The organism is Phormidesmis sp. 146-12 (assembly GCF_052939495.1).
This window is the reverse complement of sequence record NZ_JBJPHS010000005.1, coordinates 10,194-92,954: the sequence shown is the minus strand read 5'-3', so window position 1 is coordinate 92,954 and position 82,761 is coordinate 10,194. Positions and strand designations below refer to the sequence as shown.

Below are 82,761 nucleotides of genomic sequence, written 5' to 3'. Positions count from 1 at the left end.
AGCTTGCAAAGCCGTCGTAGAACGACGGGGTTTCCACCCACATTTTTCGATGAACTGCAACGTGCCGACTGACATCTGCTTTTCGTTTGAGGGATTTTGTGCGCGGGGCGGCAAGACTGATGAACACCGAGACGGCTGGGGGATTGCCTTCTTTGAAGGGGCGGGCTGTCGAGTATTTTTGGATGTGAATCCGTCGATCGACTCCCCGATCGCTCAATTCATTCGTTGCTATCCGATTCACTCTAAACATGTGATTGCCCACATTCGCAAAGCGACCTTTGGCGGATTGGCCCTCGAAAACTGTCATCCCTTTCAACGCGAACTGTGGGGACGCTATTGGGCATTTGCTCACAATGGAGACTTACTCAATTTTTATCCTGAGAATGCTGGATACTACCGTCCCGTTGGTCAGACCGATAGCGAACGGGCGTTTTGCCTGATTTTGGAGACGTTGCGGCAAATATTTCCTAAAAGCAAACCGGACTTAAATCAGCTACGGCACGTTTTACAAGAGATCACGAACACGATCGCCACCCACGGTACTTTCAATTATCTACTGTCGGATGGAGAGCATTTTTTTGCCCACTGTTCGACAAAGCTTTGCTACATCGTGCGTCAGGCTCCGTTTGCGGCGGCGCATTTGATCGATGAAGATGTCACCGTCGATTTTCAGGAATTGACTCAGATCAGCGATCGCGTTGCGGTCATTGCCACCACTCCCCTCACCGATAACGAAATTTGGACGACGATCGCACCCGGTGAACTGCTCATCTTTCGAGATGGCTGTCCAGAAAGCGTCAATTTTTGAGCTTCAGAAATTCTTCTAAAGACAATTCCCATATTCCCGACCGACAAACAGGAATTCCTCTTGCTTTTTCCCAGATTCATCGGTAGGATTTATGATCAGTATCAAATACGGTTACTTGACCAGCAAGCCGTAGATTTCAGGAGCGCGCGCAATGAAGAACTGGCGGTTTAGATTCAATTCGTTGAAAAGCATTATTTCGTTGTTTGTCGTGGGTGTGACGCTGAGTTTTGCGATCGCCGCTTGTGGAAGCAACACGGCTTCGACTTCGACCAGCCCAGGCGGGGGAGCTAGTCCGGTTTCTGACCAAAAGAAAGACATTGAATTGACGCTGGTGGCTTATGCGGTTCCCAAGGCGGCCCACGATGCGATTATTCCTAGGTTTGTTGAGCAGTGGAAAAAAGAAAAAGGTCAGACCGTTATTTTTAGACAAAGCTATGGCGGATCGGGGTCACAAACACGAGCGATCGTCGATGGTCTAGAAGCCGATATCACTCACCTGGCACTGGCCGCCGACACCCTAAAACTGGTGAAAGCCGGACTCGTCAACCCAGACTGGAATACAAAGGTTCCCAATGATGGCATCGTCGCCAAATCGGTAGCGGCAATCATTACTCGCGAAGGCAATCCCAAAAATATCAAAACCTTCAACGATTTGACGCGAGATGACGTGAAGTGGGTAACCGCAAATCCCAAAACTTCTGGAGGAGCGCGCTGGAACTTTTTGGCCCTGTGGAATGCGGCAATCAAGTCAGGGAGCGACGAAGCTAAGGCAACTGAATTTGTCACCAAAGCCTTCAAAAATGTGGCGGTCTTAGCCAAAGATGCCCGCGAATCAACCGACGCTTTTGCCAAACAGGGACAGGGCGATGCCTTGATCAACTACGAAAATGAAGTAATTTTGGCTCAATCGAAGGGCGAAAAACTAGAATACGTGGTGCCAGAGGTGAACATCTCGATCGACACTCCTCTCGCCGTTGTGGACAAAAATGTAGACAAACATGGCACACGAGAAGTCGCCGAAGCCTTTGCCAAATTTATGTTTACCCCCGAATCGCAGGCGGAGTTTGTCAAGCTAGGATTCAGACCAACAGATGAAGCCTTAGCCAAGCAAAAAGAAAATGCAGACAAGTTTCCCCCTGTGAAGACGTTGGCGACGATCAAAGACTACGGCGGCTGGGATCAAGTCCAGACAAAACTCTTTGAGGACGGTGCAGTGTTTGACAAGATCGAAGCGGGCAAGTAGGAGGGGTGAGGGTTGCAATTCTACTGCGATCGCTCCTTGCCACTCATCCACTCTCCCCCTCAATCTTCTCCTATTAAGGATCGTGAATTAAACAACCTGTAATTCTCGCGGTTTCGCGTCGTTTGATTCGGCTTCTGCCCCCTAAATCCCCCAAATTTGGCGGACTTTGAACCGCGAAACTGCCTTAAATTCTAGAATGTCTGCTTTCTCAAAGTCCCCCAGACTGGGGGATTTAGGGGGCGAAGTCGCTTGGCAATAAACGATCTTATTTAATTCGCGATCCTAACAATACTTCGGACAAATTTTGAGCAGATTTTCAGGTTCAAACCCTGATTCGCTCGTGGGACAGGATCTTATTTTCAAAGTCAGGAACAGAGCCAACTGTGAAAGAATAGCTCAATGCTGGAACTGTAATCCCTGAAAGCCTTTTGGGGTCGTTCAAAAAACTGTCCGGACTATTGATCCTAAGACATTGAAGGTTAGGAGACAACTAGGAGACAAAAAACCGAACAACGAAGCAAAAAGTCCCAAGTCCCCGCTCATCCCTCATCCCTCATCCCTCATCCCTCATCCCTCATCCCTAGTTCTCATGACGACCACTGCTCCTCAAATCAATACCTCTCCTCGGAAATCGATCGTTCAGCGACTTTCTCAAGTGCCCTGGACTTGGCGAGTGATGTTGGGCTACTTGTCGGTGATGTTGTTTTTGCCGATCGCCGCCATGTTTCTCAAGGCGGCCACTGAGTCTCCTGCTGAGTTTTGGCGAATTGCGACCAGTCCGATCGCGCTGTCTACCTATGATGTCACCTTCACCACTTCGCTGATTGCGGCTCTAATCAATGGCGTATTTGGGACTTTGCTGGCGTGGGTTTTGGTGCGCTATGACTTTCCGCTAAAACGGATCATTGATGCGTCGGTTGATTTACCGTTTGCGTTGCCGACTTCGGTCGCGGGTTTGACGCTGGCAACGATCTATAGTCAAAATGGCTGGGTTGGCTCTCTGGTCGCGCCCTTTGGCATCAAGATCGCCTTTACTCGTCTGGGAGTGGGGGTGGCAATGCTCTTTATCTCGCTGCCCTTTGTCGTGCGGACAGTACAGCCTGTCTTGACAGAAATGGAAAAAGACATTGAGGAAGCAGCTTGGTGTCTGGGAGCCTCACAGCTACAAACTTTTTTGCGCGTTGTGTTGCCGCCGTTGTTGCCGTCTATTCTCACGGGTGTAGCGTTGGGATTCTCTCGTGCAGTCGGTGAGTATGGATCAACTGTAATCATTGCTTCTAACACACCATTCAGAGATCTAATCGCGCCTGTGTTAATTTTTCAGCGACTTGAGCAGTATGACTATTCGGGAGCCACTGTCATTGGAGTGGTCTTACTGATGATCTCGCTGGTGATGTTGTTGGCAATCAATCTTTTGCAAGCTTGGGGTAAGCGATATGGCTAGTGTAGATTCTTCTCTCAGTCCCGCTCGATCGAAGGTGTCTGCTTCAGCTAAGAAAAAAAGCTGGGTGCCGACGATTTTGATTGGGGTGGCGATCGTTTATCTTGCTCTAGTGATTTACATCCCCGCGCTGAATGTGTTTGTTCAAGCCTTTAGTAAGGGCGTGGGGCCGTTTTTTGCAAATCTGGTTCGTCCTGATTTTCAGGTGGCGATTCGATTGACGGTGATGTTGGCGTTGATTGCGGTGCCGTTGAATCTGGTGTTTGGGCTGTGTGCGGCCTGGGCGATCGCGCGTCGGCGGTTTCGGGGTCGGGCCTTTCTTTTGAGCGTGATTGATCTGCCGTTTTCGATTTCGCCTGTCGTGGCTGGTCTGATGATTGTGCTGCTCTATGGGCGCAACGGCTGGTTTGGCGGCTGGCTACAAGCCAATGATTTCAAAATTGTCTTTGCCTTTCCGGGAATGCTTTTGGCTTCGGTGTTTGTGAGTATGCCGTTTGTGGCGCGAGAAGTGATTCCTGTTTTAGAAGAAGTGGGGGCCGATCAAGAAGAAGCCGCGCAAACGTTGGGTGCGAATCAGTGGCAGACCTTTTGGCGGGTGACGTTGCCAAGTATTCGCTGGGGCTTGCTGTATGGGTTGATTCTCACTAATGCTCGTGCGATGGGGGAGTTTGGGGCTGTTTCAGTCGTGTCGGGCAACATTGCGGGCAAAACCCAGAGTTTACCGCTGTATGTAGAAGATGCCTATAAACAATATGAAACTCAGGCGGCTTATTCTGCGGCGGTTTTGCTGGCTTTTTTGGCGGTGGTAACGCTGGTGTTAAAGGAGATTGTAGAACGTAGAACTCGCATTAAGGATCAATAGTCATGGGTACGAAAATCGACGATCGCTTAACCGAAAAACAAATCAGAATCCGCATCCCAAAAGAGTATCATCGTGAACCTGTAATTTCTCGATTGGTCTCTGACTACGGTTTGACCGTGAATATCAAAGGTGCAATTTTGGGCGCAAATGCAGTCGGCGATGGCTGGTTTGATTTAGAACTTCAAGGAACTAATCGCCACATCGAAAGTGCATTGACTTATTTGAATGAACTGGATCTAGAAATCTGGAATAGCAGCGATGCAGACGGTTGGTAATTTTAGAATCATGCTCCTAGATTCGTCACCTCCTCATGCACGAGGGGGTTTTTTAATGTGGATTCAGTGAGAGGGTTCGCTTCCTTGTTCAGAGGCTCCTGCGTCCAATAACGAAGCAAAAAAACTTGATCGCTTCGAGTGACCCGCAAGGGGTTAAATTCACGTCTAGTTAAAAAGATCTCATTCTTAATTCTTTTTGATCAGTGCGACAGCGTTGGTAGTTTTTTTGATTTGCCATACGCTGACCTGTTTAAATAGATGTGTAAAATTACTCAACTTTGTAATCAGACTACTGAAATAGATTCCTTCATTTATATTGACGGCGATCGTCATTCCCACTATTTTAGTTTCTGATCATTCTGTAATGTTGACTTATACTAACTCTGGTTTGATGGGTGCAAGCGTCGCAGTCCTCACAAGCTACTGGACAAAGAATTTGCTATGGACGATCGTACTGGAAATGCTGGCGTTTTTTGGCTGGTGTAAGTAGTTTGTAGAAGATCTCAATCCAGTGAAGAAGATTTCGGAAACCAATTCCTCGCTGGACTGAGAGCCGTTGTGAGCAGGTAGATCAGAACGTTATTTACCCAACCAGTCGCTAAGGAGAAGTGGTTGGACTAGCAGTGGGCGAAGCGCCAGCACCAGGAGTCGTTTCGGGCGATGTCGTGGGCGCGATCGTCGGGCTTGTCGTCGGAGAAACCGTCGGACTCGCAACAGGCGGCTCAGTGACCGCAGGAGAAGTCGTCGTGCCCCCCGTACCATCCGTTCCGCTGGGCCCACAAGCGCCTAATAGCAGGGTTAATCCCAGGGCTGATGTGAGAATGATATATTTGCGATTCATGACTCCTCTCCGGTAAAGTGCAACATGAAAATTTATGAAATAGGGAGGTGTAAAAACCCATCTCAAACGTGCACTATCCTCAGTGATTGACACTCAATTGGCATCTACCTATGGGGATAGTCATTAAACGTTTAGGAAGATAAATACAACGCACACGATAGGGAAGATTCTACCTTGGATGGCGAGCCGTCAGAATACAAGTTTGTAGATTAGCATTGGTTTTGATTGCTTGAGCATAAATATGAGTTGGACTAGCTCGATACCCTACAGTTTGTAACGCTTGAATCAGATACGATCGCTTGGGAATATCCAGTTTTCCGCGTCTTCCAATCTCGCCCAACGTGTAGAAATAGGGCGGCAATTCGGCTTCGTCGGCCATCAGTTTGAGAAGATGGGATTGCTCGATCCAATTCCAGGAAGTGGCAAGTTCTGCAAGCTGCTGAAGTTTTTGTGAATGCTGTAAGGCACCTAACCACAGTGGCCCGGTGAGGGTGAGAGTGTGGCGATCGTAAGGACAATTCACCCGTCCCAAATCGCGCCAAAAGACCGTTTGATAGTCTCCGCAGTGATGACAATATCCCAAAAAACCGTAGTTCTGACTGTTGAGTAACGACTGAGAAATTAAGCGCACCATTAATCGATAGGTTTCTCCCACAAACAGAGAGAAAATTGGCTCAATGCCAAATCCTTGAGTCGCAGCAACTTGTTGTAAACTGCCGAATAAAATTCTCAAACCTTGCTCATGAATGGCAGGATGAGAACGTGAATAGGAGCCATAAAGTGCCAGACAACTTTCGGGTTCGTGTCCGGTGACGGTGCGGCCGTCTGTGCTAGTTAAATAGAGAAGTCCGCCAATTTTTGTAGCATCGAGACAGGCGCTCAAATAAGAAGCAGGAGATCCAAATCCATCGACATCCACTAAGTCGTAAAAGTCCTGGCGATCGTAACAGTTGAAAAAGATCTTTTTAGCATCCAAACAAGTAATTTGAGCCTGATTTTTAGCAAGGATGGGTTCTAAATTTTGGTGTAAAACAGCGCTGATTTCTGGATTGCCGTCGTTTGTCCAGATCCAATCCGCCTGACTTTCGAGCCAATAGCGAAGGGATCGTACACCTGACCCTGCCATCGCATCCAACACGCGCAACTGACCTGTTTCTTGCTTGTAAATTGCTGCCGCCAAAACGCCCAAGTCTCGCGCAACTTGACCCGACGATCGATAAAAGCTGTTGCCTATTTGAAATCTCGCTTTTCCCTCCGTTTGCCAGTCCATGAGTGTTTTGTTCACGACCTTAGAATTTTACAGACTTCTTTCACGAGACAGAGGGGAATTTTTTCGCCGTCTTCTAAGATTCCCGGAGATGTTGCGGATGTCATGAGTTATGAAGGCCCTGTTTCCCTTTCGATCAGCGATCGTCACGATCGTGCTTCTCATTGCGGTGGGAGTGTTGGGCTATACGATCGAGCTTTCTTTTCCGGTCAGGGCACCCAAATTAGAAAATACTTACACGCCCAAGATTCAAAAAACGCCGCAGGAAGTTGGCTCGTTTGATGTGTTGGGCAGCGTGGTTTCTAAACGGGAAGCGACTAAACTACTTGAGACAGCCGAAGGACGAGCCAGCCTTGCGCCCGAAAATGGAGCAGTCGAAATTACTCAAGATCTGATCGATTTGGGACGGGATGCGTTTTATCGAGAGACGTTTGGCAATGAGTATTTTTTTACAGATGTGTTGGGCGTGATTGATGGCAAGTTGAATTTGATTTCAATTGGCAAAGCGATCGCCGCTCTCGGCGGCAAACATACGACGAATTTGCAAGTTCCGTTAGATGAAGATGTGACGATCGGAGGTCGCCTTTTTAGAGCGGGAAGCGTGGTGAATACAGGGTTAGACGTTCCCGCAGGGTCGCTAATTCCGTTGGGAATGCAGACCTTTAAGCAAGGTGCAAAAATTCGGGTCGGCATCACCTGTGCAGCCTGTCACGCAGCCGTAGACAAAGACACCGGACGCATTCTAGAAGGTGCCCCCAACAACGATTTGGACACGGGACTGTTGCAGGCGTTTGCGACTAATTCGGCGGCAATGTTTCGGCAAACGGGCGTAAATCCGACGAAGATTCCGCTGGGCGATCGTACTTACATTAATGCCGCTGGACAAACCGCAAACTTACCCGACGCAAAAGCCGTAGAAGACGCGGTAGACGCTCAGTTAGTCGGGTGGGCCCCCGGAAATTTTGACTCGACGGGCGACAATCACAACAACCCTTCTCAAAATCCGTCTTCTTATACCTTTGAGAGCTACCCCTATGGCTGGAGCGGGTTTTCATCAGTCGGCTGGTTCCACGGATTATCGACGCTGAATAACAACGTTCACGCCACCAATTCTGATCCGACAACGGGATCATATGCCAGTCAACCAATTTTGGGCATCGACAAAGAAACGTATTTAGGCATCATGTTGCAGAATGCCGCCGATCGTCGCTTTCGATTGCCCAATGGCGCAAAACCTTCAGAATTCTTGGTCAAAGGTGACCCGACTCCGGGTAATCCCGCGATGAATGAAGTGATTAAAATGCCGGGTTATCCGAGAGGTTCAATTTTTATCGTCGATGGCTTGATGGCAAATTCTCCAGGCTATCCGGTGGGTCAACAAATCAACGCCATGTCCGCTTATCAAAATACCTTAGCGCCCCCGCCGACTGAGACGCGCGATCGAACGGCCCTACAACGAGGGGCGGTTGTTTTTGAGAAAGCAAATTGCGCTCAATGTCACAGCGGTCGTTATTTCACCAATCATTCAGTCATTGCGGCCAGCGAAATCAAGTCTCAACCCTCTCGCGCCGCTGCTCTCAAACAGTTTCCCAAAACCTTTATTTCACCAGAAACTTATCCGCCCAATACACCTGTCCCGGTTCCGCCCGATCCGCCTGTGTTAGCGGTGCCGATCGACATTACTCCACAAAGCGATCGTGATTTATCCTACGCAGTGGGCAATGAGGGCGGTTATAAAGTACCTAATTTAATTGGACTTTCGGTAACGGCTCCTTACTTACATGATGGAGGAGTGGCTGCAAGTCAAGATGCGATCTCTTTGAGTAACCCGCAAGGGGTCGAGTTGTCGGGTGATCAATTCATCGTCTCTAACCCCGATCACATGGGCATGGCAGGAACCTCAATGCAGGGGATCTTACCCGATCCGGCGGCGAGTTTGCGGGTGTTAGTCGATCGCACGCTTCGGCAAGTAGCAGTGAATGCCAATCGCAAAAATCGTGACCTACAAATCGACGAAATTGACGGCAGCGGACACGAATACTGGATTGATCCGCAAGCAGGTTTTACAACGCAGGAGCAAACAGATCTGATTCAATTTTTACTGTCGATCGATGACGATCCTGCAATACTTCCGAAATCAGTATCAACAACAGAATAATTGAGAAACGATCATTAGATTGTAATACTGCTGCCGCAAATAGCAATTACTGAAAACTTCACATCACAGGAGGCCCAAATGGCACTGTCACAAGCATTCCTAAAGTGGGAACAAGCCACTCGACAAAGCGCACGCTAGGAAGGACAGGACAACGATCGCTCATTCGTCTCCTTTTAGAACAGCGAATTGAACCGCTTTCTCAAGCCCAGAGCGATCGCATTTCCTCCCTAAATTTGGATCAACTTCAGAGGTTATCGATCGCCCTTCTCAATTTCTCAAATGTGAGTGATTTAGAAACCTGACTCAGTGATAATCAAGCCGATTAAGCCTTTCTACCTAAAAGCACATAGAGAAAAACCTCTAAACTTCTTAGTAGACCTGTAACTTCCTCAAAAGCCTCTTGTCTGGTTACAGGTGCCAGCGTCGCCGGATCGACCGGCCTAATTTGTAGCCACCGCTCTATCAGGGACTCGATCGTCTGTACGCCTTCCCAGAGCGGTAACAAACAGGCTGCTTGACTGCCTTCCAAAATGATGGGCGTGATCGAGGAAGTCGGAATATATTTTGAGATCTCAAAGGGGTGGTGCTGCTTGAGTGACTCCAACAAATCGGCTTTGATGCGATCGCTGCTCAAAACTGGATGCAACTGAATCTCGGCATTTTGCCAATCAGACGCTTCCCACTCAGAAACAGGCAGCATCAAAGTTGGCTCAGTGGGATGAGTACACCAAAAATCTAAAAGCCGATGCACGGGATGAAACAATTCAAACAATCGCAACTGTTGGGGTAGAGGAACTTCTGAAAAACTTAACTGCCAAAAAACAGGCAGATCGTCTGGCTCCCTAAACAACTCCATCAAATCCCACTGTCGCCAATTGACCATGCTGAGAAACTCTAAGTCAGTGGTTTCCAAAGCGGCAAACATATCGAGAATGGTATAGCCTTTGTCTCCTTGAAGTAGACAATTTAATAAAGTCTCTTCTTTGAGATTGTTTCCTTTTAATAAATCGCCTTCCCAGACTCTTTTCCTGAGTTCGACACTGGGCTTTAGCGCCTTCAAGGTTTCGATCGCAATTTCAATCTCTGAATCTCCCGGCTTAGAATCCATCAAGCCCAATAACTTGAAGACCTTTTGAGCGCGATAAAACCCATATCTTTGAGTCGAGCTATGCAAGTTGCCGCGAATGATTCCTTCCGGCTTTAAAACAGATTTCATTGCTCGCAGAGCCACTTCTGGATCAGGCAAAAGATAGAGAACTTCATCACAGTTAATGTAGTCAAACTCTAACCCTAATGTTGGTAGATCTTCGATCTTCAACACATGAAACTCGGCTTGATCAAATCCATGAAATTGCAGCCGTTGTTTGGCTAAACGAATAGATTCTTCGGATAAGTCAATGCCAACAATTTTTGCGCCTGGATTAGCTTCTGCCAAGATTAGAGAGGCAAAACCAGTCCCACAGCCTGCGTCTAGAATGACTTTTCCTTTTGTGTCGATCGCTGCTTGATGTTTGAGATAGTAAGGCGTGACCAAACTATGGACAAATAGAGAACTGTAATCCTCTTTAGAAGATTGTTCAAGTGGGTTTCTAGGATAGGGAGCGTTATCAAACTGGTGACGGATCTTCTCTAATAATTCGGGTGTTTGTTTGTTCATCTCGATCGCCTCAAAAACTGCTAGTGGGTAGTGGGTCAAGCGTGCCAAAAATCTCTATTTCGATCGCGCTAACAAAACAAATAAACAGCCTTCTAGACCCGTCAGAAGTTGCTTAACTTGCTCAGAGGCTTCCTGCTTGGTCACAGGCTCAAATGCTGCATTCAACGGTTTAAACTTGAGCCAATATTCCACTAATGTTGTAAACGGCTGCTCCTTTTTCCACAGGGGTAATAGACAAGCGATCGCACCAGAATCCATCATAAATCTCGTCTTTGTGGCTTTAGGAACATAGCGAGTGATTTCAAACGGCTGCTGCTGGGAAACGGCCTCCACTAGCTGTTCTTTGATGTGCGAAGTTTTTAGAACAGGATGGAGATGAACGGTTGTCGTTTGCCAATCTAGATCAGTCCACTCAGAAAGAGGCAGCTTAGGATGTGACATATTAATATGACCACACAAAAAGTCTAGTAGTCGATGCTCAGGTTGAATCAGTTCAATGATTTCTAAGCGCTGCCCGATCGACAACTCCGGCAGTTTGTTTTTCCAAAAGTCAGGCAATTTGTCTGGATCTTGGAAGAGAGACAAGATATCCCACTGTTGCCAGTTTGCCATGTTGATAAACTCTAGATCCGCTGCCTTGATAGCGCTGAACATATCAGAAATGGTATAGCCGCGATCGCCCAACAAAAGATAATTGACCAGAACTCTCTGTTTAGCTTCTGAAGAGTTTTGTGCATACAATTCAGGCTTGTAAACCATTGTCTTTAAGTTGACTTGATCTTTGAGAGCCTGCATGGTTTCTATTGCAATTTCAACCTCCATATCATCTGGCGTTCCATCCATCAAGCCCATGATCCCAAACGCTTCTTGAGCGCGAAAGAAGCCAAACCTTTGAATCAGACTATGTAAATTGGCGCGAATCATTCCATTGGGCTTGAGGACAGATCTCATGACTTCTAAACCTGCTTTCATGTCAGGCAGAAGGTAGAGAACTTCATCACAATTAATATAGTCAAACTTTAATCCTAGCTGTGGCAGATCATAGATAGAAAGTGCATGAAATGCTGCGTCATCAAATCCATAAAACCGTAAGCGTTTGTGAGCCAGATCTACAGATTCTTCGGACAGATCAATTCCTACAATTTTTGCGCCTGGGTTTGCTTCTGCCAAAATTAAGGACTTATAGCCGCTCCCACATCCTGCATCTAAAATAACTTTATCCGTTGTGTCAACGACGCTTTGATCTCTCAAGTAATAAGCCGTAACCAAACTGTGAAAGAAAAGCGATTGGTAGTTTTGCTTAGGTGATTCCTCCAGGGGCGTATTGGGATAAGGAACGTTGTTGTACTGCTGACGGATTTTTTCTAGTAGTTCGATGTCCTGATCCTTCATCTGGCTGTCTCCTGTGGGGCTTCAAAAAGCATAATACTCGTGGATTGATCGACTGGGGGCGAGTTTATACGGACGATCGCTCCTCTAAAATTCAAGTCCACATTAGAGTACCCACAGAACTTACTGAGATAAAGCAGCCTGCCGACCAATTTTCAGGGAGGTTACAGCAGCCTTGCTCTAGCTAAATTACTGGTTGAACCCATAAAAGAGGCATGAAGTCTGCCCTCACATGCGCGAAACCACGGAGCTTTTAAGCCTGATATTACTCAGGTGCCCCTTGAGCAATTGCCCCAAAGTTTTAAACAAAATGCTCAAGAAGTATCACAAAATATAAGAAAGCATCATTTGTTTCAGTTCATTGTCAGTCGCTAGTTTCTCTATTCCTTGACCAGGGTGAGAGCACTTGAATGATGCTATACTATCCGTAGTCGTTATGAGTTTGTATTAAGCTATGGCAAACCCAACCGTAGAAAATTTGGTCATTATTGGTTCTGGCCCAGCAGGATATACGGCAGCCATTTACGCAGGTCGTGCAAACTTGAAGCCTGTCATGTTTGAGGGCTTTGAGGCGGGAGGGCTGCCAGGCGGACAGTTGATGACGACGACCGAAGTCGAAAATTTCCCAGGCTTTCCAGAAGGCATCACGGGGCCCCAACTGATGGATCAGATGAAGGCTCAAGCCATCCGCTGGGGTACTGAGATGCACATGGAAGATGTGACCTTTGTCGATTTTAGTCAGCGTCCGTTTACGATTCGCTCAGAAGAACGCGAAGTCAAAGCCCACAGCGTTGTGATTGCCACAGGTGCCACAGCTAGACGGCTTGGGCTACCCTGCGAAGAACAGTTTTGGAGTAGAGGCATTTCAGCCTGCGCGATTTGTGATGGGGCGACTCCTTTGTTTCGAGGCGCGACGCTGGTAGTGGTAGGCGGCGGAGACACAGCCGCAGAAGAGTCAATTTATCTAACCAAGTACGGCGATCGCGTCAACATGCTAATCCGAACGGACAAAATGCGGGCGAGCAAAGCCATGCAGGATCGGGTGTTGAGTAATCCTAGAATTACCGTCCACTGGAATACCGAACCTATCGATGTAGTGGGCAACGATGAACATATGACGGGCGTAAAAGTCAGAGACACCAAGACGGGCGAAGAAAGCGTGATTGACGCAAAAGGACTGTTTTATGCGATCGGTCACAAGCCCAACACGGCTCTGTTTGCAGGACAGCTAGAACTGGATGAAGTCGGCTATATCGTCACCAAACACGGGTCAGTCGAAACCAGTGTCGAAGGCGTTTTTGCGGCTGGAGACGTTCAAGACCACGAATTTCGGCAAGCCATTACAGCAGCAGGAACAGGCTGCATGGCGGCCATGTTGGCAGAACGCTGGCTCTCATTCAACAACTTGGTGCAAGAATTTAGCCAAACCGAGAAGCCGATCGAAGAAGTTCCTCATGCAGAAATCGAGATTCCCGTAACGACTGAGGTGAATGTGGCGGCAACTCGACATGCAGGCGGCTTTGCGCTACGGAAGCTTTACCATGAGAGCGATCGTTTGATTATGGTCAAATACGTGTCTCCTAACTGCGGCCCGTGCCACACTTTGAAGCCAATTCTGAACAAGGTCGTCGATGAATTTGATGGCAGAATTCACTTCATCGAAATCGACATCGACCAAGACCCCGACATCGCTGAATCAGCAGGCGTGATGGGCACTCCTACGATTCAATTCTTCAAAAATAAGGGGATGGTCGCCGAAGTCAAAGGCGTTAAGCAAAAGAGCCAATATCGCGAATTGATTGAGAGCAATCTTTAGGAGGGAGAACTTCGACGATCTGTTCCCCCTTTGGGGGTAATCCGCTTTGCGATGAGGGATGAAAGGGGATTTTGGCTCTTCAGGGTCGATTGTTTAGCAATGCTGAACTTTGAGTTTGAGTTGAAGTCCTCTAAGATTGTCTTCTAAACTCATCCTTCCTCCCTCATGGCTCTGAATCTCCCTCGATCTCTCCGAGTTACCCGCAAGGGGTCGTCCTTCCTTAATTTCTCTGAGCGTCCTAGCCTGTCGTTAAAAATGATGCGGGTGGGGGCGCTTTTGACGTTGATTTTTGTGAGTATTGCGCTGCTGGCTCCGCTGTTTCAAATGATGGGAGCGCTGCAAAGTCCAACTGAGTTTTTAGATAATTCCCCTCACGATTCGCCTTCGATTAGCCACTGGTTTGGGACGACGAGTTTGGGCTATGACGTGTTTTCGCGGACGCTGTTTGGAAGTCAGGCTGCGCTTCAGGTGGTGATATTGGCGACGGCCCTGAGTTTGATCATTGGCGTTCCGTTGGGCATGGTGAGCGGCTACCTGGGTGGACGGCTCGATCGCTTCCTCCTCTTCATCATGGATACGATCTACACACTGCCGGGATTGTTGCTTTCGGTGACGCTGGCCTTTGTCGTAGGGCGGGGGGTTTTGAATGCGGCGATCGCCCTCAGTATTGCCTACGTTCCTCAATATTATCGAGTCGTTCGTAATCAGACGGTCAGTGTCAAGACAGAGTTGTTTGTCGAAGCGGCTCAAGCAATGGGAGCTTCCACTTGGCGAGTCCTTTCTCGATACTTATTTTTGAATGTGATTCAGAGTGTCCCTGTCTTATTTACCCTGAATGCGGCGGATGCCATTCTCACATTGGGCGGTTTGGGATTTCTAGGGTTAGGACTGCCAGATGATGTTGCCGAATGGGGACACGACCTGAGACAAGCATTGGATGCCCTCTCAACTGGGGGAATCTGGTGGACGGCGCTCTTTCCGGGGTTGGCGATGACGCTGATGGTGATCGGACTGTCGCTTTTGGGTGAAGGGTTAAACGAATTGACCGATCGCCAAAAAAGATAAGTCCTGTAAGTTCTTCGTTTGAGCGCACTCCTAAAAAACAAAAGCGAGTCACCCAGTCTATCCCTGAGAAAACTCGCTCTCTATCATGATGATCACATCGTTGCAGTCTAAAAACAGTGTTGATGCCCATCGAAATAGAAGCTAAGACTAGCCTCTCTTCTACTCCAGCAGGCACCACGTTGTGGGCTAACTGCCCATAAATGATAGAGAACTTAACCCTAGCCAACACCCTGACTCACCGAAGGAATTAGGAGTTAGTCGTTTGAGTTGCCAAAAGCTGCTTGAGCTTCTCAAGGTCTTGTGCCCAGCGGGGATCGGGCTGGATTGAGTCTGGGTCAGAAGCGGCGGGGGCTGTGCGACGAGTTTTGTTGTTGTTGCCGCCACCACTGCCACCTTTGCGACGACCGCCTGCCACAGGCGCAGCGCCCACAGGAGCGCTTACCACAGCACCCTCGGTGTCTTCACCTTTCTCTTTGGCGCGAGGTAAGGCCTTCTCAATTTTGATGACATTCTCTTTAACTTGAAAGCCATTGAACTTTTCGATTAATTCATCAGCAAGTTCATCAGTTTTGACCGTGACGAAGCCAAATCCGCGACATTTTCCGGTCTTACGATCGGTAATAATCTTGGCAGACGCATTGTCACCTGCTTCAGCAAAAACAGCTTCGAGTTCTTGCCGGGTTAGATCTTCGGGCAAATTGCCGACATACAAACGAATGGACATAATGGACACCTCCAGACTTGATCCTAATACACTTGCGTTGAGAGCGTTGACTTGATGTTGGCTGAGGACGGGCTAGACAGACATCTTAGAAACCACCAGGCTCTTCCCCTCACCAACCAGAGCGATCGCTCGTTGCCAGACAGTCTCAGGGTCGGGCTGACGATCGCTGGTAAGGAGACGACGAAATTTGGTCAGTGCTGGAGGGTCGAGGTTTAGCATCTTAACTGCTTCCTCGGATGTTCTTGCCATTCATTAAGGTACCATGCAGGCTCGCGCTCAGGGGGGCTAATTGGTAGATTTCAGCCTTTTGTTCTAGCTCTAGCGTCGCAATCAACGGTCTGTTTCGAGGTTTTTCTATCCAAAAGTAGACAATAAAAACCAGCCTTGGTTTGGCTGGCCAGCTTGCTGTGTTGGAAGGAAAAAACTGATACCAAGACCATCAAACCAAACGATCGCAAGAGACAGGATTGAGCCATGCCTGGAAGTATCAGCCCTCTTGTTAAGAAATGTAATACCTTTGTGAAAGAAACGCAACTATTCTTTACATTCCAACTTTGTCTTGAGTCACTACTAGCATCCTTAAAGAATGAGTACGATCGCGACCAAGATCGCCACGCCTGCGAGAACGGTAGACCAGATTTGATGACCACTGCGGAGGGTTCTATTAGCTGTGCGAATTGAGTTCACATCGATCCAGGGAGTGGCACCCCGACGAAACCACCCTGTAACCAGGACGGATTGATTAACCCAATCGACGGGATGAGCAATAAAAAGGTTGCCGATCGCGCCCAGTTGAGAAACGTAGTGGAGTTTGATACAGCATGTCGAGGTTTGTAGAATCAAGTCCTGTCCGAGCCAGTTGCCCAATCCAGAGCGTCCAATTAGGGTGCCTTCGAGTTGAACAAGTGGGCTATCGATCGGGACTGCATTTGGCTTAGTCACAAGATCCGATAGAGAGGAGTCTAATGGCTGAGTGCTCTTTGTCTGGATGTCTGGAAAGAAAGCATTAAATCGGAGAAAGGTGCCTAGCCCAAACCCCAGCAGCATAAAGCTGATGAATAGATCGTAGTCGCTGGCCAGCCAGGTGAGTTGGTCAATCCCAAATTGATAGAGAATTTGAGCGACAAACCAAAGAATTTGAGCCACCAAGTAACCTAGCAAAACGCCAAAAAACGGCGCACCTTGAAGCAGGATTCCCCGACTGGCAACTGGGTTCTGAGCTTCGAGATCCAGTTCGGGGGACAGTTGCCAGTGGTGAGCGTAGTTGGTGATCCGTTGGAGGCGATCGCCCATCAGGGGATGAGAATTATTCAAGGCTAACCAGCGGCGATCGGAATTCACTTGATCCCACATTAGTAACGATTTTATTGAAGTGTGGTGATACAAGCTGCCTAAATGGATCGGCGCATCACAGCCCATCGGGGTCAGCAGGTCGAAGGCTTGGAGCAAGTAGTCGGTTTGCTGATGGGTTTGGGTTGTTTGAGCAGTGCCGACAGTCACTTTTAATAAAGCGCGAGTCAATGCGTTGGGGTTGCCCGTCAGATTACAGGCAGTCCGATCGCTGTATTCCAAACGTTGCCTTGAGAGCCACAATCCCGACCAGCGCAGCAGCCAATAGAGTCCATAGCTGAGAGAAGCGACGATCGCACAAAGGTTTCCACCGATTTCTAACAGAATGGCAATTAGCCGATTTTCTCGCCGTCTCAGGTTGCTTCTTGCTTTTAACCAGCTTCCGGCTCTTGCGGTTTGCCAGTATAAGGTGTAAGGAAATTGCAGGACGATCGTGACCCAGGACAGCAGACAAAAATCCCAGTGAAGAATGTGCGCCAGTTCGCTGGCATAGAGAGTCGCGATTTCATCATCGGTCAGATGGTCGAGCAAACCTTGACTAACCACCACTCGCGCAACTTTTGGGTGACACCCGTAGCTAAAAGAGAGCGGAATATGGGTCGGCAAAAGACTCAACTGAGGCAGCGGCAGTTTTTGCTGTTGGCAGACGCGCTGAATCAATCGATGGGACTCTGGGCTGTACTGTCCTAACGTCGCCGTAGACAGCGGTTTCATGCCATACAGTCCTTTGAGCAATCCGTCTAGCAGCCAGGGCGACAGGACAAAAAGAATAATTAGTCCCAGAAGAATCGTGAAAAAGGGAATTTCGACCGACTGAATGGGGGCGCTCCATTTGAGAACGCTGGTGATAAATCGTGTCCAATAAACCGGAATCGTGGCGATCGCTCCATACAATCCGCTGACCAGACCAAAAAGTGCGATCGCGGTGCCCAGTTGTGCCCATTGCAGTCGAGCCGGGTGTAATTTTTTGAGCGGTTGCCAACGTTGGAGACGAGCGGGGGATTGAGGTTCAGAAGTTGGGGGTTGAGGAATTGGGGCAATCGGGCGATCAAGCGGTTGCGTAGGGTCTTCGCTGCCAGAGAATTCTTGAGAGGCGACCGGGGCAATGGGGACAAAGACCGATCTCTCTGAGTTACCCGCAAGGGGTCGCTCCGCTCTAATCTGAGCCGCTTCTTGAAATGGGACAAACCCAGTTGAGTCCGGTTCCTCTAATGCGCTGCCTTGCTTGCCTGCTTCCCAAATTTCGCCCAGCGCTTGAGTCGCCCAAGCTCGCACCTTGACATTTTCGCTACGGTTCAATTCTCGGCAAAGGATAGCTGCTTTTTTGGCTCGACCGCTTCGTGCATAGGCCATCACCAATCCCATCTGAGCCTTAGTTGCATCGGGACGATCGAGCGCACCCGCCTGAGCAGCTAAAAACCGCTCCAAAAGCCTGATTGCTTCTGGATAGTTGCCCTGCTTCACGGATGACAAACCTGCTTGTAAAACTTGGTTGGCATCAGCCGAATTGGAGGAAGTCATAGCGTTTTGGTAGATTCACAGCGATTTCAGGAAGAAAGAAGAAGGGATGAGGGATGAAGGATGAGGGATGAAGTGAATTGTATGTCTTCGGTTGGGAAAAGTGGACAGCGATCGATCAACTCACCCTAAAGCCTCTTTCCTACAATCCACCCAAAACTCGTCACCTATTTTCGCTCAAGTTCAGATCTTTTTTCATCCCTCATCCCTCATCCCTCATTCCTCACCCCTCATCCCTCCTAAAGCGCCATTGGCTCCTTACCCGACACCACAGGGGCGATCGCGCTCAACTTTAATTCTGGATGGTCTGCCTGGAGTTGTTGACAGTTCCATTCGTTGCGAAACAGCAGTACGGGGCGTTCCCAACTGTCTTTGACAGTCAGCGTGTTAAAGATTCGTCCCACTTTTTGCAAGGACTCCCAGCCGCCATCCACCCAGCGGGCTAAGGTGTAGGGCAAAAATTCGACCTGGGTTTCGACTCCATACTCGTTTTGCAAGCGAAATTGCACGACCTCAAATTGCAGTTGACCCACCGCCGCCAGGATCGGATCGCGCTTGGCATCGTCAGCAGAATACATGATCTGGACTGCGCCTTCTTCTCTCAATTCAGAAACGCCTTTGCGAAATTGCTTGAACTTAGACGGGTTGGGGTTTCTCAAGTAGGCAAAAATCTCAGGAGAGAAACAGGGAATGCCTTCGTATTCGAGCTTTTGACCGTTGTAAATGGTGTCACCGATCGCAAACACGCCTGGATTATTTAACCCGATCACATCGCCCGGATAAGCTTCCTCAATGACTTCTCGATCTTGAGCAAACAGCTTTTGAGGACGCGACAACCGAACTGTTTTTCCGGTGCGCGCATGGCTGACGGTCATATCTTTTTCAAATCTGCCAGAGCAAACTCGCACAAACGCCACACGATCGCGGTGTCTTGGATCCATATTGGCTTGCAGCTTGAACACAAATCCCGAAAACTCTGGATAGGTCGGGTCAATTTCGCCCTGAGTGCTGGTGTGTCCGCCGGGTTTGAGGGCGTAGTCCAAAAAGGCATTGAGAAAGGGTTCGACTCCAAAGTTGGTCATGGCGCTGCCAAAAAAGACCGGAGTCATCTGACCGCAATGCACCGCTTCAAGATCGAGTTCGGGGCCGACCCCTTCGACCATTTCTAATTCGTCTTTGAACTGGTAATAGACCTCTTTATCAACCAGTTGTTCGATTCGCGGGTCGTTGAGATCGATGGTGGTGTCGATCGCTTCTCGACTGCCGTGAACGCTGCGCTCAAATAAGTGAACTTTTTTCTCACGCCGATCGTAGACACCTCTAAACTGGTCACCTGTGCCGATCGGATAGTTGACCGCATAAGTCTGCAAGCCCAATTCTTGCTCGATTTCATCCATCAGTTCCAGCGGTGTGCGACTGGGACGATCGAGCTTGTTGACAAACGTAAAAATGGGCAGCGATCGCAGCTTACACACCTCAAATAATTTACGGGTTTGAGGCTCCAATCCTTTGGCCGCGTCAATTAGCATGACAGCATTGTCAGCGGCCGCCAGCGTCCGATAGGTGTCTTCACTAAAATCTTGGTGACCTGGGGTGTCGAGCAGATTAATTTGACAGTTTAAATACTCAAATTGCAGCACGGTTGACGTAATTGAGATACCGCGCTGCTGCTCCATTTCCATCCAGTCAGAAGTTGCGTGACGCTGGGCACGACGAGCTTTTACCGCGCCTGCTTCATGAATTGCGCCTCCATAGAGCAGCAGTTTTTCGGTGAGCGTGGTTTTTCCTGCGTCAGGGTGAGAAATGATGGCAAAGTTGCGCCGCCGATCGACTGCTTGCTGCAATTCAGCCTGGAGTTCAGTGGACATGCTTAGATGGGGAGAGATAGATTCAAGAAACGATCAAGGGATACCAACAAGTGATACCAATTCGCGGCTGGCGCTACAAGTCTCAAACTTTAGGCCTTAGACATTCGATTAAAGTCCAGTGTCTAGAGTCTTAAGAAGTGAATTGGTCTTACGATACCTCTTTAAAGATAGCGAGGAAAGGTTTGTTAAGGGCGATAATTCTGATCGGGAAACCGTCGATCGCGCAGTGTTGACTCTTTTGATAAGTCCCTTCGATAGAAAGCGGAAGGTTAAGATCATGGAAGACGTTGCTCAACGAAAGCTGTTATCAGCCGTCTGTCACGGTTCAATTTTCTTTAGTTCGCTGATTGTGGCGATCGGGATTCCCATAGCGATTCTCTTGGTTTCAGAAGACCCAGTTGTCAAAGAAAACGCTAAAGAAGCGATCAACTTTCACATTAATTTGTATATCTACGGCATTCTTTTCTCTCTGCTGATTTTTGTGTTGATTGGGATTCCTTTGCTGGTTTTGCTGGCAGTTGCTAGTTTTGTCATGCCTATTATTGCGATCGTCAATGTCGCGAGTACACCTAACAGACCTTATCGATACCCCTTCATCTGGCGATTGCTTTAAAACACGTTCCTCTCTTGTCCGTGAAATTACGGCTTCTTAATCAGAACTTCACTAAAGTGTGACAAACTTTGCTCAATTTACTTTGTAGAATAGGTGAGCAACAGTAAGTCTTATAAAGTCCTCTACCGTTGGACAGCCAACTTCAAGCATCTACCGAACTTAGCAAAACACACAGTAGACTCCCGTGAAGACTTGAACTCTGAGGATTTCATTCAGGTCTCATCGCTGCTGCGTAGATCTCTGTGTTCGTGGTAAGTCGGATCGATGTCGTACTTTTTTATACAAGAAAATAATGAGCCGCTTCAGTGGTTTAGAGGCGATAGTTTCGTGCGTCGGAGGCGATCGTCATGAGAGAAATTAATCGGTCTACTGATCCTTCGCTGACCGTCAGCCCCAAGCTTAACAACCTTCGATTTCCCCTTGACCCCCCTACTAACGGGCAAGGATATCGCTCCTCCGCTTTGGGCAAAGCCTCAATTGCCGCTGTACAAACTGCCTCCACTTCAGAGCTTTTTTGGTACAACACGAGCACAGCAGCGACGACAACCTGGGTGATGGATGGAACCACGAAAGTGGGCGATCGCCGCCTCATCCCCCTCGCGCCGCTTACCGACCTTAACTGGAACCCAGTCGGCACAGGAGACTACAACCGCGACGGGCAAGACGACATTCTCTGGCGCAACCGAGTCACTGGACAAAACGCCTGGTGGGTGATAAATGGCGATCGCGTTCAGTCTGTGGCCTATTTAATGACGGTGACTGACCTCAACTGGAACGTGGTCGGTACCGGAGACTACAACCGCGACGGGCAAACCGATATTCTCTGGCGCAATGCCGCAACGGGTGACAATCTGTGGTGGGTGATGAACGGCACAACGATCGCCAGGGTAGGATCTGTGCCGATCGAAAAAGCTCTGTCCAAGACGATCGTCGGAGTGAGTGATTACAACCAGGATGGGCAGCTTGACTTGCTGTGGCGAGACTCGGCGACGGGCGAAAATCGCTGGTGGGTCATGAATGGCAACACGACTACAGATCGACCCCTCCTGCCGCCCGTGGCACCTGACCTCAACTGGGAAGTCGCTGGAGCAAGTGATCTGAATAGTGATGGTCAAAGCGATCTTGTCTGGCGCAATACGGTCACAGGGGACAACACAATTTGGCTGATGAACGGTACTTCGATCGCGGATGCTGTCACCTTACCCAAAGCCGATCCTAAGCTGCAACTCGTTGGCTTTCTCAAGGGCGCTGTGGCTCCCAGGGTGACCCCGACTGTTGCAATTGCGGCCAACCTCGTCGCTGCTCAAAGTATTGATATGAGGGCGATCGCCCAAAGACAACCTTCTGCCAGCTTTTCGTCGAGCGATCGCGTTGACGGCAGCAACCTCAGTGATTTCTATCGCTTTAACGTGTCGCAATCGGGTGTGTTTAGCGCCAATTTGACTGGGCTAACGGGGGATGCTGATGTGCGGCTGATTCAAGATAAAAATCAGAATGGCGCGATCGACTCCGATGAAATTCTCGCGTGGCAATGGGAGCGGGGCACCATCAGCGAATCGATCCGGCGCTTTCTATCCACAGGTGACTATTTTGTGCAGGTGATGAGCTACGGCGGACAGACTGCCAGTTACGCCCTGGGGACAAGCTTCGCCGCCGCTCTATCAGCCTCCCAAGCGTTTGAATTTGAAATCAGTTTTGGGCAAAGTCTGAGTGGGATAACCCAAGCTACCAAAGACGCAATCACCTCGGCGGCTTCTTATTGGGAAGGCATCATTACCTCTCGCAGTGCGATTACTCGTTCTGGCCCGCTAAAGATCTTGATTCGCGGGGAGAGCCTCACCAACTCAAACGGAACGCCGGACACGGGCACGCTGGCACTTTCGGGGCCTGACTTTGATCTAGACGGCCCCAATCTCGTCATCAGTGGTGGAAGCAGCACGATCAACCTGCGACGGTTGGCTGAGTTTGATGCTAATCCTGGCTACCTGCGAGAAATCATGATCCACGAGTTTGCTCACATTTTGGGCTTGGGCACCCTGTGGGAACCTGCAAGATTCAGGAACTCAAATGGCACGATCTTTTCGATCGGCAAAAACCTCGTCAATCGAGCCACTTCAACCTACAGCGCCAACTCATATGCAGGTTGGGCTTATGGAGAGTTGTTGGGGACGACTGGACAGGTGGCCGTTCCGATCGAGCCACAGGTTTTTGCCCATTGGGACGAGAGCCGCTTTGATACAGAACTGATGACCCCCTTTGCAGAAACCCCTGGAGTGACGACTCCGACCAGTAAGCTGACACTGGCAGCTTTACGCGACCTGGGCTGGAACATCAATATGGGGGCGGCTCAGGCTTATACGCTTCCGGGGACAGCGGCGGCCGCTCCTATTCAGACAGCGATCGCTAGCAGTGGGACACGGGCCGCCTATCGAAGCAGTTGTGGCTGTGGTAGCTGTCTGGCAGCAGCGTCACGAATTCATGCAGTCAGCGGGCTTTCGGATGCTTTTCCACGGGTTTAGCGTGAACTCGATCAAATCCTTGGCTGCGGTTATTACTCCGGGCAGCCCCCTAAATTCCCCAAGTTTGGGAGACTGTGAACAAAAATCCTATCCGAAAGTTCCCTAGAATTGGGCGTTGGGGGGCGAAAGTGCTGAATCACGAAGCGAAAAAACGCCATCGAATTCACGCGGGTTTAGCGTTGATTTCTTGAACGCTTTTTTAAAATAAAACTGCCCACGACCTGAATTGAGGCCATGGGCATAGGGACAGTTAAACGCTTGGTTGTATTGTCATCAAATTTTCTCGCTTTGAGCCATTCTCTAGGACGGTTGATAGAGTGTCCATTGATCTGACAAGGTATAAGAATTTCGCCTCAAGTCTGAAGCTCCTTATTGAATCAAAATGGCGGTTGCAAACGCGATCGCAAGCACTTTATCAGATCTTTTGAGCATAGGTTCGATGAATTTTTTCGCTTGGGTATAGTGCTTTGCCTCCAACCTTTCAATTTCGGAGGACTTTGAGACAAGAATTTTAGTTGCGGGGAGATTTATCGAACTGGGGTTAAGTCAGGGCTGTGGAAGAAATGGGATTTTGGATCAATTCCGGTTTAGCGTTTCTTAGCGTTGAGAAATATAGAGAGCCTTTTGAATCTGTGAATGCGGTTGCTTGGGTCGATCGCATCTTTCAGGACATCGACCCTCGTTTCAGGCGGTTTTGGGATTGAACGGGTTGAGCATTGTCTCGTCTCCTGATCAAAAACGGTTCAGGTTGTAGATTTGCCAGTAAACTATGCCGCTAGGACACCTTTTGTTCCCTGGAGACCATGACCTTTCTTTCTCCGCTCTATGGCTTATTTTTGCTCTGCGTCATTGGCATTTATTGGTCTGTGCAACAGCAGTGGCTGCGATCGTGGCTGCTTTTTCTCACCAGTCTGATTTTCTACGCCTCGCTGCAAGCTCAATATATTCCTCTTTTATTGGCGGCGACCTATAGCAATTTTATTTTGGGGCGGGCGATCGGGGCCCCTCCGGATTGGCGTATCGAAGATTGGCAGTTTGCTCAACAAGATTGGAATCGTCGTCGCCTCAAGCTGCTCTGGTTTGGGGTGGTGATGAATGTGCTGCTGTTGGTCAGCTTTAAGTATGTGCCGTTTATTTTGTCGTCGATCGGCGGTCTTTTGGGCTGGTCAAGCGGGTTTCCCGCAGCGAAGCTGTTCGCTCAACAAGGTGCCAACTGGACAGACCAACATCTGATCGCACCGTTGGGGCTGAGCTTCTTTTGCTTTGAGTGTATTGCTTATCTGGTGGATGTCTATCGAGGCGCACCCGCCACCCAGGAATTTTTGGATTTTTCGGCGTACAAGCTGTTTTTTGCCAAGCTGATTTCGGGCCCGATCGTTCGCTATCATCCGTTTGCCGAGCAGGTGCGATCGTTGAAATTTCCGCGAGTTGACCAGATTGCGGAAGGGCTGTGGCTAATTGCCTGTGGTGCGATTAAAAAGGGACTGGTAGCCGATCGCTTGGATATTTTTGTCCGGCTGAGTTTTGACAATGTGCAGCGGGCTGGAAGCGGAGATTTGTGGCTGACTATTTTTGCTTATGGGTTGCAGCTTTATCTCGACTTTAGCGGCTACGTAGATGTGGCGCGGGGCAGTGCGTTGCTGTTGGGCATCAATTTGCCGCAGAATTTTGACTTTCCCTATTTCAGTACGAGTATTGCTGATTTTTGGCGACGCTGGCACATCACGCTGGGCGACTGGTTGCGAAATTACCTTTACTTTCCGTTGGGTGGGTCGCGTCAGGGGTTGGTTCGCACTTGTGGCAATTTGGTGATTGTCATGTTGATTGCGGGTATTTGGCATGGGGCTGCTTGGGGGTTTGTGCTATGGGGAGGACTTCACGGTCTGGCGCTGGCCGTTCATCGATTGACGGATCTTTGGGCACAGCGATCGCCCTCGGTTCAGAAATTTTGGCAAAGCATTCCTGGGGTTCTCGTCGCCTGGTTGTTGACTCAACTGATGGTGTTTGCCGCCTGGATCTTCTTTCGCTTGCCCAATCTTAAGGATTCTCTTTTTGTCGTTCAAAAGCTGTGGGGACAGACGGCAGATATTCAGTTTGCTCAGAAAGTTTATGGAGAAGCGATCGGGCTGTATCCCCCTCAGATTTTTGGGGCGCTGTGTGCGATCGTCTTTTGTATGGGAGTTGCCTATCTGCTGCAACGCAATCTCAAACTACAACTCACCTGGCATATCAAGCTGTTTCTGATTCCGCTCTGTTTGTTTGCGGTGTGGCTGCTGGCTCCCGAAGGAGGATCAAGATACATTTACTTCGATTTTTAGCGTCCTGTTGGAAGTTTCAAAGTCCCCCAGACTGGGGGATTTAGGGGGCGAAGCGGACTGGAACGGAGCGACAAAAATCTGTTCATGACTCCTTTAGAATTGCTATATTTCAAACCGCAATGGTTCTATTTCAAACCTGAAATTTTCCGGTTTGAAGTGGATTCACACGATGCAAAGCTCTACCAACCACGAAAGAGTTATCAGTCAACCAGGGCATCATTCTTAAATTTTGAGACAACCCACATCTCATCCTGCATCATGGAAGTAGAGTTTCTGAGAGCAACGTCTAATGAGTCAGGAAACGATATCGATCGCGGTGCAGCCGCCCAGTCATTCTGAAAATACGCGCACTCGATTTTGGGGCACCGTCACCCTGTTAGAAGAAGCCAAGCGCTATCGCATCAATCGCATCGAACTCAAGCCCGGACATCACATCACCACGCAAATGCACTACCACCGCAGCGAACATTGGGTCGTCGTTTCGGGAACGGCAAAAGTGATTTGTGATGGAGATGAGAAAATTTTGATCCAAAAGCAATCGACTTACGTCCCGGCTTGTACGGCGCATCGGGTGGAGAATCCGGGTGTGATTCCCTTGGTGCTGATCGAGATTCAAAACGGTGAGTATCTTGGAGAAGATGACATTACTCGCTTTGAGGGCGATCCTGAAGATGAGAATGGTATCAAAGCCCAGTCTAAAAATTAGAACTAAGAGTTGAAACCATGAGTCCTCAAGTGATTCAACAGTTGCCGATTCCGGGCCATTTCGATCGCGCCAAAGTCGGCGATGTCTGGCGGGTGCCTTATCAACAGCGAGCGATCGATGCAGAAGTTTGGGCAAAACAAAACGGCATTCGTCCGGCGGCTGACGATCGATTTCGGGTGTGTCTACTGGCGATCGATGTGCAAAACACCTTCTGTATCCCAGAGTTTGAGCTATTTGTAGGCGGACGATCGGGGAGAGGGGCGATCGATGACAATCACAGACTTTGTGAATTCATCTACCGCAACCTGGGTCAGATTACCGAAATCGCGCCGACGATGGACACTCACAGAGCGATGCAAATCTTCCATCCGATTTTTTGGATCAATCCAGCGGGCGAACATCCCATCCCGACAGCAACGATGATCACGCTAGACGATGTAAAAACGGGCGTGTGGAAGGTCAATCCAGCCGTCGCTTATAGCTTGGGAAATTACGAATCGCTGCAAAGTCACGCGCTCCATTACACGCAGCAGCTAACCGACAATGGCAAATATCCCCTAACAGTTTGGGCGTATCACTCGATGCTGGGCGGAATTGGTCACGCGCTGGTGTCCGCCGTCGAAGAGGCGATGTTTTTTCACTGCATTGCGCGAGGTAGTCAGACAAATTTTGAAATCAAGGGCGACAACTCACTGACCGAAAACTATTCTGTCTTGCGTCCCGAAGTCATGAATGGCGTAGATGGCGTGGCGATCGCCCAGAAAAACAGTCGTCTGATCCAGAAGCTGCTCAACTTCGATGCCGTCATCATTGCGGGTCAAGCCAAAAGTCACTGTGTCGCCTGGACGATCGCTGATCTATTGACCGAGATTCAAGCCATCGATCCAAGTTTGGCTAAAAAAGTTTACCTGCTAGAAGATTGCACGTCTCCGGTGGTGGTGCCGGGAGTGATTGACTTTAGCGATCAGGCAGACCAAGCCTTTGATCAATTTGCCGAGGCAGGAATGCACCTGGTTAAATCTACAGACCCCATGAGCGAGTGGCTTTTGAAGTAGGGGTTTGTAAGAACGTTTCTGTTGGACGGCTGCCGACAACCTATGTACACGACCAAAAATTCTCTTCAGTCTGCTCTAATAGGGTCGTTATGACGAAACTCCAAACCATACCGCATATTTAAAGAAACCTTTGAACGACATCGATGATCTTCTGTGATTCTTCTGGCGCAGACTCAAATGCACTCTTGACTAGATAACTTGCTACAACCGTTTCATCGAGAGTTAGTGTTTTTGATACCTCATAAAACTCATTATGCTTGCCGGCCCTAGATGCTGAATCTAACATTTCATCGACTTCTGCTTCTGACATTTGTAATTCTCGCTCAAATCTTTCATAAAAAGGTTGTCTGTTGCTAGGTGCTACAATCTATGATTCAGGCCATTTGCTACCTGGTAGAAATAGTAAACGTTTGTCTACCCAGTCTTTGGCTTCTTGCTGTTCTATAGGGTTCTCAACAGCCTTTATAAACTGTTTAATTTGCTCATTTTTTTGCGATAATTTGTCACCATCAAGAAACACAAGAACTTCTACCGCATCATCTTTTTTATGCCTAGCTTCTTTATATCTTGCAGCAAGATGCCTCATGACTGCTGCGGCCGAACCAATAGGTAGAACCTTTGTTCGTAAGCGAAGCTCTCTATTTAGAACTGTTTCTAGTATCAACTTTGCGGCTTCGTCTTCCACAAGAATGTCTAACTCGACGTTTGAACGACCCGAAAGCTTACCAGTTGCATAAGCTGGTGAAATTCCAGGGATGATATCAGTCTCAGTACCAGTTCGTTCAAGAAAGATTCTACCTTCTGGAGGCAAACATTCAAGAATATGAGAGGAATGAGTGGCGCAAATGATCTGGAATTTACGCTTCTTGCAAATTTCTTTTAGTTCTTTAATTAGATTTTCTTGGGCTTTCTCGTGAAGACCTAGTTCTATTTCATCAATCAAAATGAGAGAGCCATCTGGACACTCATTAATAATTGAAAATAACTCAAATAAGGAATGTTCTCCTGCTCCCATGTTGAAACCAGAATAGACCTTCCGATCTTTTTTGGCTACGACAGGTAAACGATATTTAGAGTGTCGTCTATAGCTAAAACTGGCATAATCAGTCCCAAGGATTTTGCCCACAACTTCACGGACATCATCTTCCCACCCGTGATCAGTTCCTAGCTTAAATTTACCTCGATAGCTCTTGGATACACTTCTTTCTGAATGTGGAACGATTCGTTCAACGCCAAGAAATACGACAGTACGCTTCAACCTAGAATCATAGTTATTCCAACGACCTCCTAGCTTCTTAATGCGATATTGCCAACCTGCCCCAGGTTCGCGGCCCTTCCAGTTATTGTGAAGAATTTCACAGCCGATTTGAATACCACCAAGTGCAGCTTCTTCTTTTGTTTGAATGAAAAAATCTGAAAAAGTGTAGTAAGATTGCTTCCTGCCAGATAGTCTAAAGCCGTTAGGCGCATTGTGAAAGGCGCATGCCGATAGCGCTAAAACTGTTGTTTTGCAAGAGCCATTACGCCCAGCTATAGCTGTTATCGGATACCGGAAGTCTACGGTGACATTCCTAAGACCTCGTATTTGACCTCGCGAAACCTTCACTGTACGCAGCGTGGCGCACGAATTATTATTGGGAAACCAATTGAGGTTCTCTTGATCTAACTTTGAGTAGTTGTACGCCATTTAGCAATTATCAGTAGTAGGTTAGGCACAAAACAGGTCAGTACTACTGACTTCTAAATGGCAATTATAGTTGCCTATCTCAGGCCTTGTATAGTTGCCTATCTCAACCCTTGGAATGCTTCAAACGCACTTTCTCTTAATCGACAGCCCTTTAAATGCCGTACTCAAACAGGTAGAGTGTATTGAAATCTGCGGCATGAGTAATTTACACTCCAGCTTTGAAGATTTGGTTAGCCGTTAGCTGAAGGTCTGGCAAGGTTGTAGAAAGCAGACGGTCATTGCCTCGAAATTGCTGAACCTGATACTCACCATCCATTAACTGATAGATAGAAATCGTCGGAGTTTTGGGAGAACCAATATAACGGACGGCTCCTAACGCTTTGAAGTCTACAATCCAATACTCAGCGATTCCAAACTTCTCGTACTCGGCTAACTTGATCAGATAGTCATCTTGCCAATTGGTGCTGACCACTTCGATCACCAGAGGCGCAGATTCTCCCCGGATAATGGTTGAAGCTTTCTCCCATAACGGCTCGGTGGATAGAGATTGTCGATCGAGTACCACCAAATCGGGTTTGTAAGCATTACGCGAAGTGCTGGGCTTGACGGTGCAGGTTCTTGGCAAAAAATAAAGCAACTGCTGGCGACGAATCTCAAAATTTAAGTCAGCCACCCCAAATGCAATGACTTCCTCATGACTGCCTGTTGGATTCACCTCAACCATTTCTCCATTGATCAATTCATAAATGCCGCCGTCGTCTGGGTACTGCGCTAAAAACTCTTCAAAAGTCAGGGGATTGGCGAGTTGAATCATGGGAATTTCCTCTAAAGCTGACACTGAGGGCAAAAGTGGGCCGATCGTCCCGCCAGTTTCATTCGTTCGATCGTCGTCTCGCAAGTCTTACAGGCTTCTCCATCGCGACCATAAACCCAAGCCAGTCCGCCATAATTGCCATTCACACCCGACACATCTCGAAAATCGCTAAACGTGGTGCCTCTTGCGGCGATGCTGTCTTGTAAAACTTGAATGACATTCGATCGCAGCCGTTTAATCTGACTTTCCTGCAAATCAGCGCACAGCGTTTTGGGGTGAATGCCGCTCAGAAATAGGGCCTCATCTGCATAAATATTGCCAACTCCTGCAACCAACGCTTGATCGAGAAGAGCAGTCTTGATCGATCGCTGTCGATTCTTCAATTTTCCTGCAAAGTAGTCGTCTGAGAACTCTGCTGAAAAGGGTTCGGCTCCCAGGCGTTGCAGTCCCGTGATGATCGTTTTAGCGTCATGCGCGATCGGCACCCACCACATTTGCCCAAAGGTTCGCTGATCCACAAATCGCAGTTCTCGCCCATCGGGAAAAAACAGCCGGACTCTCGTGTGTTTATGCAACGGTTCGTCTTGACTGACCCAGAGAAGCTGCCCCGTCATTCGCAAATGAACGCCCAACCAAGAGGAATCTGAAGCATTTTCAGGCGTGAGTTCTGCCAGCAAATATTTTCCGTAACGGTGCCACTGAGCGATCGCCATCCCTTGCAGTCCTGTCAAAAACTCGACGCTGGAATGGGGATGAGCGACCGTGCGATCAAGCAACACCTCGCCCCCTTGAATCTGCTGGTTCAGGGTTACCTGATTTAAGCCAATGCGAACCGTTTCAACTTCAGGAAGTTCTGGCACAAAAATAGACCCTAGACAGAGAATGAAAAACGAAGGATTGAAAATGAACGGCTGGGTTCATCCTCTCTTCATTTTGACTCATTCCGTCTAAGGCCTTGAGATTGAATTGTCGGAGTGAGTTACCGAGCTTCCGTTCCCTGATTAGCATCGCCCTGTACTTTGGGGCTGCCGCTGGGGGTTTCTGAGGTTGAGCTTTGTTTGGCTGCGACCCCGCTTCCAGTTTGACGAGCGGCTGCATCGATCGGGGTTTGCTTGCCACCGGGCATTGTTGCAGAGGGCTTCTTACTGGGTGGTGCAACCTCTACAAGCTCGCTCTTGGCGAAGTTGTTGGTGTTAACCCCGGAGTAGCTCACCTTGTCAAACCGAACGATAACATCGTATTTGATGCCACTTTGGTCGATCGACGCAACGGTGCCGACATCTTGAAACCAGTAGGATTCTTTGCGAAGGATACGAACTTTAGAACCACGCTGAACCATGAGTATTTTTTCCTTTTATGATCAAACTTCAACTCATACAGCCAATTGTCATCACTTTACTATGGAGTGGAAAAGCTTCGACTCTCAAGGGCTTGGGTTGAAACAAACCGAAACAATTGGGAAGAAGTGAGGAGTAAGGGGTGAGGCGTGAGGAGAGGGTTTGAAATTCGCCCGTGTTCTTGCACTCAGTTTTGATCTTTTGGGTAGCTTCTGCCTCGCCATTGGGTAGGGGTGCGAGTTGAGGAGAGGAAGATTCGCAACACGGCGATCGGATCAGCTAGCGGTGACAGCCAAAACAACCAGGCAGATTGGGCTTGAGTACGATCGTAGGAGGGAGCGATCGCCCAATTCAACGCAATCCGAGTGGCGACTAAAAAGCCGTTTAGTCCGAGGGCTGTCAGCGCAGGAATTGTGGTGTTGCCGCTACCCACTAATAGGGCGGACAATATCAACATCGGTAGGGGCAAGCCTTGAACGGCCGTCAACAGCCACAGATCGCCCCACACTTGACCCGGCGAAGCCGCATCCTTGAGATCGAGCGATCGTCCCCATTCATTCCAGGTTTCTAACGCGCCTTCGTACATTCGCACTCTCAGCACTCTTGCGCCATCCAAAAATCCGACTCTGGCTCCGCTGGCGGCGGCAAATCGAGCCAGGGTGACATCATCACAAAAAGAATTTCGAGCACTGGTGTAGCCATCTAACTGAACGAGCAGCGATCGCCGACAAAAGAAACATTGCCCATTCGCCATAATGCGCTCTGGAGCGTTGCCTTTTTCTCCGGCTGGCCCAAACCGATACACCAAGGTCATCAATAGGGCGGGTTGTAGCCAAAGTTCACCGGGATACTTTAAGACAAACTGAGGTGATAGAGAAATCAGATCGTAATTTTCGGAGTAGGCTGTCTCGATCAGGCTGGCAACCAACCCAGGGTGAGGCTGTGTGTCTGCGTCGATGCCCAAAATCCATTCGCTGCGATCGCGACTTGCCAAAAATCCAGAATGCAGCGCCCACGGGCGACCCACCCAATCAGACGGCAGCGGATCATCGTTGATTAAGCGAAACCGTGGGTCAGCTTTTTGGGCCGCTTTCACTAAATCGGGCGTGCCATCGGTGGAATGACTATCGACGACGATAATTTCTCGCACTTCGTAGCTTTGCCGACTTAATCCATCTAGACAGGGCGCAATGCGGTTGGCTTCGTTGAGCGTGGGCACGACGACACTGACCAAACCGACTGAATCTGGGGCAGGCGATCGTGGTTCTAGAGGCGGGTGACGAGTGGGCCCCTTGAGCAATCGGGAAAGCAAAATGGCCACTGCGGGAAGCTGAATCACCAGCAGCGCCAAAAATCCAGCGTCCTGAGTTGCATACGTCTCATTGAAACTGACCACTCCCAGACAAAACACCCCAAATTCCGTTACTATCGTCAACCCCCGACCCTCGCATGTAAGTGATGAAGCAATTTGTGGCACTCATTTCTGAGAATTATTTCTGAGAATTACTTCTGAGAAATCACCGAAACCACAGGCGTATCTTGTTTTTGCAAAGAGGATTGTAGGGCATTTTCTAGCTGAGTGGCGGTCGAAATCGGTTTGGCAATCCACCAGAGAACGATCGCAGGCACCACACCCAACAACACACTCAAAGCCGTCGGAATCCAAAATCGAGAATCTAACTCAGCGACGGTAATGATCGCCCCAAACGCAAAGTTGATCAGATAAACCGCCAACGGGACGGTGAGTTGACTTCGGCTCAAGTTCAGCGGCGCTTTGCCCCAAAACAGAGACGCAACCGACATAAAGACTACGCCCGTCCCAAACCAGCCCGACAAGTTGCGGTAAGGCATTCCAAAAAACGCACCTAACTGTTTAAATTCCCAGAAAGGATAGGGAGTTTGGCTCATTGCGGGGTCAAGCACAAAGTCCCATGCCGTTAGTAAGACAGAACCAAGGGCGATCGCTCCCACCAGTCGCGCCCAAACCGGAAGTTCCAGGCTTTCTAACCCTGCTCTTGCCAACACATAACAAGCCAGCCCCACATAAAACCAGGACAGCGGAATCGTAAACGGCACCAGACCCGCAATCTTGTAGCCCAATCCGCTCAGATAGCCATATTCACCAAACGGAAAGCCCGTACTGGTTCCCAGTAGTTCGCTACCCAGAGACAAAAAGATCGACGGCAGCATAAAAGTTAGCCAGTGTCGCAGACCCAAAACTCGGTAGGCGTAGAGGGCGATCGTCACAGCACCCAGCAGAATGTAAGCCACCCCTCCGTTTGCCATACTCCAGCCAAAGGCCGTTTGACCAAAAGGCGGCAGGGCTTGAATAAAATCAGCATTGGGCAACACCAGCAATAGGCCTGCCAACCCAAACGCCAATGCCAAAGTGTGACCAACCAGGCAGAAGCGCTCAATCGTCATCAGTTGCTTCATAGGACTCCTCAGAAAATGGGGCACGGTAAACGCTTGCTATACAGTTTACAAATCTTTAACCGATTTCTCTCATTCGATCCGTGTTTTCTCAGAATTGGGGCGAAAAGGGAGGGATGAGGGATGAAGGAAACCTTTGTTCCGCTTCGCGAGGAGGGATGAAAAAGAAGCAGTGGCAAGTCGTCGAGTCATTCACCCGGTTTCGCTCGTCTGTAGCCTTTTGATAGCGACGTTCTGAAATTTCAAGATTAATTGGAGAATTACCCTTCCTCCCTCCTCCCTCCTGCCTCATCCCTGCTAAAATCCCCAACAGTTCCTCGCTGTTCTTGGTTAGAATAGCAGCCCTCACCCTGAAGCGATTCGCTGAATGACTCAACTCAATAGTGCATTCACCCTTTTTCTGAGCTTGTTGGTCGAGGCAATCCCCTTTTTGTTGCTGGGGGTATTGTTTTCTGGCTTGCTGCAATTTTTTGTGGATGAGCGACGATTGCTGGCAATTTTACCGAAGAATGCTCTGCTGGGCGCGTTTGTCGGAAGCTGTATCGGTTTTTTGTTTCCCGTGTGCGAGTGTGGCAATGTGCCTGTGGCGCGGCGATTGTTGATGCAGGGTGCTCCAGTTTCGGTGGCGATCGGTTTCCTGCTTGCGGCTCCGACCATTAACCCGATCGTTTTTTGGGCGACATGGACAGCCTTTCGTGATCAGCCAGAAATTGTATTTTTCCGCATCGGATTTTCTTTGCTGATTGCAACTGTAATTGCCTATATTTTTAGCTTTCAAAAAGATCTGCGTCCCTTATTGCAGCCCAGTGTAGCCACGGCGATCGCTGTCCGACGCAAGCGAGACGTACCCGAACTCTCAATTTTGAGTACCAATCAACCTTCTTTGCTTCAGTCAGGAACCTATTTTTTGGGACAATCAGCCAAACCTCTGATCACTGACCCAGCCGAGCTACAAGCGGCTATGGTCGGCATGAAGCCCACTCAATATCGACTCAGACTGCTGCTCGAAAACACGATTCAAGAAATGCGCGAACTGGCGGGTGTGCTGGTCTTAGGAAGTGCGATCGCTGCCCTGCTCCAGGTTTTTGCCCCGCGTGAAGTCATTCTGAGTCTGGGTCAAGGCCCTATCACCTCCATTTTGGCCATGATGCTTTTGGCGGCGGTCGTCTCTATTTGCTCAACGGTCGATGCCTTCTTTGCCCTTTCGTTTGCCTCCACGTTTACCAGCGGTTCGCTCGTCGCCTTTTTGGTGTTTGGCCCAATGATCGACCTCAAAGGCATCGGTTTAATGTTGTCCATCTTCAAACCGAGAGCCATCTTCTACCTCTTTGCCCTGGCCGCCCAACTCACCCTGGCTCTTACCCTCTTTCTCAACCTATACGTAAGTTGAGCAGTCAGAAGTTGGCGTTCAGAATCAGTCCAGAATACTAAATCCAGAATTCCAAACCCTCATCCCTCATCCCTCCCCTATGTCCCGCAACTTCTCCCGCTTTTTGCCCTGGTTGGATGTGTTGGCGATCGCCGCCTGGGGTGGTCTGTTGCTCAAATACTGGCTTTCAGAGCGGCTTTATTTGTTAATCCACCCGAGCTATATGTGGCTGACGGTGGGGGCTGGGTTTTGTCTCCTGGTGATTAGTGGTCTTAAAGCGGTGGTGCTGTTGACCAGTCGGCGTGAGCGTCAAGGGCCGCCTGTGCAACATTTGAGCCTGTTTCCGCCGGGGTGGAGTAGTCTATTGCTGTTGGGAATGGCGATCGCAGGTTTACTCATTACCCCGCGAGCTTTTGCCAGTCAGACGGCCCTCGATCGAGGCGTGACGGATGCCATTACGCTGACGCGGGTCAAACCTCAGACTTTTACAGCCTCCTCTCGTACCGAAGATAAGACGTTGATTGATTGGATTCGGACGCTCCAGGTGTATCCCGAACCCGATGCTTACACAGGGCAAAAAGCAAAAGTTCAGGGATTTGTCGTCTATCCGCCCAATGTGCCAGAGCAATATTTTTTAGTTACGCGATTTGTGATTACTTGTTGTGCAGCGGATGTATATCCCGTGAGTTTGCCCGTGAAGTTGACGAAGGGCGATCGTAATGCCTACAAGCCTGATAGCTGGCTAGAAATCGAAGGGCAAATGGTGACTGAAACCTTTGAGGGCAGACGGCAGCTAACGATTCAGGCAGCCAACTTAAAACCAATTCCTGAGCCGAAGAATCCCTATAACTACTAAGAAAGGGATGAGGGATGAGGGATGAGGGATGGGGGATGAGGGATGAAAGAATCGCTCCAAGCGCAGTTGTATACCTGTGGACTTCTCTTCGATCGCCTCTTTTTAAAGATGACAAACACTTCATGAATCAATGTGTCTTGATCAATGCAGAGTGAGTGATTTTTAACGCATACATCTATACAAAGATAGAGAAAGGAGGGCTTGGGTAAAGCATAATTTTTGCATTTGTTTTGCAGCCTCAAGGGTTGTAGCCTGTTGGTAATTCTGAGAGAGCTTGGTCAATTTATTAAGAGTTATTAATTTGCTCTTAAATAGTGAAGCCGCCGCAATTTTTCTTAATCAATAGAGTATTCTGGTCATTTTTTTAATAAAAGCTCAAAGGGTTGCCCCACAATCGATCGACGGCTTAAACCACGCAAAAGATACCCTTCATACTCTGGCTACGTTAAATAAATCAATCATGAGTGTCGCGATCGTGCGTGTGAATTTTCATAAAGTAAGCTTCACTCATCTAGAAGGTTTCCTTATACTAAATTTCACATCGGTGATCTTCGGGGATCGCTACAAAGCCTTTTCAAAACTATCAATAAACCCTTAGCTCTGGGAGAGAGAATCATGGCATTGGCACAAGGTCAAAGTTTTAAAAGTTTCTATTTCTTAACGATGATCAAAAGCTTTTTGATCTGGACTTTTACGCTCACTGTTTGCATGATCGTGATTGGTTTTCCAGCATTGGTTTTAGTGGTTTCAGTGGGCGCTTTGTTGGCGGTGACTTTACATGCCTTGATGCCTTTTAGTGCAGTTTTATTGATTACCGTTGGGATGATTGTCATTCACGCAGTTGGGATTATGTTGGGAGCCGCATACCTGACAAGTCGAGGGATTCATCCTCAAGAAGTCGAATGGTTGCGTTGGCTTCATGGTCAAGAAGACCCCCTTCATACATCCGTTTATGCGGCTTGCCCGCTCACCTGCGACCTCAAGTTTTAGCGTTGAAAACGGTTGAGTTGTGATGTGAAAAGGTTTAGAGAACGTACTTTGAATGTGTGGAGTGTTTTGCTTCTCTAATTCTGATTAGTCATCGGTTAACAGGTCCTGACTGCCCAGCTTCGGCTGGGTTTTTTATTGGCTAATTGAGTTTGAGGATGAAACCGATCGTGGCATCGATCGCGCTCGCACTTTTTGAGCAATCCAGGATTAGCAAGACTTTTTTGCACTCACAAAACCTGTCGGATCTTTGGGGTAAGCTTCAGAAAGCTGGGGAAGGTTGAATTTCTCGATCGCCTGCCGCCCTGTTCCATGATTCAAAATTCTTATGCTCAAGTCTCCCATTCCCGTTTGCATCATCGTGGGCACTCGTCCTGAAGCGATCAAAATGGCTCCTGTGATTCAGGCCTTCAAGCGATCGACGGTGTTTGATACCCAGGTGGTTTTGACGGGTCAACATCGAGAAATGGTCGATCAGGTGATGCAGTTGTTTGATCTAACTCCTGACCACGACCTGGCAATTATGCAGCCCAAACAAACGCTGACCGATATCACCTGCTGGGCGCTGCGCGGACTGGAAGATCTGTTCCAAAAAATTCAGCCCAAAATGGTCTTAGTCCAGGGCGACACGACGACCGCGTTTGCGGCAGCTTTAGCCGCGTTTTATCAAAAAATTCCGGTGGGGCATGTCGAGGCGGGATTGCGTACCGAAGAATTATTTAATCCGTACCCCGAAGAAGCCAATCGGCGGCTGGTTTCTCAGATTACCCAGCTTCACTTTGCGCCCACCGCTTTATCAGTCGAACATTTGCAGCGATCGAGCGTTCTGGGTGAAATTCATCAAACGGGTAATACGGTGATCGACGCACTTTTGGCGGTTGCCGATCGTCAGCCGACCTGTGAAATTCCTGGCTTAGAGTGGGGTAACCATCGCACAATTTTGGCCACCGTTCATCGCCGCGAAAATTGGGGACAGCCGCTCCAAGACATTGCCCAAGGCTTTCTAAAAATCTTGAATCAGTTTGATGACACGGCTCTCTTGCTGCCGTTGCACCGTAACCCAACCGTACGAGACCCTTTGACGGCGATTTTGGGCAGCCATCCCAGAGTGTTTTTGACCGAGCCACTCGACTACACTCAACTCGTCGGAGCGATGCAGCGCTGTTATCTGTTGCTCACCGATTCGGGTGGCATCCAGGAAGAAGCGCCAAGTTTGGGTAAGCCTGTGCTGGTGTTGCGAGAAACGACCGAACGCCCAGAAGCCGTCATAGCCGGAACTGCAAAACTGATTGGGACAAATCCTGACAAGATTTTTGAAGCTGCCAGCAAGTTGTTGAGCGATCCGCAAGCCTATCAGGTCATGGCGAATGCAACCAGTCCGTTTGGAGATGGGTATGCAGCCGATCGCATCCTACAGATCGTTGAAAAGTATCTGCACTAGCTTCGCAAAAGCTCACTCCTCTGGGGGCAGTTCTGGACGTTCTTGCTGTTGATCCAGAAGGGCTTTTTTTGAGTCTTTAAGCTGATTCCACAGGTTTTTGATTTCTCTGTAAGCGTCCTCTGGCGGGATTTTGCCTCCCGTTTCTAGCCCACAGAGCAGCGATACGCGACTGGCAAATTCTTGAAGGTTGGCGTTGAAGGCCAAATGTTCGGGTGTAAATTCGCCTCGATAGCGCCCGATCGGGGTTAAAAGGTCTTGTTTCTCGATTTCTTTATTGTCAACTTCTTTATTGTCAACCACGAGTTTTCTTTGGGTGTAAGGTTTAGGGACAACTCTCTCAACATCGAGTCGCTTCCGCTAACTTAATGGTAGGTTTAATCCCGTTTAAAGGAAATCGGGACATGGCCAGTCACAAAGCATTTTTTAGCACTGCGCCTATCTGATCGATCGCTTCGTCAACATCTTTTGCAACAAAAACCTGATCTTTCGCTAAGTCAGTAAAGAACCTTTGGCTCATCGCATCATCGTTTAGAAGAATGATTTGCTTGTTGGCCTTGAGCGCCAGCGCAATTTCTGAAACGGTTCCGACTCCCATTCCACAGGCGATCACCACTCGGCTTGACAACACGTTGATGTTATTGCGGGCATTTCCCAAATCAGTGACGATCGTGATATCCACCGCCGGAGATGGACAAGTCTGAACATAGGGGAGAATGCCGATCGTCAGTCCTCCAACACTTTTTGCGCCTCGGCTGGCTGCATCCATCACACCGACTGTTCGTCCCCCTGTGAGCACGATCCAGCCTGCTTGAGCAATGCGTTGACCCAATTGGTAAGCGCGATCGCAATCTGCCTGAGTCGCGTGCTCTCCGGCTCCCATTACACCGATAATTATTTTGCTCATCAGACCATAAGGATTCTTGGTCTCTCTGAGTGTAATAAGTTAGTAGGACGGTGAGACGGGTCACACTACAAAAAGACTCGACCTTTAAGACTCGACCAAGACTTGATCGCCCTATGCCAGATTCCTCTTTTTTGCCCCAGGTTTCGGTAGTTGTGCCGATTTATAACGGTGAAGCAGATTTGCCCGATCTGCTGGAATGCTTGCTTGCCCAAACCTATTCCTGCGATCGAGTGGAATATCTGCTAGTTGACAATGGCAGCGACGATCGCACCTCTGAGCGACTGCAAGCCGCAAGTCAGCAAGTCTCTACAATTCATGCTCTGACCGAGACGCAAATTCAAAGCTCCTACGCCGCCAGAAACACAGGAATCCGGGCTGCCAAGAGCAAAATTTTGGCCTTCACAGACGCGGACTGTCGCCCAGAAACCGACTGGCTACTCAATCTGGTACAGCCTTTTGTCGATCCTGCGGTTGGCTTGGTCGCTGGAGAAATCAAAGCGCTTCCGGGTCACAGTTTGCTAGAAAGACACGCCGATCGCCAGGAAACGCTCTCTCAAAAGCACACGTTAGCGAATGCGTTTTGCCCCTATGGGCAGACGGCCAATCTTGCAGTCCGGCGACAAGCTTTTGAAACAGTCGGATTGTTTCGTCCCTATCTGACGACAGGCGGCGATGCTGATATCTGTTGGCGCATTCTCAAAGAAACCGCTTTTGAATTACGCTTTGCCGAAACTGCGATCGTTCGTCATCGTCACCGAGCCACGCTGTCAGACCTGCAAAGCCAATGGCGCAGATACGGCAAATCAAATCGCTACCTGCATGAGCTTCACGGCGTAGACCTGATGCGCGAACCCAATCTGCAAGAATACCGCTACCGTCTAACTCGCTGGCTGCTCAAAGAACTCCCGATCGCCACCGTCAAAACGATCGTCGGCAAAGCCACCCTTGTCGATCTATTGGAAACGCCGATCGGACTGATTTGTGCCCAAGCCCGCGCCACCGGACAGCAACAGGCAAAGCTTCCCCCCCAAGCCCATCAAATCGATCGCCTGGTCGAAGATCACGCTTCACGCGACCCTCTACCTCATTCCTAACCGTTTATCATGCTGGTTAAGTTGTTGATTCTTGCGCTGCTGGTTTTAGCGGCGTGGCTGCTCTACTCAAAGTCATTTCGTCCAGGAAACGCGCGATCGTCTCGGCGCTCATCCCCTCCCAGAAAGTTAATCTCTCTGCTCAACGGAGACACTGCCGCCGCTCATCGCCTATTTGACAAAGCCCAACAGAGAAACCCCGGACAATCGAACCAATGGTACTGGGAAAAAGTCACCTGGGATCTGGAGCGCGATCGCCGACGCTGGTAAGAAAGGGATGAGGGATGAGGGATGAGGGATGAGGGATGAGGGATGAGGGATTAAACGCTAGACACAAGAGACAGAAGAAGCTTTAAGTCTAAAGTCTAAGGTCTAAAGTCTTTCCCATTCCCCCGTCCCCAACAATCACTAAAATGAGAGAACAGTTTAAGGGGAGCGCAATTCATGCCAGGGCAACTAGTCTTAGTCGATGACGAACCTGGACTTCGAGAGGCCGTGCAAGCTTATCTCGAAGACAGCGACTTTACAGTTCATACTGCCAGCAATGCCCGCGAAGGGTGGGATCTCGTTCAGCAAAAGCTCCCCGATCTGGTAATTACCGATGTGATGATGCCCCAGGTAGACGGCTACCAATTTCTCAAACAGCTTCGAGATGACCCCAGGTTTAAATCTTTGCCAGTGGTCTTTCTAACCGCACGCGGCATGACGGGCGATCGCATTCAAGGCTACGAAGCTGGCTGTGACGCTTACCTTCCCAAACCCTTTGACCCCGATGAATTGGTGGCGATCGTCAATCGACTGCTGCAACAGCGGGCCACCCTCAAAGCCAACAGTGCCGAAGGTGAAATGCCAGACGTAGCGGATATGGCCAGACAGATCGCAGAGATTCGGGCAATTTTGACTCAGCGAGGGGCGATCGTGCAGACTCCTTCTCCGGTCAAGTTGGACTTTACGCCACGCGAGCAAAGCGTCCTTGATCTGGTGGTTGATGGTTTGATGAATAAAGAAATTGCGCGGCGGCTTGAAACCAGTGTCCGCAACGTTGAAAAATACGTCAGTCGGCTTTTTAGCAAAACGGGCACCAATAGCCGGACTGAGTTGGTACGCTTTGCCCTAGAACATGGATTGACCAAGTAAAAGCGGGTTAGGGGCGTTCTTGATTCTGTCTATTAAATCGAATGGTGAAGGTGGTGCGATCTCTCTGAGTTGCCCGCGAGGGGTTGCTTTGAGTTGCCCGCGAGGGGTCGCTTTGAGTTGCCCGCGAGGGGTCGCTTTGCTCGATTTCTAGCACCCCACTGATCTGTCTGACCAGCGATTGAACAAGCTGTAAACCAAGGGAGTTGGGTGAGTTGAGGTCAAAATCAGCGAAGCCTGATCCTTCAGCAGAAAATTCGCTTGAATTGGTGACTGATAGCGTCACTTCTCCGTCTGAACCAACCCTCAAATCAAGCCGCACTTCGCCCCTAACCGTACGATCGAACCCATGCTTTAAAGCGTTTGAAATCAACTCATTGAGAATCAGACCCACCGGAATTGCCTTGTCAGAATGGACAGAGACCTCTGCAAACTCTTCTAGCCGTAGCTTAATACGATCGGGATCAACGGCATACACCCTAAAAATAGTCGTCGCCAAACTTCGCACATACTCAGAGAAATTGATTTCCGTCAGATTGGGCGACTCAGACAAACTCTGGTGCAGCAGCGCAATCAAACGAATGCGGCTCTGGTTACTTTGCAGCAAGTCTCGCACTCCCGGATCGTCAGTCTGCATCATTTGCAAATCCAGAAGACTTGCCACCAGTTGCAGATTATTTTTGACACGGTGGTGAATTTCTCTCAGCAAAATTTCCCCTTCCACCAGAGAGGATGGGGCAGCCGGGGGTGACTCTGCTGGCAGGGGATCGATGTGAGTAATGGTCTCTTGTGCCGTTTCTAGCACTGCCAGAGCCGCCTGCAATTCCCCAACAATTTGTGTTTGCAGATCGGTCTGAATCGGGTCTACTTGAATGCGATCGCGCAACTCCGCCAGTCGCCCTCGCATTGCCGCTATCTGTTGGGCAACCTCGCGATTAGTCATTCCGAAAACAATCCACGCAACGCTCTTAGGAACTCAATCAAAACCCATCAGATGCCCGGTGCATTGCTTTTTCTGCAAGGGCTGATTAGCTTGAGTGCGGTTTTGGCGAGAGGAGAGCGTCTTTGCAGGGGAGCGATCGTCTCGCTTTCACCCCCAGGCCTGGTCAAGCAAGGAGAGAATTGATTATGCATATCCAAAAAACTTTCACAGCACGAATGGAAAATAAACCTACCATGCGACTTGGGTTAGTTTGCCTTGTCATGTGCCACTTTTGGGCGATCGGGGCATCCAGTTGACCCGCGTGAATCCTCTTTGAAATGCACGGATGCGAAATGCTTTCCCCGCGTTTTTACTGTTTCTGTAGGGATCTGACAGTCTTTTAAATCCGTAGATTACAGTAGAGAGAGTAACGATATTTAAACAAGCCACTTCACTATTGAGGCGTTTATGGCTGCTAATCTAGCGACTGTTTCTACATCTGGGAAGCCAGCAGCGCAGGATGTGGCGGCACTCAGACAGGTGTTTTCATCGATCACGGCTGAGAGTTGCCCCTATTCCTACAACTTCCACATGCACACGACGCACTCTGATGGGCAGTTGCAACCTGAGCGATTGATGGAGCAAGCGATCGCCCTTTCGCTCCAGGGGTTTGCAATTACGGATCACCATCGCGTCAGCGGCTATCAAGCAGCCCAGCAGTGGCTCGACGGTTGGCAACAGTCCGATGAAGCGATCGACCGATTCATTCCCCATCTCTGGATTGGCACCGAGATCACGTCCCAGCTATTAGAGACTGAGGTGCATATTTTGGGGTTTGCTTTTGACCCCAGCCACGCGGCGATCGCGTCTTACCTACAAGGCAGTGCACCTAGAGGCGAATCGGCTCAGGCGGCGCGGGTGATTTCTGCAATTCAGCAGGCGGGCGGTTTGGCAGTGTTGGCTCATCCGGCTCGCTATCGACGATCGTACCGAGAGTTGATCCCGGCGGCGGTGAACTGCGGCGTTGATGGCGTAGAAACTTACTATGCGTACAACAATCCCAAACCCTGGCGACCCAGCCCCGACGAAATGCAGCAGGTTCGTCAACTCAGCACCCAGTATCAGTTGCTTAACAGTTGTGGGACAGATACACACGGCTTGAGTTTGTTACAGCGCGTCTAGGGTTGGCGATCGTACAGCGACCAAAGCTAAAAAGCAGAAGCCACTCAAAAATGACTCCTGCTTGCTTTCATTATGAGAAAACGGGCGATGCACTCAGAAAAATTATTAAGGAGTGTGAATTGTCTGAATCAATCGCAGCGTTGCCTAAAGTACACTTCAGAAGGTGAAATGTTAAGGGATAGCGATCGCTTTTAGTTCAATTGTGAAATAAGGGTGATAAATCCAACGCAAGTCAGCGCAAACAACGCAACCATTCCCACCGATTGACCGAGGTGCTTATTTGAAGTCTGCATAATAGAACCTTAATGTTTTTGAAAGTTTCTAAAAGATATCAGGCTCCTATCAGAATCCGATAGAAAAGTAATGCAACTTAAGTTCTCGTTACTTAACTTAAGAATGCACTTATTTTCTAGCATTAGAAGTTTAGAGGAATAAGCCGAATGTGGGGGTTTACCCTTTCATTTGCCTTCATCATTCCTCGCCCCTGTCTAGAGCATTCGGGTGAAAATAATCGTAAATTTGCTGCGCCAACCGAGGGCCCACACCTGGAACAGTCGCCAGTTGGGTTGGAGAAGCTTCGCGAATGTAGTCGATCGACCTGAAGGTAGCCAAAAGTTGTTTCTGTCGGTGGTGCCCCAATCCTGGAATCTCATCCAGGCTCGATCGTCTCATGCGTTCGGTTCTCTTTTGACGGTGAAAGCTCACAGCAAATCGGTGGGCTTCATCTCGGAGTCGGCGCAGAAGTTGTACTCCGGGCTGGTCAGCATCAGTCTGCAACGGCAACGACTCACCCGGCAAGAAAATCTCTTCTCGCTGTTTGGCCAGACTTACCACTTTCACATCTTCGAGCAAATTCATCTCGCGCAGCACAGCGACTACAGCCGAGAGTTGCCCTTTGCCTCCGTCAATCATCACCACATCGGGAAAATCAGCAAACGATGAGGTGTGCGTTTTGAGTACAGAAGACTCGCGATCGAGGGTTTCTCCGCGCGCTTTGGCCGCGGCATATTTACGAAACCGCCGACCCAACACTTCAGCCATGCTGGCAAAGTCGTCAGAATGACCCGATGTGACTTTGGGATTCTTGATTTTGTAATGGCGGTAGTGTTGTTTGGCGGGCAGTCCATCCACAAAGACAACCTGAGAAGCGACGGCATCTGACCCCTGAATGTGGGAAATATCGTAGCCCTCAATGCGGCGTGGCAGTTCTGGTAGATCCAAAATCTCTGCCAGATCTAGAACAGACTGAGCGGTACGATCGGCAAATCGCTGGGTTCGAGCCAGTTCATATTCCGCATTGCGCTCGACCATATCTAGCAGTTCGGCTTTCATTTGGCGCTGGGGGGCCACGATCGAAACTTTTCGCCCTTTGGCTTGGCTCAGATACTCGGCCAGCATTTCACTGTCGGGCAATTCATGCTGCACAATAATCTCAGCGGGAATCTCAACCGGATCAACCGTTTGAAAGTGTTCTTCTAAAACGCGCTGCAAAATGGCTCCAGGTTCCCCTGATTTGGCATCAGCGACGAAGCCTAACCGTCCGACCAGCCGACCCGCCCGAATCTGAAAAAGCTGTACACAGGCATGATCTTCATCGGCAGCCAGAGCGATCGCGTCTCGTGAAATGGTGTCGTCTGGCAAGGCCACCTTTTGGTCGGCACCCAGGGTTTTGAGTCCGGCAATCTGATCGCGCAGTCGAGCCGCATGTTCAAAGTTGAGCGCTTCGGCGGCTTTTTCCATTTGAGCGGTGAGCATTTCCTCTAATTCACCCGTCCGCCCCTGAAAAATCATCGCCACTTTTTGCATGGTTTTGCGATAGTCTTCGGGAGAAATCATCGACTGACACACGCCCGGACAGCGCCCAATGTCATAGTTTAGGCAAGTCCGATCCTTAAACAACGGTTGAGGGCGCTGCTTGAGTGGGAAAATTCGCTTGACTAAATGCAGGGTATTTCTTAGCGCCTTGGAGTCTACATAAGGGCCATAGTAACGATCGCGCTCTTTTCCCATGCGCCGTTTGCGAGTGATGAAGATGCGCGGATATTCTTCTGTCCAGGTGATGCAGAGATAGGGATACTTTTTGTCATCCTTGAGCAGCACGTTGAAGTGAGGCTGATGCTGGCGAATTAGATTGGCTTCAAGGGCCAGCGCTTCCGCTTCAGTGTCCGTAACAATGAATTCGATTTCGACCACCTGCCGCATCATCAGCGCAATGCGAGGCCGGGTGTCGTGGCCGTTGAAATAAGAGCGAAGGCGCGATCGCAGCTTTTTGGATTTGCCAATGTAGAGAATCTGATCGCTGGCATCGCGCATGGAATAAACCCCCGGTTCGGGTGGAATTTCTTTGAGGCGAGCTTCCAGGCGATCGGGGTCTTGAATAAGCGGAATCGTTTTGGTGGATAAAGTCACAAGTGTTCCAGGTTGACAATCTTGGAGAGGATCGATCGTTTGCAAGAGCGCTCCACACTAAATTCTCAGTTTCTCAGAATGTCCCTGATTTAAAGGCTTCGTCTTCACATTTCTATCTTTATCTTAAATTTTAAATCAACGGATCACTGGGACGGATCTCACGCAGTCTCCGTAGTGTCTATCCTAGTAAGTAGCAAATTAGACAATCACTACTGAAACCTATGAATCTTGATGAGTTTGAGAGCCAAACTCGCGACAGTTTAGAAAAAGCGCTGAATCAACTACAGACAGCGACTCTGTTGCTATCGGCATTAGAGCTACAAATTTTGGAGTCGGGCAACACGATCAAAACCCTCAGTAGAGTTGTTGAAACTTTTGTGACTGAAAAACGGCAAGACGGCGAGGCTCCCCTGCGTGTTCAGCGATAGGGCTTTAGAGGCTGTTGATTTCTGAGCTTTGGACAGAATGCCCTTTTAGTCTAACGTCTTCATCTGATCCGTTAGCTGCTTTCACCCGGCTCTAACTCTTCTCGAATCACGTCAGTCAACTGTGAGAGCCGAATCGGTTTGACGAGATAGCGACTGGCTCCTAATTCTAAAGCACGCTGTTGATCACGCTGAAAGGCGTAAGCCGACACCACAATCACAGGCACCGATCGCCAGTCTTCTCGCTGTCGAATCTGCGTTAATAAGGTGTAACCGTCGATCGTCGGCAGCTTGAGATCTAGCAAAATGATGTGCGGCCGAAACTGCTCCATCACAGAGGCTAATTGTGTTCCTTCTGACAGCGCACAGACACTGTAGCCACAATAGCTGAGGTAGTCACCCATCAAGCGGCGGTTAGCTTCGTTGTCCTCAATGAGGAGAATTCGGGTTGGTAGTTCTGATTTTTGAACAGTCATCGCATATGCACCCTTGTTGACTATATTCTCGGTCAACGCTGTGACTAAATGGGAGCGATTACCTGAAGGGAAACTGGTCTGGCAAATCGCGGCTGCGTCTATTCTGCCTACACATGTATAAAAACTTACAAGTTGCTGCAAAGAAATGCGAAGATTTTCTGGGAGTTTCTACGACCTTCCCAACCTCTGATCCGCAGATGAAATGCCTTCTCCGGACGACTATTCCTATTATCAGGGTACAAATTATCAGGGTACAAAGTGTAAGTTAAGTAACCAAAACTGCGATCGGAGAACGATGCGGCTCCCCAAGCATGACGACAGAGCAGGAAATTTGTTGCGTTGCTTGAGCAGTAATATCACTGATAGACAGCCCCCCAGCGCTGGTGTGGCGGCGCGAAGAGCGAAGGATTACTAAGTCATGAAGTTTTGAGGCGTTGACAATTGCCCTGACTACTTCATCATCTGGGAGGATTTGAATTTGAGGATCACACGAGGGGGTGATTTTGTCTGCTAGAAGAGATAGCTGAGATTCGATCCAGGCCATTTTGCTGCGAGACGTGGTGCGATCGCAGACATGGAGAAGTGTCAACTGTCCCTGGTTTTCGGTCGCGAGAATTTGAGCAAATTTCAAAACCGCGATCGACTGCTGACTTAAGTTCTCGATCGGCACCAGCACCCGACGCAAATTCATTGGAGAATCTAGCAGTCTCGAAACCGCTACGGGACAGTGAGATGCCCACAATACGCTGTCAATCAGGTTGCCAAACAGACGGATCGGCAAGCGCGATTGTCGCCCCCAGCCCATCACGACTAGACTGGCTTTTTGTTCGCGGCTGGCCCGACTGATGCCCTGAGCTACGTCGTCGTCGATTCGTAAAAGCGGATTGGCGATAACGGCGAGTTCTTGGCTGACCTCAGCAGCACTGGCGAGGAGAGATTCACTGCGCTGGATGGCTTTGTCCAATTGAGGAGCATCCATTTTGGCGTGGGCGTGAGCGATCGCCAGAGGCATAATTCGCCCGTTTTTATGACGTGCCAGCAGTGCAGCCATTTCTAACAAATATGGCTCTGTGCGGGGATTGTAAATCGGCACGACGACGACAAAGGGGTCTTCTGAATCGCTGCCCCATTCAGGCGAAGCTTCGGGGTCGAGGGCAACGGTGCCAGGTGTCGTTAACCCATCTGCAAATCGAGCCGTGAGAATTGGCCCCAGCGTCGAAGTGACGAGCATTAAGACAATTACGCTGTTGAGAACGGCTTCGGTGAGCAGACCTGCTCGATATCCAACCAGCGTTGCGGCCAGGGTAGCGGCGACTTGAGGAAGGGACAAAGACCACATGGTTAGGGTTTCTTGCCAGCTATAGCGATAAGCGAGCTTGGCCAAAAAGGCGGCTCCAAATTTACTGCCAATCAGCCCAGCGACGATCGTGACGGTCATTCCCACAAGTTGAGGTGACGTAAGGCTTTGCACAAAGGCAGGAATCCGAATCAGCAGCCCCATGTTGACAAAGAAAATCGGGATGAACAGGACGCTACCCACAAACATCACTTTTTCTTTGACGGCTCCGTCTCCGACGACGCGATTAACGGCCAACCCCGACAAAAACGCGCCCACAATTTTCTCAACGCCGATGAGTTGGGCCCCCACGGCTGCCAAAAATACAGCCAACAGCACAAATAAAAATTGACTTCCTTCTTCGGCGCTCGATCGTGCAAAAAAGGCCCGCCCTGCCCGCTCAAAACCAAACAGCACCACAACGCTATAGACTGCCAGCGACCCCAACAGGGTAAATAGTTTGAATATCGTGAAGTTGCCCGCATGGATGCCGATGCAGATTGCCAGAACTAAAAGCGCACCGACATCTGTGAAAATAGTTGCGCCGATCGTCACCGTCACCGCTTCATTGCCCACTACGCCCAACCGACTGACAATCGGATACGCCAGCAGCGTGTGTGAAGCAAACAGAGAGCCGATCAAAATCGAGGCATTCCAATCAAAGCCAAACAGCCGTCCGACGATCGTGCCTGTGATTTGGGGAACCAGAAAGGTAAAACTGCCGAAGCCGATCGAGCGATTTTTGGTTTTGAGAAACTGGTCGAGATCAACTTCTAACCCAGCGACAAACATCAGGTAGACTAACCCAATATCTGAAAGCAGCTTCATCGTTTCAGAGTCGTTGTGCAAAACTTGCAGCCCATCAGGGCCTAGGGCAACGCCTGCCGCCAACAATCCCACTAATCCGGGTAGGCGAATCCGCTCGAACAGAGACGGGACAAACAAAATCACTGCCAAGAGAATCAAGAAGGAGACGATCGGTTCTCCTTGCAGAGAGTGTAAAGCGGAGTTCATGCACTGGTGACGTAGAGGCTACTGACGACTGAGACCAATTCCCTTGGGGGCTGTAGGTCTGGCAGAGGAGTTTGGACGTTGGACTTTAGACAGAACAGCATCAAGGCTTCGGTCTTTGTCTTCTAAAAGGTTTAGCATCTAAAGTCTTTGCCGATTTTATAGCGCCAATCTAGAAATGGCGTAAATGGGTGAGCAAAGATTGTCAAAACTCAATCAATATCAAACTGGACTGCTTGAGAAACCTGTCTAGAGATGAATCTGACTGAGAATAATGCGTAGGCGATCGTAGTCGTCCTTGAGCAGCAAACTTAGCATTCGTCCGGCTTGCACGAGCCAGGGGCGATCGGCTTTGCGGAGTTGGTAGATCTCACGAATGGCGGCGGCTGTCAGCGCATCGACAGGGGCCCCATTGACCTGAAGCAGCGTTCTCAGAAAATCGAGTGCTTCACTAAATTGAATGACTTCTTCAGAATCACAACTGTAGACGGCCTGGTGAATCTGAGGCGGACGAGGTGGCAAATGTTGATAGACGGCTGCTCCCCCGTTGCGCTTTTCAGGATTGGGACGAAACCCCACGATCTCCGCCCGAAATTCGGTCTTTAGCATGGCAAAGATCTGAGGCTGCTGCTCTCGCAATTCTTCTAGCGACAATCCCAACGCTCTGGCTCGATGAACGGAATCGATCGGGCTAGTCGTCGCATGATAAACCACCGCGTAGATTAAATTCCCCGATTCCTCATCCGCAGACTTGACCCAACTCCCAAAGGGCGGCATGACCGGAAAGCTGAGATTTTCTGGCTCCAGACATTGAGCAAGAAATTCGGTCGTTGCTGTCTCGATCACTTCTGCAATGTGGTTAGAAGGGCGATTTTGGGCAGCAAATTGAGGGAGGGGAAGGCGCATAAGGGGTGTAAGGGATGAAGTGAATGATTTGAACGAAGGCTTCACAACACACCTTGGAGGGTTTTAATCTAGGATTTAACCTAAAATTTAAAACCCATCGCTCAAGCTATTTTGCTTTTTTCTTGCCTGCGGTGACTTCGACGAGTGCGAGTTCGGATAGGCGAAAGGTGACTAGTTTGTCCCAGTTGCCCCCTTCAAACAAAACAGCGACTTTGCCATCACTAATCCGTTGGACTAACCCCTGAAAGCCGTAGTAAGTATCGTTAGCATTGGTCACTCGAACCGCAGAACCTGGAAGAATCATAGTCATAGTTTGGAGAGCTTTTCTAGTAGTGTACTAGGCTGCTGTGATGTTTAGCTGATGTTTAGCCATTGAGGATTTGTCTTGAGTCGATGGGTGTCAATCAATCGTTCAGCATCACCCAATTCAAAACGCAGCCTGGTCGCCTCAAAACTTTAGCCGCTGTCGATAATTTGACACCGATTGCACCAGCCCGATCGCCAAAAAATTCATCAACAGGGCTGCATTTCCATAACTGAGCCACGGCAGCGGAATGCCCGTCACCGGAGAAAGATTGATCGTCATCCCAATATTGATCACGACCTGAAAGACAATCATCGAAAACACGCCGATCGCCAGTAGTGAGCCAAAATCATCCTTGGCATTCTGAGCAATCACCAACAGCCGAAAGCAAATCAATAAAAACGTCAGCAAGACGGCCGCCGCCCCAATAAAGCCCAACTCTTCACCGATCGCCGTAAAAATAAAATCTGTGTGCTGTTCTGGAATGAAGTTTAGCTGGGTCTGGGTGCCTTTGTGCAGTCCTCGTCCGGTGAGTTCGCCAGCGCCGATTGCTATCCGGGACTGAATCAAGTGATACCCCCCGCCCAGGGGATCGCGATCGGGATTTGCAAACATGATAATCCGCTGCTTCTGGTAATCCTTGAGCACATATTCCCACAGCACTCGCCCCAGTCCGCCTGCGATTAGATTAAGCACAACGGGTGCCAGATTGCCGTAAGTAGACCAGGGAAGGGTTCTCAAAGATACCCAACCGATTATCAAAATCCAAACTGCAATGACGGCAATTCCGTACCCCCAAATCGGCAGCATCACATTAAACAAAATCGCCGAAATCACTGGAGAAACCAGCAGCAACAACCAACCTGGTTTAGCGTTTCCCCAATACAGCATCCCCATCGTGATCGACCCAAACACCAGAGACGTACCCAGATTTGGCTCCAAAAAGACCAGCATCCAGGGAACGGCTGCGATCAGTAATACTTTGACCATCGTGGGAATGGTGGATGCCGATCGATGGTGCAATAGGGCGGCGATCGTAATGATGATTCCCAACTTGGCAAATTCAGACGGCTGGACATTGAAGCCAAGAATACTAATCCAGCGCTGCGCCCCCAATTCTTCTCGCCCAACAAACATCACAAGCAGCAAAGAAGCGTTGGTAATTCCATAAATGAGCCACTTCCATTGCAGGAGTTGGTCATAGCGCCAGCGAGCAATCAGCACCGAGAGCAGCAGCCCAACTCCACCTGTGATCCAGTGTCGCCACCAGTCTGTCCACCCGGCGTTGAGTTCTACACTGCGGATCATCACGCCTCCCAAAACAGTAAGCGCGATCGGAGCCGCAAACAGCCACCAATCGACCTCTTGCCAGGGCTGTACCCAGTGTTTCAGGTTCGTCGGGAAAAAAGATTTTCGGAACATGGAGACGCTAAGGAAGATTAAGTTTGAAGTTTTGAGTTCTGAACGTTATTGGTCAGTCCAAAACTTGACTAGGTAAGTGCCGCAATTGACACTTTAGCAGCAATCTGCTCGGCGATCCCTTTTAACGCTCTGGCAGAGGCACAATCCGGATCAGCGGCTACGATCGGGATTCCACGATCGCCCCCTTCTCTGAGCGGAATTTCTAAAGGCACACAGCCCAACAGTGGAATCCCCAATTCTTTAGCAGTTTTTTCGCCCCCAGCCGATCCAAAAATGTCGTACTGGCGATCGGGCATGTCGGGGGGAATGAAGTAGCTCATATTTTCGACGATGCCCAAGACCGGAACGCCCAACTGCTGAAACATCTTTAACCCACGTCGAGAGTCAGACAGGGCGACACTTTGAGGAGTCGTGACGATCACAGCCCCCGCCATCGGGACGGCCTGCGTCATCGTCAACTGAGCGTCTCCCGTTCCGGGTGGCATATCGACAATCAAATAATCTAAATCGCCCCAGGAAACCTGATAAAGAAACTGCCGAATTACTCCATTCAGCATCGGCCCGCGCCAAATCACAGGTTGGTCTTTGTCAATCAAAAATCCCATTGAGACGAGCTTGACTCCGTGATTAAAGGCTGGCTCCAAGATTTCTCCCTGGTTACCCTGACGCACGGTGATCCCCGCTCCTTCTAGTCCTAGCATCATCGGAGCGTTGGGGCCATAGATATCAGCATCAATCATCCCCACTTTGGCTCCCGCTTGTGCCAGAGCAACAGCTACATTCACAGCAACACTACTTTTACCCACACCACCCTTGCCGCTGGAAATCGCAATGATATTTTTTACGCCGTCGATGCCAGTGCGATCGGGCAGGGATTTTTGCTGCGGTGTTTCGGCGGTCACGTCTACATCAATGGTTTGCACACCGGGCAGGGTTTTGATCGCCCGCTCACAGTCTTCGACAATAAACTGGCGCAGCGGACAGGCGGGAGTCGTCAACACGAGGGTAAAGCTCACGTGACCTTCTTGAATTTTGACATTGCGAATCATGTTCAATTCCACCAAACTTTTGCGGAGTTCGGGGTCTTGCACAGGTTTGAGGACTTCTAAAACTGAGTTAGTGTCAAGCATTGTATTCTCTGCCCTACTGCGGCGATCGAGTCCAGGTGTATTGGCTTTTCGATCTTACCGTCAGGAGGGCGTATCCTTGGGGTCAGAATCATTGCAGAGATTCCAGGATCACGATTATCAAGGGTCTTTAAAAGTCAAAGCAGCCCCGATCGGGCGGTTCTAGATTTCCCGAAATGGACTGCTCGGTGGCTTGAGCCAAATCAGAGGCGACTCTCGCAGAATAAGGCTTGATCAGTGACCAGACTAACGGAGACAGCCACCCTTGCAGCGTCACTGAATACGCGACAGAAGTGCCACAGACGGTTGATTTGACCTGATACGTCACCCGCTCCTCGATCCCAGGTAGTGCCAAAATCCGAATGCTCAACAACTCCCGGTGATCAACCCGCTCAACAAAAATCCGAACCGGAAATGGCCCCAGTCGCGTCACGGCTTCATAAATTAGTCCCGGTTTGGCTACCAGCCCTCGCGGAACATTGGTGCTAGACAGCAGAGGATGCCACGACACATCTGCCAGGTCAATAATTTTTTTCCACAAGTCATCGACTGACGCAGTGCTGATGGTTTGATACGTTCTCGCCAGAGTATGCTGAACGCGGCGACGTTTGCGGCGAAGAAATCTAGATGGAAGCTTGAGCATGACGATCGCCCTCCTACGCTCGACCCAACAGGGAATTCATTATCCTAGACACGTCCATTCCTAAATTGCCATCTCCCTTAAGACTGCTGTTAAGCATACCCTTAGAGACTGAGCGATCGAGATCCCCTCTACGACGCTACGATCATTAGGGCAGGGTTTGAAGTCAAAAATTATTAACTGCTGAGTCACCACTCATTCAAGTTCACACAGGTTCATAGAATTTAACAGTAGCTCAACCCCTTGATTTCACTAAGCAAGAAGCCTTTTGGCAAGGAGTTAGCGAGTTGGTTGTCGTTACAATTCACGATAGTCTAAATAAGCGCATTAAATCGGGAAGCTCACAGTCCTCAAATTGCCTCTACAAAAGACTTTTTTAGGCACTGTCATTCTTGGACAACCGACTTTTCGCAAACTTTTGCAAACTCAATTTAGACCGCAAACTTTTGCAAATTCCATCTTTGACCGCGTAAACCTTTTTGATCCAACTTTCCAGGGAACTTATGACGGCCTTTTCCACTGAAGTCTCCACCTCTCAAGCGTTTCCCCCTTCTGATTCTCGTGAGCGAGTCAGCCACTGGATGAAAACTCTGCAAGACAAAATTTGCCAGGGGTTAGAACAACTAGACGGGGAAGGCAAGTTTCAACAAGACAACTGGGAGCGGGCAGAAGGCGGCGGTGGGCGATCGCGCGTCATGAAAGAAGGCAAAATCTTTGAGCAGGGCGGCGTTGGCTTTTCTGAAGTCTGGGGAAAAGATTTGCCCCCTTCGATCCTGGTACAGCGCCCCGAAGCGGGCGGACATGGCTTCTATGCGACTGGAACCTCAATGGTGCTGCATCCTCGCAATCCCTATGTGCCTACCGTTCACCTCAACTATCGATACTTTGAGGCGGGGCCCGTCTGGTGGTTTGGCGGCGGCATTGACCTGACTCCCTACTATCCCTTTGCCGAAGACGCGCAGCACTTCCACACCACGCTGAAAAATGCCTGTGACGCTCACCATCCTGAGTATTACCCGACCTTTAAGCTCTGGTGCGACGAATATTTTTACCTCAAGCATCGCGGAGAAACTCGTGGCGTAGGTGGGATTTTCTTTGATTATCAAGACACTCAGGGCATTCTCTATCCGGTCTCTTATCCTGGTTCTCAGTTAGATACAGCCGCTGCACAATATAGCCAGAAAGCCGGAGCCGTCAAGAATCGTACCTGGGAAGATTTATTTTCTTTTGTGCAAGACTGCGGAAATGCCTTTTTGCCAGCCTACGTGCCGATCGTCGAGCGACGAAATGGACTGGAATACGGCGAACATCAGCGCAACTTCCAACTCTACCGACGCGGACGCTATGTAGAATTTAACCTGGTGTACGATCGCGGCACGATTTTTGGGCTACAAACCAACGGCCGCACCGAATCAATCCTGATGTCACTCCCGCCAATGGTACGCTGGGAATACGGCTACCAACCCCAGCCAGGCTCTCCCGAAGCAGAACTCTACGACACCTTTCTCAAGCCTCAAGACTGGGTAAACTGGACTGCAAAATCCTAAAAGACCGCTTTTCTCGCAACAATGCTGGCTGATTCCTGGCTGATGGGCTGCTCTAGCACTCCGTCACCAGGATTATTTTATTCTGGTAAGATTTAGAGGATTGCCTGCGTGATCAAAGGAGACGATCGCGTTAGAAAAGCTCGCTCTGTGGGCATAACTGAGACTGTCATGGCCGTGACCTGCTCAATCTTGAGCGCTTTTATCGGCACGGACGTTCAGCATCTACGGGTAAAGTGATTTGCCTTGCATCCCAAAAGGGTCATGTCTCGGCTTCTCTGCTAACCCAAATCCACAGCAAGAGGGGAGTCAATGGTTTACATGGAGCAGAAGTCAATCCATATGGAGCAAACAACGCACACGACCCACGATGGCACGCTCGTAATCATTCTCACTCCGACAGGGCGGCTTGACATCACGACAGCATGGCAGTTTCGCCTCAAGCTTCAAGAATGTATTGCCAAACTTAGCCGTCATGTGGTGGTCAATCTAGGGCAGGTTAACTTTATCGATAGCTCTGGGCTAACGTCTCTCGTCGCTGGAATGCGGGACGCTGATAAGGTCAGAGGTAGTTTTCGCATCTGTAACGTCCATCCTGAAGCTAAGCTAGTCTTTGAGGTCACGATGATGGATTCAGTTTTTGAGATTTTTGAGACTGAAGACGAGGCATTAGAAGGGGTGCCCAGGGGAGTCGCAAGTTAGACGAGCGGCATCGGTTCTCTTGACTGCGGTACAAAACCCTTGAAGCCGATAGACCAGACACATTGAACCGAAAACCTTAATGCTGTTCAGTCTAAAGTCCTTTCGATCTCTTCGAGTTACCCGCAAGGGGTCGCTTTGAGTTAGTCACGAGGGGCGCTTTGTAAATTCGTAGGCACCCATCACTGCTCCCCAAAGGGCTGTACCCGTGTTGGGGTCGATGCCTTTGTCATAGCTGAGAAATTTGCCAGGACTGACTTCAAAGCCTAAAGCAACCTGACGAGTTTCACCCTCGTATGAGAAGTAGCAGCAGGTGTCCGCAGGTGGCATTGCCTGAAAGCGATCGCTCTCCTGAGTTTTCTGGTGAGCAACTTGAAGAACACAGCCTGGTAAAAGTTCGATGTCTGCCTCTGTGATTTGCTGCAATCGCGCTGGATTTTGTCCGGCTCCCTTCACGGCTGCATAATCTTTGAAGCTGTAGTATTGCACCTTAAGCGGAAACGCCTCCTCGCCTGTCGGTTGAATTCTTAACAATCGCTGACGATAGGGTTGGTCAAGTTTCAGAACGTTGGCTTGTTCGGCAAAAATCGTGATGCTGTCTTCGGCAAAGAGCGCTACCTGACGGTGCCAGAGTTGTAGATGGACATACCAAACAGGGTCAGCGATCGCCTGTTCTCGGTTGTCAAATTCGCCTGTCAGATGAGTGGCCAGAGTTGTCAAAAAAGAAGGCATGGGCAAGTATAGAAGGAGCTTCTCGAACAAAGCTTACAGTATTCTCAAGACCTGATCGCCCCCTCATTTCCCTCTTGCCGTTCTCCATTCCTCCACCACTGATCGATCATCCTGACTACTTGACTCACCGCCGCTGGATGACGCGATCGCTTGAATTAGCCGAATCTGCTGGAAAGGCGGGCGATGTGCCTGTGGGAGCCGTGGTAGTCGATTCAAAGGGAAATTTAGTGGCAGAGGCAGAAAATCGACGAGAGCGTGATCGCGATCCCACGGCCCACGCTGAAATTCTTGCGCTGAGAGCGGCGGGTCGATCGCTGCAAAACTGGCATCTCAATCACTGCACGCTGTATGTGACGCTGGAGCCTTGTCCGATGTGTGCAGGAGCGCTGGTTTTGGCTCGATTGGGGCTGTTGGTCTATGGGGCAGATGATTCCAAAGCGGGGGCGATTCGCACGGTGTTGAATGTGCCAGATGGTGCCGCTTCTAATCATCGGTTGGCTGTGTTGGGGGGCGTATTGGAGTCGGCTTGTCGTCAGCAGTTGCGGGATTGGTTTCACGATCGTCGCCACACGCCGCTTTAGCGATACACGGCTTCAGCTACCAGACAAAAACTCACGAACCACTTGTTTAACATCTTCTTTTTTGCCATCGACCCGATAGTTGAGTTGCTGCATTTTCTGTTCGGTGATCTTGCCCCCCAAATCGTTGAGGGCTTGACGTAATTCGGGATGTTTTTGCAGGATTTCTTGACGCACGATCGCCGCCGCTTCGTAGGGTGGAAAATATTGTTTGTCGTCCTTGAGAACGGCTAAATCCAAAGTTGGAATCAAGCCATCTGTAGAGTTTCCAGCTACTAAGTCAACTTGCTTTTCTGTTAGAGCGCGATACAACAAACCCAGATCCATGACTTTAGGTTGACCTTTAAATTTCAAGCCATAAGTTTTTGATAAGCCAGGAAACCCATCTTCTCGATTGAGAAATTCAAAGCCAAATCCTGCTTGCCATTCGGGAGTATATTTCGCAGCTTCTGACAGCGTTTGTACGCCCAACTTGCGAGCGTCTTCTCCCCGAATAATCATCGCAAACGAGTTGCTAAACCCAAACGGAGCAGACCATTCCAGCTTAAAGCGTTGAGGATATTCTTCTTTGACTTTGGCGAATACCTGTTGAGCATCACCGACCCCTTGCGGGTAACTCGAAGAGATCGCAGGCTGCTTTAAAATCGAGGTGTAAGCCGTACCTGTGTATTCAGGATAGAGGTCAATTTCGCCAGTCTTAATCGCTTCGTGACAGATAAAAGTGCCATTGAGATTAAAGCGACGATCAACTTTCAACTTTGTTTTGCTCTCGATTTGTTGAGATAAAATTTCGCCTAAGATCACCTGCTCTGTGAAATTTTTGGTGCCAACAACCACGCGATCGCTACTTTGAGGATTGCTGTTTTGAGAACAGGCGGCGATCGTCCCAATCAAGACAAGAGGCAACAGGAAAAAGGAAAAAAAGTTTCTTAGCTTCATTTCTTCACCATAAGGCGACGCTCGATCCAGCCTAGAGCAAAATCGGCACTGAGAGCCATGATCGCAGCGGGAATTGCGCCAGCCAAAATTAGTTGACTATCGACCACCGCAACGCCTCGAAAAATCAGTTCACCCAATCCGCCTGCACTGATCGTGGCCGCGATCGTCGCCAAACCCACCCCAATCACCACGGCTAACCGAATACCCGCCAAAATCACGCCCGCCGCAAGCGGAAGCTCGACCTGAAACAACAGTTGGCGATCGGTCATGCCCATTCCTCGCCCCGCTTCGCGAATAGCCGGATCGACGCTGATAATGCCCACATAGGTATTACGAATGATCGGCAGTAAAGAATAAAGAATCAGGGCAACGATCGCCGATCGCGGGCCAATTCCCCCAATCCAGGGCACCGGGATCAAAAAGCCAAGCAGCGCCAAACTGGGCATCGTCTGGATCGCATTCGCAAAACCCAGAATTGGTCGGGTTAACTTTGGCTGGCGGGTGATCAAAATGCCTAAAGGCACCCCAATCAAAACGGCGATTCCGGTAGAAATCAAGACTAGAAATAAATGCTGACCTGATTTTTGTAAAATTTCTTCACCATAGCGGGTCAAAAAATCCATGATCCACCCTTCACGGCTAAGAAGGCTTTGGCTTCGGGATGGGTCGATCGCTCAAATTCCTCCGGCGTTGCCAACACGACCAGTTCTCCAGCCTGCATCAGTCCAATTTGAGAACCGAGCCTGAAGGCTTCTTGAATGTCGTGAGTCACAAAAACAACGGTTTTGCCCAAACGCTGCTGAAGGTCATGAAATTCTCGCTGAATCTCAACCCGCGTAATCGGATCAAGGGCCCCAAACGGCTCATCCATCAGTAATAGCGGCGGATCGGCAGCCAAGGCCCGCGCCACCCCGACTCGTTGCCGTTGACCCCCCGACAGTTGATGAGGATAGCGATCGGCAAACGCTGGCCCCAGACCCACCAGTTCCATCAGTTCCAGGACGCGCGATCGAATTCTCGCTGGCTCCCAGTCTTCTAACGTGGGAACGACACTAATATTGCGGGCAACGGTGAAGTGAGGAAACAAGCCAATTTCTTGAATCACATAGCCAATGCGTCGTCTAAGGGCGATCGGGTTCCACTTCTGCGTCGAAATGCCCTCAACTTGAATCTCTCCAGCCGTGGGATTGAGTAATCGATTGATCAGTCGCAAAGTGGTCGTTTTGCCACAGCCACTCCGCCCCAACAGCACCAGCGTTTCGCCCTGTGGAATGCCAAAAGTGAGCCGAGACACGAGCGATCGAGAATGCAGATCATAGGTCACCTCATGAAACTCAACTGCGTTCCCCATGCCAACTGCCTCGTCTCCTATGGCTTCAAGTATTCTAGAAGAGATGTGAGTCATTCTATGCGCCTGCTCACCCAACTGGGGGAAGGCGGACTTCTGACTCCCACCCTACCTTAAATTTAGATGGAACTCGATCTGGGGCGACAGTGAATGCGGATTCATACTTGCTCGATCGCGCCTGCTCAAAGGATTGCTTCAGTTGTCCGAATTGCCCAATGAGAGAAGCCGAGAATGCTGGTAACGGGGTTGATGGCTCAGAAAATTTTATGTCTCTGAGTACGAGGCGATTCTGGCGTTTTGGTTTGCTCATTGGCGCGATCGCTGTCGCCTACTTTTTGAGTGCCAAATTTGCCTTTTCCCTGGTACAACTGGGCACAGATGCAACAGCTTCGGCGTTCTATCCGCCTGCGGGCATCTCTCTGGCAGCCTTGCTGTTGTTTGGACGATCCGCCTGGGTTGGCGTGGCTCTCGGCGCTTTGCTGTTTGCGCGATCGCTCTCTGGCGTAACTTGGGTGACGGCGATCGGCGCGACGATCGGCAGTACTTTAGAAGCGGTGAGCGGTGAGTTTTTGTTGCAAAGAGTGGGCTTTCGTCCTTCCCTGCGGCGGTTGCAGGATGTGTCTTCATTTGTAGCGATCGGCGCCGCCTTCTCATCGGCAGTCAACGCCACAATCAGCACACTTAACGGCTATTTAGCGGGATTAGTGCCAGAGCAGGGACTTCTTGACAATTGGTGGACTGTCTGGCTGGGAGATGGCGTTGGGATTTTGGTCGTGACTCCTGCTTTACTGACCTGGTTGAGTCAGCCCGTCCAGCGTCGGCCGTCTGTGAGCGCTTTAGTGAAAGCGTGGAGAGAGCATCGATCGTTTCGACGGCGATCGGTCGAAGTGATGCTTTGGCTGGGGTTGCTGATTCTGTGCGCCTGGGTGGTTCTGGTTGCTCCGGGGCGATTGGGTGAGGATGCGTCTGGGCTGGCGCGATACCTGCTTCACTATTTGCCGTTTTTGGTCTTGGGGTGGGCGGCCTTGCGTCTGGGACAGCGGGGAACCGTTTTGAGCAGCTTAATTTTCTCAGCGATCGCCCTTTGGGGAGTTATCCAAAATCGAGACTGGATGCGGGTTGGCGATTCTCAGCAGGCGATTTCTCAGGTGCAGGCGTTTGTCGGGGTGACGACCGTGATGGCGTTGATGTTGGCGGCGGCGATCGCAGAACGTCAGCAGGCAGAAGATCTTTTACGCAAACAAGAAGCTAGTTTGACGAATGCCCAGCGCGTTGCTCAAATTGGCAATTGGGATTGGGATGAGTCTCCGTGTTCGACGCAGATATCGCTGTCCTGGTCAGACGAACTGTATCGAATTTTGGGATACGTACCCCGATCTCTACGCCCCACTCCAGAGAATTTTTTGCGACGGGTACATCACGACGATCGCAATCAAGTAAGACAAGCTTTAGAAAGGGCACGATTGTTGCACAAACCTTATCGGCTGTGTTACCGGATTGTGTTGCCCAACGGATTAGAACGCACGGTCAGCGAACAAGTCGAAGTAAATGGCATGAATATCACGGGAACGGTGCAGGACATTACAGAACAACAGCGGTTGAGTGAGCGCGATCGACTGCTCAATGAAATCACGCTGCAAGTCAGACAGTCACTCCAAATTGAGGAAATTCTCAACACGACCGTGGCTGAAGTGCAGCAGTTTTTGGGGGTCGATCGCGTGTTTTTTTCGCAGTTTGACGAGCGGGGCTATGCCAAAGTTGTTGCAGAATCGGTCGATCCAATCTGGCGATCGGTGCTGGGCACAGAATCTCCGATGAGCATTTTGAATGACGTTCGAGAGACGTTTGGGTTGTCTCATATTCGCGTCAATCACGATTCTGATCAGGCTGAAAAAACCCCTTTTATTAATGCTTACTATGAGCAATATCAAATTCGTGCCAGTATTGCGATCGCGATCTTCCAAGACAATCAAATGTTTGGTGTGTTGAATGTCAATCAATGCTCTGAGGCGCGTCAGTGGCAATCTTTTGAAATTGAACTGTTAGAAAAGTTAGCCACTCAAGTCGAGATTGCAATTCAGCAAGGAACGCTCTATCAGCAAGTTCAAACGCTGGCAAATAGTTTAGAACATCAAGTGACAGAGCGGACACTTCAGCTTCAGCAAAATATGGAGCAGCTTCAGTCCACCAATCAGGTGAAAGATACGCTTCTTCATGCCGTTACTCATGATTTGAGAACACCCATCTTGGGAATGCTCATGGTTTTGAGGCGGTTACAAAACAAGCCCGATCAAGAGATTGTGCTTTCGCGATCGGTTCTCAATTGCATGATTGAAAGTAGCGAACATCAAATTAGCTTAATCCGATCGTTGTCTGAAGCTGGCTCACAAGACACTCAGGAAAATATACTCAGTCGTCAACCCTTTCAATTGTCTGAATTAGTACGATCGGTGCTTTGTGATCTGCATCCTTTATTGATTGAAGACAACGTCCAATTAGAGACTTTGCTATCTGAGAATTTGCCGCTTGTCGTTGCCGATTCTACGAATATCCGTCAAGTTTTAGAGAACTTAATTACGAATGCAGTTAAGCATAATCATCCTGGATTGAGAATTACGATCGCAGTCGAATTAATCGATGGACTGCTGCGCTGTACGATCACAGACAATGGCGTAGGAATGAGTCAAGAACAATGCGCTCAAGTCTTTAAAAAGCCGTATTTGAGAGGATTTCACAATCACCACCTCACCGGACTTGGACTCGGACTCTTTTTGTGTCATCAGATCATCACAGCCCATCAGGGACAAATGGGAGTTGTCAGTTCTCCAAATCTGGGTGCAGCATTCTGGTTTACATTGCCAATTAGCAGGCTTTAAGCAATCAATTTTCAACACCCATTCTGATATTTGAAATTAGTAGCCATCTCGATCAGTTTCTCCTCCTAACACATCCACTGCATAGCGTTCGGGTGCTAACAAAACCTGAATTCCTTTACTTCCACACAAATAGGAGAGGGTTTGTAACAAAGCGAGTTCTTTTTGTTGATTGGGAGCTAACTCCGATCGCTGAACTCTAACGTCTTCGAGCAATTTGGGAAATAAAGGATCAGCTTCTAGAGAGTCCAGAAACTTCTCAAATCCAAGACAGCTTAAGCCATAAATCAGCCGTTTACTCAAGTTAGCGTGAGGGCTAAAAATATAGCCGCCATGCGTGTCAACTTTACCCGTAAAGAAGTCCAGACTCAGAGAAATATAGTCCCAAAAACTAAGAAAAGGTTTGTCGATCGCCTTGCTGACAATACCGATCTCTTTCTCTTGTTGGGTCTTAGGATCAAGGTACTTTTCTTTATAGTTGGTACAGTCGAAATAGGTAAACAATTTAGCGATCGACTTCTGTTTTTCTCCCAGTCCAATTAGTTCTTGTCGAGACGCTAAAGAAGTCCTTTCTCGAATAAACAAGTAGTTCAAAAACGTTGAATCTTTAGCAACCAAATGATCATCAGCAGGTGTTATCAGTTGCCCAGTTTCTGATAGATTAACAATCCCGCCCAAATTACGCTTCCGGTTTTGCAGCTTATTTCTAACATTGACATTTCCCAGACGATAGCCCCCATCACGAGTTTTGGCAGGAAAGGTAAAGTAGTTGGCCGACGTAGAAGCAAGTCGGAGCGCCATATCGCCCTCATTACAAAAGAGATAAGCTTCCTCAAATCGACGCAGAGACGATCGCAGCGTATTCGCTCGACCTGAGATAATCGACTCTGCGGGAATGTCAGGAGCCACCAAGACGAGCTTACTCAATCGAAAGACATTACCAATTTCAGACGAAGGGCACTTATCGCGGTTGTTGACATCCAAATTTCCGATCGAACCGGGGTCAAACACATCAGAAAGAATTCGCATGGCGTTGGTGACAACAAAGGCTCCCATGCTGTGGCCAATAAACGATAACCGCACTTTTTTTTGACTCCAAGCCGCCAGTTTTTGAGCGCGATCGTCACCTTCAGATTGCTCAACTAGTGCACTATCCAACTGTCGAATTAACTCAACAAAATCTGCTACACCATAATTACTTGCTCGGAAAGTATCTCGAAAATAAACGGTCAATCTCAGCGCAACAATCGTCAAAATTGGCGCAACCGCAACCAGCGAAAGAATCAGCAAAACGACAAAACTAAGCAGCAGTTCTAAGCCAGTGTAAACCCTAGATAGCGTGATCAAAATACTGATTAAAGTGCCCACCACGCCTACAATCAGACCCACAATGCCCGATCGCGTCACAAGGCTCATCAGCTTGGGTAAAGCCTGTTTTGCTGCCGCTTGCTTATCTTTAAAGCTGCCCGATTCATCTTCTACAATTTGCTCAGATGGCCAGCGATAGCCGATTGCCAGCAATCCTTTAGGAATCTCTGTATAGTGCTGAGAAATATATTCACAAGTGCTTTTATACCAATATTCAGCCCCTGATCTGGGGGTGTTATAGCCGTGAATCATCACCAGAATTTCGGCATCTTCTTTGTGCTCTTTCAGGTATTGAGTCATTTCATGAATTGCCTGGTCGGGGTCAACTTTTGGATCAGTTTGAGACCGATCTTCTACATTGATGGGGGCAGTGCTGACAACAAAGTAGCCCGGAAACTTCCCATTCTCCACAGCCAATTTTTGAATCGCGAGTAGATGGTTGCTCATCGGTTTTCTGAAGCGACGTTCTGCTATACAAATTTCGTCGCAATCATAGCGCCTTTGCCCCGATTCATTGCCAAACTCTAGAATCATTACATAAAAAATCCTCCCCATTGTGTCAACAGGGAGGAACGATTCGCGAGTCAATTAAGAATCAGCCAAACTTTACAGGTCGTCATCGTCCATTTCGTCATCATCATCGTCGTCGTCAACGCCATCATCAATTAGATCGTCGTCGTCATCTAATACAGGCGAGAACGGCTCGGCATCGACATCAGCGACAGGACTGCCAAAGCTCTCAAAGCTAAAGCTCGGACGCTCATCAAAGCTGTCTAAACCGTAACTGCGAGCCGTGCGATCGTCCAGTACGACATCGGTCAAATCCCCTTCGTCGTCAAAGGCGATCGACCCGTCGTAAGCCATATCCACATCCGGCGTACCCGATTCTTCGTAAGCGTTAAATCCGGTTCCAGCGGGAATTAGACGACCAATAATCACGTTCTCCTTGAGGCCTCGGAGCCAGTCGGACTTGCCTTCGATCGCCGCTTCGGTCAAGACGCGAGTTGTTTCTTGGAAACTTGCTGCCGAGATGAAGCTGTCTGTGTTGAGCGAGGCTTTGGTAATCCCCAACAAGACGGGCGTGTATTCAGCAGGTGCGCCCCCGGTAATCGACATCGCTTCGTTAACCTGATCGATTTGATAGAGTTCGACCAGTTCGCCGGGCAGCATGGTGGTATCGCCCCCATCGTCTACCCGTGCCTTAGAAGTCATCTGACGCACGACAACTTCGATGTGTTTGTCCGAAATATCAATCCCTTGAGACTGATACACCGCCTGCACTTCGTTGACGAGGAAAGTCTGAACTTCTCTCAAGCTGATCATCGATGCATCATGGATGCCGACTGCTTCACGATTGGCTTTGAACAGCACTTCTAGAAGCTCATGGGGGTTGGCGGGGCCGTCTGTGAGCCGTTCTCCTGCCAGAACATGCTGATCATCAGAAATGATCACGTTTTGACCGGGGCCGATCGGATACTCCGTCACCAGTCCGTCTGAGTCAACTACTTTCACTTCTACCGTGTCATCCTCGCCATAGACGACCTGAGCTTTACCGGGACGTTCTGCCAGCACACAGCCTTCTTTGGGCTTACGTGCTTCGAGCAGTTCTTCAATTCTCGGCAGACCTTGAATGATGTCTCCCGTTTTGGTGCGCTCAAAAATCAGCAACACCAGGTTGTCACCCCGTTGCACCAGATCGCCATCATCGACGTGAAGAACGGCACCCGGAGACACGCGATAAGGACGAGCAATCCGCATTCTGATCTGAGAATCGCTAACCTCAAGCACCTGTCCTGACTCTTCGAGGAGCATTCCCGGTGCGAGCTGTGCCCCCGACACGAGGAGATCTCCTGCTTTGACGGTGGGTGTTTTGCCTTTGGTGTCGATCGCGATCGTGTCCGCTTCTCTCACCACCAAAATCCGCCGAATCGCCTCACTGCCCTGGCGAATCCCCTGCACTTCTCCGGCTTCTTTACACTGAATTTCAGTCCGAGCGACGACGGCACCTGGGCCAATCTGGTCGCCATCTTTGACCAAAACGCGCGTGTGCGTACTGCCCTGAGTCGTGTCTGCTGAGATGTCCCGACGAATCACTAGCGATTCGAGAATCACCAGTTGCAGGCGCATCAGTTCTGGGTCAGTGGTGTCAGCAACCAGCTCAATATCAGCAGCCAGTTGCGGGGTGTCTTTGTCGATTTCGAGAACCAATTGAGTCCGCAGCAAATCTAACCCTTCAACTGATTTGACGCGCTCACCATCCTTGAACGGTAGACGCTGAATGGCTCTGAGACGAATCGATCGCCCAGCTTCTTCACTCGTCGATTCTTGGCTGGGGACAGACGGCTCATTGGGAACCGTAAACTCAGTGACTCGACGCAGCAGCATCGCCGGCCCTTCAGGAGTTTCGACATACTCCGCATAGCGAAGCTCATCGACGACCAACCCTGGCATAACTTGCTGACCCGGATTCACCAGCGTCGCTTCTTTGGTGATAACTTCATCCAGGTTGTCGATCATGTGCAGTTCGCCGGGCTTGATCACAATCTCCCGAAGAATGTCATTTTTCTGAGTCACCTCGACGACTCCGTTGCTCTGGCAGAAGATGTCTTTAACGACTTCCGTACCAGCTTCAACGTACTGACCATCTTCGACCATCAACAGAGAAATGTCCTTGTTGACTTCGTGGGCCTCTTCCGGAATCCACAGCAGCGTTCCGCCCTGAACGACTTCATACCCCTGTTTGGCTTTGCCTCGCTTGGCAATTTCCACACCAGAGTATTTAATGATGCCGCCCGTGTTGGTGCGATAGCGATCGTCGATCAGTTCCGCGACAACTTGACTGTTGGTGACTTGAGTTCCGGGGGTGGCTTTGAGTGAGAAAAGCTGGCCGCCTGTGGTTTCTAATAGATACTGGTCACGCCCTTGATGGCTTTCAACCCGCACTCTCGCCTGATCCAGCATCACAGAAGCCGTAATAATCTCGACTTCTCGCCCGCCTTTTCCTTCACCGACTTCCGGGAGACGCACCACGCCGCCATTTTCAGTAACGAGCTTGGTTTCCGCAATCACCCCGTTTGCCTGGACGCGATCGCCATTCTTGACCGCAGGTTCTGCACCCGGTGGCAGGTTATACACTTCGCCAGAAAGAATCCAAGTCAAACCGCCCCTTTGGGCGATGCGCGTCGTGTTCCCCTGACGGTCTTTCTTCTCTTCGGGCACCAGGTCTTCAAACTTGACTTCACCTGCCAAGTCAGAAGCTACGTCTTTGGCAGCTTTTTCAGTCGTTTTGCGACCGCGACCCGTTAAGGGGACTTCTGCCAAAATCTGTCCGGTTTTGACGTGCTGACCATCTTTGACCATCAGCGTCGCGCCTTGAGAAACCGAGAAGACTTGCTGGAGGCTACCTTTTCCTTCCAGCGTGATCTTGATATCGGAGCCAGCCGATTCCACAATCAGCGCATCTTCGCCGTGACGGGTTCTCAAAGGTCGAGTTCTCAGTCGTTTGGGAACGCGCATCACGCCATCAAATCCAGCTTTCTCCTGACGCGCCATCTCACCCGTAAACACCCCGCCCGTGTGGAATGTCCGCATTGTAAGCTGGGTGCCAGGTTCCCCGATCGACTGAGCCGCAATAATCCCGACCGCTTCCCCAATGTCCACCAGATGGGCGTGTGCCAGACTCCAGCCATAGCAAAGCTGACAAACGGAACGAGCCGCTTCACAGGTCAGAGGCGATCGCACCACAATCTGGGCAATCTTTGCTCTGCCGATCTGCTCCGTCATCTCGTTAGAAATGGCTTCGTTGCGCTTGACGATCACTTCGCCTGTCTCAGGATGCAGCACGTCTTCAGCAGCGACTCGTCCCAGAAGTCTGTCCTTGAGGGGAATAAGAACGCGATCGCCATCCATCATCGGCAGGGCCGGAATGCCTCGTTCCGTACCACAGTCGAGTTCGCGCACGATCACATCTTGCGAAACGTCCACCAATCGACGGGTCAGATAGCCGGAGTCAGCCGTCCGCAGTGCCGTATCTACCAGTCCTTTGCGGGCACCGTAGGAGGAGATGATGTACTCAGTCACGGTCAGACCTTCCCTAAAGTTAGTCTTAATGGGCAAGTCAATAATTTCCCCCTGCGGGTTTGCCATCAAGCCGCGCATTCCAACCAACTGACGCACCTGAGAGATGTTTCCTCTGGCACCAGAGAAGGCCATCATGTAGACCGAGTTAAGGGGGTCGTTCGATCGAAAGTGTTTGACCACTTCGTCTTTGAGTTCTTCACTGGCCCCGTTCCAGGTGTCAATTACTTTTTGGAACCGTTCCACTTCGGTGATTTCGCCGCGAGTGTAGCGATCCTCAGTGTCACGAATCGTTTCTTCGGCTGCATCTAGCAACTGACGCTTACTCGGTGGGATTTGCAAGTCATCCACACTGATCGAAACCCCTGCTTTGGTGGCATACCGGAAGCCCAAATCTTTGAGCAAATCCGCCATCTGAGCTGTCCGAGCCGTCCCGTAGTTGGTGAACGACCACGCGATCAAATTGGTCAACTGCTTTTTGCTGACCACATAGTTGCGAAAAACATGCTTATCTGAATTCTGTGCCATTATTTGCCCCGCTTCTACTGTTTTAGATTTGCGCGATCGCTCAAAAATCTGAAATTGTCAAACCTGACGCTCGTGGGCTTTGGACGTTAGACAGGGGACTCTAGGCGGCACGATTTGAATCGCCTAAAGCCCAACCTCTCAAACGTTCTAAAGTGCCAGTGCTTCCTGAATCGTTTTGTTGAGAATGATCCGCCCTGGTGTAGTTTTGACGTACTGCGAAATGAGAACACCGTCTGCATCAACGCGAACGCGACGATCGCTGTAGGTGCGGGTGACGATTCCATCGGGTGTCGTCTCTTCGCTGATCAATTCGGGATCTTCTGGGTCGATTTTGCCGTCGTAACGCACCCAAACATAGGCGTGGAGGTCAACTTTCTTCTGCTCGTAAGCGTTGATCGCGTCCTCCAAGTTGGCAAAATAGGTGCCTGCACCTTCCTGCCCGGCCAGATTTTCGGTCGTCAGGTAGTAGCAGCCCAACACCATATCTTGGCTAGGCGTGATGATCGGTCGCCCCGTTGCGGGAGAAAGAATGTTGTTAGAAGCCAACATCAGCAAACGAGCCTCCGACTGCGCTTCGATCGACAGGGGAACGTGAACCGCCATCTGGTCACCGTCAAAGTCAGCGTTAAACGCCGGACAAACGAGAGGATGAAGCTGAATCGCTCGACCATCCACCAAAATCGGCTCAAAGGCTTGAATCCCCAGTCGGTGCAGTGTCGGGGCGCGGTTGAGGAAAACGGGGTGGCCTTCGATCACCTCTTCCAAGACTTCCCAGACGGTTGGATCGTTGCGCTGAATTAGCTTCTTCGCCGCTTTGATGTTGTTGACCAATCCCTGACGAATCAGACGGTGGATCACAAAGGGCTGGAATAGCTCGATCGCCATTTCTCTCGGCAGTCCGCACTGGTGAATCTTCAGTTTCGGCCCAACCACGATTACAGAACGTCCCGAATAATCAACCCGCTTACCCAAAAGGTTTTGCCGGAATCGACCCTGTTTCCCTTCAATAATGTCAGAGAGGGATTTAAGCGGACGGTTATTTGCGCCAACCACAGTTCGACCGCGACGACCGTTATCAATCAGGGCATCGACCGCTTCCTGAAGCATCCGTTTTTCGTTACGAACAATGATTTCAGGCGCGAGAATTTCCTGCAAACGGGCGAGTCGGTTGTTGCGGTTGATGACGCGACGATACAGATCATTCAAGTCGGAGGTGGCAAACCGTCCCCCATCCAACTGCACCATCGGACGCAAGTCAGGTGGAATCACCGGGATCACGTCCAACACCATCCAATCAGGACGAGAACCTGTAGCGATGAAGTTGTCCATAACGCGCAGACGCTTGATCAACTTGGCGCGTTTTTGCCCTTTGGAGACGGCAATCTCTTCGCGAAGCTGCTCGGCTTCCGTATCCAAATTAATGTCTTGCAGCAAACGTTGCAGCGCCTCCGCCCCAATTCCCACTTCAATGCCTGAGAGCTTAGAATCTTCGCTGTAAAGTTCGTCTTCGATCTCAATCCACTGATCTTCGGTCAGCAGTTGCTTATAAGTGAGATTTTCCGCATTGCCCGGATCGAGAACGACATAGGCATTGAAGTAAACGATCTGCTCCACATCCCGCAAAGGCATGTCTAACAAGATCGCCATGTAGCTGGGAATCCCTTTGAGATACCAGACGTGAGCGACCGGAGCCGCCAGTTTGATATAGCCCATGCGGTGACGACGCACCCGAGACTCGGTGACTTCAACGCCGCAGCGTTCGCAGACAATCCCGCGATGGCGCACCCGCTTATATTTACCGCAATGACATTCCCAATCCTTTGCAGGCCCAAAAATCCGCTCACAAAACAAGCCATCCATTTCGGGCTTGAGGGTGCGGTAGTTAATCGTTTCTGGCTTGGTGACTTCACCCACGACCTGACCATTGGGCAAAGTTCTCTCTCCCCATTGGCGAATGCGATCGGGAGATGCCAGACCGATTTTAACGTAGTCAAATCGCTGCTCTAGCTTTGGCATCGCGTAATTCTTCCTTAATATTCGATTGGCGCTAAAGGGTGAAAGGGTGAGTCTTGAGCAGCTTGAGTCGATCAAAGCCACCCAAAACTCAGCGCATTTCTAGTCTTCGTCGTCGTCCATCGCATCGCGCGAAATGGATTCATAGGTCGGTCGAGAAGGCGCGCGGCGACTGTTCACATCCGCCATCAAGTCAACTTCCATGTCTTTACTGCTGCCGTCTTCCTTGGTTTCCACCTTGTGAACTGCAACATCAAGACAGAGCGACTGAAGTTCGCGCATCAGCACCTTGAAGGATTCGGGCGTGCCCGGACGAGGAATGGCTTTGCCCTTGACGATCGCATTCAGCGCTTCGTTTCGTCCCTGCATGTCGTCTGACTTCACCGTCAGCAATTCTTGCAGCGTATAAGCGGCTCCAAATGCCTCCAGCGCCCAGACTTCCATTTCTCCAAATCGCTGTCCGCCTTGTTGAGCTTTACCGCCGAGAGGCTGCTGTGTGACGAGCGAGTAGGGGCCGGTCGAGCGAGCGTGAATCTTGTCGTCAACCAGGTGAACCAGCTTCAGCATGTAGGCTTTGCCGACCGTAACGGGGCGATCGAAGGGTTCACCAGTCCGCCCATCGTAGACCTGAATTTTGCCAGGGTTGTCGGGGTTAAACAGCCAGTAGCCATCTTGTCCGCCCGTGGATTTGATTCGTTTGTCTTGAGCTTCACTGATCTTGCCGTGAACGGTTTCTCTGGACTTTTCTTCTCCGTGCATTTCATCAAACGGCACGATTTTGAAGCGCATATCCAGATTTTCTGCCGCCCAGGCCAACAGGCACTCGTAGACTTGACCCACATTCATCCGGCTGGGCACACCCAGGGGATTCAACACGATATCAACGGCGCGACCGTCGGGGAGATAAGGCATGTCTTCGAGCGGCAAAATCCGGGAAACAATCCCTTTATTACCGTGACGACCCGCCATCTTGTCTCCGACTTGAATCTTCCGCTTTTGAGCCACATAGACGCGAACGACCATGTTCGCCCCTGGCGGCAATTCGTCGCCCTGCTCACGGGTAAAGACTCGCACATCAACAATCCGACCTTTTTCACCGTTGGGGACTCGCAGCGAGTTGTCGCGCACGTCTCTCGCTTTTTCACCAAAGATCGCCCGCAGCAGCTTTTCTTCAGGCGGCTGATCCGATTCTCCTTTAGGAGTCACTTTGCCGACGAGAATATCGCCCGATTCAACCCAGGCCCCAATGCGAATGATCCCCGTTTCATCCAGGTGACGCAGCGCATCTTCCCCAACGTTGGGAATTTCTCGCGTGATTTCCTCGGGCCCCAGCTTGGTCTGACGTGCCTCAATCTCAAATTTCTCAATGTGAATCGAGGTGTAAACGTCTTCCTGCACTAGGCGTTCGCTAATCAGAATCGCGTCCTCGTAGTTGTAGCCTTCCCACGGCATGTAGGCAACGAGAATATTCTGACCGAGTGCCAGTTCGCCTTTTTCAGTAGCGGAACCATCTGCCAGAATCTGCCCCGCAACGACCTTATCGCCAATAAAGACGATCGGGCGCTGGTTGAGACAAGTATCCTGGTTCGATCGCTGGTACTTTTGCAGCGAGTAGGTGATCTCTCGGTTGGTCTGCGAATCACGCACCCGAATGTTGTCCGCATCGACAAACGTAACTTCACCATCGGTGCGGCTGACGATCACCATCCCAGAGTCACGGGCTGCCTGCGCTTCTAGACCAGTACCCACCAAAGGACGCTCAGGACGCAACAGAGGAACCGCCTGCCGTTGCATGTTGGAACCCATCAACGCTCGGTTCGCATCATCGTGCTCCAAAAAGGGAATCAGCGACGTTGCCACAGAAATAATCTGCACCGGGGAAACCGCTACAAAGTCCACTTCTTCAGGCGTTGCAGTCGTGAAATCTTGCCGATAGCGGACGGCAACCGATTCGCCGACGATCCGACCGTCTTCATCCATCGTGATGTCACCCGCTGCTACCCGCAGATCATCTTCTTCATCTGCCGTCATGTAGAGGGGAGCGACATCTCTGAGAACTCGTCCGTTTTCAACTTTGTAGAACGGCGTTTCGATGAAGCCGTAGGCGTTCACTTTAGCGTGGGTCGCTAGAGAACCGATCAGACCTGCGTTGGGGCCTTCTGGCGTTTCAATCGGACAAATCCGGCCATAGTGAGACGGGTGAATATCCCGCACTGCGAAGCCTGCCCGTTCTCGCGTCAAACCGCCTGGCCCTAATGCGCTGAGACGACGTTTGTGAGTCAACTCTGCCAAAGGATTTGTCTGATCCATAAACTGCGAGAGTTGAGAGGAGCCAAAGAACTCCTTAATCGCAGCTACCAACGGTTTAGGGTTGACTAGAGAAGCAGGCGTGAGCGAATCAGCATCCGAGACCGTCATCCGTTCCCGAATGATTCGTTCTAATCGATTTAGACCAACCCGCACCTGATTTTGCAGTAGCTCACCAACCGATCGCACCCGCCGATTGCCCAGGTGATCGATGTCGTCAATGCTGCCGATGTCAAATTCTAGGTTGATCAGGTAGTCGATCGACGACAAAATATCTTGCGGAGTCAGGACGCGAACCGTTTCTGGCACGTTGAGACGCAGCTTTTTGTTGAGCTTGTAGCGTCCCACTTTGCCCAGATCGTAGCGTTTGGGGTCAAAGAATCGAGATTCTAGCAGTTGAGCACCCCCTGAAACGGTGGGAGGCTCACCCGGACGCAGCTTGCGATATAGCTCCATCAAGGCTTCTTCTTCGCCAAATTGCCCTTCTTTCTCGATCGTCTTCTGGAAATACTCAGGGTGACGCAGCGCATCAAAAATCTCACCGTCACTCAGTCCCAACGCTTTCAGCAGAACTTGAGCAGACAGTTTGCGAGTTTTGTCAATCCGCACCCACACCAGGTCATTTTTATCCGTCTCAAACTTCAGCCACGCACCCCGGTTGGGAATCAAGCTCGCGTTGTAGGCGCGTCGTCCGTTTTTGTCGGTTTCTGACTTGTAGTAAACACCGGGACTGCGAACAATCTGGTTCACAATGACCCGTTCAGCACCGTTGATAATAAAGGTGCCGCGATCGGTCATCAAAGGCAAGTCACCAATAAAGACTTCTTGCTCTTTAATTTCACCCGTCTCCTTGTTAATCAGGCGGGTTGGAACGTACATTTGTACTGCGTAAGTACTATCTCGACGTTTCGCTTCATCAACATCATATTTGGGGCGCTTCAGCTTAAAGTCCTTCCCTAAAAAGTGAAGCTCTAGCTTGCCGGTGTAGTCTGTGATCGGCGAAAAACTGTCGAGTTCTTCGATCAAGCCTTCTTCGAGAAACCAACGGAAACTAGCCCGCTGGATCTCAACTAAGTCTGGCAAAACAAAGGCGGGGGTGTTGTAGGTAAGCTCAGTCATGCGTCTCCTCAGAAGGGTCACGCCCAGCGCGAACCCCGAATTTTATTACTATTTGCACAAATAAGTCAATGCAAAAAAGTTTGGAACTCCCAAAGGAAATCCAAAAAAATGAAGTATTCAGTTGTAGGGTGTAATAGCCAGTGTGGTCTCCAGTTCTTCCAGGGTCGATGGATGAGGTTTGTGAGCGCCCATGCCGTTAAACTTTATTGAGGAAGATAAAGCTTGTGGAAAATTGCTTTTCGATCGTTCTATTTTGCACTCTCAACCATTATGGCGCAGCATTTACGTTTTGTGGCTTGACTTATCCACGAATTTGTGGGACCTGTTTGCGATGATCAGGTAAAAATAGGGTGATGGGGGGTGAAGAACCGCAACAATTTGTAAAGTCTCCTATTTCAGCATCGGCAACGCCAATTGAGGCACCGTCAATCCGAAGAGAGGCACCGTCAATCCGAAGAGTTGACAAGCATTTTTGGTCGTTTGGGCTGCAAGTTGCTCCAGAGGAATTTCTCGCAGTTGGGCAACCTGTTGAGCAGTGTACTGAACGTACGACGGTTCGTTTCGTTTTTCGCCCCGCTTGGGGACAGGCGCTAAGAACGGACAATCGGTTTCGATGAGAAGTCGATCGCCCGGCACCATTTTTGCCGATTCCTGAATCTGAAGAGCTTTTTTGAACGTGACTGTTCCGCTAAAACTAATGTAGAAACCCAGATCAAGAAACCATTGAGTTTCTTCAGGAGTGCCGCCCCAGCAGTGCATTACGCCTTTTACCGGCCCATTTTTTTGCCAAAATCGCTGCAACAACTCGGCCATCGGTGCCGCCGCATCTCGACAGTGAATGATCACGGGCAGATTCAAAGATTGAGCGATCGCCAACTGTGCCTCAAAGGACTGAAACTGCTGTTCTCGGTTCGCTGCTTTGAAGAAATCTAGCCCAGTTTCTCCGATCGCCACCACGCGCTGATCTGACTTCGCCAACGTCAAAATCTGCTGAGAAGAATCCGCCGTCCATTTTTCTTCGACATCCAGAGGATGCAGCCCCACCGCAAAAGAGAGTTCGGGGAAGCGATCGGCGAGTTGTTGAATTCCAGCAAATTCGCTTGGCTCGACGCAAGAGTGAACAAGATGAACGACTCCCGCTTCTCGCCAACGACGAGCTATCGCATCCAAATCGGGCTGGAATGCGTCAAAGTTGATATGAACGTGGGTGTCAATCAGTTGCATGAGGGAAGTCAAGACAGAAAATCAAGTTCTCAACCGAAATCAAGAACTCTACTTTATCTTTATTTCTTCAATCTCGTGCGAAGGGAGCGACCTCTTCGAGTCACCTGTAAGGGACTTCTAGGAAACAGTACTCGCCGCCACTTTAGTCTTCAGCGCTTTTGCGAGACGCGCCTTACGACGGGCACCCGTGTTGGCATGAAGAACGCCCCGCTTCACCGCTTTGTCAATCTTGCTGTAAGCAGATGACATCGCCGACTGGACTTCCTTCTCGGTTTCGGGAGTTGGTTGAGCCGCATGGGTATCAACAGCAGTCAGAAATTTTTTCATCAGCGTCCTAACGGCTGACTTGTAAGCTTTGTTACGCAGACGGTTGCGTTCTGCAATTTTGACGCGCTTTTGTGCGGATTTGATGTTTGCCACAATAAATCTCAGAAGAACTTTATCTAGAGTTGGACATAGAAATCGCTAGATAAATTACTATAGCATCAACCTTCAACGATGGGATGATCCCTGAAAAATCCAGGTTAAGCTAGAGAAACGAGCGTGGGTTTGCCTAGCCTGTATGGTCGCTAGAATGCTCCAAACCCCTTTCTCGATCGGGTTATCTCAAGACTGACACTCCTAACTCCATGCTGCGAATCATTACTCAGTGGGCTGAGGCTAGAACAGAACTGCGACGGATCTGCGATCGCACTCATGACGATCAAGTTGTGCATAAGGAAGCGACAGTCCGGGAGGTACTGCAAGCCGTTAAGCGACAGGGCGATCGGGCGGTGTTAGATTACACCTTGGAATTCGATCGTCAAGATCTAAAACCAGAAGACCTGCGAGTCAGTGGCTCAGAACTGGATGCTGCCTACCAACAAGTTTCTAAAGAGTTGTTGACCTCGATCCAGTTTGCTAGAGAGCAGATCGAGTCCTTCCATCGACAACGGGTGCCCAAGAGCTGGGTGCATTTTGGCGAGGATGAGGTCGTCTTGGGGAAACGGTATACGCCCGTCGATCGAGCGGGACTTTACGTTCCCGGTGGTCAGGCCTGTTACCCCAGTACTGTCTTGATGAATGCCGTTCCTGCGAAGGTGGCTCAAGTGCCTCGAATTGTCATGGTCACTCCTCCAGGCAAGGATAAGACCATCAATGCAGCCGTTTTGGTCGCCGCTCAAGAGGCCGGTGTTACAGAAATTTATCGAGTTGGGGGAGCGCAGGCGATCGCCGCTCTGGCCTACGGGACTGAAACGATTCCCAAAGTGGATGTGATTACTGGCCCTGGAAACATCTATGTGACGCTGGCCAAAAAGTTGGTTTATGGAACGGTAGGAATTGATTCTCTAGCGGGCCCCTCTGAGGTGCTGATCATTGCAGACGAGACGGCGAATCCAGCGTTTGTAGCGGCGGATATGCTGGCTCAAGCAGAACATGACGCGATGGCGGCGGCGATTTTGTTGACGACCGATGCGACTCTGGCGCGAAAAGTGGTGGATGAAGTCGAGCGGCAACTGATTGACCATCCCCGGCGGATTTTGACCGAGAAAGCGATCGCGCATTATGGACTGGTGGCGATCGTCGATTCTCTGGAGGCAGCGGCCGATCTCTCCAACGATTTTGCGCCTGAACACCTGGAATTGGAGGTGGACGACCCGTGGAGCTTGCTGCAAAATATTCGTCATGCGGGAGCGATTTTCTTGGGCAGTTCGACTCCTGAAGCGGTGGGTGACTATTTGGCAGGGCCAAACCACACGTTGCCGACTTCTGGATCGGCTCGCTATGCGTCGCCCTTGGGAGTCGAGACGTTTTTGAAGCATTCCAGCTTGGTGCAATATTCGCAGACGGCTTTGGAGAAAGTGGCGAAAGCGATCGATCATCTAGCGACAGCGGAGGGGTTGCCTTCTCACGCAAATTCCGTCCGCTTGCGAGTTCGTGGCAATCTCAAACCTGACGCTTAACTGCCATGTCTCCGGTTAAAACGAGTCTAGTGGATGCGATGACGGGAGAGGTGATCATTGTTCCGCCGACTGATCTGTACAGTGATGAGCCTCCCTTGGAAACTGACTGGCATCGAGAACAGGTTGAGCTATTGTTGGCTTGCCTGAAGGCGTGGTGGCGGGAGCGATCGGACTTCTACGCTAGTGGAAATTTGACGATCTACTTCAACGAAGATCAAATCAAGTCACGCGATTTTCGAGGGCCTGACTTTTTTGTAGTGTTGGGGACTGATCCACATCCGCGCAAGAGTTGGGTGCTGTGGGGAGAGGATGGCAAGTATCCCAATGTGATTGTCGAGATGTTGTCTGCAAGTACGGCGACGATCGATCGCACCACCAAAAAGCAACTCTATCAAGACACGTTTCGCACGCCTGAATATTTCTGGTTTCATCCAGAGACGCTGGAATTTCAGGGATTTTGCCTGACTTCTGGCGAGTATCAACCGATCGAACCTAACGAGCAAGGCTGGCTGATCAGTCACCAGTTGAATCTGTATCTGGGAGTTTTTGAGCAAAAGTTACGGTTTTTTACTTTAGAAGGCGAGTTGGTTCCCAGTCCACAAGAGATAGCAGCACGGGCAGAAGAGAAGGCAGCGCAAGCAGAAGAGCGAGCGAGCAAGGCGGTTGGAGGAGAGGCTGCGATCGCTGGGCGTTAACCCTGATGAATTGGAGTAGATTTAGCTAGTCGGTGTCTCGATCGCCCTCCTCAAGATCTGGTGGGTCAAACACGACGATAAAAGTAGCATTCGGGATGAGACGACGAAACACTTGCGCGTAACCATCTGCATCTGATTTTGAAGCGCAACGAGCGACCGTAATGCGCTGCATATTTTCGAGCAGCCGAATCACAACAGCCCATCGTCTTAAACGATCGCCATACGACATAATTTTTTCACCTGACGCTCTGTTGATATTTAAGTCAACACTATTCTGGCATACGTTGACTTAAATATCAACATTTACTAGCTCCTGATCCTCTGACACGATCAAGGGCATGGGAAGAGCAGGAAAAGCCCTCAAACAGGCACTAGCAGCGCACAAGATTAGTCAGAACAAACTCGCGGTCATCTTGAGAGTCGATCGAGCCGTCGTCAATCGGTGGTTTCATGAACAGGTAGACCCCAACGCAGAAACGGTTGCGGAGATCGTCAAAGCTCTAAAAAGTATTAGTCCCGATGCAGCAGAGGAATTTATCAAGCTGTATCTGGGGGATTTGATGCGAGAGGATGAGAGCTTGGATGAAGAGAACTGAGAGATAAGCCGCTCAGAAATATCATGACTGCGATCGCTCCCAACTTCTCCAACCAATCCACAGCCTAAAGGACTCCTGTGCGATCGCTGGCTGATTCTCTCTTACGATAGTCGCGTCGTTTTGCTGTTCTCGCTAGTTTGTATCTGTTATGGGATTGAACTAGGAAACTTGGTTATGCAAACGACAGAATCACCTGCCCTGACTGCAAAGTTAGAGCGAGTAGGCGGTATTTTACGCATTGTGGGCTGGGTCGGGGTTTGGATTGACCTGGCCTTTACTGCCGCGATCGTGCTGTTGTTGCTCTTTGCGATCGTCGGTCGAAGCTTTAATCTAGCCACCTTCACGATTCCTGCGATTCCAGGGACGGGCATTGATCCGGCAGTTCAAGGGACAACTCCTGGGATTGGAATTGGGATTTTTTGGGCGGTGGGTGGCTTATTGGTGCTGTTGTTTAGCACTTTTTTGGCGTATCGGCAGACTCGTTTTGCTAGAAGGCTGCGTAATCCAAATCCTGAGACTCATCCCCCTAAAGGTGAAGTTCTGCAACTGCTGCGTCTGGGTGCGCTGGTTGGATTTGTAGGAATGTTTGTCACTATTGTGGGCGGCATTTCAATTTTGAGCGTACTGCTGGCAAAAACAATTGCGCTGCCTCAAGGAGCCGCCATCTATGCCCCAACTCGAATGATTCGATCGATCGACATTTTTGTGGCGTTAGCAAATATTCTCGGCATTGCCGCCCACTTTGCCGGAACGGTCGCTTCTGCAAGTGTGTTTGAGTGGCTACACCGACAGTAGACCGTTGGTGAAATTGGATCCTACACTGTGATATTCAATAGGATCACTACCAAGCGATCAATGTCGGCTGGGATGGACATCGGCGAGTCTATGGTTTGCATAAACAGCATTGTCGCGATCGCACCCCTTCAACTCACAAATTGCACTGAGGGACTTCAACGATCTCGAAGAGATATCTGCTAAGGCAGATCGCGCAACAATCTCAGAATTCGGCGGAGGAAAAATCGAATTTTCCGCAACAGTCGCAAAATTAGCGGGGCTTTCTACCGGGACAGTGGAACGCCTGACATCGCTTTTAATTAACGTGAATTCGATGGAATTTTTTCGCTTCGTTCTTCAGCGCTTCTGCCCCCCAACCCCCCAATTTTGGGGGACTTTCAGACAAGATCTTGGGTTCAAAGTCCCTCACTCGTGGGGGATTTAGGGGGCTGCCTGGATTCACAACCGCAGCGAAAGATTTGATCGAATCCACGTTTAATTAAATAGAGAGACTCGATTCATAATCGCTCAATTTCACTCGTCTGATTGCCCAAAGAGCGTCTCGATATCCCTTCGCCCGTTGATTACTCTGACCACTTCGATCCCGTCTGGCAGAGGATAATAAAACACGCAATAATCATCGACCACAAAGCCTCGAAGATCTGGCGCAAGTTCCTCATAGCGTTTCCCCAGCAATGGAAAATCCGCCACTAATTTGCATTTCTGTCGAATCCGATCGAACAGCCGAGAAGCTACAGCAGAATCAATTTGCGTCAACCCATCACAGACCGTTTCCAAATCTCGAATCGCATCGGGCGAGAACGTACGTATATTGACTCACGATTGCGAGGAAGAGTGCTGTCGGATTCTGGCTTGAAGTCGATCGAAGACTGCTTCGCCCTCTACCCCCTCTCCATTTCGCAATTGCTCTGTGCCAGATTGAATCTTTTGACGCAACTCTGCTAATCGCTTCTCTCGGTCAGCAAAGATTTCTAACGCAGCATTGATCACATCCTCTGCGCTGGCAAACCGACCTGTCTGAATTTGGGCCTGAACAAATTTCTCGTTGTCAGGATTGAGAATAATACTCATGGCTTGAGTCCTCGCGATAGTCTCATCATAGTTGCTCTATCAATGATTGAAACTCAGACAGACTGAGTGTTCAACGATCTCGAAGAGATATCTGCTAAGGCAGATTGCGAAACAATCTCAGAATTTGCCGGAGGAACGAAAGCTTCGCTACACTTCGTGCTCGGACTTGTCGCAACAGTCGCACAATTAGCGGGGTTTTCTGCTGAGACGATCGATTGCCTCTGGATGACCTCTGAGTAAAATAGAGAATGCGATCGCACAGAGGACAGAATGGCAGCAAAAGATCTGTTTCATCAGGCAGTGAAGGCTGCATTACAAAAAGAACAGTGGGTTGTCACTGATCCATTTAAGCTTGATGTGGGAGGAACTAAATTTGAGATTGACTTGGGGGCAGAAAGGCTGCTGGCGGCGGATCGAGCAGAGGAGAAAATTGCAGTTGAGGTGAAATCATTCTTAGGAGATTCTCCGCTGACCGATTATCATGCGGCATTGGGGCAATTTCTCAACTATCGCCTCGCATTAGACTTGAAAGAACCGGATCGATTCCTGTATCTGGCAGTGCCGATCGCAGTGCATGAGTCGTTTTTTCAGCGAGAGTTTGCTCAAATTTCAGTCGAACGGTATCAAATTAGCCGATTGGTCTATGACCCAGTTCAAGAGGTGATTGTGCAATGGATCAAACTTTAGAAAACTATCGACGGTTGATTCAAGCGTATCTGAGCGAGTATGTGTCAATGCCGATCGCGAATGGTGAAATTGAATCCTACACGGTTTTTGATACTCAACAGGATCACTACCAAGCGATCAATGTCGGCTGGGATGGACATCGGCGAGTCTATGGTTGTGTAATGCATTTGGATATTCGAGAAGGCAAGATCTGGGTGCAGCAGAATACTACTGAGCGGCAAATTGCTCATGATTTAATGGCGATGGGTGTGCCAAAAGAGGATATTGTGCTGGGATTTCAAGCCCCAAATATGCGAGTTTATACAGGGTTTGGAGTTGCATAAACAATATTGTTGCGATCGCACCCCTTCAACTCACAAATTGCACTGAGGGACTTCAACGATCTCGAAGAGATATCTGCTAAGGCAGATCGCGCAACAATCTCAGAATTTGCCGAACGATCGCTGTGTTGGAGTGGTCTTATATACTAGGCTCACTGGAATTGGATTGAATGGGATGAAAATGCCATCGGGCCTGGTCATTCAAGAGCAGAAATTGACAAATTATCTCTTGATTTATCAGCCGAAAGATGACAAGTCTGAGTTTCTGGCTGGTGCGGGCTATACGCTTCAAACTTGGCAATTGTTGAGGCAGGATATACTGAGAGCGGTTGAGGGATTGGATGTCGCAGAGACGATCGTAACGGAGTGGGGTACAAGATTTAGGGTCAATTGTCAGTGGAGCGGCTTGAATGGTCGCAGATTGAGAGTGGTGACGATCTGGCAGAGTGACACGGGTTCTGATGTGATTCGGTTTGTGACGCTGTATCCGAATAAGTCTAAGGATGAGCTTGAAGGGCAGGAGGACTAAAAAGTGAGCGATGCGCTATTTCATTGGGTTGTTTTGCTGCGGGATGTGCCGGATGGTGCGGTGAGAGTGGGCGATCGCGGTGTGATTGTGGATGTGTTGCCGTTTTCTGAGGTGCATCAGGAATTGGGCTATACGATCGAGGTGTTTCGGCAGGGTGAGACGGTTGAGGTGGTGTCAGTTCCGGTGTCTTGGGTGGAGGTTTTGCCGGAGGTTTGGGGACAGAAGGACATGAGCGCGATCGCTGCGAGTTGATGTTCGACTGTTTCGACTGTTCGGGGATTCGATCGCGCTATCTTGGCTGGAGTGTATTAGTGGAGCGATCGTGCAGTGATGGATCGACGGAGTGTTCTCAGAATTTGCCGAATGAGCGATCGAGCTTTCCGCAACAGTCGCACAATCAGCGGGGTTTTCTGCCGAGACGGTTGAGTGCGCTGCATTGCCTGACGAACACTTGTCAACCATCGACGAGCGACAACCGTATCAGGATGGTCAGCCCCTAAAATTTTCTCCCGCATCGCTAACGCACGGACGAGCAAAGGTTCTGCTTGCGTCAATCGACCCTGCTCATAGTAAAACGCTCCCAGATTGTTGAGACTGCTTGCCACATCGGGATGGTCGCCTTCAAACAGCCGGTGTCTCATCTCCAGCGATCGCCCATAGAGCGGTTCAGCTTCAGTCAATCGTCCTTGCGCGTTGTAGAGATATGCCAGGTTGTTGAGACTGAGTGCCACATCGGTCTGGTCGCCTTTAAACAGCCGTTGTTTCATCTCCAGTGATCGCACCAAAAGCGGTTCAGCTTCAGTCAATCGTCCTTGCGCGTTGTAGAGTAATGCCAAGTTGTTGAGACTGAGTGCCACATCGGGATGGTCGCCTTCAAACAGCCGGTGTCTCATCTCCAGCGATCGCCCATAGAGCGGTTCAGCTTCAGTCAATCGTCCTTGCGCGTTGTAGAGATATGCCAGGTTGTTGAGACTGCTTGCTACATCGGGATGGTCGCCTTCAAACAGCCGTTCAGTCATCTCCAGCGATCGCCCATAGAGCGGTTCAGCTTCAGTCAATCGTCCTTGCGC

73 protein-coding genes and 2 pseudogenes are annotated in these 82,761 nt (G+C 49.8%); 36 read left to right on the top strand and 39 right to left on the bottom strand.

The features are described 5' to 3' along the window. The 6 genes from ACKFKF_RS04050 to ACKFKF_RS04025 all read left to right on the top strand — a co-directional run. The coding region (locus ACKFKF_RS04050) for a class II glutamine amidotransferase (RefSeq protein WP_446866492.1) at positions 1–808 on the top strand (808 nt) is incomplete at its 5' end. A gap of 151 nt (positions 809–959) precedes the next feature. Further along, complete coding sequence (locus tag ACKFKF_RS04045; protein WP_446866491.1) at positions 960–2,051, top strand: sulfate ABC transporter substrate-binding protein; 1,092 nt, start codon at positions 960–962, stop codon at positions 2,049–2,051. A 589-nt stretch (positions 2,052–2,640) separates the two neighbouring features. After that, positions 2,641–3,495, top strand: coding sequence for a sulfate ABC transporter permease subunit CysT (gene cysT / locus ACKFKF_RS04040; protein ID WP_446856801.1), 855 nt, complete (start codon positions 2,641–2,643; stop codon positions 3,493–3,495). Continuing rightward, on the top strand, positions 3,488–4,354 hold the full coding sequence (gene cysW / locus ACKFKF_RS04035) for a sulfate ABC transporter permease subunit CysW (RefSeq protein ID WP_446866490.1): 867 nt from the start codon (positions 3,488–3,490) through the stop codon (positions 4,352–4,354). The genes cysT and cysW overlap by 8 nt, the downstream gene beginning before the upstream one ends. Before the next feature lie 2 nt (positions 4,355–4,356). Further along, positions 4,357–4,629, top strand: coding sequence for an NIL domain-containing protein (locus ACKFKF_RS04030; RefSeq protein ID WP_446856803.1), 273 nt, complete (start codon positions 4,357–4,359; stop codon positions 4,627–4,629). 301 nt (positions 4,630–4,930) lie between these two features. Then, a complete protein-coding gene (locus ACKFKF_RS04025; RefSeq protein WP_446866547.1) occupies positions 4,931–5,119 on the top strand; it encodes an AzlD domain-containing protein in 189 nt (62 codons plus the stop codon). A 108-nt stretch (positions 5,120–5,227) separates the two neighbouring features. On the opposite strand, the gene ACKFKF_RS04020 is transcribed toward ACKFKF_RS04025, so the two are convergent. Both ACKFKF_RS04020 and ACKFKF_RS04015 read right to left on the bottom strand, forming a co-directional pair. After that, on the bottom strand, positions 5,228–5,470 hold the full coding sequence (locus tag ACKFKF_RS04020; RefSeq protein ID WP_446866489.1) for a hypothetical protein: 243 nt from the start codon (positions 5,468–5,470) through the stop codon (positions 5,228–5,230). A gap of 169 nt (positions 5,471–5,639) precedes the next feature. Then, the gene (locus tag ACKFKF_RS04015; RefSeq protein WP_446866488.1) at positions 5,640–6,740 is read right to left on the bottom strand and encodes a tRNA (guanine-N1)-methyltransferase; all 1,101 of its coding nucleotides are present in this window, start codon (positions 6,738–6,740) and stop codon (positions 5,640–5,642) included. A gap of 109 nt (positions 6,741–6,849) precedes the next feature. Here ACKFKF_RS04015 and ACKFKF_RS04010 point away from each other — a divergent pair, with 109 nt between their 5' ends. Together ACKFKF_RS04010 and ACKFKF_RS04005 are read left to right on the top strand one after the other, a co-directional pair. Then, complete coding sequence (locus tag ACKFKF_RS04010; RefSeq protein WP_446866487.1) at positions 6,850–8,895, top strand: hypothetical protein; 2,046 nt, start codon at positions 6,850–6,852, stop codon at positions 8,893–8,895. Between the two features lie 104 nt (positions 8,896–8,999). Next, positions 9,000–9,197 carry a DUF4351 domain-containing protein gene (locus tag ACKFKF_RS04005; protein WP_446866486.1) on the top strand — a complete coding sequence of 66 codons (198 nt, stop codon included), beginning with the start codon at positions 9,000–9,002 and terminating at the stop codon, positions 9,195–9,197. Between the two features lie 20 nt (positions 9,198–9,217). Here the strand turns inward: ACKFKF_RS04005 and ACKFKF_RS04000 are convergent, their stop codons facing one another. Both ACKFKF_RS04000 and ACKFKF_RS03995 read right to left on the bottom strand, forming a co-directional pair. Further along, entirely contained in the window at positions 9,218–10,600 is a 1,383-nt protein-coding gene (locus tag ACKFKF_RS04000) for a class I SAM-dependent methyltransferase (protein ID WP_446866485.1), read from the bottom strand. Positions 10,601–10,606: 6 nt separating this feature from the next. Beyond that, positions 10,607–11,944, bottom strand: coding sequence for a class I SAM-dependent methyltransferase (locus ACKFKF_RS03995; protein ID WP_446866484.1), 1,338 nt, complete (start codon positions 11,942–11,944; stop codon positions 10,607–10,609). A 451-nt stretch (positions 11,945–12,395) separates the two neighbouring features. Between ACKFKF_RS03995 and trxB the strand changes: the two genes are divergently transcribed. Together trxB and ACKFKF_RS03985 are read left to right on the top strand one after the other, a co-directional pair. Beyond that, entirely contained in the window at positions 12,396–13,757 is a 1,362-nt protein-coding gene (gene trxB / locus ACKFKF_RS03990; RefSeq protein ID WP_446866483.1) for a thioredoxin-disulfide reductase, read from the top strand. A gap of 165 nt (positions 13,758–13,922) precedes the next feature. After that, positions 13,923–14,822: an ABC transporter permease gene (locus ACKFKF_RS03985; RefSeq protein WP_446866482.1), complete on the top strand. Its 900-nt coding sequence runs from the start codon at positions 13,923–13,925 to the stop codon at positions 14,820–14,822. A gap of 247 nt (positions 14,823–15,069) precedes the next feature. Here ACKFKF_RS03985 and ACKFKF_RS03980 read toward each other — a convergent pair whose 3' ends face one another. The 4 genes from ACKFKF_RS03980 to prfC form a co-directional block, all read right to left on the bottom strand. After that, positions 15,070–15,546, bottom strand: coding sequence for an RNA recognition motif domain-containing protein (locus ACKFKF_RS03980; RefSeq protein ID WP_446856812.1), 477 nt, complete (start codon positions 15,544–15,546; stop codon positions 15,070–15,072). A gap of 72 nt (positions 15,547–15,618) precedes the next feature. Continuing rightward, positions 15,619–15,765 (bottom strand): hypothetical protein, encoded by a 147-nt coding sequence (locus ACKFKF_RS03975; RefSeq protein ID WP_446856813.1) that lies wholly within the window; start codon positions 15,763–15,765, stop codon positions 15,619–15,621. Positions 15,766–16,125: 360 nt separating this feature from the next. Continuing rightward, positions 16,126–18,417 (bottom strand): M48 family metalloprotease, encoded by a 2,292-nt coding sequence (locus ACKFKF_RS03970; RefSeq protein ID WP_446866480.1) that lies wholly within the window; start codon positions 18,415–18,417, stop codon positions 16,126–16,128. A gap of 236 nt (positions 18,418–18,653) precedes the next feature. After that, positions 18,654–20,282 carry a peptide chain release factor 3 gene (prfC, locus tag ACKFKF_RS03965; protein ID WP_446866478.1) on the bottom strand — a complete coding sequence of 543 codons (1,629 nt, stop codon included), beginning with the start codon at positions 20,280–20,282 and terminating at the stop codon, positions 18,654–18,656. Positions 20,283–20,559: 277 nt separating this feature from the next. Between prfC and ACKFKF_RS03960 the strand changes: the two genes are divergently transcribed. From ACKFKF_RS03960 to ACKFKF_RS03940, 5 genes are all read left to right on the top strand, one after another. Further along, positions 20,560–20,895 (top strand): DUF4870 domain-containing protein, encoded by a 336-nt coding sequence (locus tag ACKFKF_RS03960; RefSeq protein ID WP_446866477.1) that lies wholly within the window; start codon positions 20,560–20,562, stop codon positions 20,893–20,895. A gap of 347 nt (positions 20,896–21,242) precedes the next feature. Next, positions 21,243–23,414 (top strand): FG-GAP-like repeat-containing protein, encoded by a 2,172-nt coding sequence (locus ACKFKF_RS03955; RefSeq protein ID WP_446866476.1) that lies wholly within the window; start codon positions 21,243–21,245, stop codon positions 23,412–23,414. Between the two features lie 803 nt (positions 23,415–24,217). Next, positions 24,218–25,732, top strand: a complete 1,515-nt coding sequence (locus tag ACKFKF_RS03950; protein WP_446866475.1) for an MBOAT family O-acyltransferase — start codon at positions 24,218–24,220, stop codon at positions 25,730–25,732. 289 nt (positions 25,733–26,021) lie between these two features. After that, positions 26,022–26,438, top strand: a complete 417-nt coding sequence (locus tag ACKFKF_RS03945; RefSeq protein ID WP_446866473.1) for a phosphomannose isomerase type II C-terminal cupin domain — start codon at positions 26,022–26,024, stop codon at positions 26,436–26,438. A gap of 17 nt (positions 26,439–26,455) precedes the next feature. Then, positions 26,456–27,493, top strand: coding sequence for an isochorismatase (locus tag ACKFKF_RS03940; RefSeq protein WP_446866472.1), 1,038 nt, complete (start codon positions 26,456–26,458; stop codon positions 27,491–27,493). Between the two features lie 118 nt (positions 27,494–27,611). Here ACKFKF_RS03940 and ACKFKF_RS03935 read toward each other — a convergent pair whose 3' ends face one another. From ACKFKF_RS03935 to cruF, 7 genes are all read right to left on the bottom strand, one after another. Continuing rightward, complete coding sequence (locus ACKFKF_RS03935) at positions 27,612–27,803, bottom strand: hypothetical protein (protein WP_446866471.1); 192 nt, start codon at positions 27,801–27,803, stop codon at positions 27,612–27,614. Positions 27,804–27,860: 57 nt separating this feature from the next. Further along, positions 27,861–29,099: an ATP-dependent nuclease gene (locus ACKFKF_RS03930; protein ID WP_446866470.1), complete on the bottom strand. Its 1,239-nt coding sequence runs from the start codon at positions 29,097–29,099 to the stop codon at positions 27,861–27,863. A 286-nt stretch (positions 29,100–29,385) separates the two neighbouring features. Then, a complete protein-coding gene (locus ACKFKF_RS03925) occupies positions 29,386–29,994 on the bottom strand; it encodes a Uma2 family endonuclease (RefSeq protein ID WP_446866468.1) in 609 nt (202 codons plus the stop codon). An 11-nt stretch (positions 29,995–30,005) separates the two neighbouring features. After that, entirely contained in the window at positions 30,006–30,854 is an 849-nt protein-coding gene (locus ACKFKF_RS03920) for a DNA-formamidopyrimidine glycosylase (RefSeq protein ID WP_446866467.1), read from the bottom strand. 119 nt (positions 30,855–30,973) lie between these two features. Beyond that, entirely contained in the window at positions 30,974–31,333 is a 360-nt protein-coding gene (locus ACKFKF_RS03915; protein ID WP_446866466.1) for a photosystem I reaction center subunit IV, read from the bottom strand. Positions 31,334–31,518: 185 nt separating this feature from the next. Next, the gene (gene cruG, locus ACKFKF_RS03910) at positions 31,519–32,766 is read right to left on the bottom strand and encodes a 2'-O-glycosyltransferase CruG (RefSeq protein WP_446856824.1); all 1,248 of its coding nucleotides are present in this window, start codon (positions 32,764–32,766) and stop codon (positions 31,519–31,521) included. A 68-nt stretch (positions 32,767–32,834) separates the two neighbouring features. Beyond that, positions 32,835–33,767, bottom strand: a complete 933-nt coding sequence (cruF, locus tag ACKFKF_RS03905; RefSeq protein ID WP_446866465.1) for a gamma-carotene 1'-hydroxylase CruF — start codon at positions 33,765–33,767, stop codon at positions 32,835–32,837. A gap of 364 nt (positions 33,768–34,131) precedes the next feature. Between cruF and ACKFKF_RS03900 the strand changes: the two genes are divergently transcribed. The 4 genes from ACKFKF_RS03900 (at position 34,132) to wecB (ending at position 38,417) form a co-directional block, all read left to right on the top strand. Beyond that, complete coding sequence (locus tag ACKFKF_RS03900; protein WP_446856826.1) at positions 34,132–35,154, top strand: permease; 1,023 nt, start codon at positions 34,132–34,134, stop codon at positions 35,152–35,154. A gap of 79 nt (positions 35,155–35,233) precedes the next feature. After that, positions 35,234–35,989 carry a TIGR03943 family putative permease subunit gene (locus ACKFKF_RS03895; protein WP_446856827.1) on the top strand — a complete coding sequence of 252 codons (756 nt, stop codon included), beginning with the start codon at positions 35,234–35,236 and terminating at the stop codon, positions 35,987–35,989. A gap of 615 nt (positions 35,990–36,604) precedes the next feature. Further along, complete coding sequence (locus ACKFKF_RS03890) at positions 36,605–36,979, top strand: hypothetical protein (RefSeq protein ID WP_446856828.1); 375 nt, start codon at positions 36,605–36,607, stop codon at positions 36,977–36,979. 325 nt (positions 36,980–37,304) lie between these two features. After that, a complete protein-coding gene (gene wecB / locus ACKFKF_RS03885; protein WP_446866464.1) occupies positions 37,305–38,417 on the top strand; it encodes a non-hydrolyzing UDP-N-acetylglucosamine 2-epimerase in 1,113 nt (370 codons plus the stop codon). Positions 38,418–38,429: 12 nt separating this feature from the next. On the opposite strand, the gene ACKFKF_RS03880 is transcribed toward wecB, so the two are convergent. Both ACKFKF_RS03880 and ACKFKF_RS03875 read right to left on the bottom strand, forming a co-directional pair. Next, complete coding sequence (locus ACKFKF_RS03880; protein WP_446866463.1) at positions 38,430–38,717, bottom strand: DUF7219 family protein; 288 nt, start codon at positions 38,715–38,717, stop codon at positions 38,430–38,432. A gap of 109 nt (positions 38,718–38,826) precedes the next feature. Then, entirely contained in the window at positions 38,827–39,321 is a 495-nt protein-coding gene (locus ACKFKF_RS03875) for a TIGR00725 family protein (RefSeq protein ID WP_446866462.1), read from the bottom strand. Between the two features lie 113 nt (positions 39,322–39,434). On the opposite strand from ACKFKF_RS03875, the gene ACKFKF_RS03870 reads away from it, so the two are divergent. The 3 genes from ACKFKF_RS03870 (at position 39,435) to ACKFKF_RS03860 (ending at position 41,549) form a co-directional block, all read left to right on the top strand. Then, entirely contained in the window at positions 39,435–40,415 is a 981-nt protein-coding gene (locus ACKFKF_RS03870; protein ID WP_446866461.1) for a glycosyltransferase, read from the top strand. Between the two features lie 9 nt (positions 40,416–40,424). Then, positions 40,425–40,682, top strand: coding sequence for a hypothetical protein (locus ACKFKF_RS03865; protein WP_446856833.1), 258 nt, complete (start codon positions 40,425–40,427; stop codon positions 40,680–40,682). Positions 40,683–40,856: 174 nt separating this feature from the next. Further along, entirely contained in the window at positions 40,857–41,549 is a 693-nt protein-coding gene (locus ACKFKF_RS03860; RefSeq protein ID WP_446856834.1) for a response regulator transcription factor, read from the top strand. Between the two features lie 7 nt (positions 41,550–41,556). Here the strand turns inward: ACKFKF_RS03860 and ACKFKF_RS03855 are convergent, their stop codons facing one another. Next, a complete protein-coding gene (locus ACKFKF_RS03855) occupies positions 41,557–42,489 on the bottom strand; it encodes a sensor histidine kinase (protein WP_446866460.1) in 933 nt (310 codons plus the stop codon). Positions 42,490–42,936: 447 nt separating this feature from the next. Between ACKFKF_RS03855 and ACKFKF_RS03850 the strand changes: the two genes are divergently transcribed. Continuing rightward, complete coding sequence (locus ACKFKF_RS03850) at positions 42,937–43,650, top strand: PHP domain-containing protein (protein WP_446866459.1); 714 nt, start codon at positions 42,937–42,939, stop codon at positions 43,648–43,650. 471 nt (positions 43,651–44,121) lie between these two features. Here the strand turns inward: ACKFKF_RS03850 and uvrC are convergent, their stop codons facing one another. Next, entirely contained in the window at positions 44,122–46,059 is a 1,938-nt protein-coding gene (gene uvrC, locus ACKFKF_RS03845) for an excinuclease ABC subunit UvrC (protein WP_446856837.1), read from the bottom strand. A 221-nt stretch (positions 46,060–46,280) separates the two neighbouring features. Between uvrC and ACKFKF_RS03840 the strand changes: the two genes are divergently transcribed. After that, positions 46,281–46,487, top strand: a complete 207-nt coding sequence (locus ACKFKF_RS03840; RefSeq protein WP_446856838.1) for a hypothetical protein — start codon at positions 46,281–46,283, stop codon at positions 46,485–46,487. A 71-nt stretch (positions 46,488–46,558) separates the two neighbouring features. On the opposite strand, the gene ACKFKF_RS03835 is transcribed toward ACKFKF_RS03840, so the two are convergent. The 7 genes and pseudogenes from ACKFKF_RS03835 to ACKFKF_RS03805 form a co-directional block, all read right to left on the bottom strand. Next, the gene (locus ACKFKF_RS03835; protein WP_446856839.1) at positions 46,559–46,960 is read right to left on the bottom strand and encodes a response regulator; all 402 of its coding nucleotides are present in this window, start codon (positions 46,958–46,960) and stop codon (positions 46,559–46,561) included. A gap of 265 nt (positions 46,961–47,225) precedes the next feature. Continuing rightward, positions 47,226–49,310 carry a cation:proton antiporter domain-containing protein gene (locus ACKFKF_RS03830; RefSeq protein ID WP_446866458.1) on the bottom strand — a complete coding sequence of 695 codons (2,085 nt, stop codon included), beginning with the start codon at positions 49,308–49,310 and terminating at the stop codon, positions 47,226–47,228. Positions 49,311–49,556: 246 nt separating this feature from the next. Next, positions 49,557–50,213 (bottom strand): HAS-barrel domain-containing protein, encoded by a 657-nt coding sequence (locus tag ACKFKF_RS03825; protein WP_446866457.1) that lies wholly within the window; start codon positions 50,211–50,213, stop codon positions 49,557–49,559. A gap of 106 nt (positions 50,214–50,319) precedes the next feature. Then, a pseudogene (locus tag ACKFKF_RS03820) lies at positions 50,320–50,517 on the bottom strand (NAD(P)H dehydrogenase subunit NdhS); the annotation flags it as partial. Positions 50,518–50,661: 144 nt separating this feature from the next. Further along, the gene (gene rodA / locus ACKFKF_RS03815; protein WP_446856842.1) at positions 50,662–51,939 is read right to left on the bottom strand and encodes a rod shape-determining protein RodA; all 1,278 of its coding nucleotides are present in this window, start codon (positions 51,937–51,939) and stop codon (positions 50,662–50,664) included. 68 nt (positions 51,940–52,007) lie between these two features. Further along, on the bottom strand, positions 52,008–53,069 hold the full coding sequence (locus ACKFKF_RS03810) for an Mrp/NBP35 family ATP-binding protein (protein WP_446866455.1): 1,062 nt from the start codon (positions 53,067–53,069) through the stop codon (positions 52,008–52,010). Positions 53,070–53,196: 127 nt separating this feature from the next. Next, positions 53,197–53,709, bottom strand: a complete 513-nt coding sequence (locus ACKFKF_RS03805; RefSeq protein ID WP_446856844.1) for an SRPBCC family protein — start codon at positions 53,707–53,709, stop codon at positions 53,197–53,199. A 500-nt stretch (positions 53,710–54,209) separates the two neighbouring features. On the opposite strand from ACKFKF_RS03805, the gene hemF reads away from it, so the two are divergent. Both hemF and ACKFKF_RS03795 read left to right on the top strand, forming a co-directional pair. Continuing rightward, positions 54,210–55,253, top strand: a complete 1,044-nt coding sequence (gene hemF / locus ACKFKF_RS03800) for an oxygen-dependent coproporphyrinogen oxidase (protein ID WP_446856845.1) — start codon at positions 54,210–54,212, stop codon at positions 55,251–55,253. 339 nt (positions 55,254–55,592) lie between these two features. After that, entirely contained in the window at positions 55,593–55,952 is a 360-nt protein-coding gene (locus ACKFKF_RS03795; RefSeq protein WP_446856846.1) for an STAS domain-containing protein, read from the top strand. A gap of 144 nt (positions 55,953–56,096) precedes the next feature. Here ACKFKF_RS03795 and ACKFKF_RS03790 read toward each other — a convergent pair whose 3' ends face one another. Continuing rightward, positions 56,097–56,681, bottom strand: coding sequence for a CpcT/CpeT family chromophore lyase (locus ACKFKF_RS03790; protein WP_446866454.1), 585 nt, complete (start codon positions 56,679–56,681; stop codon positions 56,097–56,099). A 74-nt stretch (positions 56,682–56,755) separates the two neighbouring features. Here ACKFKF_RS03790 and tadA point away from each other — a divergent pair, with 74 nt between their 5' ends. Continuing rightward, complete coding sequence (gene tadA / locus ACKFKF_RS03785; protein WP_446866453.1) at positions 56,756–57,262, top strand: tRNA adenosine(34) deaminase TadA; 507 nt, start codon at positions 56,756–56,758, stop codon at positions 57,260–57,262. Between the two features lie 12 nt (positions 57,263–57,274). Here the strand turns inward: tadA and ACKFKF_RS03780 are convergent, their stop codons facing one another. Genes ACKFKF_RS03780 through ACKFKF_RS03770 form a run of 3 tightly spaced genes read right to left on the bottom strand, consistent with a single transcriptional unit; the run spans position 57,275 to position 59,603 of the window. Continuing rightward, positions 57,275–58,165, bottom strand: a complete 891-nt coding sequence (locus ACKFKF_RS03780; RefSeq protein WP_446866451.1) for a glycine betaine ABC transporter substrate-binding protein — start codon at positions 58,163–58,165, stop codon at positions 57,275–57,277. A 29-nt stretch (positions 58,166–58,194) separates the two neighbouring features. Beyond that, on the bottom strand, positions 58,195–58,821 hold the full coding sequence (locus tag ACKFKF_RS03775) for an ABC transporter permease (RefSeq protein ID WP_446856850.1): 627 nt from the start codon (positions 58,819–58,821) through the stop codon (positions 58,195–58,197). Beyond that, positions 58,809–59,603, bottom strand: a complete 795-nt coding sequence (locus tag ACKFKF_RS03770) for an ATP-binding cassette domain-containing protein (protein WP_446866450.1) — start codon at positions 59,601–59,603, stop codon at positions 58,809–58,811. The genes ACKFKF_RS03775 and ACKFKF_RS03770 overlap by 13 nt, the downstream gene beginning before the upstream one ends. A gap of 158 nt (positions 59,604–59,761) precedes the next feature. Here ACKFKF_RS03770 and ACKFKF_RS03765 point away from each other — a divergent pair, with 158 nt between their 5' ends. Beyond that, positions 59,762–62,422: a sensor histidine kinase gene (locus tag ACKFKF_RS03765; RefSeq protein ID WP_446866449.1), complete on the top strand. Its 2,661-nt coding sequence runs from the start codon at positions 59,762–59,764 to the stop codon at positions 62,420–62,422. 36 nt (positions 62,423–62,458) lie between these two features. On the opposite strand, the gene ACKFKF_RS03760 is transcribed toward ACKFKF_RS03765, so the two are convergent. From ACKFKF_RS03760 to rpsT, 5 genes and pseudogenes are all read right to left on the bottom strand, one after another. After that, positions 62,459–64,234 carry an alpha/beta hydrolase gene (locus tag ACKFKF_RS03760; protein ID WP_446866448.1) on the bottom strand — a complete coding sequence of 592 codons (1,776 nt, stop codon included), beginning with the start codon at positions 64,232–64,234 and terminating at the stop codon, positions 62,459–62,461. Positions 64,235–64,393: 159 nt separating this feature from the next. Then, a pseudogene (locus ACKFKF_RS03755) lies at positions 64,394–70,408 on the bottom strand (DNA-directed RNA polymerase subunit beta'). Between the two features lie 99 nt (positions 70,409–70,507). Beyond that, complete coding sequence (gene rpoB / locus ACKFKF_RS03750; RefSeq protein ID WP_446856854.1) at positions 70,508–73,831, bottom strand: DNA-directed RNA polymerase subunit beta; 3,324 nt, start codon at positions 73,829–73,831, stop codon at positions 70,508–70,510. Positions 73,832–74,221: 390 nt separating this feature from the next. Beyond that, positions 74,222–75,055 (bottom strand): TatD family hydrolase, encoded by an 834-nt coding sequence (locus tag ACKFKF_RS03745; RefSeq protein WP_446866447.1) that lies wholly within the window; start codon positions 75,053–75,055, stop codon positions 74,222–74,224. Positions 75,056–75,172: 117 nt separating this feature from the next. Beyond that, positions 75,173–75,475 (bottom strand): 30S ribosomal protein S20, encoded by a 303-nt coding sequence (gene rpsT, locus ACKFKF_RS03740; protein ID WP_446856856.1) that lies wholly within the window; start codon positions 75,473–75,475, stop codon positions 75,173–75,175. Between the two features lie 209 nt (positions 75,476–75,684). Here rpsT and hisD point away from each other — a divergent pair, with 209 nt between their 5' ends. Then, a complete protein-coding gene (gene hisD, locus ACKFKF_RS03735; protein ID WP_446856857.1) occupies positions 75,685–76,998 on the top strand; it encodes a histidinol dehydrogenase in 1,314 nt (437 codons plus the stop codon). Positions 76,999–77,003: 5 nt separating this feature from the next. Continuing rightward, a complete protein-coding gene (locus ACKFKF_RS03730) occupies positions 77,004–77,693 on the top strand; it encodes a Uma2 family endonuclease (RefSeq protein ID WP_446866446.1) in 690 nt (229 codons plus the stop codon). Positions 77,694–77,718: 25 nt separating this feature from the next. Here ACKFKF_RS03730 and ACKFKF_RS03725 read toward each other — a convergent pair whose 3' ends face one another. Then, complete coding sequence (locus ACKFKF_RS03725) at positions 77,719–77,922, bottom strand: hypothetical protein (protein ID WP_446866445.1); 204 nt, start codon at positions 77,920–77,922, stop codon at positions 77,719–77,721. A gap of 109 nt (positions 77,923–78,031) precedes the next feature. On the opposite strand from ACKFKF_RS03725, the gene ACKFKF_RS03720 reads away from it, so the two are divergent. Then, positions 78,032–78,289 (top strand): helix-turn-helix domain-containing protein, encoded by a 258-nt coding sequence (locus ACKFKF_RS03720; RefSeq protein WP_446866444.1) that lies wholly within the window; start codon positions 78,032–78,034, stop codon positions 78,287–78,289. 174 nt (positions 78,290–78,463) lie between these two features. Further along, entirely contained in the window at positions 78,464–79,084 is a 621-nt protein-coding gene (locus ACKFKF_RS03715; RefSeq protein WP_446866443.1) for a DUF3611 family protein, read from the top strand. Positions 79,085–79,597: 513 nt separating this feature from the next. Here ACKFKF_RS03715 and ACKFKF_RS03710 read toward each other — a convergent pair. Together ACKFKF_RS03710 and ACKFKF_RS03705 are read right to left on the bottom strand one after the other, a co-directional pair. Continuing rightward, positions 79,598–79,894 carry a type II toxin-antitoxin system RelE/ParE family toxin gene (locus tag ACKFKF_RS03710; protein ID WP_446856872.1) on the bottom strand — a complete coding sequence of 99 codons (297 nt, stop codon included), beginning with the start codon at positions 79,892–79,894 and terminating at the stop codon, positions 79,598–79,600. A gap of 6 nt (positions 79,895–79,900) precedes the next feature. Further along, on the bottom strand, positions 79,901–80,155 hold the full coding sequence (locus ACKFKF_RS03705) for a type II toxin-antitoxin system ParD family antitoxin (RefSeq protein ID WP_446866442.1): 255 nt from the start codon (positions 80,153–80,155) through the stop codon (positions 79,901–79,903). A gap of 270 nt (positions 80,156–80,425) precedes the next feature. Between ACKFKF_RS03705 and ACKFKF_RS03700 the strand changes: the two genes are divergently transcribed. From ACKFKF_RS03700 to ACKFKF_RS03685, 4 genes are all read left to right on the top strand, one after another. Next, a complete protein-coding gene (locus tag ACKFKF_RS03700) occupies positions 80,426–80,842 on the top strand; it encodes a XisH family protein (RefSeq protein WP_446866441.1) in 417 nt (138 codons plus the stop codon). After that, positions 80,827–81,165: an element excision factor XisI family protein gene (locus tag ACKFKF_RS03695; RefSeq protein ID WP_446856863.1), complete on the top strand. Its 339-nt coding sequence runs from the start codon at positions 80,827–80,829 to the stop codon at positions 81,163–81,165. Before ACKFKF_RS03700 ends, ACKFKF_RS03695 begins: the two co-directional genes overlap by 16 nt. Before the next feature lie 172 nt (positions 81,166–81,337). Then, positions 81,338–81,691: a DUF6883 domain-containing protein gene (locus ACKFKF_RS03690; protein ID WP_446866440.1), complete on the top strand. Its 354-nt coding sequence runs from the start codon at positions 81,338–81,340 to the stop codon at positions 81,689–81,691. A gap of 3 nt (positions 81,692–81,694) precedes the next feature. Beyond that, positions 81,695–81,943: a hypothetical protein gene (locus ACKFKF_RS03685; RefSeq protein ID WP_446866439.1), complete on the top strand. Its 249-nt coding sequence runs from the start codon at positions 81,695–81,697 to the stop codon at positions 81,941–81,943. Positions 81,944–81,999: 56 nt separating this feature from the next. Here the strand turns inward: ACKFKF_RS03685 and ACKFKF_RS03680 are convergent. Then, on the bottom strand, positions 82,000–82,761 hold a 762-nt coding region (locus ACKFKF_RS03680; protein ID WP_446866438.1), incomplete at its 5' end, for a tetratricopeptide repeat protein.

What these genes read in the sequence shown, in the direction of transcription:
- ACKFKF_RS04045 (WP_446866491.1), top strand. Translation starts at nt 960, where the DNA reads ATGAAGAACTGGCGGTTTAGATTCAATTCGTTGAAAAGCATTATTTCG.
- cysT (WP_446856801.1), top strand. Translation starts at nt 2,641, where the DNA reads ATGACGACCACTGCTCCTCAAATCAATACCTCTCCTCGGAAATCGATC.
- cysW (WP_446866490.1), top strand. Translation starts at nt 3,488, where the DNA reads ATGGCTAGTGTAGATTCTTCTCTCAGTCCCGCTCGATCGAAGGTGTCT.
- ACKFKF_RS04030 (WP_446856803.1), top strand. Translation starts at nt 4,357, where the DNA reads ATGGGTACGAAAATCGACGATCGCTTAACCGAAAAACAAATCAGAATC.
- ACKFKF_RS04020 (WP_446866489.1), bottom strand. Translation starts at nt 5,470, where the DNA reads ATGAATCGCAAATATATCATTCTCACATCAGCCCTGGGATTAACCCTG.
- ACKFKF_RS04015 (WP_446866488.1), bottom strand. Translation starts at nt 6,740, where the DNA reads ATGGACTGGCAAACGGAGGGAAAAGCGAGATTTCAAATAGGCAACAGC.
- ACKFKF_RS04010 (WP_446866487.1), top strand. Translation starts at nt 6,850, where the DNA reads ATGAAGGCCCTGTTTCCCTTTCGATCAGCGATCGTCACGATCGTGCTT.
- ACKFKF_RS03995 (WP_446866484.1), bottom strand. Translation starts at nt 11,944, where the DNA reads ATGAAGGATCAGGACATCGAACTACTAGAAAAAATCCGTCAGCAGTAC.
- trxB (WP_446866483.1), top strand. Translation starts at nt 12,396, where the DNA reads ATGGCAAACCCAACCGTAGAAAATTTGGTCATTATTGGTTCTGGCCCA.
- ACKFKF_RS03985 (WP_446866482.1), top strand. Translation starts at nt 13,923, where the DNA reads ATGGCTCTGAATCTCCCTCGATCTCTCCGAGTTACCCGCAAGGGGTCG.
- ACKFKF_RS03980 (WP_446856812.1), bottom strand. Translation starts at nt 15,546, where the DNA reads ATGTCCATTCGTTTGTATGTCGGCAATTTGCCCGAAGATCTAACCCGG.
- ACKFKF_RS03975 (WP_446856813.1), bottom strand. Translation starts at nt 15,765, where the DNA reads ATGCTAAACCTCGACCCTCCAGCACTGACCAAATTTCGTCGTCTCCTT.
- ACKFKF_RS03970 (WP_446866480.1), bottom strand. Translation starts at nt 18,417, where the DNA reads ATGACTTCCTCCAATTCGGCTGATGCCAACCAAGTTTTACAAGCAGGT.
- prfC (WP_446866478.1), bottom strand. Translation starts at nt 20,282, where the DNA reads ATGTCCACTGAACTCCAGGCTGAATTGCAGCAAGCAGTCGATCGGCGG.
- ACKFKF_RS03960 (WP_446866477.1), top strand. Translation starts at nt 20,560, where the DNA reads ATGGAAGACGTTGCTCAACGAAAGCTGTTATCAGCCGTCTGTCACGGT.
- ACKFKF_RS03955 (WP_446866476.1), top strand. Translation starts at nt 21,243, where the DNA reads ATGAGAGAAATTAATCGGTCTACTGATCCTTCGCTGACCGTCAGCCCC.
- ACKFKF_RS03950 (WP_446866475.1), top strand. Translation starts at nt 24,218, where the DNA reads ATGACCTTTCTTTCTCCGCTCTATGGCTTATTTTTGCTCTGCGTCATT.
- ACKFKF_RS03945 (WP_446866473.1), top strand. Translation starts at nt 26,022, where the DNA reads ATGAGTCAGGAAACGATATCGATCGCGGTGCAGCCGCCCAGTCATTCT.
- ACKFKF_RS03940 (WP_446866472.1), top strand. Translation starts at nt 26,456, where the DNA reads ATGAGTCCTCAAGTGATTCAACAGTTGCCGATTCCGGGCCATTTCGAT.
- ACKFKF_RS03935 (WP_446866471.1), bottom strand. Translation starts at nt 27,803, where the DNA reads ATGTCAGAAGCAGAAGTCGATGAAATGTTAGATTCAGCATCTAGGGCC.
- ACKFKF_RS03925 (WP_446866468.1), bottom strand. Translation starts at nt 29,994, where the DNA reads ATGATTCAACTCGCCAATCCCCTGACTTTTGAAGAGTTTTTAGCGCAG.
- ACKFKF_RS03915 (WP_446866466.1), bottom strand. Translation starts at nt 31,333, where the DNA reads ATGGTTCAGCGTGGTTCTAAAGTTCGTATCCTTCGCAAAGAATCCTAC.
- cruF (WP_446866465.1), bottom strand. Translation starts at nt 33,767, where the DNA reads ATGAAGCAACTGATGACGATTGAGCGCTTCTGCCTGGTTGGTCACACT.
- ACKFKF_RS03900 (WP_446856826.1), top strand. Translation starts at nt 34,132, where the DNA reads ATGACTCAACTCAATAGTGCATTCACCCTTTTTCTGAGCTTGTTGGTC.
- ACKFKF_RS03895 (WP_446856827.1), top strand. Translation starts at nt 35,234, where the DNA reads ATGTCCCGCAACTTCTCCCGCTTTTTGCCCTGGTTGGATGTGTTGGCG.
- ACKFKF_RS03890 (WP_446856828.1), top strand. Translation starts at nt 36,605, where the DNA reads ATGGCATTGGCACAAGGTCAAAGTTTTAAAAGTTTCTATTTCTTAACG.
- wecB (WP_446866464.1), top strand. Translation starts at nt 37,305, where the DNA reads ATGCTCAAGTCTCCCATTCCCGTTTGCATCATCGTGGGCACTCGTCCT.
- ACKFKF_RS03875 (WP_446866462.1), bottom strand. Translation starts at nt 39,321, where the DNA reads ATGAGCAAAATAATTATCGGTGTAATGGGAGCCGGAGAGCACGCGACT.
- ACKFKF_RS03870 (WP_446866461.1), top strand. Translation starts at nt 39,435, where the DNA reads ATGCCAGATTCCTCTTTTTTGCCCCAGGTTTCGGTAGTTGTGCCGATT.
- ACKFKF_RS03865 (WP_446856833.1), top strand. Translation starts at nt 40,425, where the DNA reads ATGCTGGTTAAGTTGTTGATTCTTGCGCTGCTGGTTTTAGCGGCGTGG.
- ACKFKF_RS03860 (WP_446856834.1), top strand. Translation starts at nt 40,857, where the DNA reads ATGCCAGGGCAACTAGTCTTAGTCGATGACGAACCTGGACTTCGAGAG.
- ACKFKF_RS03855 (WP_446866460.1), bottom strand. Translation starts at nt 42,489, where the DNA reads ATGACTAATCGCGAGGTTGCCCAACAGATAGCGGCAATGCGAGGGCGA.
- ACKFKF_RS03850 (WP_446866459.1), top strand. Translation starts at nt 42,937, where the DNA reads ATGGCTGCTAATCTAGCGACTGTTTCTACATCTGGGAAGCCAGCAGCG.
- ACKFKF_RS03840 (WP_446856838.1), top strand. Translation starts at nt 46,281, where the DNA reads ATGAATCTTGATGAGTTTGAGAGCCAAACTCGCGACAGTTTAGAAAAA.
- ACKFKF_RS03835 (WP_446856839.1), bottom strand. Translation starts at nt 46,960, where the DNA reads ATGACTGTTCAAAAATCAGAACTACCAACCCGAATTCTCCTCATTGAG.
- ACKFKF_RS03830 (WP_446866458.1), bottom strand. Translation starts at nt 49,310, where the DNA reads ATGAACTCCGCTTTACACTCTCTGCAAGGAGAACCGATCGTCTCCTTC.
- ACKFKF_RS03825 (WP_446866457.1), bottom strand. Translation starts at nt 50,213, where the DNA reads ATGCGCCTTCCCCTCCCTCAATTTGCTGCCCAAAATCGCCCTTCTAAC.
- rodA (WP_446856842.1), bottom strand. Translation starts at nt 51,939, where the DNA reads ATGTTCCGAAAATCTTTTTTCCCGACGAACCTGAAACACTGGGTACAG.
- ACKFKF_RS03810 (WP_446866455.1), bottom strand. Translation starts at nt 53,069, where the DNA reads ATGCTTGACACTAACTCAGTTTTAGAAGTCCTCAAACCTGTGCAAGAC.
- ACKFKF_RS03805 (WP_446856844.1), bottom strand. Translation starts at nt 53,709, where the DNA reads ATGCTCAAGCTTCCATCTAGATTTCTTCGCCGCAAACGTCGCCGCGTT.
- hemF (WP_446856845.1), top strand. Translation starts at nt 54,210, where the DNA reads ATGACGGCCTTTTCCACTGAAGTCTCCACCTCTCAAGCGTTTCCCCCT.
- ACKFKF_RS03795 (WP_446856846.1), top strand. Translation starts at nt 55,593, where the DNA reads ATGGAGCAAACAACGCACACGACCCACGATGGCACGCTCGTAATCATT.
- ACKFKF_RS03790 (WP_446866454.1), bottom strand. Translation starts at nt 56,681, where the DNA reads ATGCCTTCTTTTTTGACAACTCTGGCCACTCATCTGACAGGCGAATTT.
- ACKFKF_RS03775 (WP_446856850.1), bottom strand. Translation starts at nt 58,821, where the DNA reads ATGGATTTTTTGACCCGCTATGGTGAAGAAATTTTACAAAAATCAGGT.
- ACKFKF_RS03770 (WP_446866450.1), bottom strand. Translation starts at nt 59,603, where the DNA reads ATGACTCACATCTCTTCTAGAATACTTGAAGCCATAGGAGACGAGGCA.
- ACKFKF_RS03765 (WP_446866449.1), top strand. Translation starts at nt 59,762, where the DNA reads ATGAGAGAAGCCGAGAATGCTGGTAACGGGGTTGATGGCTCAGAAAAT.
- ACKFKF_RS03760 (WP_446866448.1), bottom strand. Translation starts at nt 64,234, where the DNA reads ATGAGCAACCATCTACTCGCGATTCAAAAATTGGCTGTGGAGAATGGG.
- rpoB (WP_446856854.1), bottom strand. Translation starts at nt 73,831, where the DNA reads ATGACTGAGCTTACCTACAACACCCCCGCCTTTGTTTTGCCAGACTTA.
- ACKFKF_RS03745 (WP_446866447.1), bottom strand. Translation starts at nt 75,055, where the DNA reads ATGCAACTGATTGACACCCACGTTCATATCAACTTTGACGCATTCCAG.
- hisD (WP_446856857.1), top strand. Translation starts at nt 75,685, where the DNA reads ATGCTGCGAATCATTACTCAGTGGGCTGAGGCTAGAACAGAACTGCGA.
- ACKFKF_RS03730 (WP_446866446.1), top strand. Translation starts at nt 77,004, where the DNA reads ATGTCTCCGGTTAAAACGAGTCTAGTGGATGCGATGACGGGAGAGGTG.
- ACKFKF_RS03725 (WP_446866445.1), bottom strand. Translation starts at nt 77,922, where the DNA reads ATGTCGTATGGCGATCGTTTAAGACGATGGGCTGTTGTGATTCGGCTG.
- ACKFKF_RS03720 (WP_446866444.1), top strand. Translation starts at nt 78,032, where the DNA reads ATGGGAAGAGCAGGAAAAGCCCTCAAACAGGCACTAGCAGCGCACAAG.
- ACKFKF_RS03715 (WP_446866443.1), top strand. Translation starts at nt 78,464, where the DNA reads ATGCAAACGACAGAATCACCTGCCCTGACTGCAAAGTTAGAGCGAGTA.
- ACKFKF_RS03705 (WP_446866442.1), bottom strand. Translation starts at nt 80,155, where the DNA reads ATGAGTATTATTCTCAATCCTGACAACGAGAAATTTGTTCAGGCCCAA.
- ACKFKF_RS03700 (WP_446866441.1), top strand. Translation starts at nt 80,426, where the DNA reads ATGGCAGCAAAAGATCTGTTTCATCAGGCAGTGAAGGCTGCATTACAA.
- ACKFKF_RS03695 (WP_446856863.1), top strand. Translation starts at nt 80,827, where the DNA reads ATGGATCAAACTTTAGAAAACTATCGACGGTTGATTCAAGCGTATCTG.
- ACKFKF_RS03690 (WP_446866440.1), top strand. Translation starts at nt 81,338, where the DNA reads ATGAAAATGCCATCGGGCCTGGTCATTCAAGAGCAGAAATTGACAAAT.